Here is a 115,343-nt window from a genome sequence, read left to right as displayed (position 1 = left end):
GGCGAACCGGGCCAGAACCTCCAGCACGTGCTCCGGCACCTCGGCGACCAGATCGGCCTCCTGCCGGATCAGCGCCAGCTCCAACTCCAGGTCGACGGGGTAGTGGGTACGGATCTCCGCGCCGAACCGGTCCTTGAGCGGGGTGATGATCCGACCCCGGTTGGTGTAGTCCTCCGGGTTGGCGCTGGCCACCAGGAGCAGGTCCAGTGGAAGCCGCAGCTGGTAGCCGCGGACCTGGATGTCCCGCTCCTCCAGCACGTTGAGCAGGGCCACCTGGATCCGCTCGGCCAGGTCGGGCAGCTCGTTGACGGCGAAGATGCCCCGGTTGGTCCGAGGTACCAACCCGAAGTGGATGGTTTCCGGGTCGCCGAGGGTGCGGCCCTGGGCGATCCGGATCGGGTCGACGTCACCGATCAGGTCGCCGACGCTGGTGTCCGGGGTCGCCAGCTTCTCGCCGTAGCGCATCGAGCGGTGCAGCCAGCCGACCGGCTGGTCGTCGCCGGCCTCGGCGACCTGGGCGCGGGACGCGGGCGTAAGCGGGTGCAGGGGGTGCTCGTTGAGCACCGAACCGGGGATGACCGGGGTCCACTCGTCGAGCAACGCACCGAGCGAGCGGATGAGTCGGGTCTTGCCCTGGCCGCGCTCACCGAGCAGCACCATGTCGTGCCCGGCGAGCAGTGCCCGCTCGACCTCGGGCAACACGCTGTCGTCGTAGCCGACGATGCCGGGGAAACGGGCCTCACCGGAGCGCATCCGGGCCAGAAGGTTGTCGCGGAGTTCCTGCTTGACGGTGCGGTATTGGTGACCGGCCGCCCGAAGCGCGCCGAGCGTGCCGGGCAGGTCGGCCGGTGGAACCGGGATTACCGGGGTAGGCGCAGTCACCCGCCCCACGCTAGCTCACGTTTGAAAGAGGCCCCCAAGCAACCGAAAACGACAAGAGGGTAGGGACCGCTCAGCCGGACGGGGTGACGAACCCGGACTCGTAGGCGGCGATGACCGCCTGGGTACGGTCGCGGACGCCCAGCTTGGCCAGCACGTTGCCGACGTGCGTCTTGACGGTCTCCACTCCGACGACCAGGTGGGCGGCGATCTCCGGGTTGGACCGCCCGGTGGTCATCAACCGCAGCACCTCGGCCTCCCGTTCGGTGAGCCGGGCGGCACACAACCGGTCGCCGCCGGCCGGCCCGTACGCCCCGACGAGCTGGCGGATCGCCGCCGGGAAAAGCAGCGACTCCCCCGCCGCCACCACCCGGACGGCCTCCACCACCTCGGCGGGCCGGGCCCGTTTGAGCAGGAAACCGGAGGCTCCGGCGCGGAGCGCCTCGTAGACGTACTCGTCGTTGGCGAACGTGGTGACCACCAGCACCCGGGGTGGGGTGGCCGAGGTGGCCAACAGATGCCGGGTCGCCTGGATGCCGTCGATGCCGGGCATTCGCACGTCCATCAGCACCACGTCCGGCCGATGCCGGGCGACCAGCGGCGGCACCTCGGCACCGTCGGCGGCCTCGGCGAGCACCCGCAGGTCGGGTTGGGCGTCGATGATTGCCCGCAGCCCGACCCGGATCAGCTCGTCGTCGTCGACGATCAGCACGCCCGTGGTCATGTCGTCTCCTCGTACGGCAGGCGGGCCCGGATCAGCCAACGGTCACCGTCCGGTCCCACGGTGAGCCGGCCACCGAGCAGCAGGACCCGCTCGCGCATACCGTCCAGGCCCCGGCCGCCCCGGCCCAGCTCCGCGCGTTCCGAACGCCCCACCGCGTTGACCAGCTCCAACTCCATTGCGTCGGGATGCAGTTCCAGCCGCAGCGTGACCGGCCCGTGGCCGTACCGGGCGGCGTTGGTCAGGCCTTCCTGGACGATCCGGTAGCCCTCCCGGGAGACCACGGCGGGCACCCGCGCCGGGTCGCCGGCGCGCTGTGCGTGCACCGTCAGCCCGGCCGCGTGGGCGTCGCGGACGAGCCGGTCCAGGTCGGCGAGCGTACGCTGCGGCGCCACGGCTGGCCGGGAGCTGCCGGTGTCCCGGAGCAGCCCGAGCACGTGATCCAGCTCGTCCATCGCGGTCCGTCCGGTCTCCTCGATGGCGGTGAGCGCCCGTCGGACGAACTCCGGGTCTGTGTCGAGGACCTCGCGGGCGGCCCCGGCCTGAAGGGTGGCCACGGTCAGCGCGTGGCCGATCGAGTCGTGCAGCTCCCGGGCCAGTCGGTTGCGTTCGGCGAGTCGGGTGGCCCGCGCCTCCAGCGCGGCGATCCGTTCCGCCTGAGCGGGACCGAGCAGCACCGGCGCCATGGATCCGGCGAGCGCGCCGAGCCCCGCGACGGCGTAGCCGAGGCCGACCAGCAGAGCCACCCCGGTCAGGGTCAGCAAGCCGCTGTCCCGCCCGTCGAGCGGCCCGAACCGTTCCCGGCTGGTCAGCTCGACACCGATGCCGAACTGCTGACCGATGAAGGCCAGCGCCATCGGCAAGGCGCTGAACAGCGCGACCATCACCAGAGCGCCGACGATGAGGTGCGTGGCGATCCAGAGTGCGCTGCGCAGCCGGGTTTCCCGGTCGCCGCGGTGCCCGAGTGCCGGCTCGGGCAGGTCGACCCCGAGCAACGCCCGTACGGCGGCGATCTCCAACGCCCGGCTGCCGTCCAGCAGCAGCGGCACCCCGGCGATCAGCGCCGCGATCACGAGCAGGGCGTACACCAGTGCGCGGGGGATCGCCGAGTCGGCGAACAGTTGGGCGAAGGTCACCACGAGCAGCCCGTACGGCAGCGCCAGCACTCCGCCCAGCAGTAGGAACACGCCGCGCCGCCAGGTGGTGCCGGCGACGAGCGGGGCCAGCGCCGCTCGGAAGGTCACTTCGCCATTCTGCTGCCGAGACGGGCCTGGGCGACTCCCCCGTGCCGGGGAGATCTCAGCGGTGGTCGGCGACGTACTGCTGTGGGTCCTTGTCGCGGAACGGAAGGTTGCGGCCGTTCTTGTGCTCGCCGTAGAACGTCAGCCAGCGTTGGCCGAGCTCGGCGCGGAGTTCGGTGCTGGCGTGCCGGCGGAAGTCCGGCAGCGCCTCGTCCTCCTCCTCGGCCAGGTGTTCGCTGTTCTCCCGACGGGCCGTGCCGACCGCCGCCCACCACTCGTCCGAACCGACCGGGTGCAACTTCGCCTCGGCGATGGCGTCCCGGATCTTGTTGTGGTCACCGATCGCGTCGGCGGTCTCGTCCTCACCGTCGTCGCCGTGCTTGACCAGGTGCGGATAGAGGATCGCCTCCTCCGCCTCGGCGTGGATGTCCAGGTGCAGGGCGAGCGCGTCCCAGATGGCGAGCATCTCCTGCTCGTCGCGGGCGTCGTCGAGGCGGGCGAAGCCGCGCCGGAAGGCGGCGTGGTCGTCCAGGATCAGTGCGGTGATGTCGTCCACTGTGCTCACTTTCCCGTCGGGCCGGCGAACCGGGCACGCAGCATTTGGGGCATCGCGGCGAGTCCGGTGACCGGGCGGAAGCGTCTGGCGGCCTCGGCCAGCGCCGCGTACTCGTCGTCGGCGAGGTCGATGTCCGCGGCGGCCGCGTTGCGTTCCATCTGCTCCACTCCGGACGCGCCGGGGATGGCCAGCACGTTCGGGTGGCGCAGCAGGTGGGCGAGCGCGATCTGGCTGGGGGTCGCGTCGTGCGCGTCGGCGACCTGGCGCAGCGTCTCGATCAGGTTCGCGCCGCGTTCCAGGTTCTCCGGCAGGAAGTACGGGTTGGCTCGCCGGACCGCGCCGGTCGGCGGGTTCTTCGCGTCGTAGCGGCCGGAGAGGAAGCCCTGCGCCAACGGGCTGTACGCGATGACGACGCGCCCGGCCTGCCGGGCGTACGGCAGCAGGTCCTGTTCGGGACCGCGGTCCACCATGCTGTAGCGGACCTGGTTGCTGAGCACCCGGCGGCCGAGCGCCGCCTCGGCGACCTGCCAACGGCGCAGCCCGTAGTTGCTCACCCCGACCTCGCCGACCAGCCCCACGTCCTGCAGCGCCCGCATGCCGCGCATGGTGGTGTGGTCGGCGACGAGCGGGTTGGGCTGGTGCACCTGGTACAGGTCGATGCTGGTGACGCCGAGCCGGGCCGCCGAGGCGACCGCCCGCTGCTGCACCACCGCGGCCACCGGCAGGATCGGCAGGATCTTGGTGGCGACGACCACCTTGGGCCGGTCGTCGCCGAGCGCCGCTCCGAGGATCCGTTCGCTGCGCCCGAAGGCGTAGATCTCCGCGGTGTCGAAGACGGTCACGCCCAACTCGACGGCCCGCCGGACGATCTGCGCCGCCCGCTGCTCGAAGTCCGGGCCGTAACCCCACTCGCGGGAGCCGAACTGCCAGGTGCCCAACCCGATCTTGGATAACGGTTTGGGCGTGTCGAGCGCGATGAACCGCATGGCGTCGAAACTACCCCGCTGTCCGGGTTCACACGCCTGATCCGCAGCACCACGGGCCGGAGCTAGGCTCATGATCGTGACCTACCTCGCTGCGGATGACCGCTACGACACCATGACCTACCGGCGCAGCGGACGCAGTGGCCTGCGGCTGCCCGCCGTCTCGCTCGGCCTGTGGCACAACTTCGGCCCGGACCGCCCGTTCGAACGGCAGCGCGACACCGTCCGACGCGCCTTCGACCTGGGTGTCACCCACTTCGACCTGGCCAACAACTACGGGCCGCCGCCCGGCGCGGCGGAGGAGAACTTCGGCCGGCTGCTCGCCACCGACCTGAAGCCCTACCGGGACGAGCTGATCATCTCCAGCAAGGCCGGTTACCTCATGTGGCCCGGCCCGTACGGCGAGTGGGGCTCGCGCAAGAACCTGATCTCGTCGCTGGACCAGTCGCTGGGGCGGATGGGGCTCGACTACGTCGACGTCTTCTACTCGCACCGGTTCGACCCGGACACTCCGCTGGAGGAGACGATGGGCGCGCTCGACGCGATCGTCCGCTCCGGCAAGGCGCTCTACGTGGGCATCTCGAACTACAACTCCGAGCAGACCGCGCGGGCCGCCGCGATCCTCGGCGAACTGGGTACGCCGCTGCTGATCAACCAGCCGTCGTACTCGATGCTCAACCGCTGGACCGAGTCCGACGGCCTGCTCGACACGCTGGAGCAGGTCGGCGCGGGCTGCATCGCGTACAGCCCGCTGGCCCAGGGCCTGCTGACCGACCGCTACCTGGGTGGCATTCCGGCGGACTCGCGGGTGCGCACCAGTGTCTTCCTCAACGAGAGCGACCTCAGCGAGGAGAAGATGGCCACCATCCGAGGGCTCGGCGCGGTCGCCGAGCGGCGCGGCCAGTCCCTCGCCCAGCTCGCGCTGGCCTGGGCGCTGCGCGACCCGCGGATGACCAGCCTGATCATCGGGGCCAGCAGCGTCGAGCAGTTGGAGACGAACATCGCGGCGCTCGACAACCTCGACTTCACCGCCGAGGAGCTCGCCGAGATCGACGGCCTCCTGTCCTGAGCCACGTCGGGCCGCCGGGTCACCAGATCCGGCGGCGCCCGGCGCGGTGGTTGCGTACCTCGCACTGCCGGCCGACCGGAGCGGCGGCGTTGCGTCGCCGCCGTCCCGCGCCGATCAGCAGCGCCAGGACCAGCACGGTGGCGGCGCCGGCCAGCACCGGCCACCGGGCGCCGAGGTCGGTCACCGACGCCACCGGCACGCCCGGGTCGGCCGCCGCCGCCACCGCCGGGTCGGTTGCGGCCGGCCCCGCGGAGGTACGCGGAACAGCCGCCGCGCTCTTCGTCGCGCTCTTCGGCTGCTGGGTGCCTCGTGCGGGGCGGAACACCACGTCCGAGCAGGAGTAGTAGGTGTCCGGGGTGTTGGAGTTCTGCCAGATCGTGTAGATGAGGTGCCGGCCCGCACGGCCCGCCGGCAGTCGACCCGGCAACTGGTACGCCCCGGCCCGCACCGGCGGGTCGGTCATCGTCAAGAACGGACGTGACTCCAGGTCCGCCCAGGTCAGCGGCGCACGAGGGTCGTAGTCGGGCTTGGTGGCGTAGAGCCGGAAGGTGCCCCGGTGCTCAATGGTGGTCCGGTACCGGAAGGTGAACTTCGCGCCCGTGGTCAACTCGGTGGCCGGCCAGTCCGTCCGGGGCAGATCCAGACCCCGGTACGCGGACAACCCGCCGCTGCACAGCTCCCCGTCCGGGATCCGCTCCCGGTCCCGGCCGTCGATCGCGGCGACCCGGACGTTGTCCCACTCGCGGACGGCAGCGCCCGCCTGGACAGCGGCCCGGCAGGCAGCGGTGGCCGCGTGCCGGCCCTGGGGCCCACAGGCCGCCGCCCGGCTGATCGGGTCGGTCGGAGCGCCGTGCGCGGCGGCGGGCGTGGCGGCCAGGGGCACGGTCGCGGCAGCGACCAGCACCGTGGCGAGGAACCGGTGAACGGACATGAGGGCGACCTCCGCCCACTGGTACGGCCCGCGGGCGGCAAAGGTTCGACGGCGGTCGGCGGGAATCCGGCGGGTGGCTGCGGCGTTTCGATACTCGGAACCGCGAGAACCGAGGAGGCAGACATGAAGGTACGTAGCTCGTTGCGTGCGCTCAAGCAGAAGCCGGGTTCGGTGGTGGTCCGCCGTCGTGGCCGGGTGGTCGTGGTGAACCGCGCCAACCCGCAGTGGAAGAGCCGCCAGGGCTGATCACGCCCTTACCGGACATACAGCATCGAACGCCCCGACCGGGTCCCGGTCGGGGCGTTTTTTGTTCAAGATCGCGTTGGCATTCGCACGCCGCCGGGCCAAGGCTGACCGCCCCTCCGACCGCTCACGCACCGATCCGGACGACAGACAGCGGCCCGGTTGATAATCATCAACCGGGCCGCTGACATGCGTTCACAAGGGTGGAGCCGAGGGGACTCGAACCCCTGACCCCCACACTGCCAGTGTGGTGCGCTACCAGCTGCGCCACGGCCCCTTGCTGTCGTCCCGGTCGCCCGGGCACCTGGGAAACTATACACAGACTGGCCGGCATGGTCATCTCGCGGGGTCCCATGCCGAACCGGCTCAGTTGAGCGCCACGTCCGGCGGAAAGTGGGCGACCGCGGCCATCATCCCGCCCTGCCGGCGCAGCACCATCGGCCACAGGTCGTCGGGCCGGTCGACGAAGGCGTCACCGGGCAACCCGTCCAGCACGAACCAGGAGCCGCCGGCGATCTCCTGCTCCAACTGGCCACTGCCCCAGCCGGAGTAGCCGGCGAAGACACGGATCCCCCCGATGCTCTCCCGCAGCCGCTCCGGGTCGACCGAGAGGTCGATCGTGCCGACCGCTCCGGAGACCTGGTGGAAGCCCTTCAATCGGCGCATCGGGTGCCGCATCCGGGCCAGGCAGATGGCCGAGTCGGGCTGCACCGGCCCGCCCTCGAAGAGCACCGCCGGGTAGCGGGCCAGGTCGCTCCAGTCGCCGAGCACCTCGGACACCGGCACCTCGGTGGCCCGGTTCAGCACCACACCGAGCGCACCGCCCGGCTCATGGGCGACGAGCAGAACCACCGTACGGTCGAAGTTCGGGTCCTTGAGCGCCGGAGTCGCGACCAGCAGCCGCCCGGTCATCGACTCCATCGCTCGTCCGCCGATCGCCTGACCCTCACCCTGCATCCCACACACCCGTCAACCGTGAGCCCACGCCGGGGATCGGTCATCTACCGGATCCGCCCGGTGCACCAGGATCAGCCGCGCTGTCAACGCCATGCCTGGCACCATAGCCTGCGTCCCGGGTGCTGGCTAAGGTCTGACCGGCGGGTGATCGGACAGTTAAGACGGAGGGCCGATGGCACCGACGGCGGACATCGCGGTGATCGGTGGGTCAGGCCTGTACGCCCTCCTCGACGGCACCGCCCATGAGCTGGAAACCCCGTACGGGCCACCGTCGGACGCGGTGACCATCGCCGAGGTGGCTGGGCGGCGAGTCGCGTTCCTGCCCCGGCACGGCCGGGATCACCGGCATCCACCACATTTGATCCCCTACCGGGCCAACCTGTGGGCGTTGCGCTCCCTCGGCGTACGCCAGGTGTTGGCGCCGTGCGCGGTCGGTGGGCTCCGCCCGGAGCTGGACCCGGGCACGTTCGTGGTCCCGGACCAGCTGATCGACCGGACCAGCGGCCGGGCGCAGACCTACTACGACCAGGGTGCCGTGCACGTGCCGTTCGCCGACCCGTACTGCCTGAACGGCCGGCGGGCCCTGCTCGCCGCCGCCGCTGGCCGGGACGTCACGGCCGTGGACGGCGGGACCGTGGTGGTGGTCGAGGGCCCGCGGTTCTCCACTCGGGCCGAGTCCCGCTGGTACGCCTCGATTGGCGGCACTGTCGTCAACATGACCGGTCACCCGGAGGCGGTGCTCGCTCGGGAGTTGGCCCTCTGCTACTCCTCGATCGCATTGATCACCGACTTGGACGCCGGGGTGCAGGCCGGTGAGTCGGTGACCCAGGACGAGGTGTTCCGGGTCTTCGCGGCCAACACCGACCGGCTGCGGGGCGTCCTGCTGGACGCCCTGGCGGCGCTGCCCGCCGCGCAGGACTGCGTCTGCGGCCGCGCGCTGGACGGCATCACCCCGCCCTTCGCGTTGCCCTGAGCAGGCACGGAGCCGGTCTACCGGATGGGCCCACGCGAAACACCCGAAAGGTCCGTCACATCCCGATAGATTCGGCTGATCGGGAGGGCGACCGCGATCGTCCCTGCCCGCGAGACGGAGGCGGGTGGCGATGGCAACGGTCCGGGACGCGACGTACGACGTGCTCCGCACCCTCGGCATGACCACCATGTTCGGCAACCCCGGCTCCACCGAGGAGCCGTTCCTGCAGGACTTCCCCGCCGACTTCCACTACGTTCACGCGCTGCACGAGGCGACGGCGGTCGCGATGGCCGACGGCTACGCCCAGGCCGCCGGAACACCCGCCCACGTCAACCTGCACACCGCCCCGGGCACCGGCAACGGCATGGGCAACCTGGTCACCGCCTGGCACAACAAGACCCCGCTGATCGTCACCGCCGGTCAGCAGACCCGGGAGATGCTGCTGCTCGAACCCCGCCTGACCAGCCGACGGCCCACCGAGCTGCCGCAGCCGTACGTCAAGTGGGCCTACGAGCCGACCCGGGCGCAGGACATCCCCGCGGCGATGCTGCGGGCGTACGCGACGGCGGTGCAGCCACCATCCGGGCCGGTCTTCCTCTCCCTGCCGATGGACGACTGGGCCCAACCCGCCGACCCGCTGCCCGCACCGCGAACGGTAGCCACCCGGTTCGCACCGGACCCGCAACGGCTGGACGAGTTCGCCCGGATCCTGGCCGGCAGCCACAACCCGGTGCTGGTGTACGGGCCGGGAGTGGACCGCTCCGCAAGCTGGTCGGCTGCGGTCGCGCTCGCCGAGCGGCTGGCCGCACCGGTCTGGTCGGCCCCCGCACCCGAACGCGCCGTGTTTCCGGAGGACCACCCGCACTTTCGCGGTGTGCTGCCGTACGCGATCGGCCCGCTCGCCGATGCGCTGCGCGGGCACGACACGGTGCTGGTCATCGGCGCTCCGGTGTTCCGCTACTACCCGCACATACCGGGCGGGCACCTACCGGACGGCGCCCGGCTGCTGCACGTCACGGACGACCCCGACGAGGCCGCGCGCGCCCCGGTCGGGGACAGCCTGCTCGGCGACCCCGGACTGACCCTGGCCGCGCTCATCGACCTGGTGCCGCCGGCCGACCGGTCACCCCCCGCGCCCCGGGACGCACCGACCTCGCCGGAGATCACCGCCCCGCTGAGCGCCGACGCCCTGTTCGCCGGGCTGGCCGCGCACTGGCCGGCGGACGGGGTGCTGGTGCAGGAGTCACCGTCCAACTTGTCCGCCCTGCGCCGGCAGTTGCGGATCAACCGCCCGGCGTCGTACTTCACCATGGCCAGCGGCGGCCTCGGCTACGGCCTGCCAGCCGCGATCGGGGTGGCACTCGCCGAGCGGGACACCCGGCGCGGCCGCCCGGTGGTGGCCGTCATCGGTGACGGGTCGTTCCACTACTCGGTGCAGGCGTTGTGGACCGCCGCGCGCCTCGCGCTGCCGGTCGTGGTCGTCGTCCCGGTCAACCAGCAGTACGCCATCCTCAAGGCTTTCGCCGACCTGAAGGACACTCCCGGGGTGCCCGGACTCGACCTGCCGGGACTGGACATCGTCGCGATAGCGTCCGGCTACGGCTGCGCCACCGAGGTGATCCAGACCCCCGATGAGCTCGGCGCGGCGCTCGCCAGCGGGCTGCGCGCCGACCGTCCCACCGTGTTGCCGGTGCCCATCAGCACCGACGTGCCCAGCATCCTCTGAGCCGGCCCGGCGAGCCTTGGGGCCGGCCCGGCGAGCCTTGGGCCGGCCGGCGTGTCAGCGCGGGGCGATCGTGAGTGGGGCACCGGTGAAGACGTCCAGGACTGGCCGGGCACCCAGCGGTGCCGCGAGGGTGACGGTGACGGGTTCCAGTTTGAGCACGGCGGGGCAGAGCCCGGTGGCCCGGGTGACGCTGCCGCCGACCACCACGACGTCCGGGCGTTCCCGCACCAGCGGCGTGATTCCGGTGTCGCAGGCACCGACGCCGAGCCGCACGGTCAACCGGGCACCGTCGACCGCCGTGAGGTCCTGGGCGGCCACCAGCCCGTCCGGCAGCGCTCGGGCCGGGGCGGTCGCCTCGGGCACCGCCGTGATCGCCGTCGCGGCGACGGCCAGCCGGACCACCGGGGTGGCCAGCTCCTCGATGGTGAACAGCCAGGCCGGGACCTGCGCCTCACCCCGGCTGGTCCGGACCGGCACGGTGCCGTAGGTGACCCCGGTGACGGTGAGCGAAAGGCAGGCGGTCTGCGACGTGCTGGTGGCCCAACCGTCCGGTCCGGGTTCGACGGTGGGGCCACCGGGGGTCGGCAGGCCGGGTCGCTTCGGCCGCCCCGGACAGGGCAACGGGTCACCCTGGTCGAGCTGCCGATACGCCTCGGCCGCGCTGACCAGCGGCAACGTCAGCCGACCGTCTGGGAATCGGATCTCGTCGCCGACCCGGGTGGGCGGAATCGGCACCTGGGCGCGGTACCACCCGGCGCGAAAGGCGGCCTCGGTTTCCGGGGTGAAGCGGGGGTCGCCGGTGAGCAGGGTCGGCCCCTCCAGCGGGACGTACCCCGTGCGCCAGTCGGTGCCGGGTCGCCACGCCTCGGCAACCTCGGTGGCCCGCTGATCGAACGCCTCGGCGTGGTGCGACCCACTGCTGGGCCCGTCGGCCGGCTCGGCGCCGTTCGGGGCACAGCCCGCCGCAAGCAACAACGGGAGTACGAGCAGCAGGGCCGGTCGACGCATGTACGGTTCGACGCGACCGTCGACCCCCCGGTTCCCGGTCCACGCTCAGGTCTCGCCACCCAGATCCGTCTGGTACGCCTCCCAGAGCAGGTCGGCGCCACGCCGCCGATGCCGGGCCAACCTCCGCAGCAGGTGCCCGGCCCGGTGCCGCAGCTCGTCGGGGTTGACCTCGGGTTGCTCAGCGACCCGCTGCACCGCAAGGATCGCGGCGATGATCGCTGCGTGCTCCCGGGTCAGCAACCGCACCCCGTGGTCCAGCCGCGGCGACTGGGTGAGCAACTCCCGATAGAGGCCCGCGGGGCCTTCGGTGACCCGGACGTGCTCGTCGAAGCCCTGCCCGACCGGACGCAGCCGGAGCAGGACCTCTTCGCGCCAGCGCGGCTCGGTGGTGGCCACGGCGACGGCCCGGCCGAGTGCGTGCACGTCGCCGGCGAGCCCGGCCGGGCGCGGCTCACCGGGCAGTCCGATGGGGTGCGGATCAGCGGACAGCCGGCCGGGATGCGGATCGGCCGGGAGCCTGCTGGGGCGCGGCCCGGTGGGGTGCGGATCGGCCGGGAGCCCGGCCGGGTGCGGGTGCCCGGCGGACGGCCGGGCGACGAGTGACGGCTGCTGGAACGGACCGGCGACCATGGCACCTCCCGCGGTGCGCTGCTACCCCATACCGCGATGGTGAGCCCGCCCGACCGCCCTGTCCAGGGTCGCGGCTCGCCTCATTAGCCCCATTGGCCGCAATAAACCCGCCAGCCCCACTGGTACGGCTCAGCGGGGCTGTTCCGCCAGGCGGCGCAGTTGGCTGGCGACGGCGTGCGCGTCGCCGTCCCGCCCGTCGACCGGCCGGCCCGTCGTGATCGCATCGGCCAGCGCTCGCAACTCGGACGGGGGCAGGCTGCCCAGCCCCATCCCACGCAGGGGGATGGTGACTCGCCGCCCGCTCCCCTGGTCGGTAGCGATGATGGTCGGCACCCGCTGCCCACCCACCGGGAAGTCGTCGCCGGCGTCGCGATACGACATCGCGCCCGCGTCGATCCGGGCGGTGGCGAGGTCGACGCCGCGGGTACGTAGCGCGCCCCGTACCCGTGCCCGGCTGCCGTCGAGCCAAGCGGCTGTGCGGAGCACCCGCAGCACGAGGTAGATGCCGAGCAGGACGAACGGCAAGCCGCACAGCCCGATGAGCGGGCCGGGGCCGGACTCTCCCCCGCCACCGCCGGAGTCCCGCAACGCGGGCGGCAGCATTCCCGGCGGCAGGTCGCGGGCCTCCTCATAGGAGGCGAACGGGTCGCCCGGGCCTGTCAGCCGGTCCAGCAGCCCGCCGGCGATCAGCGGCAGCAGCACGAATGCCGCACCGACGGCTGCGATGAAGACGCCGGCCAGCACCGCCATCGTGCGCTGACCGGGCGAGGCGCCCACCGACAGCCGCAACTCCTGGTTCGTCACGGGGTGCAGCGTAGGCGAGCCGCCGAAGCCCGTACACAGCGAAGCGCCCCGGCTGGTGGGCCGGGGCGCTTCGCTTCGAGGTGGTGGAGGTGCCGGGAATCGAACCCGGGTCCTTCGCCGGTTTGTCAGGGCTTCTCCGAGCGCAGCTCGCTATGCCTCTACTCGGCCCCACCGCTCACGCGAGCAAGTTGGTGTGACGGGCCCAGTCGCTGATTAATCTCGCCGCACGGACCCCGCGACCGGGTCCGGTTGGCCAGCCTCCTAACTGATGCCGGCTACTGGGACGAAGGCGTTCCCAGACCGACAGACTTAGCTACTCGCCTCAGGCGGCGAGAGCGAAGTCAGCGCGATTGTTATTGGCGCTTATAAAGTTCCGACGACCGATTCTCGAGACGACGTCGGCTTCCTCGGCTCGCTTCCCCTGTCGCTGCGTACGAAGTCGAAACCAGTCACCCCCTCGACAGGCCGCCGATGTGGCGGCACTGACAAGACTAACGCCTGCCGCAACCGCTTTCATCCCGAGCCCCGGGCCGGCACACCGATCCGGACAAATGGGATGAGCTAGTCGTCCATTCCCTTGCCACGCCGACCGGACGCCCGGGCGATCTCCCGGTCCGCGTCCCGCTTGGCGAGGTCCTGACGCTTGTCGTACGACTTCTTGCCCTTCGCCAGCGCTATCTCAACCTTTGCCCAGCCGTCGGAGAAGTAGACCTGCAACGGGACGATGGTCAGACCACCCTCGCGGGTCTTGCCGAGCAGCCGGTCGATCTCCCCCCGGTTGAGGAGCAGCTTGCGGGTACGCCGAGGCTCGTGGTTGGTCCAGGTGCCCTGGGTGTACTCCGGGATGTGCATGGCGTGCAGGAACAACTCGCCGTCACGCTCCTGGGCGAAAGCGTCGACCAGCGACGCCCGCCCGGCCCGTAGCGACTTGACCTCGGTGCCGGTCAGCGCCATGCCCGCCTCGTACGTGTCGAGGATCGAGTAGTCGTGGCGCGCCTTCTTGTTGGAGGCGACCACCTTGCGCCCCTTTTCCCGTGGCATCGGTGCCACCCCCTCTCCGGACGTCCGTGGGCCGGGCTCACCCCGGCCGGACAACGGATCATGCTACCCGAATGACAAGGACCCTCCCGCGCCGTTTATTTCCGGGCGGGAGGGTCCTCAGGTCAGCGGCGGAGCAGCTAGACCCGCAGGTAGAAGTGGAGGGTGATCCAGGCGGTGGCGGCGCTGATCAGACCACCGACGCCGGCCATCAGCGGGAAGATGAACAGGATGTCGCCCCAGCTGATCGGCGAGAGCAGCCCCTCCAGGGCCTTGAGTGACCCGTCGAAGAGCAGATATTTCGCCGCTATCAGTGCGACCAGGCCGAGCAGTGATCCGATCAGACCCGCGACCACGGCCTCCAGCACGAACGGCGCCTGGATGAACCAGTTCGACGCGCCGACGAGCTTCATGACCGCGACCTCACGTCGCTTGCTGTACGCGGCGACCTGAATGGTGTTCGCGACCAGCAGCAGGGCGGCGACCGCCATCACGATGGCGGCGGCCAGCGCGATGTTCTGGATCGCGGTGAGGATGTTGAAGATCTTGTCCAGCAGCTTGCTCTGGTCGACGATCTCGTCGACACCCTCGGTGTTCTTGTACTGGTCGTAGATGTTCTTGTACTGCTCCGGGTTGTTCAGCTTGATCCGGAACGACGGCGGAAGGCTGTCCTCCTTGACGGCGCTGATCAGATCCGGCGCGTCCTGGAACATCTCCTGGAACCGCTTGTACGCCTCGGCCTTGTCGACGTAGATGACGTCGCTGACCAGCGGGTCGACCTCGAGCTTCGAGTTCACCTGCTCGCGCTGCTCATCGGTGACGTCGGTCTTGAGGAAGATCGAGACTTGGATGTTCTTGTAGTAGAGGTCCTTCATGTCGTCGACCTGGCGGTACATGAGACCGCTGGCGCCGAGCATGGTCAGCGAGACCGCCATCGTGATGATCATCGCGATGGACATGGTCACGTTGCGCCACAGTCCGACCAGTACCTCGGACAGGACGTATTTCACGCGCATCGGGATTTCCTCCGGGTCGCCGGCATGAGGTGTTCGTCGTCAGGCTGCGCAGGGGTGGAGCGGGGGCTCACCCGTAGACACCGCGGGCCTGGTCACGCACGATCCGACCGCTCTCGATCTCGACGACGCGGCGGCGCATCTGGTTGACGATGTTGGAGTCGTGGGTGACCATCACGACGGTCGTGCCGGTGCGGTTGATCCGGTCCAGCAGGCGCATGATCTCGATCGAGGTGTCCGGGTCCAGGTTTCCGGTGGGCTCGTCCGCCAGCAGGATCAGCGGACGGTTCACGAACGCCCGGGCGACGGCGACCCGCTGCTGCTCACCACCGGAGAGCTCGTGCGGGTAGCGGTGCTCCTTGCCACCGAGCCCGACCAGTTCCAGCACCTCCGGCACGACCCGGCGGGCAACCGCCTTGGTCTTGCCGATCACCTCGAGAGCGAACGCCACGTTCTCGTAGGCGGTGCGGTTCGGCAGCAGCCGGAAGTCCTGGAAGACACAGCCGATGGAACGCCGGAAGTGGGGTCGCTTCCAGGATCGCATCGACGTGACGTCCTTGCCGTTGACGACGACGCGCCCCTTGTTGGGGGCGACCTCGTGCAGCAGCATTTTGATGATCGTGGACTTGCCGGAGCCGGATGGACCGATGAAGAAGACGAACTCGCCCTTCTCGATCGAGACGGACACGTTGTCGAGCGAAGGCCGGGACGCCTTCGGGTACGTCTTCGTCACTTGCTCAAGCTGAATCACGGGTGGTGAGTCTACGCGGTGTAACAACTGAGCCAAGCCCCACGCCCCGCCGATCCCGCACGAGTCGTCGAATCACGCCTCTACCTGGAGATCGACGAAGCGTTCCGCCCGCGAGTCGTTACGCTCCGTCGCTGGCGAGTTGCCGCTGCTTGCGCCAACGGATCCCCGCCTCGATGAAACCGTCCAGATCGCCATCGAACACCGCGCTCGGATTGCCGGTCTCCTGCTCGGTTCGGAGATCCTTCACCATCTGATACGGGTGCAGGACGTAGGAGCGCATCTGGTCGCCCCACGAGCCGGCGGCGTTCTCCTTGAGCCCCTCCAGCTTGGCCTGCTCCTCCTGGCGCTTGCGCTCCAACAGTCGGGCCTGGAGTACCCGCAGCGCGGAGGCCTTGTTCTGCAGCTGGGACTTCTCGTTCTGACAGGTGACCACGATGCCGGTCGGGATGTGGGTCAGCCGGACCGCCGAGTCGGTGGTGTTGACGCTCTGTCCACCGGGGCCGGAGGAGCGGTAGACGTCGACCCGTACCTCGTTCTCCGGGATGTCGATGTGGTCGGTCTGCTCGGTGACCGGCAGGACCTCGACGCCCGCGAAGCTGGTCTGCCGGCGGCCCTGGTTGTCGAACGGACTGATCCGAACCAACCGGTGGGTGCCCGACTCGACACTGAGCGTGCCGTACGCGTAGGGCACCTTGACCGCGAAGGTGGCCGACTTCAGGCCCGCCTCTTCGGCGTAGGAGGTCTCGTAGACCTCGGTCGGGTAGCCGTGCCGCTCCGCCCAGCGCAGGTACATCCGCAGCAGCATCTCGGCGAAGTCCGCGGCGTCCACGCCACCGGCGCCGGCCCGGATGGCGACAAGCGCCTCCCGGGAGTCGTACTCGCCGGAGAGCAGCGTGCGGACCTCCATCTCCTGGATGGCCTTCGTCAGCCCGGTGATCTCCGACTCGACCTCGGTCAGCACGCCCGGGTCGGCCTCCGCCTCGGCCAGCTCCAGCAGCACCTGGGCGTCGTCGAGGCCGGAGCGCAGGCTGCCCAGCTTGCTGATCTCGCCGTTGACGTACGACAGCTGCGAGGTCACCTGCTGAGCCTTGGCCTGGTCGTCCCACAGGTCGGGGGCGGAAGCCTCCTGCTCAAGGCGGGCCTTGTCCTCGTGGAGCCGGTCGAGGTTGAGGACGGCCTCGATGTTTCGCAGGGTCGCGTCGAGTTCCTTGAGCTGTTCGGCGTAATCGGCAGCGGTCACGACAGATAAGCGTACTGCGCGGGCGAGGAGCGAGCTTGCGAGCCCCGCAGGCCGACGCCAAATTGACGCTGCGCCAACGTGGGCCGAGCAGCTCGTTCCGTGTGCGCGAACCCGCCGGTCGTCACCCGACGGGGGCGGTCTTCAACCACGACAGGGCCGCACGGTGGTAGGCGACGGCGAACTCCAGCGCGCTGGCGTCGTACGTCTCCCCGTCACGTTTGGCGTTTTTCACCTGCTCCCGAACCTGGGCGAGGGCCTCGGTGTGGTATTCGTTGGCCGAGGCGTACAGGCCCTTCAGCTGGCTGGCGGAGTGCAGGTTGCCGAACGCCATCCGGAGCGCTATCGGGTTGCGGATGGTGTCCCGCCCCGGGTTCTCGGCCAGCCAGCGGGAGAAGGTCCTCTTCCCGCTGGCGGTGAGTGCGTACGGCTGGCTCATCCGCGGCCCCGGCTTACCGAGCCGCACGAAACCCCGTTCGGCCAGCACCGGCAACTCGCGGTAGACCTGACTGCGGGTCATCGACCAGTACGGCGCCAGACGGCGCTCAGCGGCGGCCATCAACTGGCCGCCTGTCATCGGGCCCTCATGGAGGAGCCCAAGCAGGGCCGCCGCCGTAGGGTTGACTCCGGAATCCGCCATGCCCACTACGCTGCCACTTTGCGCACGCGGCGTCCAGGATTTGCCAGTTTGCCACCCGACAGGACTTCCTAAGTGCACTGTCGGCGGCAGACTGTCCGTTGAGGACTATCGATGGGTTACGCCATTCGGCCGACCGCCGGCGGCGCCACGTGCGCCGCCGGCGGGTCGTCGAAGGTCAGCCCATGTGGGGGTACGTGTGGTCGGTCGGCGGCACGAAGGTCTCCTTGATCGTGCGCGGCGACACCCAGCGGACCAGGTTGAGCCAGGAGCCGGCCTTGTCGTTGGTGCCACTGGCTCGGGCGCCACCGAACGGCTGCTGCCCGACCACCGCGCCGGTCGGCTTGTCGTTGATGTAGAAGTTGCCGGCCGCGTACCGCATGCGCTCGCCGACCGCCTCGACCACCCGGCGGTCGGTGGCGAACACCGACCCGGTCAGCGCGTACGGGGCGATCGACTCGGCCTGCGCGACCACCTCGTCGAAGCGGGCGTCGTCGAACACGTGCACGCCCAGGATCGGCCCGAAGTACTCGGTGGTGAAGGTCTCGTGGGCGGCGTCGTCGCACTCGAAGAGCGTCGGCCGGACGAAGTAGCCGACCGAGTCGTCGGCGGTGCCACCGGCGAGCACCCGGCAGCTGTCGTCACCGGCGATCAACTCCAGCGCCGCGGTGTGCCGGGCGAACGCCTTGTCGTCGATCACCGCGCCGCCGAAGTTGCTGAAGTCGGCCACGTCGCCGTAGGTCAGCGAGTCGGTGGTGGCGGCCAGCCGGTCGCGCAGCCCACCCTCCCAGATCGAGCGCGGCACGTACGCCCGTGAGGCCGCCGAACACTTCTGGCCCTGGTACTCGTAGGCGCCACGGATCAGCGCGGTGTGCAGGGCGTCCACGTCGGCGCTGGTGTGCGCGACCACGAAGTCCTTGCCGCCGGTCTCGCCGACCAGGCGCGGGTAGCCCCGGTAGCGGGCGATGTTGTCGCCGACGGTCCGCCACAACTGCTGGAAGACCTTGGTCGAACCGGTGAAGTGGATGCCGGCCAGGTCCGGGTCGGCCAGCACGACGTCGGAGACCTCCTCGCCCCGGCCGGTGACCATGTTGATCACGCCGGGCGGCAGGCCGGCGGCCTCGAACAGCCGCATGGTGAAGTGCGCGGCGAACTGCTGGGTCGGGCCCGGCTTCCAGATCACCGTGTTGCCCAGCAGGGCCGGCGCCGACGGCAGGTTGCCGGCGATAGCGGTGAAGTTGAACGGGGTGACCGCGTAGACGAAGCCCTCCAGCGGGCGGTGGTCGAAGCGGTTCCAGACGCCCGGCGAGGACGCCGGCTGCTCCTCGAGCAGGCGGCGGGCGAAGTGCACGTTGAACCGGAGGAAGTCGATGAACTCGCACGCCGCGTCGATCTCCGCCTGGATCGCGGTCTTCGACTGACCCAGCATGGTGGCGGCGTTGAGGGTGTCGCGCCAGGGACCGGCGAGCAGCTCGGCGGCGCGCAGGAAGATCGCGGCGCGCTCCTCGAAGGGCAGCGCCCGCCACATCGGAGCGGCGTCCTTGGCGGCCTTGATCGCGGCGTGGGCGTCCTCGTGGGTGGCGTGCGCGGTCACACCCAGCACGTGCGCGTGCCGGTGCGGCTGCACCACATTGATCGGGTCACCGGCGGCCATCCGCTGCTCACCGCCGATGGTCATCGGCAGGTCGATGCGCTCGGCGGCGAGCTCGGTCAGCCGCCGCTGGAGCCGGTCCCGGTCGGGGCTGCCCGGCTCGTAGTTGCGAACCGGCTCGTTGCGCGGCTCGGGAACGGAGAAGACGGCATCCATCAGGGCTCCTGGCGATCTCGACAGCAGTGGCGAAACCGGACCCGCGGGCACCGACCGGACGGCCGGACACCGGACGCCGCACCGGAGGGCCGAGCAGCGGCGGGACCTCCCGTAATTGTCCCATGCAGGGCTGCAGGCCCCACCTCGGCCACCGCCTTCCGCCAAGGACCGGCCCACCCCTCCTCCCCTTACCGACTGGGCTCGATCCGGTGACCCGTCCGTGCTCCGGGCAGCCGCACCGCCCCGCAGCGGCATTTCCCATCGGCCACCGAGGGGCAGGGCCGTACCCCTTCCGTCCGTCCCGGGGCGGCGGAGAGCCCAGCGGGCCCGCGTACCCTGAATGGTCGGTGACCTGCCGCCTCGAAGGGGAGACGATGACCAAGCAGCCCGGCCGCGTCCCGGCCGCGGAGTCGCACGAGCCGGCGGCCGACACGGCCAGCCCCAACAGCCGGCCGCTGCCCGCGCCCGGCGCGGCGGTGCTCGCGCTGCTGGCGCTCGGGTGGCTGACCGCCATGCTCTGGTCCACCCGGGAGGCCATCACCTCGGCGGCGGCCGGGGTCACCGCGATCAGTCTCTCCGCGTTCGCCCTGCCCGGCGTCATCTCGGCCGCGCTGGTGTGTGGGGCGGCCGTCGCGCTGGCCGTTGGCAACCTGCTGGCCCGCCGGTACGGCGACTGGGCCACCCTGCGCTTCGCCGGGGCGATCGGCGGCGGAATGCTCGTCGGGTTGGCTGCCGCGCTGGCCATCAACCTCACCTACTTCGACACCTCGACCACCAATGTGATCGCCGGCACCACGGCCGCCGCGGCGATCATCGGTGGCGCGGTGGCCGGCGCGCGGACCGCCCCGGCCGTCGGTGCGGTGGTGACCGCGGCGCTGGGCACCCTGCTCTTCGTGGTCGCGTTCAGCCGCGCCCGGGACCCGCTGTTCAACCTCTTCGGTGCCGGCGACAGCCAGGAGTCGTTGATCAACGCGGCCAAGTGGGTGTCCCGCACCGAATCGCTCGTCGCCGGGCTGCTGGCCGGGCTGCTCGCCTTCGGCTACCTGACCTGGGCACGACGCCGGGCCGTCCGCCGTGATCCCGAGATCCCGGCGCTGCGCTGGCCGGCGTACCTGCTCGCCGGCGCTGGGCCCGGGCTGCTCCTCCTGCTCGCCGAGGTGATCATCCGGATCGGTGGCCGGTCGCTGCTCGATCTGGCCAGCGCACTCAGCGAAGCGGACGCCGTGGCGCAGACCTCGCTGGGCAGCTCGCGGGTGGACAACGGCATCTGGGTGCTCTTCGTGGGGGCGCTGACCGCGCTGATCGCGTTCGGCCGCACGCTCGGCCCGGCAGCCCACACCGACGACGAACCGACCGGCGGCTCGGACACCGTCACGGACCGGGTCGACCCCGAGGACGACGAGCCCGACCCGGCCGAGACGTTCGACCCGGCCGAGGCGTTCGACCCGGACCCGGCCAAGGCGGACCCGGCCCGCTGACGGCGGGACGGGGTTGCTTGCCGGCCGGCGTTCGCGCCCTGGCGCAGGCTGTCGGCCCTGTGGCGTTGCGGCGCGCGGTGTTAGCGGCGTTGCGGCTTAGCTGGCTGCGCGTAGCAGCAGGTCCAGCTCCGTCACGTCGTACCACTCCAGCTCGTGGTCCTCGGCGCCATCGACGGTGAACTGGGCGTCGGGGTCGCCAGCGGCCGCCTCGGCCACCACTTCGGCCGCCGCGGCGACCTCCTCGACCGCGTCCGCGCCGTCCACGTGGATCGCCGCGACGGCACCAACCGGCACGGCGTCGGCCAACGTCACCGTGCTGGAACCCAGCTCACCGTCACCCCGCCCGAGCACGCTCGCCGGCAGGTCGGCCGAGACGACGACGCGGCGGCGGGGAGCGGTCGGGTCGGCCCGGAGCAGGTTCAGCGCGTCCTGGGCGGCCCGGGTGAACGCGACGTACTCCAGCTCCTCCTCGTCGCCCTCGGCGTACCACTCGCGCAGCGCCGGGGTCACCGCGTGCGCCTGGTCAGCGGTCAGCCCGTCCTCACGCAGCCGGGCCAGCATCGGTACGGTCGCCGGCACATACACCCGGACAAGCTCGTCGGTCACCGGTCGTCTCCCCGCCTCGTCCTCCACCGGCGTCCGCCGGCACGGGCGCAGATCATGCCGCACGCCGTGACCGTCATACACCCCGGCTCCGGCCGGTGGAAGTTCCCGACCGGTGTGTCTCGGGAGGTCGGCAGGCCGCCGGCCGGGTCGGACGCTGGGCGGCCGGGGCTGTCGATGGCAAACTGAGCCAAACGACCCCAACACCGGGAGTTCCTGTGGAGCCGAGGTTCCTGCTGCTCTCCGACGTCGCCGCCGAGCTGAACGTGTCGGATTCGCAGGTCTACCACATGGTGCGCAGCGGTGAACTGCCGGCGATCAAGATCGGTGGACGCGGCCAGTGGCGCGTCGAGCGCGCGCGCCTGGAGGATTACATAGCGCGCAAGTACGACGAAACCGCAGACTGGGTGCAGAGCAATCCGCTGATCGACCGCGACCCAGAGTAGACACGGCGCCCCTCTCAGCCAGCTCAGCCCAGCGAGCTCTCCGCGTGATCCACTTCGCCGTCGCCGCACCCTGCCGCTTGATCCACTCACTGTTGCCCCACCCTCCCGCGCGATCCACTTGCTGTCGCCGCACCCTCCCGCCTGATCCACTCCGCGTAACCGCACCTTCGCGCTTGATCCACTTCGCATCGCCGCACCGTGCTGCTTGATCCACTCCATATCGCCGAAGTTGGGGTATCGCTGCGGCCTGGATACCGCCACATCGGCGAAACGGAGTGGATCACGCTGCGCAAGGGGTGCGTTCTGCCGTTGAGCCATTGACCGGGGCCGCTTTGTCGCCCAGAATCAAGGCAGTCGGAGGCAAACGAAGGTAAACACAAGATCAAAGGGGGCACGATGAGCGAGGCACGACCCGGTCCGTCCCGGCCACCCGTGCGACTGCGCCCCGTCCCGCCCATCGACCCGCCCTACGTCGACGAGACCGACGAGGCGTACTGGCCAGCACCGACCCACGGTCAGCTCGCCCTCGACCTGTTCGCCTCGACCCGGCCAGATCCGGTCCGGCCCCCGTCGCGCCGGACCGCTCTCCGCCCGGTGCCCAGCCGGTCGACCACCCACCCGGTCACCCCGATACCGCCAGCGACCGCCCCGGAAGCCACTCGGGCCGCTCATCGGTTCGTCGGCAGTTGCCTGGAGGTGGTGAACGGCTACCGTTCGCCGGCGCAGGTGCGAGCGCTGCTCGACCCGGCCCGAGCAAGCGACCTCCTGACCGAGCTGGCCCGGGCGTCCGGGCGGGCCGCGGCACCGCGCCGCCGCGCTGGCCGACCATTGGTCCGGCTGCTCCGCCTGCGGGTCTGCGAGCCCCGGGAGGCCGCGGTGGAGGCGGCCGCCGTCCTCACCGGCGCGGGCGGTCAGAGCTGGGCGATGGCGCTCCGCCTGGAACATCGTCGGGGCCGCTGGCTCTGCACCGCCCTACACGTCCTCTGACCAAACCCGACCCAACACTGCCCCGAGCTATGCGCGGTCGCCGCCACGCGCGACCTCAGCCAAACGCGACCCCAGCCACCCAGGCCCACAGCCAAGCCGGCCTCCAGCCATGAGCAATCCCCAGCCACGAGCGACCCCCCGCCACGCGGCGACCCCGGCCGCCTGCATCCCTCAGTCAAGCGGGGCCCCAGCCACGCGCGATCCCCCACCACGCACAGCCCAACCACGCAGCCCAACCACGCGCGGCCCAACCACGCGCGGCCCAACCACGCGCGGCCCAACCACGCGCGGCCCAACCACGCGCGGCCCAACCACGCGCGGCCCAACCACGCGCGGCCCAACCACGCGCGGCCCATCCACGCGCGGCCCAACCACGCGCGGCCCAACCACGCGCGGCCCAACCACGCGCGGCCCAACCACGCGCGGCCCAACCACGCGCGGCCCATCCACGCGCGGCCCAACCACGCGCGGCCCAACCACGCGCGGCCCAACCACGCGCGGCCCAACCACGCGCGGCCCAACCACGCGCGGCCCAACCACGCGCGGTCCAACCACGCGCGGTCCAACCACGCGCGGTCCAACCACGCGCGGTCCAACCACGCGCGGCGCCCCCAGCCAGGCCGGCTGGGCGGGCGTGTGGGGGCTGGAGACGCCGACGGGCCCCGGCCTGGTCGGCCGGGACCCGTCGGTCAGTGCTGTTGGTCAGTTGCCGCCGTTGGGGGCACCGTGGCAGCGCTTGTACTTGCGGCCCGAGCCACACGGGCACGGCGCGTTGCGGGACGGGCCGTTGCTCGCCTCCGCCTGGTTCGCTGCCGGCCGCCGCGAGGCGACCGACGGGACCGCCGGGCCGCGCAGCCCGGAGGCGGGCCGCTGCGGGGCGGACGGTGCGGTCTGGCCCGGTGCCGCCGGGGCGCCCGGGGCCGGTCGGCCCACGCCGAGCGCCGGCGCCTGCTGCCCGGCCTGCTCCACCGCGACCTCGCCAGGGCTGGCCTCACCGTCGATGGTGGGAGCGGAGTATTGCAGGCCCTGCCGCTGCGGAGCGCGGTTGAGGCCCTTGGCGCGGATCTCCACCGGCTTGTCGAGCAGCGCGACCTCGTCCGACCCCGCCTCGGGCTCCGGTTCGGTCACCTGGACGTCGACGTTGTAGAGGAAACCGACCGTCTCCTCCTTGATGCCGTCCATCATGGTGGCGAACATGTCGAAGCCCTCGCGCTGGTATTCCACCACCGGGTCGCGCTGGGCGTACGCCCGAAGGTTGATGCCCTCCTGGAGGTAGTCCATCTCGTAGAGGTGCTCGCGCCACTTACGGTCGATGACCTGGAGCAGCACCATCCGCTCGAGTTGGCGCACCCCCTCGGTGCCGACCTGCTCCTCACGCCGGTCGTACGCGGCGTTCGCGTCTTCCTTGAGTCGGGCGACCAGGAAGTCGGCGTCCATGCCGGCCCGGGAGCCGCCGGTCTCCTCCTCCAACTCCTCGATCGTCACGCTGACCGGGTAGAGCTGCTTGAGGCTGGACCAGAGCTGCTCCAGGTCCCAGTCTTCGCCGTAACCCTCGGAGGTGGCGCCCCGCACGTACGCCTCGACGGTGTCGTCGATCATGTTGCGCACCTGGTCGGAGAGGTCTTCACCGTTGAGCACCCGGAGCCGCTCGGCGTAGACGACCTGGCGCTGCTTGTTGAGCACCTCGTCGTACTTGAGCACGTTCTTGCGGATCTCGGCGTTCTGGCCCTCGATCTGGGCCTGGGCGCTCTTGATCTGCCGGGTGACCATCTTCGACTCGATGGGCACGTCCTCCGGGATGTTGAAGCGCTCCATCACCGCTTCGACCGCCCCGGCCCGGAAGCGCCGCATCAGCTCGTCCTGCAGGGACAGGTAGAACCGGGACTCGCCCGGGTCGCCCTGCCGGCCGGCGCGACCACGCAGCTGGTTGTCGATCCGCCGGGACTCGTGCCGCTCGGTGCCCAGCACGTAGAGGCCACCGGCGGCGGAGACCTCGTCCGCCTCGGCGTCGCAGGCCTGCTTCCACGTGGGAAGGACCTCCTCCATCGCCTTGGCGTACTCCTCCTCGTTTTCCAGCGGGTCGAGGCCGCGCTGGCGCAGCTCGTTCGCGGCGAGGAACTCGGCGTTGCCACCGAGCAGGATGTCGGTGCCTCGGCCGGCCATGTTGGTGGCCACCGTGACGGCGCCCTTACGCCCTGCCTGGGCGACGATCTCGGCCTCCCGCGCGTGGAACTTGGCGTTCAGCACGTTGTGCGGGATGCCGCGTCGGCGCAGCAGTTGGGAGAGGATCTCGGAGTTTTCCACCGAGACGGTGCCGACCAGCACCGGCTGGCCCATCTGGTGCCGTTCGGCGATGTCCTCGATGACGGCGTTGAACTTGGCCTTCTCCGTCTTGTAGATGACGTCCGGCCGGTCCTCGCGGACCATCGGGCGGTGGGTCGGAATCGTCACGACGCCGACCTTGTAGACCTTGTTGAACTCGCTCGCCTCGGTCTGCGCCGTACCGGTCATCCCGGACAGCTTCTCGTAGAGGCGGAAGTAGTTCTGGAGGGTGATGGTGGCCAGGGTCTGGTTCTCCTGCTTGATCTCCACCCCCTCCTTGGCCTCGATCGCCTGGTGCATGCCCTCGTTGTAACGACGGCCGTGCAGGATGCGACCGGTGAACTCGTCGACGATCAGGACCTCACCGTCGCTGACGATGTAGTCCTTGTCGCGCTTGTAGAGCTCCTTGGCCTTGATGGCGTTGTTGAGGTAGCCGACCAGCGGGGTGTTCACCGACTCGTACAGGTTGTCGATGCCGAGCCGGTCCTCGACCTTGGCGACACCGCGCTCGGTCACCGCGATGGTGCGCTTGGAGTGGTCGACCTCGTAGTCGCCCTCGCCGTCGGTGCCGGGCTGGAGCCGGCCCACCACGCCGGCGAACTCGCCGTACCAACGGGCCGAGTGTTCGGCCGGGCCGGAGATGATCAGCGGGGTACGTGCCTCGTCGATCAGGATGGAGTCGACCTCGTCGACCACGGCGAAGTTGTGGCCGCGCTGGACCAACTCGTCCTTCGACCAGGCCATGTTGTCGCGCAGGTAGTCGAAGCCGAATTCGTTGTTGGTGCCGTAGGTGATGTCGCACTCGTAGGCGGCCTTGTGCTCGGTGGCCGGCCGGTTGGGCAACACCACGCCGACGGTCAGCCCGAGGAACTCGTGCACCCGGCCCATCCAGGCGGCGTCGCGCTGGGCGAGGTAGTCGTTGACCGTGATCACGTGCACGCCCTTGCCGGACAGCGCGTTCAGGTAGACGGCCATGACCGAGGTCAGCGTCTTGCCCTCACCGGTCTTCATCTCGGCGATGTTGCCGAAGTGCAGCGCCGCGCCACCCATCACCTGGACGTCGTACGGACGCTGGCCCAGCACCCGGGCGGCGGCCTCGCGGGCCACGGCGAACGCCTCCGGCAACAGGTCGTCGAGGGTCTCCCCGTCGTCGAGCCGCTCCCGGAACTGTTCGGTCATGCCGGCCAGTTCCTCGTCGGTGAGGTTGACGTAGTCGTCCTCGATCGAGGTGACGGCGGCGGCGATGGCCTTGAGCCGGCGCACCATGCGGCCCTCGCCCGCGTTAAGGACCTTTTCCAGAATCGACACGGATCAACGCTCCCCTAGACAGTCTCGAACCATCGTAAGCGCTCCATCGGCGCGATGGTCACTGGTGGCGGTGGTCGACCCCGCCGAAACCGACATAACTCGCGTCCTGCGCACATCCCAAACGTTATCCGGTTACGCCGTCGGCGAACGCTGCGGCAGTATGCACAAATGAAGCCCGTGGAGATCATCGAGGACGGTGTGCTGCTGCGGCCCTGGCGGGAAGCCGACGCTGACGCAGTGCACAAGGCGTGCCAGGACCCGGACATTCAGCGTTGGACCACCGTGCCGCGCCCATATCTACCGGAGCACGCTCACGGTTTCGTCACCGAGTTGAGTGGTCGGGCCTGGGCGGAGGGCACCGGTGCGCCGTTCGCGGTGTGCGACTCGGCCACCGGTGAGCTGCTCGGCTCGTGCGGTCTGATCTCCATCGACCGTGCCGGCACGGGTGAGATCGGCTACTGGACGGCCCCCTGGGCACGCGGCCAGGGCGTGATGGCAAGGGCCACCCGGGCGGTGGCCCGTTGGTCCTTCGACGTCCTCGGGCTACGCCAGCTGATCTGGCGGGCCGAGGTGGGCAACCATGCCTCCCGGCTCGTCGCGCTCCGGGCCGGCTTCCGGATCGACGGCCGGCTGCGGCTGGCCGACCCGGCGCCGCACACGGGCACCGACGGCTGGATCGGCTCGCTGCTGCCCGGCGAGGTGCCCGCGCCCGGGTCGACCGGGCCGGCCGGTCCGGGCACCCTCGCCGCCCTCCGGGCCGCCGTCTTCGGTCGCCCGCAGCCCGTCCTCTTCGCCACCGCCGGGGCCGGCGAGCTGCGTCTACGGCCGATGGAGGAGCAGGACCTGGACGGCGTGGTGCAGACCTGCCGGGACCCGGACACCATCCGCTGGACGACCGTGCCGGACCCGTACGAGCAGGCCGACGCGCAGGGGTACCTGGTCTACGGCCGCGACGCCTGGGCTCGGGGGGACTCCGCCTGCTTCGTGATCGCCGACGCGGACGACCGGTACGCGGGCACGATCGACCTGCGGCTCTCTCCCACCGACGCGCTGCTGGCCGACGTCGGCTTCATGACCGCCCCGGCGGCCCGTGGCCGGGGATACATGCCGGCCGCGCTGGTCGCGCTCAGCGCCTGGGGCTGCGCCACGCTGGGCCTGGCCCGGATCGAGTGGAAGGCGAACGTCGGCAACATCGCCTCCCGCCGGGTGGCGGAGAAGGCGGGCTTCACGTTCGAGGGGACCGCCCGGGACGGGGTACAGCACCGGGGCGAGCGGGTCGACGCGTGGGTGGCCGCGCTACTCGCGAAGGACCTGGGGTGAGCCTCAGTCAGGTCGTCGAGGCGCGCGGGGTGCGGCTTCGGCCGTTTCGCGCCAGCGACACCGCCGATGTGGTCGACGGCTGCGCGGACCCGCTCAGCCAGCGCTTCGTGTCGACCATGCCGGCGCCGTACACCGAGACCGATGCCCGTTGGTGGATCGACGCCGGCGCACCGGCGGCCTGGACCGGCGGCGGCGCGGCGTACGCCATCGCGGACCCGGCCACCGACCGACTGCTCGGCGCGGTGGGGCTGAACTATCCGGTGCCCGGGCGGAGCCAGGCCGAGATCGGCTACTGGGTGCGGCCGGTGGCGCGCGGGCGCGGGGTGGCCACCGCGGCCACCCGCGCGCTGAGCGAGCACGCGTTCGCCACCGGGACATTCCGGCTCGAGTTGCTCACCGAAGCGGAGAACGGGGGCAGCCAGCGGGTCGCGCTGGCCGCCGGCTACCGGTACGAGGGCCTGCGTCGGTCCGCCGGTCAGCACCGGGACGGCGGACGGCACGACATGCTGGCCTGGGTACGCCTCGCCGAGGATCCGCCCGGCCCGGTCGCGCGACTGCTGCCGGATCTGCCCGACGGGATCCTCACCGATCAGGTGGTGGCCCTGCGCCGGCTCGCGCCGGACGACGCGGAGGTGATGTACGAGCTGCACAGCCGACCCGAGGTGGTGGCGAACCAGGCGCCGCCGGTGCCGCCGACCCGGGAGGCGATCGAGCGGCGCTGCCGAACCGCGGAGAGCACCTGGCTGACCGGCGAGATCGCCCGGTTGCTGATCACCGACATGGCCACCGGCGAGCCGGCGGGCAGTTGCGGGTTGTCGTACACGGAGGTGAGCAGCGGCGAGGGCTCGATCGGCTACGCGCTGCTTCCGGCCTGGCGGGGCCGGGGGTACGCCACCCGCGCGGTTCGGCTGCTCGCCGGCTGGGCGTTCGGGCCGGCCGGTATCGCCCGTCTGACCGCCGGCACCGTGCCGGAGAACACCGCCTCGCACCGGGTGTTGGAGCGGGTCGGCTTCCAACGCGAGGCCCTGCAGCGCGGCCGTCTGCCCGGGCTGGCCGGCACCCGCCTCGACGACCTGACCTTCGCGCTGCTGCCGGCCGAACTGCGCTGACGGATCACGGAGTTGTGGCGGGTTCGCTCCCCACCACAACTCCGTGATCGACGCGGCTCGGCTACCGGTCAGGTGGCGAGGGAGATGATGCCGTAGTCGTAGGCGTGGCGGCGGTAGACGACGCTCGGGCGGCCGGATTCCTTGTCCTGGAACAGGTAGAAGTCGTGGCCGACCAGCTCCATCTCGAACAGCGCGTCGTCGACAGTCATCGGTTCCGCCGGGTGCACCTTCTCCCGGGCGATGTGCCACGGCTGCTGATCGTCGTACTCCTCTTCGACCCGCTCCACGACGGCGGTGCCGGCGCGGGCACCGTCGACCGGCGCGCCCAACGGGGCGGCAACCAGGTCCGCGACCGGCAGGCCCGCGGTCGCCTCGGCGACGGAGATCGGCGCGTGCCGACCCCGGTGTACGCGGCGGCGGTCGGCCGCGCGGCGCAGGCGGGTGTCGAGTTTCGCGATGGCCGCGTCGAGCGCGCTGTAGAAGTCGTTTGTGCAGGCCTCGGCCCGCATGACCGGGCCCCGGGAGACGCAGGTGATCTCCACCCGCTGGCAGTGGTCGGCCTGGCGCGGATTGCGCTCGTGAAACAGCTCGACATCGACACGAATGAGTTTGTGATCGTAACGTTCGATCTTGGCGAGTTTCTCAGCTACGTGCACCCGGTAATGGTCGGGCACTTCGACGTTTCGACCCTTGACCACGATTTCCACGTGACCTCCCTTGTTCGGACGGTCTTCGATCCGGTAACCCGGTCGCGCGCCGTGGGGAGACCCGCTGGCGTCGACCGGTTGGTACGGCTACGCCTCCTCTCACCGCCGGGGGCGGGTGGAACAACCTCCTACCCCCGACAACGAAACGCTAACTCCTGTTTGGCTGGCCGTCACCCCATGTTGCCGAGACCGCCCAGGATTTTTCGCAGCTCATACACCAATGGGTGAAACGGAAACACGGTCGGTTACAAGAGGTGTCTTTTCTCGGTCGCCGCGAGCACCGCGGCGACACTCGGTGCCCAGCCGGTCGCCGTCAGCACCCTCGTCGCGGCGGCCAGGGTGACGCCGGTGGTGACGATGTCGTCCAGCAGCACCACGACCGGCGCCGCGCCCGCGGCACGACCACCGCTCGGCCCCGTGGAGCGTGGCCGGAATGCGGCCTCGGCCGCCGCCGCCCGCCCGGCGCTGTCCAGGGTGACCGAGTCGGGTCGGGGCAGCGCGCGCAGCGGACGGTGCACCCGCGCCGACCAGCCGCCCCGGTTGAGCCGGGCCGCGCAGTGCCGAGCCAGCCGGTCCAGGTGGTCCCCGTAACGAGACCGGGCCGCCGCCGCAGTGTCCGGGACCGGCACCAGCGCCAGGGGACGAGCCACACCGACCGCCGCCGCGACGACCTCGGCGAGCAGGGCGCCGAGCGGGCGGGCCAGACCGTGCCGACCGTGGTCCTTGTACGCCAGCAGAGCCTCCCGCAGCGGCCCGGCGTACGGGCCGAGTGCGACGCAGGACGGCAGACCCGGCGGGGCGGGGGTGGGGCGGACCGACCGTGGGCGCAGCGCGCCGAGCGCCTCGGCACAGGCGGGGCAGACCCCGTGCCGCAGCCCGGGCCGACGCTCCCGACAACCCGCGCAGTCGGCGGGCAGCACCAGGTCGGCGAGGTCCGCCCAGAGCCCGCTCACCGCGTCAGTAGAGGAAGAACGGCGCCGACGGGTTGCTCGGGCGGACGCCCGACGGGACCGGTGGGATGCCCCGTACGCTGTCGGGCTCGATCCGTTCGAACGGGCTGCTGCGGTAGGCCACCCCGTTCGCCTCGTACATGTAGGCCCCGCTGGGCATCCGTACGTTGCGGTTCGTCGGGTACGCCGTCAGGTGGTTGACCTTGGCTCCGAGGTCGGTCCTCAGCGGCGTCTCCAGGGCGCCGTCGACGCTGATCTCGTAGATCGCCGGCTGACCGGCGGACCCCGCCACCACCAGTTGGTCCTCCCTGCCCCAGTCGACGGCCGTGAGGCCGGTCAGCGAGGTGGCCAGCTGCCTGGGCGGGCCGATGGAGACGCCGCCGCCATCCGAGTTGACCGCCGCGACGTAGAGTCGGCCGCCGACGATCAGCGCGACCCGCTGGCCGTCCAGCGCGGCGGCCACCGCGGTGACGTCGGAGGGCAGGTTGAGGGGCACCGGGTACATCTTGGCCGTCTCGTCGAACCGGTAGAGCTGCCCGTCGGCCACGACCAGACCGCGGCCGGAGCGCGAGTCGACCGCACGCAGCCAGACCGGCCGGCTCATCGAGGAGTATTCGGCGGTGCTGCGACTGATGACGGAGACCGGCGCGGTGCCCGTGCCCACCGCGAGTCGGCGCCGACCACTGCTGCTGCCGGTGACCACCATCGCGGCGAGGACCCGCTGCTCCCTGGCCAGCGCCAGGTCGGCGGAGACGATGTTGCGATTGGCCTCGGGCGCCAACGGCACCGCGCCGCTGAGTTCGCTGCCGAAGTCGAGCGGGTGGATGGCGCCCTCGTACACGCCGAAGCGCTGCGGGCTCTGGGCGTTCGGGTAGAGCTCGTCGGTGCCTCGTCGCTCGTCCAGGTCCTGCACGGGCAGCGCGTTGTTGCGGATCTTCAACTCCAGCTTGCCCGGCAGATCGCCCAGCGACCAGGCGATCTGTGTGATCAGCTGGTCGATCCCGTTCTGGTCGTCACCGGACATGTCCAGGTTGACCTCCCACCGGCCGTTCCCGCCGGTGGCATTGTTGATCAACTCAGTGCGGTCGGGTAGCCCGACGACGCCCGGGCGCAACCAGTCGGAGGGGCCACCGACCAGCCACTTCACCACCTCGTTGACCCGGCGCTCGTCCGGCAGCGCCTGCGGCCGGTAGCGCTGGTCGGGCACGAGGCGGCTGCGGTCCGAACTCCAGAAGTAGATCGACTCGGTCTGGTAGTACTGACGAAGGGCGACGTCGCTGAGCAGCAGCACGTTCGGTGGGTTGAGGATGTACAACCCGGCGCGCTCGTCGTTGGCGCCGCCGTTGAGCGCCGCGCTGCGGAGCCCGAACTCGTACTCGGTGTCGGTCGCCACCGGCGGTGCCAGCGTGCCGTTGGCCCGCAGCACACCGATCTGCTGCACGGTGATCTTCACCGTGGTGGTCGAGTCGCTGTTGAGGGTGTAGACCGCCTCGCGCAGCCGGACCACGTTCAGCGCGACCTCGCTGCCCTTCTTCTCCTGCAGGCGGTGCTTGTGCTCCGGGGCGATGAACGCCTTGACCCGCTCGTACGCCCGATCCGGCTCGCCGGCGGCGGCGGACAGGAAGTTGCGGACGAACGCCTCGTTGACGCTGCCGCTGGCCGTCCGCGTCGGCGGCTCACTGACCCCACCGTTGACCACGCCGGCCCCCGTCGCGGCACCGCCCTTACCGTCCACCCGCACGTCGGAGGCGGCCGGGATGCCGCAGCCGGCGCCGAGCACCACCAACACGCCGAACGCCCCGAGCAGAGTCGGCCGTCTCACGAGCGCACCTCCGCCCGCTGTCCGTCCCCGGCCGGAGCCGGGCCGATCGCCAGTGCCCCGCCGGTGCCGGGCCCGATGGCCAGCGGACCACCGTCACGGGGGCCGCCGAACGGCAGCGCGGCGTCGGCCGGCACCAGCCGCAGCGGCGAGGTGGTCAGTCGGTCACCGGCACGGGCCGGCAGCGTGAGCCGGAACTGCGCGCCCTGCCCGGGAGCGCCCCACGCCTCCAGCCAGCCACCGTGCAGGCGGGCGTCCTCCAGGCTGATCGACAGGCCCAGCCCGGTGCCCCCGGTCTGCCGAGCCCGGGACGGGTCCGCCCGCCAGAACCGGTTGAACACCAGCTTCTCCTCGCCCACCTTGAGCCCCACGCCACGGTCGCGGACGGTGATCGCCACGGCGGTCTCGTCAAGGCCGAGGGTGATCAGCACCGGACGGGCCTCGCCGTGTTCGACGGCGTTGCCGACCAGGTTGCGCAGCACCCGCTCGACCCGGCGCGGGTCGACCTCGGCGATCACCGGCGTGCCCGGCAGGTCAAGCTCGATCGGTACGCCGACCCGCTCGGCCAGGCCAGCCAGCCGGTCGACCACCCGGTGCACCACAGGCACCAGGTCGGTCGGCTCGGAGTCCAGCATGGCGAAGCCCGCGTCGAACCGGCTGATCTCCAGCAGGTCGGTGAGCAACTCCTCGAACCGGTCCAGTTCGGCCTGGAGCAGCTCGGCGCTGCGGGCCACCGCCGGGTCGAACTCGTCGCGCTCGGCGAAGATCAGGTCGGCGGCCATCCGGACCGTGGTCAGCGGGGTACGCAGCTCGTGTGAGACGTCGGAGGTGAAGCGGCGCTGCAGCCGGGACATCTCCTCCAGGCGCAGGATCTGCCGTTGCAGGTTGGTGGCCATCTGGTTGAACGAGGCGGCGAGCAGGGCGAGGTCGTCCTCGCCGTTGACCACCATCCGTTGGTCGAGCAGGCCGGCGGAGAGTCGCTGGGCGGTCCGTGCGGCGACCCGGACCGGGTTGACCACCAGTCGGGTGACCAGCGCCGCGAGCAGCCCGAGCAGGATCACCAGGGCGACACCGGTGGCCACCACGGTGGCTCGGGCGTCGGCGGCGGTGACGTCCTGCCGGGTCAGCGGCACCAGGTAGTAGAGCTCGATCTGGCCGAAGCGGGTGGGCACCGGCGAGCCGTAGATCAGATATTTGGTGGAGTCACCGGTGAGCCGCCCGGTGCGGATCTGGCTGGCGACCTTGCCGTCGGCGATCGCGGCCCGCAACTCCGGGCTGATCAGCTGCTGGACGTTCGCGGAAGGTGCGGTGCGCGTCTGGATGTCGTTGGGATAGCCGTCCGCCGTGATCGCCACCACCACCCCGCTGGTCTGCTGGGGGTCACCGCCGGCCAGGTAGTTGACCGTGCCGTCGATGGTCTGCTGGAGCTGCGCCTCCTGCGGCTGGCCGTAGAGGGAGACCTGCTTGGCCGTGTAGCTGGCGCCGCTGATCACCCGCTGCCGGACGTCGCTGCGGGCGCTGTCGAGCAGGATGGTAGTGATCTTGTCAGCGATCAGGAACGCGAAACCGCCGACCAGCAGGCTGGAGGCGACCAGCGTGATGGTCACGACTCGGACCTGCAGGGAGCGGCGCCAGGTCTGGTGCACCCGGGCCACCACCCGGGCGACCCGGCCACTGACGGCACGCCAGGCCTCCCCGCCGGCGCTGGGCCGGCGGGTAGCCGTGCTCGGGGAGGGTGGGGGCGGCGTGGTCGACACAGTGCGACCAGGCTATCCGGTCCCCGCCTTGTAACCCACGCCCCGCACGGTGAGGATGATTTCTGGTCGCTCCGGGTCCGGCTCGATCTTGGCCCGCAACCGCTGCACGTGCACGTTGACCAGACGGGTGTCGGCCGCGTGCCGGTAGCCCCAGACCTGCTCCAGCAGCACCTCGCGGGTGAAGACCTGACGTGGCTTGCGGGCGAGCGCGACCAGCAGGTCGAACTCCAGCGGAGTCAGCTTCACCTCCTCGTCGTTGCGGCTCACGGTGTGCGCGGGCACGTCGATGGTGATCTGGTTGTCGGGCGGCCCGATGGTCAGCATTTCGGGGGCCACGTCCTCGCCCCGGCGCAGTCGGGCCCGCATCCGGGCGACCAGTTCCTTGGGCTTGAACGGCTTGACCACGTAGTCGTCGGCACCGGACTCCAGGCCGAGCACGACGTCCACGGTGTCGCTCTTGGCGGTCAGCATGACGATCGGCACGCCGGACTCCGCCCGGATCGACCGGGCGACGTCGATACCGCTCATACCGGGCAGCATCAGGTCAAGCAGCACGATATCGGGGCGACTGTCACGAAAGGCGGCCAACGCCCGCTCACCGTCCGCCACGAACGAGGGCTGGAAACCTTCGCTGCGCAGCACGATGCCGAGCATCTCGGCGAGCGCGGGGTCGTCGTCGACCACCAGTACGCGGGCTCTCATGGGATTAATATTGCATCCTCATTCAGTTTGGTGGGACCGGCGTCTGCCGGAAACGGATGGCTGCCCCCATGATCCCCCTTCGGCGCCGCCCGGCGCCACCGCAGCCTGCGCCGATCCCGCTGTCGCCATCCGGACGTAGGTCAGCTGAACAGTGCTCTTCCCCAGTGGTCTCCGCCGTCGGGTACCCCGGGTGGGCAGGCGAACACGCCGCTGGAAACATGGCGCAGATACTCGTTCATCACGTCGTGTCGAGCCAACTGGGTCTGGATCGGTACGAACTGGCGGCGCGGGTCGCGCTGGTAGGCGATGAAGAACAGGCCCGCGTCGAGGCGACCGAGGCCGTCGGAGCCATCCACGAAGTTGTAACCCCGACGCAGCAGTTGGGCGCCGTCGTTGCGGCTCGGGTGGGCCAGCGTCACGTGCGCGCGCTCGGCGATCGCCGGCTTGCCGTCCGTGCCGAGCGCCGTGAAGTCCGGTTCGTCGAACTCGTCGGCCCGACCCAGCGGGGCGCCGCTGCCCTTGCTCCGGCCGACGATCTCCTCCTGCTCGGCCAGCGACGTCCGGTCCCAGGTCTCCACCAGCATCCGGATCTTGCGAGTGACCAGGTACGAGCCGCCCGTCATCCAGTCGGGCCCGTCTCCCGGCTGCACCCACAACTGCTCGCGCAGCAGCGCGGTGTCCTCGGCTTTCAGGTTGGCCGTTCCGTCCTTGAACCCGAAGAGGTTACGGGCGGTGGCCTGCTCGCGGGAGGTCGACGAGGTCCGGCCGAAGCCGAGCTGCGACCAGCGGACGCTCACCACGCCCATGCCGAGCCGGGCCAAGTTACGGATCGCGTGGACCGCGACCTGCGGATCGTTGGCGCACGCCTGCACGCAGAGGTCACCGCCGGACAGCTGCGGCTGCAACGCGTCGCCGGGGAACTTCGGCAGCTCGGCGAGGGCGGCGGGCCGCCGGTCGGCGATGCCGAAACGGTCCCTGCCGTCGGCGTCGCGGAACAACGTCGGACCGAAGCCGATCGTCAACGTGAGCTGCGACGGGGGCAGACCGAGCGCCTCACCGGTGTCATCCGGCGGAGCCTGCGGCATCCCACCGACAGCGCCGAGCAACCCGGCGTCGCGCCCCGCCGTCATCCGAGCCGCGGCAGCCGTCCACTCCTCGAGCAGCTCGACCAACCGGGCCCGGTCCTTGGTGATCACATCGAAAGCGACAAAATGCAGCCGGTCCTGCGCCGGAGTGACGATGCCCGCCTGATGCTCACCATGGAACGGCACGGCCCCGGCCGGGTGGTCACTCGCCGCGGCCGGGCCACGGGAGCCGTTCACCAACGCGCCCGCGCCGGCCGCCACCCCGGCGACCCCGGCCACCCCGGCGCCGGCGAGCGTGATCGCCCGCCGTCGGGTCAACCTGCTCCCGCTCATCGAATCGACTCTCCCTGCCAATCAGTTACTTCGCGACGGCTGCGGCGACCTTGCTGATCGGCTCGGCGAGGGCGTTGATGCCGTCGGAGAGCTCCTTGAGCTCGGTCTTGCTCAACGCGGTGTGCAGCTTCCACCCGTCGCCGTCGCGGTGCTTGCCGAGCAGCGCCTCGACGTTGGCGAACTCGGTGTCCAACTGCTTGACCAGCTCCGGCGCGCGCTGCTCCAGCGCGGGGCGGAGGGCGGACACGGCGGCCTTGGAACCTTCGAGGTTGGCGGCGAAGTCCCACAGGTCGGTGTGCGAGTAGCGATCCTCCTCGCCGGTGATCTTGCCGCTGGCCACCTCGTCGAGGAGTTCCTTCGCGCCGTTGGCGAGTTGGAGCGGGGAGAGCTTTTCGGCGTTGGCCTTCGCCACGATCTCCTTGACGTCCACCAGCAGGCGGTCGGCGATCGGGCCGTCCTTGCTGATGTCACCGGACTGCCACAGGTCCTTCTCGATCCGGTGGAAACCGGTGAACTCCATCCCCTCCTCAATGACCTCCTCACGGCCATCGATCTTGGGGTCAAGGTCGCCGAAAATCTCGGCCACCGGCTCGATCCGCTCCCAGTAAGTACGCGCCACCGGGAAGAGCGCCTTCGACTTCGCCACGTCACCGGCCTTGACCGCGCCGACGAACTCCTCGGTCTTGTCGAGCAGGGCAGCGGTCTGGCTCTTCACGTAACGCTGGTAGTTCTCGGTCGCGTCGGCCAACGCGGCATCGGCGGTGAGCGGCTGCGCCGACCCGCTGACCTTGAGCGCACCCCGGATGCCCTTACCGCTCATCCCGGGCTTGCAAGCCGTCTGATACGTCCCGGCCGGCAACTCCACGTGCAGCTCACGGCTCAGCCCGGGGGCGATGTTCTCCACCTCACCCATAACCCGGTCGCCGTCGGCATACACGTAGAACTCGGTCACCTTCGCACCCGAATTAGTGATCTTGAAGGTCGCGGTACCCGCACCCAGGTCGGTCGAACCGACCTCACAAGCGGTGTCGCTGGCCTTGACCGCGATCGGGCCACCGGCCCCAGCCGCGTCACCCTTGTCGGAGTCCGAACAGGCGGTCACACCGGCCGTCGCCAGCACACCGGCAGCAGCCAACGCGAAAAATCGGGGGGTACGCATCTGAACTGTCTCTCCTCGTGGGGTCAGGCCCGCTGCGGCGTGGCCTCGGCCTCGGCCTCGGCCTCGGTGCCGGTGTCGGCCCCGCGCTCGGTGACGGTGGTGGTGGTCGCGGTGGGTGCCGGCTTACGCCGGGCCGGTCGCAGGAAGAGCAGAAGGACCGGCACTGCGTACGCGACCCAGGCAATCGTCTCCAGTACGGTGGGCGCGGGAGTCACGTTGAACATGCCGGCCAGCAGGGCGGCGTACCAGGTGGTCGGGTCGAGCGTGCTGGTGATGTCGAAGGCCAGATCGTTCAGGCCGGGCAGGACACCCGCCTCCTGGAAGTCGTGCACGCCGTACTTGAGGATGCCCGCGGCGACCAGGATCAGCAGCGCACCGGTCCAGGTGAAGAACTTGCCCAGGTTGATCCGCAGCGCGCTGGCATACAGCAGCACGCCGAGCACCACCGCGGTGACGATGCCGCCAATCAACGCGAGCAGCGGCCCACTGTCGCCGGCCGCGCCCTGAGCAGCCGAGTAGAAGATCAGCGCGGTCTCCAGGCCCTCCCGAACCACCGCGAGGAACGCCATGCCAGCGACCGCGAGCGACCCGACAGCCAACGCCTCGGTGAGCTTGCCCCGCAACTCACCCGCGATGCTCCGGGCGGCCCGGCGCATCCAGAAGATCATCCAGGTGACGAAGACGACAGCGGCGACGGAGGTGATCGCCTCGAACAACTCCCGGTCCTCGGAACGGGACAGCAGCGAGGTCGACGTGTACTCGATCAGCCAACCGAACAGCACCGACAGCGCCACGGCCAGACCGACGCCCGCCCACACCTGCGGCAACCGATCCCGACGCTGCGACTTCACCAGGAACGCGACGAGGATGCTCACCACCAGCGTGGCTTCCAGGCCTTCCCGCAGACCGATCAGGTAGGTGGCGAACATCCGGGGCTCCGAGTTCGTTAGGAACGCCTCAGCTAACTTAGGGCAGGCATACCTTGCTCCCTGCTCAGGGGCCTCGTCAAGTCGTTCACGACAAGCTCACTAGCCCTGCGACAGGGTCTCCCCGGCCGGCGACCAGCCGGCACCGTCCGGCTGTGGAAGGATCCCCGCCGTGAAGGGATTCCTGCCGTGGCTGACGGTGCTGGCCGTGGTGCTGCTGCTCAGCGCGCTGCGTCAGCGGGCGCTGGCCACCGCCGTGTCGCTCGGCTGGCTGGCCTGGTGCATCTGGACGTGGTTCCGCCCCACCCGCCGCGGCCCACGTTCCGGCTGAACCCGCCAATCGCAGAGCCGCAGACGACGAACCGGGCCGGCTGCGAACAGCCGACCCGGTCCGGAAGAACGTCGATCAGTAGCGGTAGTGATCCGGCTTGAACGGACCCTCGGTGGAGACACCCAGGTATGCGGCCTGCTCCTTGGTCAGCGTGCTCAGCTTGGCGCCGAGCGCGCCCAGGTGCAGCCGGGCCACCTTCTCGTCCAGGTGCTTCGGCAGCACGTAGACGCCGATCGGGTACTCCTCGGTCTTGGTGAACAGCTCGATCTGGGCGATCGTCTGGTTGGCGAACGAGTTCGACATCACGAAGCTCGGGTGCCCGGTCGCGTTGCCCAGGTTCAGCAGGCGGCCCTCGGAGAGCACGATGATGGCGTGGCCGTCGGCGAAGCGCCACAGGTCGACCTGCGGCTTGATGTTGACCCGCTCGACGTCGGAACGCTTGGCCAGACCCGCCATGTCGATCTCGTTGTCGAAGTGGCCGATGTTGCCGACGATGGCCTGGTGCTTCATCCGGGCCATGTGCTCGTTCGTAATGACGTCGAAGCAACCGGTGGCGGTGATGAAGATGTCCGCCTGCTCGACGATGTCGTCCAACGTGGCGACCTGGTAGCCGTCCATCGCGGCCTGCAACGCGCAGATCGGGTCCACCTCGGTCACGACGACCCGGGCGCCCTGGCCACGCAGCGACTCGGCGCAACCCTTGCCCACGTCGCCGTAGCCGAGCACGACGGCCATCTTGCCGCCGATCAGCACGTCGGTGGCCCGGTTGATGCCGTCGATGAGCGAGTGCCGGCAGCCGTACTTGTTGTCGAACTTGCTCTTGGTCACCGAGTCGTTGACGTTGATGGCCGGGAAGAGCAGAGTGCCCGCGCGGTGCATCTCGTAGAGCCGGTGCACGCCGGTGGTGGTCTCCTCGGTCACGCCCTTGATGCCGGCGGAGATCCGGGTCCAGCGCTGGCCGTCCTCGGCAAGCGAGCGGTGCAGCAGCTCCAGGATGACCCCGTACTCCTCGGAGTCGGCGGACTCGACCGGCGGAACCGCCCCGGCCCGCTCGAACTCGGTGCCCTTGTGCACCAGCAGGGTGGCGTCGCCACCGTCGTCGAGGATCATGTTCGGGCCCTGCCCGTCCGGCCAGGCCAGCACCTGCTCGGTGCACCACCAGTACTCCGGAAGGGTCTCGCCCTTCCAGGCGTACACCGGGACGCCGGCGGGCGCCTCGGCGGTGCCGTTCGGGCCGACGACGATCGCCGCGGCGGCGTGATCCTGGGTGGAGAAGATGTTGCAGGACGCCCAACGGACCTGCGCTCCGAGCGCGACCAGCGTCTCGATCAGGACGGCGGTCTGGATGGTCATGTGCAGCGAGCCGGTGATCCGCGCGCCGGCGAGCGGCTGCGCCTCGGCGAACTCCCGACGGATCGCCATCAGGCCCGGCATCTCGTGCTCGGCGAGCTGGATTTCCTTACGCCCGAACTCGGCGAGCGACAGATCCGCCACCTTGAAGTCGCCTTCGGCGAGCGTGCTCGGCCGGGCCTCGGACGGCGTACCGCTGGCGGACGCCGGGAGGGTGCTGGTCATGAAAGCTCCTGTCGAACGATGTCTACGCCGATCCTCCACCTTACGCGCGCCGCCGACGGGCAGCAGGGGGACGGTCCGCAGACAGCGCACGGGGCGGTCGGTAATGGACGGAATTCCCGCCCACGTCCCGCCCGCCCCGCGCATCCCCCCGGTTTGGTTCCCTCGCACGTTCTCGGACCGTCGTCGCGATAACGCTGCGTACTCATAGAGTCACACTCGGGCAAGGTGACGTCAAGCTATTCCGGAAAAGTCGGACTTGCGCCGTCGCCGGAACCTGTCCGTCACCGCAACCCGGAGGTCGCGACGTACCCCTCACCAGCGCCGCTGATCCGCAGCGGCTCGCCGGCCGCCGTACCGATCGCCGCCTCGCCGGAAGCCAGCGTCAGCGCGCCGGCACCGTCGTCCACGGTGATCGAGCCGCCACCACAGAGCACCACCCGGGGGCCGGGCAAGGGCAGCGTGACCGAGGGCACCGCCGCATCGACACGCACCCGGTGCAACGCGAAGTCGTCCACCGGCACGGGCCACCAGTCCAGACCCGGGCCGACCGGCTCCGCGGCGCGCACCGGATCGTCGAGCACCTCGAAGCGCAGCACCCGCAGCAACTCGTCGACGTCCACCCGCTTCGGGGTCAGGCCGCCACGCAGCACGTTGTCGCTGGCCGCCATGATCTCCACTCCACAGCCGCTCAGGTAGGCGTGCAGGTTGCCGGCGGGCATCCAGATCGCCTCCCCCGGCACCAGCCGCACGTGGTGCAGCAGCAGCGCCACCAGCGCACCCGGATCCGCCGGGTAGGCCTTGGCCAGCCGGCGGACCAGCTCCGCGTCCGGGCCGTCGGCCGACGCCGCCAGCACGGAACCCAGCAACTCGTCGCGCTCCGCGACCGGCCAGCCGAGCAGCGTCCGCACCGCCGTCCGCAACCCCGCCGGCCCGGCCCGCAACGCGGCAACCACCGGCGTCAATTTCGGTACGCCGAACGCGGCGAGCGCCTCGGCCGACTCGGCCGGGTCCCGGAAGCCACACAGCGCCTCGAACGGGGTGAGCGCGACCAGCAACTCCGGCTTGTGGTGCGGGTCGGAGTAGTTGCGCTCCCCCTGGGGGCGCCCCTGCTCCGCGGCGAATCCGGCCTTGGCCTGCTCCGCGGCGAAGCCGGCCTTGGCCTGTTCCGCGTCCGGGTGTGCCTGCAAACTCAGCGGAGCGTCGGCCGCGAGGACCTTGAGCAGGAACGGCAGCCGGCTGCCGAACCGCTCGGACACCCGCTGGCCGAGCCACTGCCCCGGCTCGTTCCGCACCAGGTCGCAGAGGCTCACCCGCAGACCGGCACGGTCCACTCTGGCCGGCGCGCCCGGATGGGCGCCCAACCACAGCTCCGCCTCCGGGCCGGCGCTGGGCACCGCCCGCCCCTGCAGGAGGGCGATGGCCGAGCGGGACCCCCAGGCGTAGTCGCGGATCGGTCCGTACAGTGGCTCCACCCGTCAGCCCTCGGGCCGCCGCGCCGTCTCGCCCGACGCATCCTGCGGCTGTGGCACGGCGGTGTCGGCGGCGGCGCCGGTGCCGGCCTCGGCGGCAGCGGCGCTGTAGACGTCCGGCTCCAGATAGATCACCCGGGCGATCGGCACCGCGGCGCGGATCCGCGCCTCCACGACGTTGATGCCGCGGGCCAGGTCGTGGGCGTTCTCCCATTCCGGTACGGCGATCTTCGCGGCCACCATCAGCTCTTCCGGGCCCAGGTAGAGCGTCTTCATGTGGATGATCCGCTCAACCTCGGGGCCGTCGATGACGGCCCGCTCGATGGCGGCCAACTCGGACGCCTCGGCGCCCTCACCGAGCAGCAGGCTCTTCGTCTCGACGGCAAGCACGATCGCGATGGTCACCAGCAGCAGGCCGATCATCGCGGTGCCGGCGGCATCCCATCGGCCGTTGCCGGTGATCAGCGTCATGCCGACACCGAACAGCGCGAACACCAGACCGACCAAAGCCCCGAAGTCCTCCAGGAGCACCACCGGCAGCTCCGGCGCCTTCGCCCGGCGGATGAAGCGCACCCAGGACTGGTTGCCCCGGATGTGGTTGGACTCCTTGATGGCGGTCCGGAAGGAGAACGACTCCATGATGATCGCCGCCACCAGCACGGCCACCGGCAACCAGTGCCAGGACTTGATGCCCTCCTTGTGGTCCCACTTGTGCCACGCCTCGTAGAGAGCGAACAGGCCACCGATGCTGAACAGCACGATCGACACGATGAACGCGTAGATGTAGCGCTCCCGGCCGTACCCGAAGGGGTGCTCCGGGGTCGCCGCGCGCTTCGCCCGCTTGCCGCCGAGCAGCAACAGGCCCTGGTTGCCGGAGTCGGCGACCGAGTGGACCGCCTCGGCCAACATCGACGAGGAACCGGAGAGCAGGAACGCAATGAACTTGGTGACGGCGATGCCGACGTTGGCCAGCAGGGCGGCGACAATCGCCTTCGTCCCACCGTTGGCGCTCATGCCACCGCTCCGCTTCGCTCGACGAAGCCGGCCGGTCCGCGCATGTCGCGCCGCCCCCTACGTACGTTCACTGGTTCGACAGCTCCTTCATTTCGGTGATGGCCGGAACGGCCATCGGGTCCAGCCCGTGGGCCAATGCAAGGTAGACCGAGGCGAAATCCGGTACCGCGATCAGCGAGGCCAGCCGCTCCAGCGCGGAGCCGCCCTCGGCGGTCACCACGTCGCACCGCACGCCGCGGCGCTCGGCGAGGGTCTGCACCGCGTCCGCGCGGCGCTCCTCGACGGCGAGCGGCTCGTCGGTGTCGTCCTCGGCGTTGAGCCCGCCGTCACGCAGCAGCACCAGCCGCAGGCGGGTGCCCTCGCCGTCGTCCTCCGCCGGGTCGGCGAAGATGTCCCGCTCGCCCTCGGCCAGGCCGCCGAAGACGCCGTCGAGCAGCCCGACCCGGCCCCGACCAGCCTCACCGAGCGCTCCGGTGACCACCGGGTAGCGGGCGTTGGCCGACAGGGTGTCGCCGAACCGGCGGGCGGCCACGGTGGCCAGCGGGGACGAGCCCCAGACGATCGGGATCGAGCCGGCCAGACCCAGGGCCAGCGACTTCGCCGGGTTGACGAAGGACTCCGCGGCGGACCGGCAGCGGTCGGCGTCCGCGTCGAGGCGGGCCGCGGTCTCCGCCAGGTCGGCCTCGTTGACCTTCACGAGCCCGAGGGAACGGGCCGCGAGCAGGACCGGCACGGTGAGCGCCCAGAGGCTGGCCCGGGCCGGGGCACGCCGGGGCACCGGGATGAACGGCGCGCGGGCCTGCTCGGCGATCGACTGCAACTGCGAGTCGGGGGCGCCCACGGCGACCAGCCGGGCACCGCGTCGGTGCGCCGCCTCGGCGGCGCCAAGCGCCTCCGGGCTACGACCGGACGCGCTCACCGCGATCACCACGTCGGCCGCGCCCACCCAACCGGGTACGCCCGCGCTGCGGTGCCCGATGATCGGGACCGGGCAGCGCGGCCCGGCGACCGTGGCCAGCACGTCTCCGGTACGCCCCGCGGTGCCGATGCCAGCGATCACCACGGCTCGTGGGCGACCGTCGTCGGCGAGCACCCCGAGGTTCGCCTCGGCGGCCAGTGCCGCGCTCTCGCGGACCTGCGCACCTGCCGACGCCGTGTGCCGGAGCATCCCGCCCGGGTCGTGCTCGGCCAGCGCGTCCGGGTTGTCCAGCAGGGCCTCGTCGGCATCGCGGCGTCCGCTGACCCCAGCCGTACCGTCGATCATGAGGACTGCCCGGGGCCGCCGCGTGCCTCGTCGAGCAGCAGCACCGGCACGTCGTCGCGGACCTCGAAGATCCGGCCGCACTCCGTGCAGGTCAACGTCTGCGCCTCTGCGTCGTAGGTGAGTGGGGCGTGGTGCGTGTCCGGGCAGGCGAGAATCTCGAGCAACTGCGGATCCAGGGCCATGGCACGGCTCCTTCCACGTGTGCGGCTTGACCGGCGGCGGTGCCGACCGGCGCTGGCGATCTTATCGGCGAACGCGGTCGAGCACGTCGTCCCGGAGCGATACCATCCGATCCCGCGTGGGTGCCTCGACGTTGAGCCGCAGCAGCGGCTCCGTGTTGGAGGCGCGCAGGTTGAACCAGGCGCCGTCGGGGAAACGCAGCGTCAGCCCGTCCATCTCGTCGGCCACCGCATCGGGGTACGCGGCCCGCACGTCGGCCACCGCCGCCGCCTGGTCGGCCACCGTCGAGTTGATCTCGCCGGAGGCGATGTAACGCTCGTACTCGCCGGCCAGCACCGACAGCGGCAGCGACTGCTCGCCCAACGCGGCCAGGGTGTGCATCGCCGCGAGCATGCCCGTGTCGGCGAACCAAAAGTCCCGGAAGTAGTAGTGCGCGGAGTGCTCGCCGCCGAAGACGGCGTTCGTCCGGGCCATCTCCGCCTTGATGAAGGAGTGCCCGACCCGGGCGACGACCGGCTGCCCACCGTGCTCACGGATGATCTCCGCAACCGCGCTGGAGGTGATCAGACCGTGGATCACGGTGGAACCCGGGTGCTTGGCCAGCTCACGCGCGGCGACGAGGGCGGTGATCGCCGACGGCGAGACCGGCTCGCCGCGCTCGTCCACCACGAAGCACCGGTCGGCATCACCGTCGAAGGCCAACCCGATGTCGGCCCCGTGTTCGACCACGGCGCGCTGGAGGTCGACCAGGTTCGCCGGGTCCAGTGGGTTGGCCTCGTGGTTGGGGAAGCTGCCGTCCAACTCGAAGTAGAGCGGCACGATCTCCAGCGGCAGGGGCGACAGGGCGGCGGCGCCCAGCACGGTGGGGACGGTGAAGCCACCCATCCCGTTACCGGCGTCGACGACGACCTTCAACGGCCGGATGCCCGAGAGGTCGACCAGCTTGCGCAGGTAGCCGGCGTAGTCGGGGAGCAGGTCGCGCTTGTCGGTCGGCCGGGTCGGCTCGCCGGCCGGGCGTGCTTCGCCCGAGTCCAGGAGGGCCTGGGCCCGCTCCCTGATCTCCGCCAGACCGCTCTCCTGACCGATCGGGCGGGCGCCGGAGCGGCACATCTTGATGCCGTTGTACTGAGCCGGATTGTGGCTGGCCGTGAACATCGCACCGGGCAGATCGAGCGAGCCGGAGGCGAAGTAGAGCAGGTCGGTGGACGCGAGCCCGATCTCGATCACCGAGCGCCCCTCCGCCCGTACGCCGGCGGCGAACGCGGCGGCCAGTCCGGGCGAGGTAGCCCGCATGTCGTACCCGACGACGACCGCGTCACCCGGCTCGTCGGTGGAGTTGAGCAGTTGGGTGAATGCGGCTCCCAGTGCCTCTGCGGCCCGCTCGTCCCACTGGTCCGGCACCGTCCCTCGGACGTCGTACGCCTTCACAATCTGGGACAGATCAGACACGTGTTCCACTCCTTGGCCGCAGTTAGACACCGAGCCTGAGCGTAACGGAGGGTCCGGCTTGCGCCTTGCTCAGCCGGGGAGCCGAGGCATGATCACGGTGTGACCGCCATCGTCGGTGGGCGGATCCCCAGGCAGCGGCCGGGTCCCCGGTGCCCCCGGCATGAGCTGCGTCGCCTCCGGGGAGGGACCGGGATCGTCTGGCCGGGCACCGTAGACCCCGCCGGCGGCAGGGCGCGGGGTCGGCACGGCGCCCCAACCGGCGGCCGGCGGCTGCTGGCCGTACACCTGACCAGGGCGACCGGGCGCGGCCGGTGACCCACCGCCGGCGCGGTAGGTGGTGCCGCCGGGGTTGCCCGGAAGGACGCCGGTCGGCTCGTCGGACGGCTTCCGATCCTGTCGCGAGCGACGGAACAGCAGCACGATGAGCAGCAACCCGATCGCCACCAGCACGATGCCGAAGATCATCACCGGCGACTTGCCGCCGGACGATTCCGCAGCGGCTGCCGAGGCGTCCGGCGCACCGGACACGCCTCCCAGCGCCGCTGGAGTCACCACCTCGTCGACGATCGCCGCCTCGGTCGGAGTCGGGGTCGGCGTCGCCTTCTTCGACGGCGTCGGAGTCGGCGTGACCCGCGCGCCGGTCACCTTCGCCGTGTCGCTGCCCCGGCCCAGCTCCTGACCCGTCAGGCTGACGCCCGCGCCGGTGACGACGAGCCCGCCACCAGGGGTGCCGGCGGCGAACGCCACCCGGTACCGCACCGTGATGCCCTTGCCCTTGCAGAGGGTCGGCTTCGACGGGGACGTCTGCGCGGTCGCCACGCTGCCGCCACCGCCGGAGACTGCCACCGGCAACCAGCGCCCACCCGCGTTGACCTCGACCTTCACCTGGTCCGCCTGCAGATCTCGAAGGCGCAGACCCAGCGCGGTACGCAGCAGGACGCACCCATCGGTGCGCTTACGCACCGCGACGTTCACCCCCTGTGGGGATCCGCCGGCGGCGAAGCTGCTGGCCGCACCCACCCGGACCGAGTCGTCGTCGGCCAACGCCGGGGACGCACCGAGCATCACCAGGCCGCCCACCAGACCGCAGACCGCCGCGAGCTGTGCCGCGCGTCGACGCACCGTCATGATCACCTCGCCGTTCTCCCCGGGTGGGGTCCGCGGGTCAGGCTACTACCGGCCCACCCGCACTGCCGGTCATAGAGCGGCCCAGATGTGTGCCGCGTTACGCTTTGCGGCCCGGCCCGCCGACCTGCTCTTGGGGCGGTCTCTCCGCGCCCCCGGCACCGCCCGAGCATGATCCACTCAACATCGGCGACGTGGGGCTATCCCCGTCCTTGGATGCCCCAACATCGCCGATCCGGAGTCGATCACCCTCCGTGCGGCCGGTCGGGGTGATCCCCGCGCGGTCGATCCGTTCCGCGCGGTCAGCCGGGGGGTCCGTGCGGTCAGTCGGGGTGTTCCGTGCGGGAGAGGGCGTCGCGGCAGAGTCGGTCGGCGGTGCGGGTGGTCTCCGGCAGTCGGAACCGTGGGGTGAGCGCGAGCACCTGCGCGGTCGCGTTCGCCAGACTCATCCGATGGCCGACGCTCACGAAGACCGGCTTCACCCCGTCCCGCGTCCGCAACACCCGGCCGACGACGTCACCGCCGTCGCGCAGCGGTGACCAGGCACCCCGCTCGACGGGCGGCGGATCCCACGTCCCGACCAGCGGAGTCTTCCCCACCCCGATCGCGGGCAACCCGGTAACCACCCCGAGGTGGCAGGCGAGCCCGAACCGGCGCGGATGCGCCAGCCCGTGCCCGTCGCACACCAGCAGGTCCGGAACCGTGGTCAGCCGGTTTAACGCGGTGAGCAGCGCGGGCAACTCCCGGAAGGCGAACAACCCCGGCACATAGCCGAACGCGGGCCGTCCCACACCGACCGCGGAATCCACCACCGTCAGGGTCCGGGCATCCAGCACCGTCACGGCCGCAGCCAGAAGGTCACCCCCCGGGGAGTACGCGACGTCCAGGCCGGCCACCGTCGCCGGCGCGCTCGGCCCCGGCCCAACCAGGTCGACCAGCGGCCGCAACTCCTCCTGTACGACCACAGCCTGCTCTTCCGTCAAGCCATCCCATGATCCACTCGACATCGCCGACATGGGGCTATCCCCCGGCCGCTGATACCGCAATGTCGCCGAACTGGAGTCGATCACGCTCGACCCACGCCGTCTGCGCCGTCGGGCCAGGTCGCTCGGCTCCTCCGGCCGGCAGAGCCATCGGCGCCGCCGCCGGAGGCACTGCCGCCCATGCCTAACTGGCTGGAGGCACCGCCCAGGACGTTACGGGCAGGGGCACCGCCCGGGGCACCCTGATCGGATGGACTATCCGGACGGTCCTGGGTGGAAGTGATACCCGGGCCACCACCATCCGCCAAGCTGGCTTCGTAGCCGGCGGCGCCGGCGGCAAGCATCATGCGAAAGGCCGTCTCGTCCGGCAGCGCCGGAACACCAGTGATGGCCTGGGCCACCTGCTCGGCCCTCATCCGGTTGACACTCTCATAGCGGTCCAGGTTGCGATAGTCGTCCAGAAAGCGTGTGACCAAACCTGGGTCGTACGCCCATGCCCCGCGCCGGTGATCCCACAGAAGCGCCTCACCTTGGCCTGGGTCGATCACAAAGAGCCCCGCTGGGGCCGTGCTCTGGTCGGTCCTATAGATCAGGTAGTACGAGAGCGCTCGGCTCACCCAACTCACCGCCAACCTGGGTCTGCACCTGATCAACGCTCTACGCCGTGGCTATATCGGGGTCCGCGCCAGGATCACCGGCCGCGCGGAGCTGCTCCTCGAACATTACGAATGTCCGACTCCGGATTCCGCGAATAATGGCCTGCTCGCTTGGCGTCTCGTGACGCGCCTCGGCATCTGCCAGATCCTCGATCGCCCGCACCGTGTCATAGAGCGCGAAGATGGGCCCGTCACCCTTGAGGTGATGAGCCCGGAACGCCTCTACCTCCTGCACGAAGTCCTCCGCCGTCCGGCTGAATACATCTCCCCCGATGTCAAACACAATCTCGGTAAAGAGGTCGTTCTTCTCCTGCCATCCCCCAGTATCGATGGAAATCCGCCAAACCCTCGCGCCGCCGTCGGGCGTTCCCACGATTTTTACCGGCGACTGGTAGTAGAGGTAGTAAGACGGAAGCACCAAGCCTGGCATGTCGGCCATCAAACGTCCCCCTCGTGGGTCGACTGCAACGCCTCCCAGAACAACTGTTGCTCGCGACGAAGGATCCCATCTGCGATCGCTCCCTCGCGTTTCGTCAAGGCCCGACCCTCGGCTCGAGCCAAGGCATCTACATCACGGCGCACCTCATACAGCGCATGCTCCCAGACCGCTACCGCGTCGAGCGCGGCCAGGTGCAGACGGAACTCGGCAAGATGCTCGTTCCGCGTCCGAAGTACGAGTTGCACATCTCGGTAGCCACTGTCCTCGGGAGATATGAACCGGTCCTGGCAACTCACGATCACAACGTCCGGGTGATCGCGTATTCGCCCGAGCGCGGCGTAGAGATCATCGAGTGATCGGAACTCGACCTTTGCGGCGGCGAGGTCGAGCAACTTCGACGCATCACCCTGATTCTTGTTCACCTTGTCCTCGGCTCGGCGTCGATCCTTTGGCTCAGGACGCCAGCCGGGCTCTCCAACACGATGACCATGCACCTGTGCCAGGGACACCGCAAGTTCATTCAGATCCACCTGCGCCACGGCTGCCGCCGCGTAGAGATCGTCGAGGTAGCGCCTCCGGTAGGCCTCGTCACCACGCCGGAGGTCGTCGAATCCCGCCTGTGCGACCGGCCCCCGACGCACCCGAATGCTGGCGCTGATCCTCAACTGCTCGTCGGTGAGGGGTGTTGGCGCTGGCCGAGGTACTTGCCTGTCGGCCGGCTCCCGCTCGACAGCCTCTTGCTGGGCGACGTCGTCGAGCACCTCGGCGAGGACGTCGATAGCCTGCTGATGACCGCTCAGGTGATAGAGAGTCAACGGGCGAGCGGTCAGCGAGTTCGCAAGTTCGGGCGTGGACAGGATCATGCGCGCCAGGTCTGGTTGCCGGACCAACTGCCGGACCAGACGCTCGGCCAGTTCCGGCTCGTTCGCTGGTGGTTCCCGGCGGGCGCCGTCGAGCATGTCGCGGACCCGACCGTCGGCGAACAATCGCACCACGTCCCGGGCGGACGCGTCGTCAAGATCCGACACCAGCCGACGGAGGGTAGGCGGGTCGACCACCGTTGCGAATTCGGCGGGACTCACTCCGGCCGCGAAGATCTCGTCCAGGCTGCCGGCCATCGAGACGACCCGGGCCGGGCTGTCACTTGGTGAACGCTGACCCGGAGCAGTGCCGGATGACCTGTCGACAGGCTCGCCACCCTTCGGTGGCGAAGCCGACCCGGGGCCGTCCAGCAGCAGGTACATCCGGTTGATGTACGGGTCGCCGTGGCTGCCGTTGTCGTACGCCGGCGGGTGCTCCGGCAGGTCGGGCCGCTCGCTGAACCGGCCTCGGGGCAGCCCGCCGAGTGGCATCGGCCGGCCGTCTCCGCTCAGCAGCAGCGCGTCGATGCCGACCACGTCGGGGTACAGGGGTCGGTCCCGGATCAGGCTGTTCTGCGGGTCGACGTAGAGCACCGTGCCGTTCTGGTTGAGCGCCACCCAGGCGTGTGAACCGCCGTGTGGCGACTCGGTGACCAGGAACGCGTAGCTGCCGTGGCCTCCCAGCAGGAGTTGGTCGTGCAGGTTGCGGTAGCCCCGGTCGGCGACCTGCCGGGCCTGCTCGGCGTGCGGACGTTCCCCGGACGACGGGGCGAGGAGTTGCTGGAAGCGTCCGCCGGTCACGTCCTCGACCCGGCCCGGGCCGCCCGCCTCGCCACGGATCGGGCGGCGAATGTCGCCGTCCAGGTAGCCGTCGAAGGTGCGCGGTGCCGACACCCGGGGCCGCCCGTGCACCCACGTCTCGAACATCGACAGTGTGCAGTCGAGGCAGTTGATGCCTCGGGTGGCGTCGGCTCGGGGACCTCCGTCGTTCAGGAGCCGGAACCAGGTGCCCTGTCGGGGGTCGGCGGTGCGGGTGACGGCGCCGTCCGGGTCGCGGGGCATCTGGCGTTCGACGTCGACCTGGTGCAGGGCTAGTGGTGGACGCAGTCCTCCGGGCTGTCCGTACGGCCGGGAGTCGTCGATCGGCGGGGGTACGTCGTCGCCGGTGAGCCGGGACGGGCCGGTGGTCTCCACCGCGCCGAGTGCGAGCGCGCCCACATCCCTGTTGGCGTGCTCGAAGACGGCGGCGCCGATGTCCACGACCGCGGGCGCAGTGGTGCCGGCCAGCACCGCGTCTGCCAGGTCACGCCACTGGGCGTACGCGCGTGTCTCATCGTTCGCGGCCCGCTGCCACCCGTCGGCCCAGTGTCGGTGACCGGCTTGGTGCAGTTGTCGGGCGTAGGTGGCGTACTCGATGGCCCTGCGATCGTGCTCGGCGGCCCGGGCGCGTAGTCGGGTGGCTTCTGCCTGCCGGCGGTTGTGCTCGAACCCGGTCCGCTGCGATTCGTAGTGGCCCTGGTAACGCCGCCGCTCGGCGGCTTCGGCTTCGGCGGCCCACTGCGCCGCGTACGCGGCGTTGGTCTCGGTCGCGGACACCGACGTGTCGCCGAACGCCGCCACGTCGACGGGGATCGACGCTCGCCCCCGAGCCGGATGGGGAGGTGCGAGCACCTCCCGCGTCGGGATGCGCGAGGGTACGGCGAATCGGCCCACGACCGGTGGGGTGGTGCTGACCGGCGGCGGGCTGTTGGTGGTGGTCGGGGCAGCGAAGGTGACAGGCGTTGTCGGGCCGGTGCCGGTCGACGGAGACCAGGCGACCGGGCCGGAGGCGGTGGCGTGCTGCGAGTTGCTGAGGTGGCCCGGCGCAACACCGGTGGCCGGTTCAATGGACCCAACCACGGGTGCCGGCGCGGCCACCGACGAAAGCCTCGGATCAGCAGCCACCGACGAAAGCCGCGGGTCAGCGGCCACCGACGACATACTCGGATCGGCCGCCGCCGACGAGAGCCTCGGATCAGGCTGCGACGACGACAGCGCGGGGTCGGCCGCGACCGGGGTGCCCGCCCTCTCCGCCAGAGGCCCCTCCGCCGTCGGCATCACCTCCGGCGAGCGCACCGAACGGTCAGCCGTGTCCAGTCTGGACGCACCATCGACCGGCGACGACGCGTTCACATCGACAGCCGTGGAGGGCGGAAGCTCGGCCCGCGACGACAGCTCCACGCCCGAGTACGCCTGCGTAACGGCGGGTACCGGCGCCCCGTGAGCGGGCGGCGGCGCCGCGACGTCGGCCGTCGCCTGCACCGGAACGCCCGAGGACGGAACCACCCCACCAGTCCCGACCGGCTGCGAGCCGGCCGCGAACGCGGCCCCCGCCGAAGCGGATGCCCCGGAAGACGGGCCACCCACGGCGGGCGCTTCGAACGGGAGAGACGGGCCGGCGAGTGAGGCCCCGGCGAGGGCATTGGCCTGCGCGTCGAGCCGGGCGCGGAGCGCGTGGTCGGTCTGGCCGGTCGCCGAACCGGTGGCCCCGGAGGCCGCGGCGCGCGCCACGTCCTCCATCGAGGTCAGGCCCTGTCCGGTGGCCAGGCTGGCAGCGCTGTCGGCGAGCACCTCGCCGGTCATCTCCCGCCCCAGGTGCTCCCCGACGCGCGCGGCCCGTCCGGTCGCGTGCCGACCCAGGCCGGCGAGCGGTGCCACCGCCCCGCCGGCCAGCCCGCCGACCGCCGACGCGCCGAGGTCGGTCAGGTCCAGGCCGTGGGCCCGCCCGGTGGAGTTCTGGTACGCCTGGGTCGCCAGGGTGACCCCGGCCTCCTCGGTGGCTTCCTCCAGCCCTTCACGGGCGGCCCGCTTGGTGAACCCACGCACGCCACCCTGGGCAACCTCCTTGGCCGCCCGCTCGCCGGCCTCCTTGAGCCCGTGTTTGAGGGATTTGCTGGCCAGTTGGCCCATCAACCGTTTGAAGATCTGTTGAACCAGCAGCCGGGTCGCGGTGATCGCCGCGCCGGCGGCGGGGGTTGCGGCACCAGCGGTGAGTATCGCCGCCACCGCCACCGAGAGCAGCTCGATGACCAGGATGCCCAGCTCGATCCAGACTTCCAGCTTGGCGCCCTCGATGTCACAGCCGCACTCCTCGACCAGCCGGCCAAGGTCGGCGGTGACGGCGAGCAGCACGGGCAGCGGAGCGTCGGCACCCTCGGCGATCCTCCGCCAGGCAGCCTCGAACGCCGCGTCGACTGCCCCTACACCGCCGTACCCGCTGTGCACCTCGATGGCTGCGGCGGCGGCATCGGTGTGCGGACCAGCGAGGACGGCGGCAACCCCGTACCACTGGTCGGCGACGTCCCAGACGGCCCGCTCGTTGCCCTCTGGCCACTGCACGCCGACCACCCAGTCGAGGGCCTCGTAGATCCAGCCCGGCACGTCCCAGGGCGCGTAGTCCAGTGGGTGTGGAATCGGGCTCGGCAGCACGCTCATCGAAGTCGCCAGCCGTCAGCGTTGGTCGGCGGCCCGGCCGAACCGGGCGGCGCTGGCCCCGTCGGTCTGCACGCTCGCGTCGACCGCTTGGACAACGTCGCTGCCCAACTCGGTGAGCCGGTGCCCGACACCCGCCCAGGCCCGCAGCACGGTCTGCTCGAACCCGCGGTAGTTGCGGTCGAACGCGGCGCCGATGTCGTCGCGACCCCAGGGCCGAGCCCCGCTGGCGGCCTCGATCGCACCGCCTTCCGCCGCTCGACGGGCCGTCACCGCCTCGCCGGCCAGTGCCAGGTCGGCGCCGCCCCGGCGGGCGCGGGACGGATCGAGCCAGAGCTGCCCGTCGGTCATGCCTTCCCCTCACCCCTGCCGAGCACGGCATCGGCCCGGCCGAGCAGCGCGGCGTAATCACCGGTGCGCAGGAAGTCCACCGACCCGGAGCCGGCCGGCATGGCCTCGGCGACCAGGTCGCGGGTGGCGTCGGAGGCGGCGGTCGCGGCGGCCCGGATCGTTTCGGTGATCTTTCGGCTGAGCGCCCCGGCGTCCCGATCGCGGTAGACGGTCGGCGCCAGCTCGACATCGATCAACTGGCCCTGGGCGCCCACCGTGGCGGTCACCTGGCCGTCGGCCGACCGTCGGGTCACCCGCAGCTCGGCGAGCCGCGCCTGCAGGGTGTCCAAACCGGACCTGAGCTGCTGGTATTGCCCATACACGTCGTCGAATCGGGCCCGTAGCTCGCGATTGGCGCCCCGGTCCGCGTGTTCGCTCACGGCCGCCCCTCCCGTCACCGTCGGTAGAGCGAAACAATACCGGCCGCCATCGATCCGTGTGGTCCGGTAGTTTCACTGTGTGATCGACCGTCTACAGGCAGAGCAACTCGCGGCCACCTGGGCCCGCCGCGACTCGCAGCGCCTCGGCCACGAATGCACAGCGATGGTCGACGAGTTCGACCTCGGCTACGTCATCACGTCGGTCGTGCCCACCGACGTACGCACGGTCCCCGGGGACCTGCCGACGACCGTCATCGACAAGCAGACCGGCAAGGTCACCACCTGGCCCCGGGTGCCGAGCACGGTGGTGGCGGAGATGTACCGGCGCAGCCAGCCCGCCGGGCCGACAGCTCCGCGCACTGTCGATCCATCGAGCCTGCTGGTCCGGGAAATCCATCGGATCGCCACTCCGAACACCGCCGCGCATCTGACCATCGAGGGTCGAATCTGGACGGCCCAGGGCACGAAGGCCGGTGTCCCACTGAACCATCACCCGCTCGTCCGCACCTACCTGGACCAGCTGCCCCCTGGCGATCTGGTTCGGGGTGGGGAAGCCCACGCCGAGCTGATCGTGGTCTCCGACGTCCTGCATGAGTACGACCACCGTCGCGCCGCCGAGGGCATCGCGCCGATGGGTCGGGCCGAGGCGGCGGCACTGCTGGAGGACGCCCGGTTCGAGATCTTCCGGATCCGTGAGCCGGGCGATCCGGCTGGTGGCCCCGCCGAGCGGCCCTGCGATTCGTGCATCAGCTTCCTGGTGCGGGCCAATGTCCTGCCGGAGTCGGCTCGGGCCTACACCGAGACCTGGCGCGCCCCGGCGGAGCCCGACCCTGATCCGGGGCGCTTTCCACCGGAGGTCGCCAACGCGCTGGTCGCGGCTGGTTGGCGACCGCACATCGGGGATCAGATCATGGCTGCCGCCGCCGTGCGGGACGTCACCGCGGTGCCGGGGCTGGCCCACCGGCACACGGTGTTTCCCGCCGCGGTGGAGGCGCTGACCGCGTTCCCCAGCCTGGTCGGTGCCCGGCGCGGCCGGGGCGAGCAGGTGTGGATCTCCCGATTCGACATCCGCCCGCACACCATCGCGCACACCGCCGACACGCTCGCGGACTTCGGGGCGGTGCTCGGCGTACGCCTCTTCCCGATCGGCACCGAACAACAGGACAGCATCCTGGCGGTGGACGAGCGGGGTCGCGTGTTCGCGCTCGATCAGGCCGGCGAGTGGTTCCTCGGCGACACCATCGACGCCGCGCTGACCACGCTGCTGCTCGGCCGCGCTCCCGCCCGGGTACGCGACGACGGCACCTGGCAGGCGGATTAGAGCCCAGCGTGAGGGGCCCCTGTTCGACAGGGGCCCCGCCAGACGTCAGCGCAGCACTTCCACCGTGTTGCGGCGGACCAGGTTCTTGCCCGGCTCGCGGATCTGCTCCATCGCGGCGGAGTTGAGCAGCACGCAACTGCCGGACGGGCCGGTCACCGTCACCGTGGTCGCCCGGTTGTTGTCCAGGTTGGTGACCCGCAGGCGCGTACCCACCGGGAACTGTCCGCTGGTCGCCGCCGGCACGCCACCCTCGGCGAAGAAGGTGATCGCCCCCGAGCAGGCCGAGCGGGGCGCCGGACCCGGCGCACCGGGGGACGCCGCACCGGGGCGGACCGTGCCGGCGGTCGGCTGCCCGGCCGACGGCGCCCCACCATCCAGCCGCTCCACCACGTTGCGACGGATCACGTTCTTGCCCGGCTCCCTGACCAGCTCCATGGCGGCCGCGTTGAGCAGCACACAACTACCCGACGGGCCGGTCACCGTCACCGTGGCCGCCCGGTTGTTGTCCAGGTTCGTGACCCGCAGCCGCGTACCCACCGGGAACCGGTCGCTGGTCGCCGCCGGTGCCCCGGCCTCCGCCGAGAAGGTGACCGAGCCGGAGCAGACGGACGACCGTGCCGGGGCGGTGCCGGCGAAACCGAAGCTGGTCCCCACCGCCACACCCGCCGCGGCGAGCACCGCCACGGTCGCCGCCAGCACGTGCCTGCGCTGCACCCTCATCGCCGTCACTCCCGTCCTCGGTGGTGTCCTTCACTCCCCTGGTACGGATGGGGGCGGCCTACCGTTCAGCCGGCACGGGTATCGATCGCGCGGCGGCCAGGTCCACCGGCCCGTACCGGGTGTGCGGCGCCCCGGTCATCAGCGCCCAGTAACGGTCGCCGTACGACCAGTGCCACCACTCGGTCGGGTAGTTCACCATCCCGGCTCCGCCGAGAGCGTCCACCATGATCTGCCGGTGCCGGCGGGCGGTGGCGCCGATCGTGGGTGCGTCGGTGAAGCAGGCGTCGTCGCTGTCCTCCGGGGTGGCGTCGATGGCCGTGCCCAGATCCAGTTCCACACCGTCGTCGGTGCACAGCGTCAGATCCACTGCCCCGCCCGTGCTGTGCGGGGCCACCTCGACCGGCGAGACGAACTTGGTGGTCTCCCGGTGCAGTCGCTCCGGGGACCAGTCCGGGTGCCGTCGGCGCAGCTCGTCCCGGTAGCCGGTGAAGATGGCCAACTGCGCCTGGTACGGCCGGTATCCCTCGACGACCAGCAGGCGCATCCCGTTGGGCAGGGCACGCTGCGCGGCCAGCAGGCGGTCGACGACTCCGGCGCGCAGCCGCGCGTACGCCCCGACGGGGTCGGCCGCGCGGCCGTCGAGCCGCAGCTCCGGCAGCTCGCGCAGGTCCAGCAACCCCTCGCCGTCGTCGGCGCTGGGCACGGCCGCCACCCGAGGGTCCGAGAGCAGGATCATCGGACGGCCCCCACGGTGGTCGCGGGCCGTTCCGCATACCGGGTACGGGCCAACGCGACGAGTCGGTCCACCACCTCGCGATAGCTGACACCGACAGCCGCCCACACCTTCGGGTACATCGAGTGCGCGGTGAAGCCGGGCATGGTGTTCAGCTCATTGACGTACACCTCGCCGGTCGTCTCGTCGTAGAAGAAGTCGACCCGGGCCAGACCCCAACCGCCGATCGCGGCGAACGCGCGCAGCGACAGGTCGCGGATCCGCGCGGTCACCTCGTCCGGCAGGACGGCGGGAACGATCATCGGGTCGGCGTCGCCGAAGTACTTCTGCTGGTAGTCGAACCAGCCGCCGGCGACCCGCACCTCGCCCACCGCCGACGCCTCGGGGCGCCAGCCACCGAGCACCGCGCACTCCAACTCCCGGCCGGTGACGCCCTGCTCGACCACGACGTGCTGGTCGTGGCGAAGCGCCTCCTCCACGGCGGCGCCCAGGTCGTCGCCCTCACCGACCCGGGAAATGCCGATCGAGGAACCCATGCTGGCCGGCTTGACGAAGAGCGGCCGGCGCAGCCCGAGGACCAGCTTCTCCGGGTCGTCCGCCGACCGGTAGGTGTGCGCGTCGAACGCGACGTACGGGGTGACCGGGATGCCCTCCGCGCGCAGCGCCCGCTTCATCGCCACCTTGTTCATGCCCACTGCGGAGGCGAGGATGCCGCACCCGACGTACGGCACGTTCAGGGACTCCAACAGCCCCTGCACCACACCGTCCTCGCCGAACGGGCCGTGCAGCACCGGGAAGACCACGTCCAGCTCGGCGTGCACCGCGCCAGGGGCGTTACCGGCGGCCACCTGCACGACGCCCGGACGCGGACCGGCCCGCAGCTCGACGGCCGGCCCGGTCACCAGCAGGCGGTCGTCGATGGCCCGCTCGCCGGCCGGCCGGTCGCGCAACTCGGCCAGCAGCGCGTCGGGCATCAGCCGGAACCCGCCGCTGCGGGTGACGCCGATGGCGACCGTACGGTAGCCGCCGCCGGCGAGTGCCCGGACCACCCCGAGCGCCGACGAGCAGGACACCTCGTGCTCCGCCGACGGTCCACCGAACAGAACCCCGATCCGAGTTGGCGCGCTCACGCCGCCACCCCTTCCACAGTCGTCACCTCGGCGGGCCGTTGGACCATCAACCGGGCCACCAGCGCCGCCTCCACGTTTCCACCGGTCAGCACCACGCCGACCGTCCGCTGCCGACCAGCCTCGGGCGCGAGCCGGAGCGCGCCGGCCAGACCAGCCGCCCCGGACGGCTCGGCAAGCACCTTCAGCTCCATCAGGATCAGCCGGAACGCCGCCCCGATCTCGTCGTCGTCGACCCGGACGACCCCGCGCAGCGCGTCGCGCACGATGGCGAACGGCAGCTCACCCACGCAGGACGGCCGCAGCCCGTCGGCGATCGTGGGCGCCGGCGTGACCGGGACGCGCTCACCGGCCGCCAGGCTGCGGGCGAGTGAGTCGCAACCCGAGGGCTCCACGCCGTACACCTCGATGCCGGTGCCGGCGGCGGCCAGGCAGGCGCCGGCCACCCCGCCACCACCACCGACCGGTACGACCAGCACGTCCAGCGGTGTGCCCAAGCGCTCGGCCTCCTCGATCAGCTCAAGGCTGGCCGTCCCCTGCCCGGCGATGACGTCCGGGTGGTCGTACGCGTCGACGACGGGATGACCGCTCTCGTCGCTGAGCCCGTTCGCCACCGCCACCCGCTCCTCGACAGCGGTGCCGGCGAACACCACCCGCGCCCCCGCCGCGCGGGCCCGGTCGACCTTCGTCGGTGCCGCGTCGACCGGCAGCACCACGATCGCCGCGAGCCCGTGCTGGCGGGCCGCCAACGCCACCGCCACCGCATGGTTGCCGGTGCTCTGCGCAATCACGCCGGTGTGGCCGGCCGTGGCGAGCCGGCCAACAGCCCGCAGCGCGCCACGCATCTTGTACGAACCGCCGTTTTGGAGGTTCTCCGCCTTGAACAGCACTCGCGCTCCGGCCAGACCATCGATCACCGGGGACCGCAGCACGGGGGTGCGGACCACGCGGCCGGCAAGCCAGCGGGAGGCCTCCTCGACATCGGCCCGGACCTGGCCAACGGTGCGTGACATCGTTTCTCCTTCGTGTGCGGGTGCGGTCAGCGCCGGTGCGGCGCGGGTAGGTCGAACAGCCAGCTCGCGCGGGCCGCCAGCAGTCCGCGGTGCAGCGCCAGGCTGAGCGCCAGCACCGCTGCGGTGAGCAGGACGGGGTAGCCCACCACCAGCAGCGCCCGGCCGGGTCCGGCCAGGTCGGCGACCGGACCGGCGAGCAGCCGGTGCAGCAGCGCGAGGACCGGCATGTGGATGACGTAGACCGGGAGCGTCCGGCGGCCCAGGGCAGCCAGGGCGCCGCCGATCCGGGGCCGGTCGGCCACCTGGGCAGCAGCGGTGACGCCGAACGCCACCGCGGCGAGGGACACCAGCAGGCCGACACCGAGCCACCGCCCGGCACCCGCCGCCACGGCGCCGAGCGCCACGGCGTACAGGGCGAGGGTCCACACCAGCCGTCGGCGGCTCGCGGTGCCGGCCCACCGTTGGACGTACGGCCGCAGGTGCAGGCCGGCAAGGAAGAACACCAGGTTCTGGTAGACCCCACCGCGGTTGCCGGGAGTGTCCAGCAGGCCGGCCGCGGCGATCGCCGACAGTACGCCGGCGGCCGCGATCAGCACTGCCGGGTGAACCCGGCGCAGCACCTTGGCCAGCACGAAGTAGAGGGCCAACGCGTACAGGTACCAGAGGTTGGACGGGGTGACGGTCAGCTGCGCCAGCAGGCCCTCGAGGTCGGTGGCGCGATCGGTGGGGAAGCCCGGAGCGAGGGCCAGCACGGCCGTGTGGATCAGCAGCCAGGTCGCGTAGAGGTAGAACAACCGACTGACCCGGGAGCGGCGCACCAAGCGCCACGGCCGGTGGACGGCGTTCGCGGCGAAGATCCCGGAGATCGTGAAGAACAGCGGCATCCGCAGCGGCAACAACTGCTCCCCGAGCAGCCCCCAGGCGCCCGGCACCGGCAACCCGACCCGCCAGTCGATCCGCAGGTAGTGCTTCACCACGACGTGCCAGAGCACCACGAGGATGAGACATCCGCCCTTGGCGACGTCGGCCCACACCACGCGCGCCGAGTGCGGGCTGGTGACAGGCGCGATTGGCACGGTTGTTCCGGTCGTCACGGGTCTCTCCTCTCTGTTTTCGGGCACACCGCAGGTGGGGTCCAGCGGTACACGGACCCCGGGTGATGCCGGTGGGTGTGTTAGATCGTGTTGGGCAGTTGGACGTCGACCCGCAGGCCGCCGTGCTCGGCGGGTCGGGCGGCGATGATGCCGTCGTGCGCCTGGGTGATCGAACGGGCGATGGCCAGTCCCAGACCGGCGCCTCCGCCGTGTGAGGTGCGGTCGCGGGCGAGCCGACGGAACGGCTCGAAGAGACCGGCCACCGCCTCCGCCGGCACCGGTTGGCCGGTGTTGACCACGGACAGCGCGGGCGCGCCGCTCACCGCGACGGTCAGCGAGCCGCCCCGCCGGTTGTACTTGATCCCGTTCTCCACCAGATTGCTGACCAGGCGCTCCAGCAGCAGCCGCTCGCCGACGACGACCCGGGGTACGAGATGGGTGTCGATGGTGACCCCGGCCTCCCGCGCGCGGTCCTGGTACCCGGCGAGCACCGCCTCGACGATCGTGTCGAGCCGCTGCGGTATTCGCGAGCGCAGGCCCTGATCGCTCTCGCTGAGCGCGAGCAGCCCCTCGATCAGCCGCTCGTTGCGCTCGTTGGTCTCCAGCAGTTGGCTGGTCAACAGCTCCAACTGCTCGCCGGAAAGCGCCCTGGCCATGCCGACCTCGATGAGCGTCCGCTGCACGGCCAGCGGAGTACGCAGCTCGTGCGAGGCGTTCGCCGCGAACCGCCGCTGCCCCTCGTACCCCGCGGAAACGCGTTCCATCATCTCGTCGATCGCCCGGGACAGCCGGGCCAGTTCGTCGCGCCCCCGTGGTCGGATCCGGTGACCCAGGTTCTGCGGGCCGAGGTGCCCGATCGGCCCGGCCAGGTCACGGACCGGGCGCAGGCACCACACCGCACCGAACCAGAGCGCCACCAGGGCTGCCAGGGTCACGGCCACAACGGCCGCCAGCGGCAGCACGAACGCCCCGGGACGCACGTTCCCGCAGACCGTGTACAACCCGGGCACGGGCACGTCACAGAACTGCTGCCCCCACGTCCAGGTCACCCCCGACAACCACTTGCCGACCGCCGGCAACAGCGGCCCGGCCAGCAGTGCCAGCAGGCCCACGAGCAGCACCCGGCGTCGGGGAGTCCAGGTCACGCCGTGCCGCCGATGCGGTAGCCGGCCTTCGGAACGGTGTGGATGACCGCGGGATCACCGAGCTTCTTCCGCAACGTCATCATGGTGACCCGGACGGCGTTGGTGAACGGGTCGGCGAACTCGTCCCAGGCCTGCTCCAGCAACTCCTCAGCGCTGACCACCTGCCCGTCCGCCCGCAGCAGCACGTGCAGCACGGCGAACTCCTTCGGGCTCAGCGCCAGCGGGCGGCCGTCCCGGGTGGCGACGTGCCGGCCCACGTCCAGGACCAGGCCCTCCTGGGCGAGCACCGGTGGCAACGCCGGGGTGGACCGTCGACCGAGAGCCTGCACCCGGGCGACCAACTCGGCGAAGGCGAACGGTTTGGTCAGGTAGTCGTCCGCGCCGAGACCGAGCCCCTCCACCCGGTCCCGGATGCCGGCCGCCGCGGTGAGCAGCAGCACCCGGGTGCCAGCCTGTGAGTCGGCGATGCTGCGGCACACCTCGTCACCGGTGTGCCCCGGCATGTCCCGGTCCAGCACCGCGACGTCGTACCGGTTCACTCCGATCCGCTCCAGCGCACCGTCGCCGTCGTAGCAGACGTCGACGGCCATCGAAAGGCGTCGCAGCCCTTCGGCCACCGTGTCCGCCAACAATCGCTCGTCGTCCGCCACCAACACCCGCACGTGTCCGCTCCCCCGAGTTCGGCTTGCCCGGCATACCGTCGCAGGCCCGGGTTAAGGGTTCTGTAAGCACTCGCCGTAGCCATCCTCCACGGCACCGCCCAGCGGACAAACCACCCCAACCCAGGCCCCTGCCGGTTTCGTCCCCACCCCACGCGTTCTGCACCATCCATCCCCAACGACTACGCCGCCGACGACCGCAGGTGACCCGCGTCACGCCAATCCCAAACTCCCCCACCCCTCCCCCACCCCACCCCGCCCGGGCCCGCCGATCTTGCACTTTGGGTCGCTCAAATGTCCCGAATGCGGAAATGGTCCGGGCAGAAAGTGCAAGATCGCCGGGACCTTGGGTGGGGTGGGGCGGGGTGGGGCGGGGTGGGTTAGGACAGGGCTGCGCGGATGGTGGCTCTGATGTGTTGGGGGCGACGGTAGAGGTCGCGGTCGGTGAAGTAGCGCATGCGCCAGCCAGCAGCATCCAGCCAGTTGATCCGCTCCCGGTCGTACCGAAGCCGACTGCGGTCCAGGTGCGACAGTCCGTCGTACTCGATGCCAACCCGACGCTCGCGATAACCCAGATCAAGCCGGTAGAGCGGGTGGCCGTCGCCGTCGCTCACCCAGAGCTGCGGTTCGGGCGGTGGTAGCCCTCCGTCGACCACGATCAGCCGCAGTTGGCTCTCCTGCCGGCACTCTGCCCGACCGTCGGCCAGCGAGATGAGTTGCCGGGCCTGCCGGACCCCACGCAAGGCACCGTGGACCGAGACCTCCGCCAACAAATCGTCCTGGCTGACCACGCCCGACCGAAGTGCGGCATCGAGCACCGGCAGGGCGTCGAGCCGCCGGACGGCGCGGGCCAGGTCGACGGCGCAGCGGGCCGCAGGTACGCAAGGCAGACCTGCAACGAAGACTGGATCAACAGATAGAACGCTCCGGTGTACGACGACTCCGGGCAGGCGGGGCTTCGGCACCTCGGCGGGTAACTGGATATGGATCAGGTCGTCCCGCAGCACCCCGAAACCGTGCCGACGTGCCGCGCTCTGCCTTGCCAGCATGGCCCCTTCAGGCAGGCGAAGCATCAGCGCACGGAGTTCGTCATCATCACCGCAGGGCTGGTCGGCGTAGACCCCTCTACGCACCCGAAGCAGCTCCTCCCGACCGAGCCGGGTGCGGATCCGTCGAACGGTGAGTCCGCGCATCAGCGCGTCGGTACGCCACAACTGAGTTGCCATGACAGCAGGCTGACCGACCCAAGACCCCACGGAAGTCCCCCACGACCCACCTGTGGAAAACAAATCCCCCTGTGGACAACCCCCACACAACCCTCCCCCGTGCTAGCCGCCCCCACCCCGTCGCCACCCCTGCCACCCTCCCCCGGCGATCTTGCATTTTCTGTCGCAGAAATGCCCGATACGCGAGGAAAGCGGGGGCAGAAAGTGCAAGATCGCCGGGGGGATGGGGTGGGGGGTTAGTCGCAGGCTGTGCCGTCGCCGTCGCGGTCCAGGTCGTAGATGTCGTTGCCGATCACCCTGACGGGTCCGCTGACGTAGGCGGGGCCGTTGCCGCTGCCGCCCGCGCAGTCGACGTCGCTGGCGATCGGGACGCAACCGCTGTAGTTCGGGTCGCAATTCGACGACTGTGGCTTCTTGGTGCCGACGGCGACGACCTCGGTCACCGGTTGCTTCGTCACGGCGGACTTGACCAGCTTCCGGCCCGTCTGAACCCCGTCGGTGGTGGTCACCTGGTAGGTCAGCGTTCGCACGCCGTCCACACCCTTGGTACGGACCACCCGCTTGCCCTCGGCCAGCGATGAGTCCTTGACGGTCCGCACACCATGTTTGATCGCGGCCTGCTCCGTGACCGTCCGCACCCGCACGACCGGGGCGGGCGCCGCACCAGACGTGGACGCGGCACCAGCCGAGGGCGCCACACCAGACGAAGGCCCAGCGGACGAAGGCGCCGCATCGGACGGGACCTGCGTGGCAGATGGATCGGCGATCGGCGACGCGACCTGCGCGTCGGTGTCCCCCGTCGGCTCGGCGGGTGCCGCCACGATGGGTTGCTGCGGTTCGTCGGCTGCCGTGCCGGTACGGGTGGACTCCGGTTCGCCGGTCAGCGCGCCGATGATGGCGCCACCGGTGCAGCAGAGCAGCAGGAACGAGAGGGCCACCGAGCCGAGGATCACGGCCACTCGACGGCCCGGGCTGGCCCGGCGGAACCAGTTCGGTCGGGGTCCCGGGGCGAACGACGGCGGGTGCGGCCCAGGATTCTGCGGTGGTTGCATCGTCACGGCGATGAGTGTCGTCGCAAATACTGGCTGCAATATCCGCCGTCGCGACGATCACCCGCGCCATTCGCAGCGCAGGGACGATCGGTGGGTGCCCCCTCCCGCGACGAACCGACAACCGCGGCAAGCCCTCGGGTCGGCCCGGCAGGGCCGATCGTGCGGCCACACGTGCCTACCTGAGCTGTAAAACGGCAGGTACCGGGCTAATTCACGGTCGATTCGTTGGGTCCGACAAAAGCCGACGGCCTCTCGACGCAGGTTGTGTCGAGATGCCGTCAGCAAAGGCCTCAGCTCGCCGCGCGGCGGGACCGCCGCCCCCGAAGCGAGTTGAGGCCGACCAGCAGCAGCGCGAGCACGAACATCGCGGTGCCGATGACGTTGACCTGCGGTGGGATGCCCCGCTGGGCAGCGCCCCAGACGTACATCGGGAACGTGACGGTGGTGCCGGCGTTGAAGTTCGTGACGATGAAGTCGTCGAAACTCAGCGAGAAGGCCAGCAACGCCGCAGCCACGATGCCGGGCAGCACCAGCGGCAGGGTGATCCGCCGGAAGGTCTGCCACTCGCTGGCGTAGAGGTCCATGGCGGCCTCCTCCAGCCGCCGGTCCATCCCGGCGAGCCGCGCCTTCACGGTGACCACCACGAACGACAGGCAGAACATCACGTGCGCGATCACGATTGTCCAGAAGCCCTGCGGCACCCCGGCGGACACGAAGAGCGCCAGCAGCGACGTGCCCATCACCAGTTCCGGGGTGGCCATCGGCAGGAAGATCAGCACGTTGATGCCGGACCGGCCGCGAAAACGATGCCGGACCAGCGCGAACGCCATCAGGGTGCCGAGCACGGTGGCGACCACCGTGGCGAGAAAGCCGATCTGCACGCTACGGAGCACCGCGTCGCACATGTCCGAGGTGGCGCACGGCTGACGCCAGTTTTCCAGGGTGAACTCGTTGAAGTCGTACGACAGCCGGCTCGACGGGCGGTTGAACGACAGCGCGGCCACCACCAGGATCGGCAGCGCCAGGTAGCCGAGCACCAACAACGCCACGATCATCACCCAGCGGTCCGCCAACCAACGGGAGGCTCTCACAACGCCTCCTCGGCGCCGGCGCTGCGCAGATAGCCGTAGACCACCGCGAGGATCGCCGCCATCAGCAGGAACGACAGGGCAGCGCCCTGCGGATAGTCCAGCCGGACCAGGAAGGCCGAGTCGATGACGTTGCCGATCATGTACTCGTTCGGGGTGCCGAGCAGCTCGGCGTTGATGTAGTCACCGCTGGCCGGAATGAAGAACAGCAGCGTGCCGGCGACCAGGCCGGGCCTGGACAGCGGCAGGGTCACCCGCCGAAACGCCTGCGCCGGGCTCGCGTACAGGTCACTGGCCGTCTCCAGCAGCCGGCCGTCCAGCCGCTCCAGGCTCGCGTACAGCGGCAGCACCAGAAACGGCAGGAAGTTGTACGTCAGGCCGAGCACCACCGCGACCGGAGTGGCCAGCAACCGGCCGTCCGGGGCAAGCAGATGTACGTCCCGCAGCAGGCCGACCAGCGTGCCGTTGTCCGACAGGATCGTCTTCCAGGCCAGCGTGCGCACCAGGAAGCTGGTGAACATCGGCGCGACGACGCAGACGAGCAGCAGGTTCTTCCAGCGCCCGGCCTTCTGTGCGATCGCGTACGCCAGCGGGTAGCCCAGCAGCAACGCCAGCAGCAACGCCGCGCCGGCGTAGGAGAACGAGCGCAGAAACTGCGGCCAGTACGCCTGTAACACGTCCGGATAGTTGCTGAAAGCCCAGGTCATCGCGTACCCGGTGGAGAGCGAGCCGCTGGGGTCGTACAGGCTGGCCGCCGCGAGCTGCACCAACGGCACACCAAAGAAAATCAGCAGCCAGGCCGCGCCGGGCAACACCAGGAGGTACGGCAGGAGCCGGCGTCGCCCGGACCGGGCTGCCGGTGGTGCGGCCGGCGGGTTGCCCGATCCGGTGGGGGCCAGGAGGGTCACGACAACACGCCCACCGGCTCGTCGAGCGCCGGTGCTGTCGGGTCGGTGTTGACGGCGTCCCGGGGCAGCAGGAACGCGTGCCGCGGATCCCAGCACGCCACGGCTTCACTGCCGACCGGCGTTCGCACCGCCGCTCCGCTGTTGGCCACGAAGACTGACAGCTCGGTGCCCCAGCCGGCGCGCAGCAGGTACTGGGTGCTGACCCCCACGTAGGAAGCGTCGGTGACCACCCCGGTGACGTGCTGATGCCCGGCGGGCACCTGGTCGGCGGAGCCGACCAGATGCAGTTTCTCCGGGCGTACCCCCAGGTGGACCGGACCGCGGTCGGCCCGTGCCCGGCCGGCGGGCACCGAGAAGCGCGCGCCGTGCGCCGTCACCGCGACCTCGCCGCCGGCGGTGCCGGCGGCCTCACCGGCGAGCAGGTTGGAGTGGCCGAGGAAGTTCGCCACGAACGCGGTCGCGGGGAACTCGTAGATGTCGGCCGGCGTGCCGAGCTGCTCGATCCTGCCAGCGTTCATCACCGCGACGGTGTCGGCCATCGTCATGGCCTCCTCCTGGTCGTGCGTGACGTGCACGAACGTGATGCCCACCTCGATTTGGATCCGCTTGAGTTCGATCTGCATCTGCCGGCGCAACTTCAGGTCGAGCGCGCCGAGCGGCTCGTCGAGCAGCAGCACCTGCGGTCGGTTGATCAGCGCACGGGCCAGCGCGACACGCTGCTGTTCGCCGCCGGAGAGCTGCGCGGGGCGGCGGTTGCCGAAGCCGTCGAGCTGCACCAACGACAGCATCCGGGTGACCGCGTCGTCGACCGAGCGGATGCCGCGTCGTCGCAGCCCGAAGGCCACGTTCTCGAAGATGCTGAGGTGCGGAAAGAGCGCGTAGCTCTGGAACACGGTGTTGACCGGCCGCTTGTACGGTCGCAGCCGGGAAATGTCCCGGTCACCGAGCAGCACCTGGCCGCTGGTCGGCTCCTCCAGCCCGGCGATCATCCGCAGCGTGGTGGTCTTGCCGCAGCCGGACGCGCCGAGCAGCGCGAAGAAGGAGCCCCGTGGAACGGTCAGGCTGAGGTCGTCGACCGCGGTGAAGGTGCCGAACCGCCTGGTGAGGTTGGCCAAACGCAGATCGCCGGCCGGTGTCTCGCGCGTCATCCCCTTCACGCCCCGATGACCTGCTGGAACTTGCCCTCGTACTCCCGCTCCTGCTTCTCGTCGAGAGCCATGAACACCTTGGACTTCGACAGCAACGCGTCGTCCGGGAAGATCAACGGGTTGGCCGCGAGCTCAGGGTCGATCTTCTCCATCTCGGCCTGGGCACCCTTGACCGGGCAGATGTAGTTGACGTACGCGGCGAGCTTCGCGGCGACCACCGGCTCGTAGTAGTAGTTGATGAGCTGCTCGGCGTTCGCCCGGTGGGTGGCCTTGTTGGGGACCATCATGTTGTCGCTGTACAGCATCGCCCCGGAGTCAGGTGCCACGAACTGCACTTTGTCGTCCTCACCGGACAGTTGGATGACGTCCCCGGACCAGCCGATGCACGCGGCGATGTCGCCCTTGGCCAGGTCGGGTGCGTAGTCGTTGCCGGTGAACCTGCGGATCTGTCCGGCGTCGACCGCCTTCTTCAGCTTGTTGAGCGCGTCGTCGAACTGCGCGCTCGTAAAGTTGGAAGGGTCGTGCCCGCCCGCCCCGAGCAGCAGACCCATGGTGTCGCGCATTTCGCTGAGCGCGGTCACCCTGCCCTTGAGGTCGGGGCGGGTGAGCAGCTCGTCGACCGTCCGCAGTTCCTTGGTGACGTTGCCGTTGTACGCCAACCCGGCCAGGCCGGACTGCCACGGGATGGAGATCCGGTTCTCGGTGTCGAAGGACCGGTTGTCCAGTGACGGAAGCAGGTTGGCCTGCACGTTCGGAATCTTCGCCGGGTCGAGCTTCTGGATCCAGCCGAGCCGGATCATCCGGGCCGCCATCCAGTCGCTCAGCACGACGATGTCGCGGTCGGTGCTCTGGCAGGCGGCCAGCTGATTCTGCACCTTGCCGAGGAACTCGTTGTTGTCGTTGATGTCCTCGGTGTAGGTCACCTGGATGCCGGTCCTCGTCACGAACTCGTCCAGGCTGGGTCGCTTCGACTCGTCCTTGGAGTCCACGTCCATGTACTGCGGCCAGTTGGAGAAGGCAAGCGTCTTCTCAGCGCCGGAGAGGTCTTCGCTGACGCAGCCGGCCTCGGTCTGCTGCGCGCCCTTGGTGCCGCAACCGACGAGGCTGCCGCCCGTAGCGAACAGGGCAGCCGAACTGAGAGTGCCGGTGAGCAGTCCACGCCGGGAGAGGGGCCGGAGGGGAGTACGCATGACGACTCCTAAAGGGGTCATCGTCGGCGGGCGGGACGGTGGGGGCGCGCCGACGGAGTAGTCGTGAGGCTCAGGTGCCAGGGACGACTGATCCTGACATGAGGGGGCTCGTGGGCCACGATCGCCAAGGCGGTAGGACGCCCTCGCCCGCCGGGCGCCGGTGGCTCCCGAGGCCCGCACCGGACTCCCGGCTTGATCCACTCAACGTCGCCGACATTGCGGTATCAACCACGCCTCGACACCACAACATCGGCGATCCGGCGTTGATCAACGCCGCGAGGCCGCCCGAGAGGGCGCGAGACAGCCCGAGCCGGCGCGGTGCGGTGTGCTTGTTAGTGGTTGGGGGGGATTACTCGGAGGTGGCCTCGGCGGCCGGTTTGGTGGGGGTTCTCGTGGTGACCCTGGTCGGGGTCCGGGGGACGTGGGGCTGGGCGGGCGGCTTCGCGTACCGCCTCGGCCAGCGCGACCAGGTCGTCGGTGGTGGGCGGCGGCGGCTCGAACTCGCCCTCGTGCCGGACCACGTCCCAACCACGGGGTGCGGTGAGGCTACGGGCGTGCGGCTCACACAGGTCGTACGTGTGCGGCTCGGCGAACGCGGCCAGCGGCCCCACCACCGCTGTCGACTCGTTGTAGACATAGGTCAATGTGGCGACCGCTTGCCGGGGGCAGCCGTTACGGGAGCAGCGCCGTGGTGACCTCACGGCGGCAGGGTATCTCCATTACCGGGTCCGGCGCATCGGTTCGCGTTGCGACACGCCCGTTGTGGTGATCACAGTTCGCCGTCCTGGGCTCGCCGCGCCACGTGAGCGGCGCTGCCGCTGACCAGCCCGGCGCGGGCGCTACCCTTTGCCTCATGACGAGCCCGGAACACCGCCGCCCCGGCCCTGGCCGGCGCGCGCATCGTGACCGGCACGGTCGCGGCCTGCGCGGACGGCTGGTGCCGGCCACCGTGCCGCTGGCGCGGACCAAGGCCGAGGTCTTCGACGACCTGGTCCTGGACACCGTCGAGACGCTGGAGCGTCGGTTCGCCAAGGAGTTGGCCGGGGTCGAGTTCGCCGTCGAAGATGTCCCGCCGGATCTGAACGTCTACGACTCCGACGTGTTGGAGGACGGCGAGGTCCCGCTGGCCCGGCTGCTGCCCGGCCGTCCCGGCCGCCAGGAGGTGCCGCCGCGGATCGTGCTGTACCGACGGCCCCTGGAGTTCCGGGCGATGGATCGTGAGGACCTCGCCGACCTCGTGCATGACGTGATCATCGAACAGGTGGCGAACCTCCTCGGGGTCGATCCCGACGAGCTCGCCTGAGCCAAGCCCCGCGCGGGTGAGTCGGGCGGCCCCCACCGCCCCGACCTCGCACCGCTCAGGCAGCCCGCCGCTTCAACTTGCGCCGCTCCCGCTCGGAGAGCCCACCCCAGATGCCGAACCGCTCGTCGTGACCCAGAGCGTATTCGAGGCATTCAGTCTTGACCTCGCAGCGCGAACAGATCCGCTTCGCCTCGCGGGTCGAGCCGCCCTTCTCGGGAAAGAACGCTTCGGGGTCGGTCTGCGAGCACAAAGCTCGCTCCTGCCACTCCGGCGCGTTTCCGAGCAGGTCGGCCACCTCAAGCTGGCCGTCCATCAAATGCCTCCTTGTCGCGCACCGGCGTCATCGCCGCTGCAACCCCCCACGCGAAAGGCGTGCTTGTCCGTCCGGTCCCGTTTTGTTGCGTTCCGTGCGAACAACCCCATTCAAATTACACGCGTGTAATGCGTGCGCCGTCAAGCCAAACTTGATAATGGAGTCGCCCTCCCGACACCCCCGGCCGGCCACTCGAGCCGTCCAGCCTCGCAACCTGCCCTATCGATTCAGACCCCGGCCGAGTAACGCCCTCTCCGGCGAGTTGCCCGACTTTTCTGCCGTGGCGCTCCCCTGACGAGTCGCCGCCAGGATGGCGCCAGACCCCCTTTCCCCCAAGCTGATCTTGGTGGGGGACAGGTTAACGCGGTGCGGCGCAGACTGCCCGCCAAGCCGGGCACAGCGCTAGCGCCCCGTCCACGATGTGGACGGGGCGCGGCGTTCGAACCGGTACGACGGGGTCAGCCAACGACCCCGAAACCGCTGCTGGGCCAGGCAAACTCGGCAATCCCTCCACCATGGACAGAAACCGTCCCGGCAGGAGTACTTTCGTCCCACCAGACGGTATAGATCCCGGCGGGCAGATCCGGATAGACCGCACTGTGGAACGAGCCGTCCTGCACCCGGCGCTCACGCACCGCCGAGTGGACCCGCCGGTCATCGCCCCGGCTGATCTCAATTTCCCGACCGTGCAGATCCCGGCCGGTGTAGACGATCAGGGCACCGGTGTCGCCGCCCAGATCGAGGACGACGCTCCCGGTCTCCGACGGCCCGTACGCGTGCTCGTGCATCTCCGCGCCCCCGCGCCGGTCAGGACGCCGCCGGCGGGTTGTTGAACCCGTCGTACGGCGTACCCAGGTAGGGGAAGTTTGCGAGGAACGGCGCGGTCACGTCGGCGGCGCTCAGCCCGGGGGTGACCGCGGCGGCCGCCGCGTCCGGGCGGAACGTCTTGTCGACCAGCGGGACGGTCAGACCGGCGATCGCCCGCAACGCGATGCTGACCACGTCGTCGGCGACTCGCCGCCCGTTCGGGAACCCGGCCAGGTCGCCACCGAGCACCCCGAACCGGTCCGGGCGGCGGGTCGGCGGGATCGCGGTGTTCAGCCGCAGCATGTCGGCCTGCACCTCGCCGGTTGCGTTGGTGAAGCCGTCGATCAGACCGGCCGGCACGCCGGTGAGCAGGATCGCCACCAGGTCGGCTCGGGCCTTCTTCGCCCTGGTGAGCTTGTCCAGATTCGGGAAGACGTCCGGGTAGAGCGCCGGCAGCAGAGCCGCCAGCTCCGGCTGCTCGACGAACTGCGCGAACCGCTTGTCCTCCGAGGGCGGCAGTGAATTCCACAGGTCCTTCTTGGACATCGGCACGATGACCTCGTTGAACAGTGGATTGCCCAACCGGGAGACCTGGGTGAACGGGCCGGTGGAGGTGTCCGCCCCACCCCGGTCGCCGAGCACCCGCACCTGCCGGCGCGACGCCGATGTCCACACCCCGAGCACCGATGCCGGGTCAGCGGCACCGTAGCGGTTGGCGCGCCGGTGCACCTGCTTCAGCGGCACCTGGACGGCGATGCTGTGCACGTTCATCCGGTCGGTGGCGTTGACCGGCTCACCCTCGGCCTTGAAGATCTTCTTGCCGGCGACGTGCAGCTGCTGGAACGGCCGCAACGTGCCGAGGTCGAAGATCGCCCCCAGGTCGACGAAGAAACCGTCGGCGCGCTGCCCGGCGAAGACCCGCTCCCCGGTGGAGAGCGAGTAGGTGGCCTGCCGCACCAGCTCGGCGTACTTCGGAGTGGACAGCGGGCCGACGTTGCAGGGGGGACACGGCAACTTGTGCGCCAGCCGGCGCTCCTGGCCGTCGGCCACCCGGGTCAGGCTGTAGAACTGCCGCCGGTTCCAGTTCTCGCTGTCCAGCGAGTCGATCGGGCCCGTGTTGTAGAGAAAGCTGTTCGGATTGGTGATCTCAGTGGTGAATTCGAACCGGTAGGTGACATCCGGGCGACCGTCGCCGTCGTTGTCGATATGGATCTCGTAGCGCACGTCGTCACCGAACTCGAAGAAGTTCGGGCCCCCGGAGGGCAGCTGCAGCGGCACGTAGTTGGCGATCAACGTGACCGTGTCGGGTTTGTCGGGGCTGACGAACGCGTACAGGTCAGAGCTGTCGGCGACCGGATCCTTGGCTATCTCCGGGGCCTCGCGGTGGGAAGACATGGCGGACCAACCTCACTGGGCGGGGACAGGATGGCAGTGCGGAGTGCCGGGTCAGCGCCGGGCGGCGCGCCGCAGCCGGTCCGCCAGGCTGCGGTCGCGTACCTCGATCCGGGCCTCACCGACGAAGACGTCCATCGTTCCGGACTTGGCGTCACGCAGGTGCACGACGATCGGTTCGTCGCCTCGTCCGGCCGCGCCCGGGGCGTTCTGCGCGGCCGACAGGCCCGGCACGGTGAGCGCGGCGGCGCCGAGGGTGGCGCTGGCCGCGGCAGTCAACGTCTGCCGGCGGGTCAGTCGCGGCCAGGGCCGCTTCCGCTGATCACTGGACATGGGAAACCTTTCCGGCGGCGGCGCGAACGCGCCCGCGAGGACGGACGGGTCCGGTGCCGTCCAACGACGCCGCCGGGCCCCACGAGGGATCACCGGCGGCGGTCCTCGCCGCGACCGCCGCCGGCACCGCGTGGTACGGCCGGCGGCGGGGAAAGGTTCGACGTCAGGGCCGGACGTGACCGTACGCAGTCGAACGCTTGCGCGCCGGACGCCCGGCGGCCTTCGCGATGGCCCGCAACTGCTCCTCGGTACGCGCCGACCCGTTGTCGGAGCCCGCCATCCGGGAGATGGTCTCCTCCATCAGCGTGCCCCCCAGGTCGTTGCAGCCACCCTGGAGCATCGCCACCGTGCCCTCGTCGCCCAGCTTCACCCAGGAGCACTGGATGTTGTCGATCCGACCGTGCAACAGCAGCCGGGACATGGCGTGCACCACCCGATTCTCCCGCCAGGTCGGCCCGGGTCGGGCGATGCCGGCCAGGTAGATCGGGGCGTTGGTGTGCACGAACGGCAACGCCACGAACTCGGTGAACCCGCCGGTGCGGTCCTGCACACCGGCCAGCACCCGGAAGTGCGCCAGCCACTGCCCGGGGTGGTCGACGTGGCCGTACATCATGGTGGAGCTGGACCGGATGCCCAGCTCATGCGCGGTGCTGACCACGTCGACCCAGGCGGCGGCCGGGAGTTTGCCCTTGGTCAACACCCACCGCACGTCGTCGTCGAGGATCTCCGCGGCGGTGCCGGGGATGGTGTCCAGCCCTGCCTCGCGCAGCTGCGTCAACCACTCGCGGACCGGGACGCCGGCCTTCGCGGCGGCGGTGACGATCTCCATGGGTGAGAACGCGTGCACGTGCATCTCGGGCACCCGGGCCTTGATCGCGCGCACGATGTCGGCGTACCCGGTGACCGGCATCTTCGGGTCGATGCCGCCCTGGAGGCAGACCTCGCTGGCACCGGCCGACCACGCCTCCTCGGCCCGGTCGGCGACCTGGTCGACGGAGAGCCGGTACGCGTCGGCGTCCCGCTCACGCTGAGCGAAGGCGCAGAACCGGCAGCCCACGTAGCAGACGTTGCTGAAGTTGATGTTGCGGTTGACCACGTAGGTGACGTCGTCACCGACCGTGTCCCGACGGACGTCGTCGGCGAGTCGGCACAACGCGTCGAGTGCCGGCCCGTCCGCGCTGAACAACGCCAGCGCGGCATCGGTGTGCGCCGGCTCCAGCAGCGCGGCGGGGTCGTCGGCGGCGAGCCGCAACCCGGCGCGCAGGTCGTCGTCGCCAGTGATAGCCGTCGGCCCGGCGGTCACCTTCGTGGCCACCTCCGCCCAGTCCCCGTAGACGCTGTCGAAGTCGCCCCGCCGGTCATCGGTCCGGCCGGTGGTGTCGATCGTGGCGTGCAGGTCGGTCCGGCCGCCGAACACCTCCTCCGGCTCCTGCCAGGGCAGACCCTGGGGCATCGCCGACTCGACCGCCATCCCCGTCGTCGCATCGGCCAGTGCCCCGACGTGCGGCAGCAGCCGCGGGTCGAGCCACGGGTCACCGGCGCGCACGTACTCGGGGTAGATCGTCAACCGCTCCCGCAGCGTGAACCCGGCCAGCTCGGTGTGCCGGGCCAACTCCTCGATCTGCGGCCAGGGGCGCTCCGGGTTGACGTGGTCCGGGGTCAGCGGGGAGACACCGCCCCAGTCGTCGATGCCGGCGCGCAGCAGCAGGTCGTACTCGCCGGCGATGAGATTCGGCGGGGCCTGGATCCGGGCCTTCGGACCGAGCAGCAACCGGGCCACCGCCACCGTGGCGGCCAGATCGTGCAGCTCGGCGTCGGGCATGCCGCGCATCGCCGTGTCCGGCTTGGCGCGGAAGTTCTGCACGATCACCTCCTGGAGGTGGCCGTACTCCCGGTGGGCGCGGCGGATCGCGAAGAGCGCGTCCACCCGTTCCGCCGGGGTCTCCCCGATGCCGATCAGGATGCCGGTGGTGAACGGCACTCCGACCCGGCCCGCGTCCTCGAGCACCCGCAGCCGGACCGCCGGCTCCTTGTCGGGTGAGCCGAAGTGCGGGCCGCCCGGCTCGGACCAGAGCCGGGTCGCGGTCGTCTCCAACATCATGCCCATGCTCGGTGCGACCGGCTTGAGTCGTTGCAGCTCCGACCAGCTCAACACCCCGGGGTTGAGGTGCGGCAGCAGCCCGGTCTCCTCCAGCACCGCGACCGCGCAGGCACGCAGGTAGTCCAGGGTGGAGTCGTAGCCGCGCTCGTCCAGCCAGCTTCGGGCCGCCGGCCAGCGCTCCTCCGGCCGGTCACCCAGGGTGAACAGAGCCTCCTTGCAGCCCTGCGCGGCGCCGGCTCGGGCGATGGCCAGCACCTCGTCGCGGTCGAGGAACGGCGCCGGCAACCGGTGCGGCACGGTGGCGAACGTGCAGTAGTGGCACCGGTCCCGGCAGAGCCGGGTCAGCGGGATGAAAACCTTCTTGGAGTACGTGACCACGCCCGGCCGCCCGGCGTCGCGCAGGCCGGCGTCGCGGATCCCACCGGCCACCCGGAGCAACTCGTCCAGCGCGTCACCACGGGCGGACAGCAGCGCGGCCGCCTCATCGACGTCCAGCGCCCGCCCGGTCGCAGCCCGGCCCAGGGCCCGCCGCACGCTGGCGTCGCTGGGAGCGGAGAAGGTGCGATCAACCATCCGCTCAGCCTAGGCGCTTCGCGATCCCGCTCGACCAACCCGTGCCCCCGCTCCCCTCCCCACCCCGTTGATCATGAAGTTATCGCCACGACACGCCGCGCCAACGGACAACAACTTCATGATCAACGGGGCGGGGTGCGGGGGGCCGGGGGGGGGCGGGGGCCGGGGGGGCTAGCGGGGAGGGTCGGTTGGGTTGATGTGCTGGGTTCGGTCGTGGTCCGGGTCGGTGGGGCGGGAGATCACCTCGGTCGGGTCGGCCGACTGGCGCGGGATGGCCTGCGTCGGGTCGGCCGACGGCGGCTGCCCGAACGGCGGGGCGGCCGGGGACGGCGAGGCGGCCGGGGACGGCGGCGCGGACTGTGGGGCGGGGTTCGCCGGCGGCGCGGACTGCGGCCCGGCCGGGAACGGCGGGGCCGACTGCGGTGCCTGGAACGGCGGGGCCGACTGTGGCGCCTGGAATGGCGGGGCCGACTGGGGATGCGGCGGGGCCGACTGTGGCGCCTGGAACGGCGGCGAGGGCTGGCCGTACTGGCCGGGGAACTGCGCTGGTGGGTAGCCGCCGGGCTGACCGGGGGTCGGCCACCCGCCTGCCGGCTGGCCACCGGGCTGCCCCGGAGCCGGCCAGCCACCCTGCTGCTGCGGCCAACCTGGCTGCGGCTGGCCGTAGACGCCCGGCTGGGGCTTGGGCCGCGGCACGTAGTAGTGGGCGCGCCAGATGGTGTAGACCACCCAGGCGGCGACCGCGAAGATCACCATCCAGGCGAACCGGCTGAGCACACCGAGGAGCGCGTCGAGCACCTCGGCCTCGGCCAGGCGGCCCACCGTCCAGATCAGCATGGTCAGCGTGCCGAACAACGCGCTGACCGCGTACTCACCGAGGGCGACCTGCGTGATCAGCTTCGCCTTCGGCACCACCGGCGAGATGTGCGTGGCCAGCAGCACGGCCAGCAGTGGGAGTGCCACCGCCTCCACCCCGATGAACGCGCCGAAGGCGCCGCCCGCACCATCGGTGACGGAGCCGTCCGGGGCGATCAGCCGGAGCAGGCCCACGAAGAGGAAGACGGCGTTGGCGCCGAGCAACGCGAGCGCAGCGAGTTCGCGTAGTGGCTTGGTCAGCTGACGGGCCTGCGTCGCGTCGGAGGACGCGGGCTCGGCGGGGCTGGTCACGAGCTCCCCCTCGGGGCATGAACGGACAGGGCGCACGTGAGCCTAGTCTCCTGGGCCACCAGCGGCCCGGAGGCGTCACGTGCGCGAGGATGGTCGACATGCACATCGTGGTTCTGGCCGGCGGCATCGGCGGCGCCCGGTTCCTGCTCGGCGTCCGGGCGTACGCCCGCGAGGTCGGCGCGGAGGTGACCGCCGTGGTCAACGTCGGCGACGACCTGTGGCTACACGGGTTGAAGATCTGCCCCGACCTGGACAGCGTCATGTACACGCTCGGCGGCGGCGCCGACCCGGAGCGGGGCTGGGGCCGGGTCGGCGAGAGCTGGACGGTCAAGGGCGAGCTCGCCGCGTACGGGGCACAGCCGGACTGGTTCGGCCTCGGCGACAAGGACATCGCCACCCACCTCGTCCGCACCACCATGCTCAACGGCGGCTATCCGTTGAGCGCGGTCACCGAAGCGCTGTCCACCCGCTGGGAGCCGGGCGTGCGCCTGCTACCAGCGACTGACGACCGCCTGGAGACCCACGCCGTCATAGAGGACGAGCAGGGTCAGCGGGCGATCCACTTCCAGGAGTGGTGGGTGCGGTACCGCGCCGACATCCGTACCCATCGCTTCGTCTTCGTCGGGGCGGAGACGGCGAAGCCGGCGCCCGGCGTGCTGGACGCGATCGGCTCGGCCGACCTGGTGCTGGTCGCACCCAGCAACCCGGTGGTGAGCGTCGCACCGGTGCTGGCCGTGCCGGGGTTGCGCGAGGCGGTGGCCGACTGCCCGGCACCGGTGGTGGGTGTCTCGCCGATCATCGGCGGCGCTCCGGTACGGGGAATGGCCGACCGCTGTCTGGCCGTGCTCGGTGTCGAGTGCAGCGCGGCCGGGGTGGGCCGCCTCTACGGGGGTCGGACGGACGGCGGCCTGCTGGACGGCTGGCTGGTGGCCGAGGAGGACGCCGACACGGTGCTGCCAGGGGTGACGGTCCGCGCGGTGCCGCTGCGGATGACCGACGAGGCGGCGACGGTGGCCATGGTCCGCGCCGCGGTGGAGTTGACGTGAGGCTGGAGATCCTGCCGGTGCTCGGCATCGGCCACGTGACCGAGGGTGACGATCTCGCGGCGGTGATCGCGACCGCGGCGCCGTGGCTGCACAACGGCGATGTGCTGGTGGTGACCAGCAAGATCGTCTCGAAGGCGGAGGGGCGGCTGGTCGATGTCCCGGCGGACGGGCCCGAGCGGCTGGCCGCCCGGGACGAGGTCCTGGCCGGTGAGACCGCCCGGGTGGTCGCCAGCCGAGGGCCGACCCGGATCGTGCAGACCCATCACGGTTTCGTGATGGCCTCGGCGGGGATCGACGCGTCGAACGTGGACAAGACCCAACTGGTGTTGCTGCCCGTCGACCCGGACGCCTCGGCGCGGGCGCTGCGCGACGCGTTGCGGGAGCGCTACGACCTGGACGTGGCCGTGATCGTCAGTGACACCATGGGTCGGCCCTGGCGCAACGGGCTCACCGACGTGGCGCTCGGTGTGGCCGGGATGCCGGCCATTCGCGACCACCGGGGCGAGGTGGATCCGTACGGCAACGAGCTTCAGTTGACCCAGATGGCCGTGGTGGACGAGCTGGCCGGTGCCGGCGAGCTGATCAAGGGCAAGTGCGACCAGGTCCCCGTCGCGGTGGTGCGGGGCTACTTCTCCGCCACCAACCAGGACGACGCCAGCGGCGCGCGGGCGCTGGTCCGCGACGCGACACAGGACCTCTTCTCGCTCGGTACCGCGGAGGCCCGCGCCGCCGGGCTGGTCGACGCCGCCACTCTGGCCGATGGTCGCGGTCCGACGCCGGCCGACCTGACCGCGGTGCGACGGGCGATCGACACGGTCGCCGGGGTGGTCGCCCCCGGCACGGTCTTCACCCTGGTCGACGAAGCCGAGGTACGCGCCGGACTGGTCGCCGAGATGCCTGGGTGGCCGGACGGCGCCGCTCTGGTGCTCGGCTCGGCCCCGACACCCGTCGAGCCGATCGGTCTGGTCCGCTTCGGCGCCGACCTGCACCGACTGCGCGTCGCACTGGCCGCCGAGGGCGTCGGGTCGACCCTGTTGCCGCCGCCGCCCGGCAGCCCGGCGAGCGCCGCGCTCGCCCTGTGACAGGTGGCCGGGTCACGCGTCCAGCATGGCCCGGCCGAGTGGGGTCAACGTGTGCAGCACGCTGTTGCGGTCCCGGTGGCTGACCAGCAGGCCGGCGTTGCGCAGCACCGTGGCGTGCTGGCTCGCCGCCGCCGGTGAGATGTTGAGCTGGCGGGCGACCTCGCCGGTGGTGCAGCCCTCGTCGCTGGCCTGCAACACCGCGGCCCTGGTGCGGCCGAGCAGCGCGGCGAGTGAGTCGCGGGCAGCGCCGGCCGGGGCCGCTGCGCTGTCGTCGACCGACGCCAGCCCGCCCAGCCGGTCCACCGGGTAGACCAGCACCGGTGGCAGCGCCGGGTCGAGCAGGGCGACCGGCGTTTCCGCGCAGAAGAACGACGGCACCAGCAGCAGCCCTCGGCCGTCCAGGTGCAGCTCCCGGTTGTGTGGGTAGCGGCGGACCTCGAGCACTCCGCCCTCCCACTGCAGGGCCGGCCGGAGGCTGGTGAGCAGGCCCTCGACGCCACCGTCGAGCAGCGCCCTGGCCCGGCGGGCCCGGTCCGCCGCGACGGCCGACTGGATCTGGCTCCAGTACGGGCTGATCGCCAGCGACCGGTACTGCTCCATCGAATCGGTGAGGTGGTGCAGCACCGCCACATCGCCCCGGGCCAGCGCGGCGGCCGAGGAGGGCAGGTGGTTCTCGGCGGCGAGCACGCTCAGGTCCCGGTGCAGCATCCCGGTCGGGGTGCTGCGGAGCGCGTCCAGCCCGGCCTCGAAGCCGTCGACGCTGGCGTACGGGGTGAGGAAGTCGGGGAAGTAGCCGCGCGGCGGGCTCAGCGCGAAGAGCAGACGAAGCTGCTCGGAGGCGACGTCCTGACGCAGCCCTCGGGACACCGTGCGCCGCCAACTCGCCGTCAACGGGTCGCGGTTGCGGCCCTGCAGCGAGTGCAGGCTGAGGACCAGCTCCCAGACCGGGTCCGCAGCCGGTGCCACCCGGGTCCGGAGGATGTCCTCTCCAGAAAAGTGGATCTTCAGCATGGAGCGCTCCAGTGTCGCCGGCAGGGGGATGCCAGATGACCGTTCGACTCTACCTGGCCGGCACTAATCTCCATCTTTAAGCCTGGACTGAAAACCCTCGACGTCCCCGGAACGGTTCGTCATGCTTCCAGTGCCCGAACACCGTGCCGGCGCGTCTCGTATGCACCGGCACGAGGGCGCCGGGACCGGGGAGGCCTCGGTGATCGGGCGGCACCACGAGGGTCTGCGGCCCTTGCTCCGCAGAGGTGCCGTCCGGTCATCCCGCCCCCGCACCAGCACCCGCCCGGCTCAGCCGACCCAGAGCGCGACCCGGTGATCCTCGTCCATGACGTAGAACGGTCGCCCGTCCAACTCGGCCAGCCCTTCGACGTGGTGGAACGGCGCCAGGTCGACCACCGACTCGCCGACAAGCCGGTACGCGCCGTCCGACGCGCCCGCCGGAAGCCGGAAGTGGACGTGCCGGGAGGTGACGTCACCGCCGCCCGGATGGTCGTCGAGCAGCACCGATCCCTTGCCCAGCGCGTCGATCGAGCCGATCACGGCCGCGTACCCGCCGTCCGACGTCGGGGTGATCGCGCGGAACCCGGTCAGCTCCCCCGGCGGGGTGACCCCGGTCAACACGTACGCGCGCAGGGCCCGCGGCCACGCCGGCTCCGCCGTGAACATGTCTGGTACACCGGCCACCTCGACCAGGATCGGCTCACCGGCCTCCGTGACCGGAAACCGCAACCCGAGCAGCACCGTCCCGCCGGGCGTGAAGGCCGCCGCCTCCACGTTCAACGGAAGGTCGTCCGGGGCCAGGCGGCTCACCCAGCGCTTCTCCCGGGCGGTCCCCCTCGCCAACGTCTCGACGATGAACCGGGCCCGCACCCGCTCCCCCGGCGGCAACAGGGTCAGCGGCGACCCGGCGAGGGCGTCGTTCACCGCCCGGTGCAACCGGAACGAGTTGCGCACCACGTGCACCGGCACCGGCCCGGCCGCCGCGTCGTCCTCCCGGAACCGGGCCACGAAGGCGCGCCGGGGACGCAGCGGGCCGGCCTTCGAGCCGAAGTGGGAGCCGAAGACGTACACCCAGCCGTCGTGGTGGGCGAGCGCCTCACCGTCCTCGGTCCGCCCGTTCTCCACACCCGCGTCGGCCGCCACGTGCCGGGCCGTCCACTCGCCGTCGTCAAGCTCCAGCAGCAGCGCCAGGCAGCTTTCCACCGGACCCTCGTCGAGCACCGTCCAGAAGCCCCGCCGGGCACCGTACGCGCGCAGCAGCACCGCCGAGCGCACCGGCAGCAGATCGCTGGCCTCGTTGCCGGCCACCACGAATTCGACGAGTCGGAGAGTCACCGCGCCAGCGTACGGAGCACACGCTCGTACAGTGTCGGGGTGCCCGACACCGCGATCACCGGACCGACCGCCCACCCGACCGACCCCGAGACGTACGCGCCGCTGCACGCCGACGCGACCGCGCTGCTCGAAGACTGGCAGCCCACCAGCCCCGAGGCGGCCAGCGCGCGGGAACGGACCCTCACGCTGCTCGGCGCCGGGCCGATCGCGCTGAGCCGCCAGCACCGCCCCGGGCACATCACCGCGAGCACGCTGGTGCTGGACGCCACCGGAACGCGGGTGCTGCTCTGCCTCCACGCCAAGTTCGCTCGGTGGGTGCAGCTCGGCGGGCACTGCGAGCCGGTCGACCAGACCCTGGTCGACGCCGCGCTGCGCGAGGCCACCGAGGAATCCGGGATCGCCGGCCTGCGCATCGACCCGGTGCCGATCGACATCGACGTGCACGAGGTGCTCTGCCAGGGCGGCTCACGCCACTACGACGTCCGGTTCGCCGTGCTCGCCCCGCCCGGCGCGGTGGAGCAGGTCAGCGACGAGGCCGAGGAGCTGGGCTGGTTCCCACCGGACCAGCTGCCCGAGCCGCTGGCCGGCGGGACCGCACAACTGGTCGCACCGGCCCTCGCAGCCCTCAGACGTAGCCCTCTTCGCCTCGCTCCTTGAGCTCGTCGACTAGGGCCTTGACGTCCTGGGCCCGGTCGCGCGGGCAGACCAGCACCGCGTCCGGGGTGTCCACCACGATCAGGTCACGCAACCCGAGGACGGCCACCAACCGCCCCGACTGCGGCACGACCACCAGGTTGCTGCTGTCCCGCAGCAGCACACCCGACTTCGCGTCGGTGCCGAGCACCACGTTGCCCTCGTCGTCGGCCGGCAGCACATCGCCCAGGGTGTGGAAGTCGCCGACGTCGTTCCAGCCGAAGTCGCCCGGCACGGTCGCGACGCGACCCGCGGTGGCCGCGCCCTCCATCACCGCGTAGTCGACGGAGATCTTCGGCAGGGTCGGCCAGATCGCGCCGAGGATCTCGTCCTGCTCCGGAGTACCCCAGGCGGCGGCGATCGCGGCGACACCGGCGTGCAACGCCGGCTGCTGGCGGGCCAGCTCGGCGAGGAAGACGTCCACCCGCCACACGAACATGCTCGCGTTCCACAGGTGCCGGCCCGAACGGACGTACGCCTCGGCGACCTCAGCGCCCGGCTTCTCCTTGAACTCGGCCACCGGCCGCCACGGCGTACCTTCGGTCTCCTCGCCGGTCTCCAGATAGCCGTAGCCGGTCTCCGCACGGGTCGGAGTGATCCCGACGGTCATCAGCAGGCCCTGCTCGGCCCCGCGGACCGCCTCCTGGACCGTGCGGACCCAGCTCTCCGGGTCACGGATCAGGTGGTCGGCGGCGAAGCTGCCCATCACCGCGTCCGGGTCGCGCACCGCGATCACCGCGGCGGCCAGGGCGATCGCCGCGCACGAATCCCGAGGGGAGGGCTCGACCAGGATGTTCTCCTCTGGCAGACCGGTCAGCTGCCGAGCAACCGCCGCGACGTGCGCGGCACCGGTGACCACAAGGGTCCGATCCGGTGTGGTCAGCGGAGCCAGTCGCTCCACGGTCGCCTGGAGCAGTGAGGAGTTGGTGCCGGTCAGCGGGTGGAGGAACTTGGGGTGGCCGGCGCGGGACAACGGCCACAACCTTGTGCCGCTGCCACCTGCCGGGATGACCGCATAGAGCATCCGCACATCATGCCTGACGAAGCTGTCAGCAGTGGCACGGGTCACCGTGCGCGGCCCGGAGGTCACGAACGGGCGCGACTCCAGGCGGCGATGTGCACCTCGGCGCTGGACTCCCAGGTGAACTCCTTGGCCCGGTCGAATCCGGCCTTCGCCAGCGACAACCGCCGCTGCTCGTCGTCGAGCAGCGCGGCCAGGTCGGTGCCGATCTGCTCCGGGTCCTCCGACGTGTACGCGACCGCGTCGCCACCCACCTCGGGCAACGAGAGCCGGGGCGTGGTCAGCACCGGGGCGGCGCACGCCATCGCCTCCAGGATCGGCAGCCCGAATCCCTCCCCGTAGGACGGGTAGGCGGCGACGAGCGCACCGCCGAGGAAACCGGGCAGGTCGGCGTAGCGCAGGTAGCCGGGGCGTAGCAGGCGCAGGTGCGACGGGACCTCGGCCACCGCCCGGTCGATGTCGTCGTCGTGCCCCTGCCCACCGGCGATCACCAGGGCCGGCGGGTCCGCCCGATCGGCCACCGCACGCGCCCAACCACGGATCAGGTTGGGCACGTTCTTACGTGGCTCCTTGGCACCGAGGAAGGCGACGTAGCTGCTGTTGCCCAGCCCCAGCCGGGCGCGTACGCGGGCCTTCTCCTCCTCGGTCGGGGCGTGGAAGGCAGCCTGGTCGACGCCGTGGTAGGCCACGTCGATCCGGGTCGGGTCGGCGTCGAGCAGCCGGATCAGCTCGTCCCGGGTGGCCTTGCTGGGCACGATCACCCGGTCGGCCCGACGCAACGAGGTCTTGATGGCGCTGCGGAAGAACGTGCGGCGGGACTTGTCGTAATGCTCCGGCTCGGTGAAGAACGTCGCGTCGTGCACGGTGACGGTGACCGGACACCCGGCCCGCAGCGGGCAGGTGTAGAAGGGCGAGTGCAGCACGTCGGCGCCCACCTGCTGGGCGAGCAGCGGCAGGCCGGTCTGCTCCCACGCGAGCCGGGCCGGGCGGTGCGCCACGGCGGCCGGAGCGGGGATGATCTCCGCCCCGGGAAGCATCCGGGTGTAACGCTCCAGGTCGGTGCGGAGGCTGACCACCGCCAGCTCCACCCCCGACCCGCACACCTTGCCGAGGGCACCGAGCAGACCGTCGACGTAGCGACCGACACCACCACGGTCGGCGGGGACACTCGTGGCGTCGATGAGCACGCGGGGCGGGCGACCGGCGGTCACGGGGCGACTCCTTGCACTGGCGGGTCTGTGGGGAACAACACTCCGGGGGTCAAGCCTACGCCGGGGCGTGGGGCCAGCGCTGACTGCGACCCGACGGTACGCCGACTTGTCATCGTCATCGAGTACGGCCCACAGGGGCGTATCGTTCGCGCCGATGGCCGACAACATTGCCCGGGTGTTCGCCGACGCGATCGCGACCAACCCGAACCGACCGTTGCTCACCTGGTACGACGATGCCAGTGGCGACCGCACCGAACTCTCCGGCGCCACCTTGGCGAACTGGGTGGCGAAGACCGCCAACCTTCTCGTCGACGAGGTCGGCCTCGCCCCGGGCACCCCGGCCGGCGTGCTGCTGCCGCCGCACTGGCAGACCGCGGCGGTGCTGCTGGGGTGCTGGTCGGCCAAGCTGAGCGTCGTCGACACGGCGGGCGACGTGGATGTGCTCTTCGCCGCCGCCGACCGGCTCGACGAGGCGCAGTCCTGGCCGGCCGACGAGCGGTACGCCCTGGGGTTGTCCCCGATGGCCGCCCCGCTCCGGCAGGTGCCGCCCGGCTTCGCCGACTACGTGGTCGAGGTGCGCCGGCACGGCGACCACTTCACCCCGCAGCCCGGGCCGGGCCCCGTCGACGCGCACCTGCTGCGCCGCGCCGAGGCGCGCGCCACGGAGTTGGGCATCCTTCCCGGCGCCCGGGTCCTGGTCGACGCCACCCGCCACCCCGACCCGGTCGACTGGCTGCTGGCTCCCCTGACCCAGGCCGCCACCGTGGTCCTCTGCGCCAACCTGGACCCAGCTCGCCTGCCCACCCGCCTGACCACAGAGCAGGTAACCCACTCCATCCCCTAACCCCACCCCCGGCCCTGCCCCGCCGCCCGCCCCGACGCCAGCGGGCGCGGGTGCGGGGTCAGGCGGGGGTTCTGTTGGGGGCTCTGCGTTGGGCCAGGGCGGCGAAGGCCGTCAGGGATTCGGGGTTGGCCAGGGCGCCCTTGGCTGCGGCCTGGTCGACCGGGGTGCCGGTGAGGATCTTCTTGACCGGCACCTCCAGCTTCTTCGCCGAGAGGGTGCGGGGCACCGAGCGCACCTGGTGGATTTCATCGGGCACGTGCCGGGGTGAGAGCGCGGTGCGCAGTTCGCGGCAGATCTTCGCGCGCATCGGGTCGTCCAGCTCCAGACCTTCGGCCAGCACCACGAAGAGCAGCAGCTCGCCGGCACCGCCCTCGTCGTCCTCCAGATGCACGACGACCGAGTCGAGCACCTCGTCCAACCCCTCGACCACGGAGTAGAACTCGGCGGTGCCCAGCCGTACGCCGCCACGGTTGAGGGTGGCGTCGGAGCGTCCGGTGATCACGCAGCCGCCCCGGGAGTTGATGGTGATCCAGTCACCGTGCCGCCAGACGCCCGGGTAGACGTCGAAGTACGCCTCGGCGTAGCGGGTGCCGTCCGGGTCGTTCCAGAAGCCCACCGGCATGCTCGGCATCGGCTCGGTGATCACCAACTCACCCAGCTCGCCGATGACCGGCGTGCCGTCGGCGGAGCGGGCCTCCACCTTGGCGCCCAACGCCCGGCAGGCGATCTCGCCGGCGTACACCGGCAGCAGCGGCACCCCACCGACGAAGCCGGTGCACACGTCGGTGCCACCGGAGAGCGACTGGAGCTGGAGGTGGTCGCCGACGGTCTCGTACACCCAGTGGAAGCCCTCGGCGGGCAGCGGCGCGCCGGTGGAACCGACGCCGCGCAGCGCCGACAGGTCGGCGATGTCCCGAGGGACCAGGCCGGCCTTGCGGCAGGCCAGCAGGTACGGCGCCGAGGTGCCGAAGTACGTGGTGCCGGTCTCCGCCGCCAGCCGCCACAGCCCACCGAGATCGGGCTCAGCCGGCCGGCCGGGCTCCGCCCGGACCCCCGGGTTGCCGTCGAAGAGCACGATGGTCGCGCCCACCGCCGGGCCAGACACCAGGAAGTTCCACATCATCCAGCCGGTGGTGGTGAACCAGAAGAACCGGTCCGCCGGGCCAAGATCGTGGTGCAGGGCGAGCATCTTCAGATGCTCCAGCAGGATGCCGCCGTGGCCGTGCACGATCGGCTTGGGCAGCCCGGTGGTGCCCGAGGAGTAGAGCACGTACAGCGGGTGGTCGAACGGCACCGGCGTGAACGTCAACGGCTCGTCGGTGGGCGCGGCCAACTCGGCCCAGCTCAACGCGTCCCCCGGGGCGGCCGGATCGTGGTCGGTGGCACCCGACGGGTCCAGGTACGCGATGCTGACGGTGTGCCGCAGCGACGGCAGGGCGGCCCGGATCGCGGCCACCTCGGCGCGCCGGTCCACCGGCTTGTCGCCGTACCGGTAGCCGTCCACGGCGACCAGCACGGTCGGCTCGATCTGCAGCCACCGGTCGGTGACGCTGCGCGTGCCGAACTCGGGGGCGCAGGACGAGAAGATCGCGCCCAGGCTGGCGGTGGCCAGCAGCAGGACGTACGTCTCGCCGATGTTCGGGGCGTACGCCGCCACCCGGTCACCGGCGGTGACGCCGAGCCGGCGCAGCCCAGCCGACACGCGGCGGACCTGCTCCCGCAGCTCCCCGGCGGTCAGCGTGACCGGCGGTCGGGTCTGGCTGTGCGCGATCACCACCGGGTCGTCGTCTGCCCGCCCCGGCATCCGCAGCACGTTCTCGGCGTAGTTGAGCGTGGCCCCGGGGAACCAGCGGGCGCCGGGCATCCCGCGCTCGGCCAGGGTGGCGGTCGGCGGGGTGTGCGCGACCACCTCGAAGTGGTCCCAGATCGAGCGCCAGAACGCGTCCAGATCGGTGGTGGACCAGCGCCACAGCGCGTCGTAGTCGGCGAAGTCCAGCCCGCGGTGCTCCCGCAGCCAGCGCAGGTAGTCGCCGATCCGGGACCGCTCACGTACGTCCGCCGGCGGCGCCCACAGCATGTCACCCACTGGTCCACCCTCCCCTGGCCCGGCACGACACTGTGAATGGGCCGTGGCGCCATCTTGCCTTACCTCGAAGCGCCATTCTGCGCACCGGCTGCCCCAACCGACGCGTGCCCGTCCCACATGCCCCGGTCCCGACCTGTGTGGCCGCGTCTCAGCCGGCGCGGTGGGCCTGGATGGCGCGGCGGCGGGCGAGGCGGTGCGCCCGTCGGATCTCGGCCTCCTTGTACCGGCGCTCGTCCTCCGCCGTCTCCGGCAGCACCGGGCGGACCACCCGCGGCGCCCCACTCACGTCCACCCCGACGAAGACCAGGTACGCGGTGGCCACCCGGACCGGCGCGTCCTCGGCCGAGTCCCAGCGCTCGGCGACCACCCGCACGCCCACCTCCATCGAGGTCTGGCCGGTCCAGTTCACCTGCGCGTGCGCGTGCACGAGGTCGCCGACCCGGACCGCCTCGGAGAAGACGATCTCGTCGATCGCCGCGGTCACGGCCGTCCCGCCGCTGTGCCGGGCGGCGGCGGCCCCCGCCACGTCGTCGACGAACTTCATCAGAACTCCGCCGTGCACGGTGCCGTAGAGGTTCACGTCCACGGCGGTCATGATCTTGCTCAGCGTGACGCGGGAGTACGACGTCGGCTTGCCGATCGGTGCGGCGGAGAGGTGCTCAGTCATGTCGAAAACGGTACGGTGCGCGGATGCGACATCTCTGGAGCTTCCTCGCCGGGTTGGTGGTGGCGCCCATCACCTGGGTGCTGATCACACTGGGGCAGGACGGGTCGAGCCGGACGGTCGACCGCTGGGTGGAGACCGGCACGTTCAACACCGCGAACCTGATCGAGCCGGCCGTCTACCTCGGTGTCGGCGGCGTCCTGCTGGGCCTGCTCGCCACGCTGCGCTTCTCGCCGCTGGGCCCGCTGGTGGCGGGATTGCTGCTGGTCACCCCGTACATCGGGATGTTCGTGGCGCCCTTCTCGGTACGGGACGCGGTCCCGCACGAGTGGAAGGTGCTCGGCGATCCGTTGCCGCTACGGCTGCCCGTGGAGAACGGCACGCTCTTCCTGATCGGCCTGCTGCTGCTGATGGCGACCTTCAGCGGGCAGCGTTGGCGGCAATGGCCGCGCCCGGTGACCGAGCCGGCCGTGACGCCGGTCCCGGTGTCCGACGCGGGCCCCCGCAACGACGACTTCACGCTGACCGACTGGCCGCCCCCGGCGCCCGCGGAGCGCGACACCGCGCCGCTCACTCTGGGTTACCCAGCCGATCCGACACCGACCGAGCCACTGCCACGCCGAGTGGGTGGTGAGTCGCCCTGGTCCGCCCCGCCGCGCGGCCAACCGCGCCCCGAGGACACCACCGAGATCCGCTGATGGTCGGGCGGGCCGGATCACCGGCCCGCCCTCTTTCTAGTGCAGAGCGACCGCCAGGTCCGGGTCGACCGTGCCGAGGTCGGCGCGGGGCACGACGAGGATCATGACGATCAGCGCGGCGGCCATGCCGCCCGCGATGACGACCGCCATCGGTACGCTCCCGGTGCCGAACAGCCCCGCCAGCGGCGCCGACAGCGCACCGACGCCGAACTGGACGGCTCCGAGCAGCGCCGCAGCGGTACCCGCAGCCTCGCTGTGCCGGCTCATGGCCAGCGCCGGAGCGTTCGGCAGGGCCAGGCCTGCGGCGGCCAGGACGAGCCACAGGCACGCGAGCAGGGTGCCCAGGCCACCGAACTCGGTCGCGGCGAACACGACCAGCAGCAGCCCGGCTGCCGTCCCCGCGACGAGGGCGCTGACCAGGATCTGCTGCGGGGTGTAGCGGCGCAGCAACCGGACGTTGAACTGGGTGGCCGCGATCAGCCCCACCGCACCGGCCCCGAAGGCCAGGCCGAACTGCTGCTCGTCGAGGCCGTACTGCTCCTGAAGCACGAACGACGACCCCGAGACGTACGCGAACAGCGCCGCCATCGCCAGCCCGGCCACCAGCACCAGACCGACGAACGCCCGGTCGTTGAGCAGTCCCCGGTAGTCGCGCAGGGTCGCGCCCACCCCACCGTGCCGACGACGCGCCACCGGCAGGGTCTCCGTGAGCCGGAACGCGGCCACGACGATCAGCAGCGCACCCAGCACCGCCAGCGCCGCGAAGATGCCCCGCCAGTCGGTCCAGCTCAGCAGGCCGCTGCCCAGGGTCGGCGCGAGAATCGGCGCCAGGCCCATGACGAGCATCAGCCGGGAGAAGATCCGGGCGAAGCTGGCGCCGCTGAACAGGTCGCGGACGACGGCCGTCGCGACGACGGTGGCGGCGGCGACGCCGAGCCCCTGCAGCACGCGCAGCGCGCCGAGCACGGCGATGTTGGGTGCGAAGACGCACAGCACGGATGCCACGATGTGCGCGGCCAGACCGGCCAGCAGTGGCTTACGCCGCCCGACCACGTCAGAGAGCGGCCCGATCAGCAACTGACCCAGCGCGAGGCCGATCAGGGTGCCGGTCAGCGTCAACTGCACCGCGGTCTCGGTGGTCTGCATGCCTGCCGTGATGGCGGGCAGCGCGGGCAGGTACATGTCGATGGTCAACGGCCCGATCGCGATCAACGCACCCAGCACGAGGACGAGTTGTACCCGCTGACGGTTGCTCATCAGGTCGCCGGGCAACACGTCCTCGGTCGTGCTCGGGCTCTCCACCCGGGTGCCGGGCCCGGTCTGGTCCACCAACTGCTTCATCATCTCGATCTCTCTGCGGAAGCGTGTGCGTCACGACGTCACCGCATCCACGGATGCGGGGGGCACGGCGTGGGTGCCCGACGGTGGGCAGCGGAAAAGGGTCGAGACGGGGTTGTGGTGGGGGTGGGGTGATTCTCTCGGTCGCCAACGCCCGGAAGCCATACGACGTTCCCGATGTGTGGGGAGTCACGCCACGTCGATCGCGCCCGCACCGAGGCTTGAGCCGGCGCGGGCCGGACAGACGAAGGGCGGGGACCGATGCCGGTCCCCGCCCTCCGTTCGATCACCGCAGGCCGAAGGCCCGGGTGATGCGCTGCTCCACGCTGTTACCCCGGGCGTCCCGGGCGGTGGTGCGCAGGGTGACGAAATCCGCCTTACGCGGGGCGTCGATCCGGGTACGCCAGCCGTCGCCCTTGTGCTTGAGCTTGGCGTCGTGCCAGCTGACGCCGTCGTCGTACGACACGTCCACCGTCACCGTGCGGATGGCGGACGCCTCGGTCGCCGTCGGCAGGTGCAGCGCGGTGACCGTGAGTTCGGCGTCACGCTTCGCCTTTCCGTCGACATCGGTGTCGACGGCGTAGTCGAGCTGGATCAGGGACGGTTCCCACCAGAGGACGCCAGGCTCGATCCTGCCCGAGGTGAAGCCCCATTCCGTCCTGGTGGCGGTGGAGTACGGCCCGGCCCAGCCGTCACGCTTGTTCTCCGACACGAGTCGGTACGGCAGCGGCTCCGGGCTGAGGACCTGGCTGCTCATCATCGGCTGGGAACGGTTGGCCTCGCCGACGAGCTTGTTGCCCTGGTAGAGCCGCAGGGTGTTGTCGACGGCCAGGTTGCCGGAGGTGCTGCCCTCGTGCGCGGTGCCGGAGTCGCCCCAGCCGGGGATCAGTGCGGAGATCGCGTCACCGTCGCCCCGGAAGACAGTGCTGGTCGTCAGCAGCCGGGGCCGTTGCACCGGGCCGAACCACCGCTCCTCCTGGACCGAGCCGGCTCGGTAGGCGGTGGGTGCCGTCTGCTGGGCCTGCTCGTCCGGCACCGTGACGTTCGTGGTCCACCGCGTACCGGCGGTGACCCAGTCGGTGCGTTCGCCGCGCGCCGGGACCTCGTGGTAGTCGATGCCGCTCAACGAACCCGACGCGGTGACGCCGGCGCGCGTCTCCAGCGCCCGGCCGGGACGCCAGTTACGCAGGGACATGTCGACTCGGGCCAGGTCGCGCGGGGTGAACCGCTGGGCAAGGTCCGCTGGGATGGCACCGGGGTAGTCGCGAATCAGGTCGTAGACGTATTCGGTGGTCGGGTGGGAGGTGACGTCGAGCCGGACCCGCTTCTCGTGCGTGATCCGGGCGATCAACTGCTCGCCTTCATCCCGGGTGAGGGTGGCCACGGTGACCGGCGGCGGGTCCTGTGGCACCCACACCGAACCCGGCCACGGCGTGAGGCGCCCGCTGCCGTCGTTCACCACCACCAGGAGACGGGCGCCGGCGGACGCCGCCGCCGCTGCCTGCTTGTCCAGGGGTACGGCATCGTTGCGGCGCACCACGACGGCCTTGCCACGGGCGTTCAGCGAGGCGTACCCGCTGTTGCCACCGGCGCCGGCGAACACCGCGTCGAGGTGCTGAGCACCCCGGGGCAACGGCGTCCCGGCCCGCTGCACCCGCAGGTCGTCGTAGTCACGGCCACCGGCCGTCACCGTCAGCGCGGGCTGCACGGTGCGCCACTGGGTGCTGAAGGAGAACTTGCCCTTCGTGACCTTGCGGTCGGTGGGCAGCACCCAGACGCTGTCGTACGCGGAGTCCAGGAACCACCCGTCGGTCCAGAGGTTGCCGCCGAAGTCGCGGGACACTTCGATGCGGGCACCGTCCAGGGTCGACTCCTGTGGCGTGTCCACCGTGACCCGGCGTGCCTTGGTGGCGTCGAAATTGACGGTGCGGTCCTGGTCGAGGCTGATCTCCGGTACGGGCAGCACGCCGAGCCCGCGTGAGTTCGGCCCGTTCGCGCCCTCGACCTCGGTCTTGAGCCACGCCGCGTACGTGCCCGGGGGCAGCCGCAGCTCCAGGGTTCCGGTGGCGTCGATCTGCTGCTGCAGGACAGTGTTGTCCTGGCCGAGCAGGAGGAGATCTCCACCGGTCGGCTTGCCACTGCGGTCCCTGGCCTTGAAGGTGAGGCGGTGGCGCACGCCTTCACGGCCGACGGCGAGCGCGGTGCGGGTGCGGACCGCGCCGGAGGCGTCGGTGGCGGTGAGGAAGCCCGCGAAGGGATTGTCGGCTGGCACGCGGTCGAAGTCCGTGACCACGGTCACCGAGGTGACGCCGCGCGCCGGGACGGTGATCTGCCGGGACGACAGGGTGAAGAGGTTCTCCGGGCCACCGTCGACGGTCGCGGCGAGATCGAGGGTGACAGCGATGTCGCTGAGGTTCGTGTAACGGACCTCCCGTTCGACCGTGCCCTGCGGGGCGGTCGGCCACTCGGGGTACCCGAAGTCGGCGCTGGTGGTGGCGACGACGGACGCGGTCGTGGTCGCGGCGATGTCCAGTCGGCCGTTGCCGCCCTGGTAGGGGTTGAGCCCACCGACCGCCTTCGCGGTGCTGACCAGGGCTTCCTTGAGCTGCTTTCCGGTGAAGTCGGGATGCTGAGCGGCCAACAGCGCGGCAGCGCCCGCGACGTGCGGGGCTGCCATCGAGGTGCCGTCGCCGAGGCGGTACCAGCCCTCGCCGGCGGAGTCCTGGGAGCGGGCGGCCAGGACGCCGACACCGGGGGCGGTGATGTCGGGCTTGAGGGCACGGTCGCCGATCCGCGGCCCCTGGCTGGAGAAGCCGGCGAGGACGTCGGTGCTGTCGACGGCACCGACGGTCAGCGCGGCGTCCGCGCTGCCGGGGCTGCCGACCGTGTACGGGCCGGGACCAGCGTTGCCGGCAGAGACGACGAACAGCGCCCCGGTCTCCTCGCTGAGCTCGTTGAGCGCCACACTCATCGGGTCGGTGCCGTCGGTGGGGTCGGCCCCGAGGCTCATGTTGACGATCTTGGCGTGCTGGTCGTGGACGGCCCACTCCATGCCGCTGATGATCCACGATTCCTGGCCGGCGTTGTCGTCGCCGATGACCTTGCCGACGTGCAGCCGCACGCCCGGGGCGACGCCCTTCTCCGTGCCGCCCGAGGCCGCGCCGGTGCCGGCGAGGGTGGAGGCGACGTGCGTGCCGTGGCCGTAGACGTCCTTCACCGTCTGACCGGGAACGAAGGACTCGGTGGCGGCGATCTGGCCGGCGAAGTCGGGGTGGTTGGTGTCGATGCCGGTGTCCAGGACGGCGACGTCGACACCCTTGCCGGTGTTCCCGGACGCCCAGACCTGGGGGGCGCCGACCTGCGCGGTGCTGTCGGCGAGGTCGGCCTCGACCTTGCCGTCCAGCCAGATCTTGGCAATGCCGCCGACGAGCGCGAGCCGGTTGCCGGTGGAACGGGCGGCCATCTCCCCGCCGCCGGTGATCGAGGACCAGAAGGTCTCCGAGCGTTCGACGGTCAGCGCAGCGCCCTGGATGCTGTCCAGCCTGCGCACGTCGCGGGCGCCCTCCGGCGCCGAGGCGGTACGGGAGCGGGCGGCGGCGGTGCCGTAGGTGACGATCAGCGGGAGCTGACCACGCTGCGCGTCGTCGTACCCGTCCGCCAGCAGTTCCGAGAGGTTGAACAGCTGCTTGTCGAGCAGCCCGGCGCCCACGTACGGCAGCACGCCGTGCGGGTAGACGTAGGTGTCCCCTCCCTCCCGGGACGAGGTGAACCCGGTCAGCCGGCCCTCGGCGTCGCGCACCTGAGGACTGAGGCTTCCGTCGGCCATCCTGGTGGCGGTGACCTTCGCACCGGTGATCAGGGTGACGGTGGGGGTGGTCGCCCCAGCCGGCGGAGCGGTAGACGCGGCAGAGGATGTGGTCGGGAGGGCGGCGGATCCGGCCGAGGCCAGGGCGGGCGATAGGGCGAGCACCGCGAGAGCGGTGCACAGCGCGATCGGCCCACGTCCGCGGAGGCGTGGAGGTAGCAACGCATTTCCCTAAGTTGATCAACAGGGGGCAGGGCAGATCCTAATGTTCCGGCCGTTTGTTTCGGCCGTGGATCTTGACTGTTTCCCGATGTATGAGGCCCCACCCGCTCGGCGGCTCGGCGGCCCGGCGGCCCGGCCGAGGCGACCCCGAACACGACGCTGGCTGCGCTCGCATCCTGGGACACGACCCACGGCAGGTCGCAGGTGATGCAGTCACATGACTGACGCGGCAGGGGAACGCGGCGCGCCAGACTCGGTAGCGGCCGGAATTGCGACACAGCCATTCCAATCGGTCGTACGAATCGGTCGACGCAGTTCACGAATCAGCGGCCCGTCACGTCATGCACATCTGGAGGCTTCGTTGTCCGTACCGTCACTCGTCCTCGTTCCGGGCGCCTGGCACAAGCCCGAGCACCTGGCACTCCTGACTGACGAACTGCGGGATGTCGACGTTCACACCGTCACACTGGCCAGCAGCGGCGACGAGCCGGCAAAACTGGGTGACATGCACCAGGATGCGTCGCTCATCCGGGACGCTGTCGCCGTAATCGACGGCCCTGTCGTCGTCGTGGCCCACTCGTACGGCGGCATCCCCACGAGCCAGGCCCTGGCTGGCATCGACAACGTGCAGCGAATCGTCTATCTCGCCGCCTTCCAGATCGAGGTCGGCGAATCGCTTCTGTCCAGCGCGGGCGGGTCGCCGCCGCCGTGGTGGAAGATCCACCAGGACACCGGCACATATGTCGAGGCGTTGAACCCGACGGAGGTGTTCTACGGCGACGTCGACCCGGAGATCGCACGGCAGGCCGTGACGCAGTTGGGCTACCAGTCCTACAGCTCGAAGACCCAGGAACAGACCAACGCCGCGTGGCACACCGTCCCCAGCACGTACGTCATCTGCGAGGCTGACAACGCTCTTCCGCCCTTCGCGCAAGAGCACTTCGCCAACCGGGCCGGACGGGTCGTCCGGATGACCACATCCCATTCCCCGTTCCTGTCCCAGCCGACAGCGCTCGCTCGGCTCATCAGGGACGAACTCGCCTCCGCGTAGGAGAGAGCCATATGTGGCGTGTGCCGCTGGCGCACACGCCACACACTCCACGCGGCGAGGCTCACCAAATCCCGGAGATAGACTCTGTCGTGCCCAGGTTGCCACTGACGTGGCCGCGGATGACGACACAGAGCATGACGGGAACATGGCGCCAGACATCGTCGGCAGAAACGATGCCCTCGAGATAGTTGACGGATTCTGCGAGCGCTCACGTGAATCTGGGCAATCACTCGTCATTGTCGGCGAACCCGGTCTCGGGAAGACCACTCTGCTTCGACACGCGGCCCAGCTCTGGACGAAGCAGGGCGGCCGAGTCCTGGCAGCGACCGCAGTCGAGTTCGAGGCGGACATCAGTTTCGCCGGCCTGCAACAGATCCTGAGTCCGGCCGTCGACTCGATCCCCACCCTCGCGGGCGAGCGCGCCTCCGTCCTCGAAGCCCTGTTCGATCCAAATACCTCGGTGACCCTGGATCGGCTGGCCGTGGCCGAGGCGCTGCGGCACCTGCTGCGTGCCGCGGCGCGCGAAGCACCGACCCTCGTCCTCGTCGACGACCTCCAGTGGCTGGACCGGTCGAGCGCCGCAGTGCTCACGCTCCTGGCCCGGCGGCTCACCGGAACGCGCGTCGGCTTTCTCGGGTCGACGCGTCCGGCGGCTGAGGGCTTCTTCGAGCGGGCACGGCTGGACGAGTACGAGCTCACCCCTGTTGACGAGCAGGCGGCGACAGAAATACTGCTGGCTCGCTACCCCGATCTGACACCGGCGATCAGACGGAGGGTGTTGGCCGTGGCGGCCGGGAACCCGCTGGCCCTCGTCGAGCTGCCGTTGATTCTGACGGACCAGGGCCACGACAGCTCGGTGGTCGACCTGTCCGTCGTACCGCTGAACCGGCGGCTCCAGGCGGCGTTCTCGTCCCGGATCGAGAACCTGCCGGATGCCACACGACAGTCGCTGCTGTTCGCCGCTCTTGAGGCAACCGGGAGTCTCCGTGGCCTTGAGGTCGAATCGGGCGAGCGGTTGCTGGAGTCACTCGCGCCCGCGGAACGCGCCCGACTCATCCACATCGCCGACCAGGGCACGCGAGTGGCGTTCGCACATCCTTTGACACGAGCCGCCGTTGTCAACGCCTCCACCGCCGCAGAGCGGCGCCGGGTCCACGCCCGGCTGGCGGAGGCTGTACGTGACGACCCGGACCGAAGGGCCTGGCACCTCGCGCAGAGCAGTCGCGGACCCGACGAGCGAGCGGCGTCCTCGCTGGAAGAAGCGGGCTACCGGCTGGTCAGTCGAGGCGACACCGTCGGCGCTGTCACCGCCCTCACCAACGCCTCGATGCTCAGCCCCGCCAAACCGAAGCGCGCCCGGCGCTTGGCTGCCGCGGCCTACGTAGGTGCTCACCTGGGCGGCGGGATCGCGCTGGCCGGCGACACTCTGCGCGAGGTCCGCCAGCTCGATTCCGCGCACGCGGGCTCTCTGGACACGGCGGTTGCCACATCCTTCGTCATTCTCAACGCGGACGGTGACGTCGACACCGCTCACCGCGTCCTCGCGGGCGCCCTGGACGCGGTGAGCGAGAAGTCACATCCGATCTTCCAGATCAGGGCAGCCCTGCTCACCCTGCTGTACGTCTGCTTCTTCGGTGGGCGGCGCCAACTCTGGCCGGCCTTCGACGCACTCGTATCGCGCCTGAACAACCCGGCAATCGACGTTGTCGTGCTGATGCGGCACACCCACTCGGATCCGGCGAACGCCGACGAGGCCGAGTTCCGACAACTCGACCGACTCATCGAGACTCTGGATCAGGTCGACGACCCCGGTGAGATCGTCCTGGTCGGGCTCGCCAGTTCCTGGGTCGATCGGCTTCCTGGCTGTCGCGCCGCTCTGCATCGCGCGCTGGAGATGGGACGCGCCGCCGACGACACGAACGTCATGACACAGGCGTTGGCACTGCTGGCGCTCGACTCCTACTTCATGGGGCAGTGGCAGGACAGCGAGCGGTACCTGGCCGAGTCGCTGTCCTTGACCAACCAGAACGGACTCCGGCTCTTCCGCTGGGCCACCCAACACTGGATCGCCACGCTCGCTGCCGTCCGCGGCGATGACGAAACAGCGCGGCGAATCACCAACGAGCTCATCTACTGGGCCGTACCCAGAGGTGTGGTCGTGGTGAGCCATCTCTGCCACTACACCCGCGCTCTGGTCGCACTGGGTCGGCAGGACTACGAGGAGGCATATCGGGAGGCGACCTCGATTGGGCCCGCTGGCACCATCCCGCCGTTCCGTCCGGTGGCGATCTGGGCCGTGCTCGACGTGGTCGAGGCCGCGGTCCGGACCAACCGTCACGCCGAGGCCCGGGCCCACGTCGCGGCGGCTCGTGCCGCGCGGCTGGAGACGATCTCCGGCCGACTCAGCATGCTGGTGACGGCCGCCGAGGCTCTCGTCTCCGCCGACGACATCGCGCCGAGTCTGTTCGACCGGGCTCTCGCGACACCGGAGGCTGACCGGTGGCCGTTCGACCGGGCCCGCGTTGAACTGCTGTTCGGCCAACACCTCCGCAGAAGCCGGTCACGTCGCGCTGCTCGTGAACACCTCGGTCGGGCCTCTGCGGCGTTCCAACGTCTCGGCGCGACGAGATGGACGGAAAGAGCTGATCAGGAACTCCGGGCAGCGGGCCAGCGGCCAGGCCCTCAGCCACGAACCGAGAGCCTGACCGGCCGCGAATCTCTCGTTGCCCAGATGGCCGCGACCGGGATGACCAACAAGGAGATCGGCGAGGAGCTGTTCCTGTCGGCACGGACCGTCGGAGCGCACCTCTATCGCATCTTTCCCAAACTCGGCATCACCTCGCGGGCAGGTCTGAGAGACGCCCTCACGCTGATCGACAAGGACCGCGCACCGGGCGGTGCCTAGGCCTGCCGGGAACCGAGCAGCTGCCGTGCCATGACGATCCGCTGCACCTGGTTCGTGCCCTCGTAGATCTGGGTGATCTTGGCGTCCCGCATCATCCGCTCGACCGGGTAGTCCCGCGTGTAGCCGTAACCGCCGAGCAGCTGCACCGCATCGGTGGTGATCTCCATCGCGGCGTCGGAGGCGAAGCACTTGGCCGCCGCGCCGAAGTAGGTGAGGTCCGCGTCACCACGCTCGGACTTGCCGGCCGCGGCGTACGTGAGCTGCCGGGCCGCCTCCAGCTTCATGCCCATGTCGGCGAGCATGAACTGGACGCCCTGGAACTCGGCGACCGCCTTGCCGAACTGGCGGCGCTCCGCCACGTACCCCTTGGCGTAGTCGAGCGCGCCCTGCGCGATCCCGACGGCCTGCGCGGCGATGGTGACCCGGGTGTGGTCCAGGGTCTTCATCGCGGTGGCGAAGCCGGTGCCCTCCGCGCCGATCATCCGGTCGGCGGGGATCCGCACGTTGTCGAGGTAGACCTCACGGGTCGGCGAGCCCTTGATGCCGAGCTTCTTCTCCGGCGCGCCGAAGCTCACGCCGGCATCGGACTTCTCGACCACGAACGCCGAGATACCCCGGGAGCGGGCAGCCGGGTCGGTGACGGCGAAGACGGTGTAGAACTCGGACACGCCCGCGTTGGTGATCCAGCGCTTCACGCCGTTGAGCACCCAGTGATCCCCGTCACGCACCGCCCGGGTCGTCATCGAGGCGGCGTCGCTGCCCGCCTCCGGCTCGGACAGGCAGTACGAGAACATGGCGTCACCGGCCGCGACCGGCGTCAGGTAGCGACGCTTGAGCTCCTCGGAACCGGACAACAACAACGGCATCGTGCCAAGTTTGTTCACGGCGGGGATCAGCGAGGAGGACGCGCAGGCGCGCGCAACCTCCTCGATCACGATTGCGGTGGCCAGCGCGTCTGCGCCCGCGCCGCCGTACTCCTCGGGGATGTGCGGTGCGTGGAAGTCCGCCGCCCGCAGAGCGTCGTAGGACGCCTTGGGGAACTCTCCGGTCTCGTCGGCCTCGGCCGCGTGCGGGGCAACCTTCGCCGCGCAGACCTCACGCACCGCCTCCCGGATCGCCTCGTGCTCCTCCGGCAACCGGTAGACGTCGAACGACTCGCCTGCGGCCATGTTGGCCCCTCCCCTTCACCGCTATCATGCGCAGTCTGTGACGACTCCTGACCGCCGACCGCGCAGACTGAAGACTAGCGACTGCAGTTCAGGAGATGTTACCGGCGCGTAGGTATGGGCATGAGGGTGCACCCACGCCGCTGGGCAATGATGGTGGACAACAGTGAGCCACCCACCGGTGCCCCGCCCAGGCGCCGCAGCAGAATGCGACGCGACGACGCGCCGCCAGTGCGAGCGGAGAAGACAGGCGTGACGATCCCCTACCCCACCATCCAGCCGACCCCCGCCATCGCCGCGGTGACACCGCCCTCGGGCGCGCCTCGGCCGCGGGTGACGTTCCTGGGGACCGGCTACCTCGGTGCGACGTACGCCATCTGCTACGCCGAACTGGGCTACGAAGTGCTCGGGTTCGACGTCGACGCAGACAAGATCGCGATGCTGAACGCCGGCCAGGTGCCGATCCACGAGCCCGGCCTGGACGAGCTGCTCCGGCGCAACCTCGCCGCCGGCCGCCTGCGGTTCAGCACCGACATCGCCGAGACCGCCGACTTCGGCGACGTGCACTTCATCTGCGTCGGCACCCCCCAGCGGGCCGACGGGATGGGCGCCGACCTGTCGTACGTCGAGGCGTCGGTCACCGGCCTCGCGCAGCACCTGACCCGCAAGGCGCTGATCGTCGGCAAGTCCACCGTGCCGGTCGGCACCGCCGAGTGGGTGGAGCAACTGGTCGGCAAGCACACCCCCCACGACCTGGGCGTCGAGGTGGCGTGGAGCCCCGAGTTCCTCCAGGAGGGCTTCGCCGTCGACGACGTCCTGCGGCCCAACCGGATCGTGGTCGGCGTGAAGAGCGAGTGGGCGAACGGCATGCTCTACGCCGCGCACAAGGGCGTGTTCGACCTGGCCGCCACCGAGGACCGCGAGGTGCCCCTGGTCGTCACCGACTTCGCCACCGCCGAGCTGGTCAAGGTCGCCGCGAACGCCTTCCTCGCCACCAAGATCTCCTTCATCAACGCGATGGCCGAGGTCTGCGAGGCCTCCGGCGGCGACGTCACCCAACTCGCCCGCGCGATCGGGTACGACCCGCGCATCGGCAACCGGTTCCTCCAGGCCGGCCTCGGCTTCGGTGGCGCCTGCCTGCCCAAGGACATCCGGGCCTTCCAGGCCCGTGCCCAGGAGCTGGGCGCCGGCGAGGCGTTGCGCTTCCTGCACGAGGTCGACCTGATCAACCTGCGCCGTCGTACCCGGGTGCTCCAGCTCGCCGCGGACCTGCTCGGCCGCCGCTCCGGGCCGGCCGGCCCGGACTTCTCCGGCACCCGGATCGCCGTGCTCGGTGCCACCTTCAAGCCGAACACCGACGACGTCCGCGACGCCCCGGCGCTCGCCGTCGCCGCGCTGCTGCAGAAAGCCGGCGCCGACGTGCACGTGTACGACCCGCAGGGCACGGAGAACGCCCGCCGCGCGGTCCCCGAGCTGACCTACGAGACCGGCATCAACGAGGCGGTCTCCGGCGCCGACCTGGTCTGCGTCCTCACCGAGTGGGCCGACTTCCGCAACGCCGACCCGGTCGCCCTCGGCGAGCTGGTCAACGGCCGCAAGGTGGTCGACGGGCGCAACTGCCTCGACTCGGCGCTGTGGACCCAGGCCGGCTGGGAGTACCGGGGCATGGGCCGCCCCTGACGGAAAGACCCACACCGGCCGGCCATCGAGCATCTCGGTGGCCGGCCGGTGTCGTCTGTTTGCCCCGGACCCGCCGACAAGAGTCGAAATCCGCGCCAGCTTTGGGCATGCTGCGACAGTGGGAGTCCACAGTGCGGGTGGAGGGGTGTCGTGGCGAACTTTCAATGCTCCTCGTGCGGCCGGGAGATCAAGCCGGCCGTCCATTGCCCGCACTGCGGGGCTGACCAGCCACAGTGGGTCGAGCACCTAGCGGACATCGAGCGTTCGATCGCGGAGATGAAGGCACGCGATGCCGCCATCGCCCGCGAGCAACGGCAGATCGCCGCCAAGATGCAGGCCGCGCTCTTCCAGCGGGACATCCTCGCCCACGCCGGCGAGGAACGACTCAAGCAGGCCACCCGGCCACGCCGAGTGCTACGCCGACGCCCCGGCCGGCGGCCACCGACCGCCACCACCGGCGCGCCGCCCCGGGTGCCCCGCCAGGGCACCCCGCCCGCCCCGGAGGACCCGCCGCCGCCTCCGCCCCGGGCGAGCTGGCTGGACGCGGACGACCCGGAGCACCCCCCGGAGGCCTCGTCGCGCGAGGTGCAGAACATCCCTCTCGGGCTGGGCGCGCTGCTGCTCGGGGTGGCCGCGGTGGTCTTCGCCGCGGTGGCGACCAGCTCGATGGACGCGCTGGCCCGGCTCGGCATCCTGCTCCTGGCCACCGTGCTGATGCTGCTCGCCCCGCCGGCGCTGACCCGGCGCGGGCTCACCTCGACCGCCGAGACCATCGCCGCAGTCGGCCTGCTGCTGGTGCCGCTCGCCGGCAACGCCCTCTGGGCCGTCGAACGGATCGGCGCCAGCGACGCCTCCGCCACGGTCTTCGCCGGGGTGATCTTCGCGGTCACCGCCGGCGTCGCGTTCGGGTACGCCGGCTGGACGGGTCTGCGCGCACCCCGCTTCGCCACCGTGCTCGCCGCGCAGCCGGTGCTGCCACTGCTGGCGTACGACCGGATAACCGGACCGGGCGGCTGGGCGCTGGTGCTGGCCCTGGTCGCCCTCGTCGACCTCTGGCTGGCCCGCTCCGGCGTGGCCCTGGAGCGCCCCGTCGGGCAGGACCTGCCGACGCCGGGCACCCCGTCGGCACCACGTCAGCGCGGCGCCGAAACCCGGCCCGAGGGCGACCCGGAGGAGGCCGCCGAGCTGATCGACGCCAGCGCCGGCTCCGCCGACACGCGGCCGACCCGCCCGGTGCCCGGGCTGCGCGAACTGACCTGGTTGCTGCACTCGGTCGCGGTCGCGGTCGCCCTGGCGTACGCGGTCACCGCCCTCCTCCGGGCACAGACCGTGCCGATCGCGACCGGCGCCGGACTGGTGCTGCTGCTGGCCGCCGCCGTCGGGCTGGCCGGCGCGCTGGTGCTGCGTCGCCCGCCGCTGCCCGACGTCGCGGCCGGCATCGTCACCCTGGCCGTGATCGGCGCGCTCAGCCGGATCGCCTCGGTGGCCTTCCCTGGTCGGGCGTTGCTGCTGATCGCGGCGGTCATCACGGTGACCGGGCTGGCGGTGCGGGCGGTCCCCGAAGCGGCCCGCCGGGGGCCACAGATCGCCTCGGCGGTGGCGCTGAGCGTCAGTGGCCTGGTGGTCGCCGGAGGAGCGCTACGCGCCGGGGTGGCACCGGTCCGGGCGGCTCTGCCCGCCTGGGGTGCCGACCTCGACCGGTACCCGTCCGAGCTGGCCGCCGCGGTCGGGCCGACCACCTGGCAGCTCGCGGGCGCCGCGTTCCTGCTCACCATCGCGGCGGTGCTGGCCCTACCCACGGAGATCCGCCGTGAATTCGCGGTCGCCGGCGCGGCGCTGACCGCGCTCGCCGTCCCGGCCTCGCTCGGTCTCAATTGGGCGGCGGCACCCTGGCCGATGGTGATCACGGCGATCGGCATCGGGGTCATCGGGCTCTCCGCCCGCACCGACCGAGCCGCGGTGGCGCACGCCATCGGGGCGGCCGTGGTGGGCCTGTTCGGCGCCGGCGCCAGCCTGTCCCGCCCCACACTCACCGCTGCGGTCCTGCTCACCCTGTTCGCGGCCGGCACGTTGGTCGCCCTGGCGCCCCGGGTCCGGATCGCCTCGGCCGCCTCCGACACCGTCACCGCCTGGGCCGCCGGAGGGGCGGCATTCGCGCTGCCCGGGGCGGTGGCCGCGTTCGTGGCCGCCAGCCTGCCGACCGACCCGACCCCCACCCCGGCCAGCCTTCGGGAGGTGACCGTCCCGGTCCTGGCGGCCAGCTTCCTGGCGGTCTGCGTGACCCTCGGCTACGCCGCCGTCGTCCAGGTCTCCCAGCGCCACATCCCCGCGCCGCTGTCGGTCGGCACCGGGCTGGGCGCGCTGCTGGTCACGGCCGCCGCGTTCGGCGCGCCCGGAGCGACCGTCGCCGACGCCTGGGTGGGCGCGCTGCTGCTGGTCGCGGCGGTGCTGCTCTTCCTGGCCCCGTCCATCGACGCCGGCCGTCGCGCCGACCTCTCCCTCGACGGCTCGGACCTGGCCGCAGCGGCGGTCACCACCGCTCTGATCGCCACGCTGGTGCGGATCGGGGCGGTACTCGCCCCGGGCGGGCAGTTGGCGGTGGCCGCCGCCCTGGTCCTGATGGTCGCCGTGGCTGCACGCACCATGCCGGAGGAGTGGCGGCGCGGGCCGATCCTCGGCCTCGCCATCGGCGGGCTCCTCATCGGCGTACTCGCCGGCTGGTCGGCGGTGCGCGGTGGGGTCGGCGTGCTGGCCACCCCCGGCCCGATCTGGGACGGCGACCTGAGCGGCTGGCCGGCCGCGCCCGTTGGCGGCGCAACGTGGCAGGCACCGGTGGCCCTGGCCCTGTTGGCCCTCGCCGCCGGCATCCTGCTCCCCCCACCCTGGCGGTGGGACGTGTCCGGCGTGGCGGTCGTGCTCGCCACGATCGGCGCACCGGCGGCGTTCGATCTGGCCTGGTGGTCTCCGGTCCTGGTCGGCGGAATGGTCGCCACCATGTACGGAATGGCCGCAGTGGCGACGGAGGAGGCGCGCGCCGGGCTGTCACGGGCCATTGTGGCCGGGGTGGTCGCGCTGCACGCCGCCGGAGCCGGCCTGGTCCGGCCGTGGACCACGGCACTGGCGCTCGGCAGCATCGCGCTGATCGGCGTGGTGGTGGCCACGCTGGCCCGCGTCCTGGCCGGCCCACGGGTGACCGACATCGAAACCGAGGGAATGCCACCACACCTGGTGCAGATCGGTGGTGCGGCGATCGGCGCCGCGCTGCTGGCCCTCCCCGGTGCGGTGGCTGCGCTGGCCGCCGAATACGAACACTCGGCGCAGGTGGTGCTGACCGCCGCGCTGGCCGCGTCCAGCCTCGGCCTGGCCGCCGTGGCCGCGGTCCGCCGGCAGGTGCCGCAATATCTGCCCTGGGTCAGCGCGGCGGTGGTCGGCGGGGCCACCATCAGCGCCCTCGCCGCCATCCCCACCGGCCTCCCCGCCGGCGTCTACGCGGCCGCCGCCGCCCTGCTCGGTGTGCTGGCCGAGCTGATCCGAGCAGCCACCGTGCCGCCGACCGGTTCCGCACAACCGGTCCGGCGCTGGGCGGTACGCCTCGACGGCGCGCTACGGCGACTGCCGGACGATCCGGAGCGGCGGCGGTGGCGGGTCAACCCGGCTGCGGGCGCGCTGGCCGCAGCGGCTCTTCCAACCGCCCTGGCACTCGCCTCGATCGCACCCGCGCTGGTCGCCGCACTGGTCGCGCCACACGCCACGCTGAGCAGGATCTGGCAGGGGCCGCCGCCGGAGCTGGTCACCCCACCCTCGGACGTGGTCGACCCCACCCACGTGCTGACGGCGCTGCTGCTCACGGCGACCGCGGCACTCGCCGCCACCGGTTTCAGCGGTGGGCGACGCTCCCGTGCCGTACCGGTGGTGCTGCCCGGGGCCGCCGTGACGCTGCTGATCGCGCCCATCGCGTTGGGCAGCGGCTGGCCGGCGAGCACCCTCGCGGCGCTCTCCGTGTTCACCATCTCGATGCTCGGCCTCGCGCTGACCCCGCCACCACCGCTGGTCGAGCCGGCCCGCTCGCTGCGGCTGGCCCGGATCCTGGTGTTCGTCATCGGGCTGGCCGCGGGCGGCGCCGGACTCGCCGGAAGTCTCGCCGCCGAGGAGCTGACCCTGTTCAGCCTCGGCGGAGGGGTCGGCGTGGGCATGGTGGCGGCCCTGTTCGGGACCACCCAGCGGGCCCGCATCCTCGGCTGGCTCTTCGCCTCGCTGATGGCGCAGCTCTTCGTCCTCACCGCCGGTCTGGTCGCCGGGTTGGCCGCGGTCTGGTCCGCGTTCGGGGTGCTCGCCGTCGGAGCCGTCCTGCAGGTGCTTGCCGCGATCCTGCCCCAGCTGCGGCGGCCGGAGGCGCAGCGGGAGGCCGCCACGGTGCAGTGGAGCGGGTACGCGGCCGCGCTGATCGCGCTGGCCCTCGCCTTCGACTCGCCCCGACACATCGCCGCCCTGCTGGCCGCCTGGGGTGCGGTCCTCGGGGTGGCGGCGACCCGCCCCGGTCGCCGGCCGGTGGAACGCCGGATCCTGTTCTGGGCGGTGGTGGTCTGCGAGATCACCGCGTGGTGGATCCTGATGCGGGTCGCCGACGTTGCGCTGCCGGAGGCGTACACGCTGCCGTTCGCCGCGCTGGCCCTTCTCGTCGGAGTCCTGGAGCTGCGCCACCGGCCGGACATGAGCAGTTGGGTGGCGTACGGGCCGGCACTGGTCACCGCCTTCGTGCCGACGCTGGCCATCGTGCTGGCCACCGAGTCCAGCACGCTGCGGCAGATGCTGCTGCTGCTCGGCGCGGTCGCGGTGCTGATCTTCGGCTCGTCCAGCCGGCAGCAGGCACCGGTGATCGTCGGCGCGTCGGTCACCGCGATCACCGCGATCCACGCGCTGTTCAGCCTCGGCCCGTGGCTCGCGCTCATCCCGGTGGGCATCCTGCTGCTCATACTCGGGGCGAGCAACGAGCGCCGCCGCCGAGCCCAGGACCGCCTACAAACCGCCCTACGAGGAATGAGATAGACCGGAGGGTCCCCACGGCGTAGGCGCCTGGGCACGGCAAGCATGCCGGGTCCCCACGCCAACCCCCGTCACCTCGCGCGATCTTGCACTTTCTGTCGCGACATAAGGCGCGAATACCGCGAAGTGCCGACCGAAAGTGCAAGATCGCGGGCGGGGTGGGGCGGGGGTGGGGGTTAGGGGAGGGTTGCTTGGAGGGCGGCTTCCTTGGTGGCTACCAGCTTTTCCAGGTCCTGCTGGTAGGTCGTCATCTTGGCGCGGAGGTTCTCATCCGTGGCGCCGAGGATCCGTACGGCGAGCAGGCCCGCGTTGCGGGCGTTGCCGATCGACACGGTGGCGACCGGAACCCCGGCCGGCATCTGCACGATGGACAGCAGCGAGTCCATGCCGTCGAGGTGCTTCAGCGGCACCGGCACACCGATCACCGGCAGCGGCGTCACCGAGGCGACCATGCCCGGCAGCGCGGCAGCACCGCCAGCCCCGGCGATGATCACCTTCAGACCGCGGTCGGCGGCGTAGCGGCCGTACTCGATCATCGCGACCGGGGTCCGGTGCGCCGAGATCACCCGCACCTCGTACGCCACGCCGAAGTCGTCCAACACCTCCGCGGCGGCCCGCATGGTCGGCCAGTCCGAGTCGCTGCCCATGATCAGCCCGACCGTGCTCACAGGGGTCTCCTTCTCGACCGAGGGGGTCACTCGTGCCCCTCGCGCAGCCAGCGCGCGGCCCGCGCGGCCCGCGCCCGTACGTCGTCCAGGTCGTCGCCGAGCACCGTGACGTGCCCGATCTTCCGGCCGGGCCGCACCTGCTTGCCGTAGAGGTGCACCTTGGCGCCCGGCTCGGCAGCGAAGAGGTGGTGCAGCCGCTCGTCGATCGACATTCCGCCCGGCTCGCCGCCGAGCACGTTCGCCATCACCACGACCGGAGCGCTCAGCGCGGTGTCGCCCATCGGGTAGTCCAGCACCGCCCGCAGGTGCTGCTCGAACTGCGAGGTCCGGGAACCCTCGATGGTCCAGTGCCCGGAGTTGTGTGGGCGCATCGCCAGCTCGTTGACCACGATCGCGGGCCGGCCGGCGTCGTCACGCACCTCGAAGAGCTCCACGGCCAGCAGGCCGATCACACCGAGCGCGGTGGCAAGGTCGATGGCGAGCTGCTGGGCGGCGACCGCCAGTTCCTCGTCCAGGCCGGGCGCCGGGGCCAGCACCTCCACGTTGATGCCGTCGGACTGCACCGTCTCGACCACCGGGTACGCGGCCACCTGACCGAACGGCGACCGGGCCACCTGTACGGCCAACTCGCGGCGCAACGGCACCCGCTCCTCGACGATCAGCCGGGTGCCACCGGCGAGCAGCGTGGCTGCCAGCTCGGTGGCCTGGGCGGCGTCGTCGACCATCCAGACGCCACGGCCGTCGTAGCCACCCCGCGCCGCCTTGAGCACCACCGGCCAGCCGATCTGCTCACCGAAGCCGACGAGGTCGGCGGGCTCGCCGACCGGCCGCCACGCCGGGTTGGGCGCGCCCAGCTCGGTCAGGCGTTCCCGCATGACCTGCTTGTCCTGGGCGTGCAGCAGCGCGTCCGCCGGCGGGTACAGGGTCACCCCTTCCGCCGCCAGCGTGCGGATGTGCTCGTTGGGCACGTGCTCGTGGTCGAAGGTGACCACGTCGCAGCCCTTGGCGAAGGTACGCAGGGCGGCCAGGTCGGTGTGCTCGCCGTACTGGACGTCGGCAGCGACGAGCGCCGCACCGTCATCGGGGGCGGTCGCGAGCACACGCAGTGACTGGCCGAGGGCGATCGCGGCCTGATGGGTCATTCGGGCCAACTGGCCGCCACCCACCATGCCGACAACAGGCAGACCGGTACGGGAATCCATAGCGCGGCCAGCCTATCCGGGCCGCCGGCACGCCCACCCGGAGGGCTGGCGACCCGCCTCGAAGGCGCTGGGGAGACCAGCCGGCGGGCGGCACGGCGACTACCGGGCGTGGCGGTGGGCTCAGCCGAGCTCGGCGATCAGCTCCTCGACCGAGGTGACCGGCCGCTGGCAGACGAAGCCCCGGCAGACGTACGCGGCGGACCGGCCGTCGACCAGCGGCCGGTCGGCGAGCAGCGGCACACCGGGCTGGTCCGGACGTCCGGCGACGACCACCGCCCCGGGCGGGGCATGCCGGTGGGCGGCGGCCACCAGGGGGTCGCCCGCCGGGTCGTCGGTCGCCACGGCGATCTCGTACGGCCCGGAGAGCAGCGCCTCGCCGACCATGGCCGCGTACCCGGCGAACCGGGGGTGCTGCCCGACGATCGGCGCGACCGTGGCGAGCGCCGCCTCGGCGGCCTCCCGGTAGCGCGTCTCCCCGGTCAGCGCCGTGTACGCCACCAGCCCGGCGATCAGCGCCGATCGGCCGGACGGGGTGGCGTTGTCGGTCGGGTCAGCCGGGCGGGCGACCAGCCGTTCGGCGTCGTCGGCGGTGTCGTAGAAGGCGCCTCCGGGTGCGGCGAAGTGCGCCAACGCGGTGTCCAGCAACTCGCCGGCCAGCGTGAGCCACCGGCCCTCGCCGGTGAGCTGGTGCAGCGCGCAGAAGGCCTCGGCCACACAGCCGTAGTCCTCCAGCACGCCGGCCGGCTCGCCGACCTTGCCGTCCCGGGAGACCCGGCGCAGCCGGCCGTCCACCAGGTGCACGGTGGCCAGGTGCTCGGCGGCCTGGCGCATCGCACCGTCGGCGACGATGGTGACGCCGTCCATCAGGTTGGCGTCCTCGTCCTGCGGGGACGCGTACAAGGCGGCGACCTGCTGGAACTCGGCGATGGCGGTGATCGCCAGGCCGTTCCAGGCGGCCACCACCTTGTCGTCGCGGGCCGGCTGCGGGCGGGTGTCCCGGGTGTTGAGCAGTCGCCCGACCACCTGCTGCCAGCGGGCGCGCACCTCGGGCGCGGCGTCGTCGACGTCCCGGGCGATCTGCAGCACGCTCATGCCATGCTCAAAGGTGCCCTCGTCGGTGACGGTGAACAGGTCGGCGGCGAACCGGCCGTCCTCCTCGCCCAGCGCCTCGACGAGTTGGGCGGGCGTCCAGGCGTAGGTGAGCCCCTCGACGCCCTCGGTGTCGGCGTCCAGGGCGGAGGCGAAACCCTCCCCCGGCCGGTGCAGCTCGTCGGCGAGGAACCGGACGGTGTCCCGCGCCACCCGGCGGGCCAGCGGGTCACCGGTGAGCCGCCACAACTGGGTGTAGACCCGCAGCAGCAACGCGTTGTCGTAGAGCATCTTCTCGAAGTGCGGCACCGTCCAGTGCGCGTCCACCGAGTACCGGGCGAAGCCACCGGCGAGCTGGTCGTAGATGCCGCCCCGGGCCATCGCCTCGGCGGTGTGCCGGGTGATCTCCAGGCTGGCCGGGTCGCCGGTGCGCTGGTGGTGGCGCAGCAGGAAGAGCATGTTCATGTGCGGTGGGAACTTCGGGGCGCCCCCGAAGCCGCCGTTCGTGGCGTCGTACTCGCTGGCCAGCTTCGCGGCCGCCGCGTCGAGCAGCGGGGCGTCCAGCGGGGCGGTGGGGCCACCCACGGCCTGCGCGCCACCGATCGCCTCGACCACCGCGGCGCCCTGGCGCAGCACCGCCTCGCGCTGCTCACGCCAGGCGGTGGTGACCGACTGGAGCAACTGGACGAAGTTGGGCCGCGGGAAGTAGGTGCCGCAGAAGAACGGGGTGCCGTCCGGGGTGGCGAAGACGGTCATCGGCCAGCCACCCTGGCCGGTCATCGCCTGGGTCGCGGTCATGTAGACCGCGTCCACGTCCGGGCGCTCCTCACGGTCCACCTTGATCGACACGAAGTTGTCGTTCATCAGGGCGCCGACCTGCTCGTTCTCGAACGATTCGTGCGCCATGACATGGCACCAGTGGCAGGCCGCGTAGCCGACCGAGATGAGCACCGGGACGTCCCGCCGTTTCGCCTCGGCGAACGCCTCGTCGGACCAGGGCCACCAGTCGACCGGGTTGCCGGCGTGCTGGAGCAGGTACGGACTGGTGGCGTCGACGAGTCGGTTCACCTGACGACCATAGCCAGCCCCGGCGCGGACCGCGCGGGCTCCACCCGGACGGTCAAGCCCGCTACCGCGGGAACAGCCGGCCCGGGCCATGGGGCCCGGGCCGGAGACCATCAACCCTTCTTGAGCCGAACCACGGCGGTGTCGGCGTCGCTGACGAAGACGTCGTACGTCGTGTCGTAGGAGAGGGCGTTCGCGGACACCGTCACGGCACCCCGGCGGAACGGGACCGAGGTGAACGTGGGTGTGCTGGACGTCCAGGCGACCGGCGCGCCGGGGGTGCACGCCGCCTCGGCCCGGACGATGCCCTCAGCCCGCTGACCGTGCCACGTCTGGTGGACGGCGCCCTCCACGTACACGGTGGCCGGTGCGCTGCAGGTGACCGTGCCGTGCACCGTCACCTCGCCGGTCCCGGTGTCGATCGTGCCCGACCCGGCCACGTCGACTCCGACGGCGAGCACCGGCGGTGCCGGCGGGTTCTCGACGTGCACCTCTCCCCGGGCCGAGCCCGTGCTGTAGTTGCAACGTTGCTCGAAGGTGGCGTCGAACCGCTCCAGATAGCCGTGCGGGCCCCAGGAGATGTCGGTGACGGTGAACGAGCCGGTCTGCCCGAACGAGCAGATCCGGTCGGCACCGCTCAGGTCGATGCCGGGCAGCGGGCTCTCGTAGGTGTTCCCGGTGGCGCCGGTGTAGGTGCCCACCGCCAACGGCTGGCCTACCGGCGCGCTCAGCTCGATCTTCCAGGGACCGGCGGGTGGGTCGAAGACCTGGACGGTGAGGTGGTTCGCAGTGCCCCAGACGTCGAAGCCGCCGCCGGACGCGGTGGAGAACGCCACCCCCTCGCCCTCAGTGATCGGATCGTCCGGATCGCCGGTGACTACCAGCGTGGCGGACTCGGGTGCTCTGGCGGAGGCCGGTGCGGCGACGGCCAGCGTGCCGACCGCCACGACGCTCAGCACGAGTGCTGCGGCGTGGATGGGACGTTTCCCGGAGAGTCGCATGATGTCCCTTCGAGGGAGGGCGTCGACGATCAATACATCAACGCAGCTCGATCGACTCTAGGGGGTTGACGGGCGGTTTGCCGCCCCGTCCGAAACCGATCAGCCCGGGGTCGCGCCGACTGCTCAGGAGGCGCCGTCGGCGCGGAGCCGGAACACGTTCGACTCCGCCGAGTCGCGGAGCGACCCCAGGACCGCGCCGATCTTGTCCGCCGGCATCGGCTTGAAGAAGTGGTAACCCTGCGCGGAGGTGCAACCCAGCTCGGCCAGGGCCATCCGCTGCTCGGCGGTCTCCACCCCTTCGGCGACCACACGCAGACCCAACTCGTGGGCGAGGCCCACGGTCGTCCGTACGATCGCCGCGGCCTCCGGGGAGTCGGCCATCCGGATCACGAATGAGCGGTCCACCTTCAACTCGTCCACTGCGATCCGGGTGAGGAAGGTCAGCGACGAGAAGCCGGTGCCGAAGTCGTCGACCGCGAGCTGCACGCCCATCGCCCGGAGGGTGGCCAGCACCTCGTCGATGACCTCCAGCTCACTCATCACCACCGTCTCGGTGATCTCCAGGACCAGCCGGTGCGGTGGCACCTGATGGCGGCGCAGCGCCTCGGCGATCTCCGCCGGCAACCGGGGGTCGAGCAGGCTGCGCGCCGACAGGTTGACCGAGATCGGGACGTCCAGTCCTTCCCGGGCCCAACCGGCGGCCACGCCGAGGGCCTTGTCCAGCACGTAGCGGGTGAAGGCGCCCAGTTGCTCGCTGTTCTCCACCGGCCGGATGAAGTCGGCCGGGCCCAGCCAGCCACGTCGGGGATGCTGCCAGCGGATCAACGCCTCCACCCCGGTGGGCGCGCCCGTGGCCAGGTCCACGGCGGGTTGCAACGCCAGCACCAGCTGATCGTCGACCTTCAGCGCCTCGCGTAGCTCCGCCAGCAGGGCGAGCTGATCGGTGCTGGCCGCGTCGCGGGTGCCGTCGTACGCGGCGACGTTGCCGCCGCCCTCCTTGGCCTGGTACATCGCGATGTCGGCCCGGCGTAGCAACTCGGTCAGGTCGGCGGTGCCGGCGTCGGCCACCACCACCCCCACGGAGACCTCGATCGACATCCGTACGCCGGCCACCTCGGTCGGCGCGGCCAACCGCTCGGCGATCTCGCGGGCCTGACGCAGTGCGTGGGCCATCGGGGCGGCCCGGTCACCGAGCACCGGCACCGCGGTGAGCAGCAGCGCGAATTCGTCGCCGCCGAGCCGGCCGAGCAGGTCGCCGGGGCGGACCAGCGCGCTGAGCCGGTTCGCGGTCAGCCGCAGCAACTGGTCGCCGGCGGCGTGACCGAGGGTGTCGTTGACTTCCTTGAACTGGTTGATGTCCAGCAGCAGCAGCGCCACCGGGTGATCGTGTGCGAGCTGCCGCAGCGACTGGTCGCCCTTGCCGAGCATCGCCGCCCGGTTGGCCAGCCCGGTGAGCGGGTCGTGCACCGCCTCGTACGACGAGCGGGCGGTGACCAGCCGCAGCTCGCGGTGAGTTGCGGCGTCGTGCAGCGCGGCGGCCAGGGCGTCGCCGAATGCGGCCACCGCGTCGCGTTCCCGGGCGTTGGGCGGGGCGGCGCGGGGGAATCGGACCCGCAGCCGACCGACCGGGGCGGCGCCGACCGACAGCGTCCGGCTCAGCTCGTGCTCGTCCGGCTCCGGCCGGTCCGGTGGGCCCGTCTCACGGTCGACGAGTTGGCCGCTGGCGTCTCCTCGGTACCGATGCCACCGGCCGTCGGTCCGAGCCACGTCGACGTCGACCAGTTCGGCGTTGAACAGCGCCAGCGCCCCGGTGACCGCCGCGCTGGCCACGCCCCGCTCGTCGAGCTGGTTGAGAGCTGCCGTGGCTTCGGCGAAGGCTCGCCAGGTGCGGCGCTCCTGATCGGAGCGCAGCCGGTAGCGGTAGGTCTGCTGCAGCAGCCAGAGCAGCGGCGGCAGCAACAGCAACCAGCGTGCGTCGAGTTCCAGCAGTGCTACCACCACGAGGCCGACCGCCACGTTGCCGACGAACATCAGGATCTTGCCGCGCAGCGCGGCGAGCAGCGGCGGCCCGATCGGCAGTCCGTGCCGCAGGCCCAGCGTCACCCCGCCGAGCCATGCGGTCACCAGGAGGTAGGTCACCGACCCGGCGATCACGGCCACCGACAGCATCGGGGTGGGCGGGGCGAGCAACGGCCGTCCGAGCGCGGTGGCCACGGAGACGGCCAGGGCCGACGCGGCGGCCAGCGACGCGGCGATCCGGAGGATCTCCAGGGCCGGACGACGGTCGTTGTGCAGCGAGAGCATCGTCCAGGCCAGGCCGGTGCCGAGCAGCGTGGCGGACGGCAGCCAGCCGGCCGGCGTCAGATAGAGGCAGACGATCAGCGCGGCCTCGCCCCAGGTGATGCTGACCATGCCCGCGGCAGAGCGGAACCGTAGCCGGGCGAGCTGGGCGAGCGCGAGGACGGCGACGGCGATGCCGAACCGGGCCGGACCGCCGAGGGGGTCGTCGGCCGGCAGCCTGGCCGGGAGGGTCAACCCGACCGCGGAGGCGACCAGGGCGGTCAGGGTGACGGCGGCGGTGAGCACGAGCAGACGGCCCGGCGTGCCTCGCACCCCGAGCCGGTCGAATGGGTTGCCGGCCGGCCCGGAGGTCATCGACCTCCCCCGTCAGCCGACCGACCGACGTCGCGGCGGGCGGCCGGTGCTGTGCTGGTCATCGGCGCCCCCTCCCGCACACGGCTCGGGGACTTTTGGTCCCCCCGGCGGAAGGCTAAGCCAAACCGGGTGGCCGCAACAGGGGGCGACCAACCGGTTCGACGTGAATCACGCGTTGACTACCCGTTCCGGTGCTGCTGGTGCCCATTGGGACCGGGCGTGGATGAATCATGCCCCCCGGTCCCGTCTGTCGGATCGACGACTGACGCATCGGCCCTGGTCGGATCGACCGGCCCCGTCTGCTGCGGGAACCGGTCAGGCAGGCGGCGCAGCCGAGCGTTCATGTTGCGGATCAGCAGGATGGTCGCGGCGGCCAGCAGCAGGATGAGGAAGAGGCCCATCGGCCCCGCCAGACCACCCGTGCGGGTGTCACCGAAGTTGTTCTCCGCGAGCACCTGGGCAGCGGTCAGCATGGCGTTCCTCCGATGTGCGATTGGTAACCAGCGTAGCCCCGCCCGGGATCAGCGTGCGTGCGCCGTCTCCCGCACCCCCGCGAAGAGATCGGACTCGGGCAGCGGGCTGTCGACAACCGAGCGGGCCAGCTCGAAATCCTCGGTCGGCCAGGCGCGGCGCTGCAGCTCCATCGGAACGTGGAACCAAAAGCCGTCCGGGTCGACCTGGGTGGCGTGGGCGCGCAGCGCGTCGTCGCGGACCGGGAAGTATTCGGAGCACTCCACCCGCGTGGTGATCCGCGGGCCCTTGTCCGGCCGGTCCTCCCAGCGCTTGAGCCACTCCTCGTAGGGCGACTCCTTACCCGCGGCCAGCATGCCCTCGTGCAGGGCCATGATCTTGGCCTTGGAGAAGCCGATGTCGTAGTACAGCTTGAGCGGCTGCCAAGGCGCGCCCAGCTCCGGGAAGCGCTCCGGGTCGCCGGCTGCCTCGAACGCCGCCACGGTCACCTTGTGGCACATGATGTGGTCCGGGTGCGGGTAGCCGCCCTCTTCGTCGTACGTGGTCACCACGTGCGGACGGAACTCGCGCATCAGGCGCACCAGTGGACCGGCGGCCACCTCGACGTCCTGCAGGGCGAAACAGCCCTCGGGCAGCGGTGGCAGCGGGTCGCCCTCCGGCAGCCCGGAGTCGACGAAGCCGAGCCAGGCCTGATCGACGCCGAGGATCGCCCGGGCGGCGTCCATCTCGGCGCGCCGGATCTCGCCGATGTTGGCCCAGACCTCGGGACGGTCGAGCTTGGGGTTGAGCACGCTGCCGCGCTCCCCGCCGGTGCACGTCACGACCAGGACATCCACGCCCTCGGCGACGTACTTGGCCATCGTCGCCGCACCCTTGCTCGACTCGTCGTCCGGGTGCGCGTGCACGGCCATGAGACGCAGCTGCTCTGCCAACTTCGGCACTCCTCGTCTGTGCCGGCCGGTGGACCCGACCGGGCTCGACCGGCTGACCTGCCGGGATCGTTCCTCACCGCACCCTGTCACCGGCCAGCACCGCAGGGGATGACCTGCCATTCCTGCCGCTGGACCGGGTGGGAGGATGGACTCTGTCATTCTTGCCGATGCCGCCGACAACAACGCCAGGAGATACCCGCCGGTGACCGAGACGCACGCCACAATTTCCGCAGGCGCTCCGGTATTTCCGGCCGGGCGCTACGGCCGCCGCCGGGCGTCCGGCGGGAAGCGCCGTCGTACGCTGCTGGCCGCACTGGTGCTGGTGGCGCTCGTGTCGACGCTGACCGTGATCTCGTTCCGGCTCTACCGCCAGTACGGCGATCCGGCCTACGACGCCCAGGTGATCACGTACACCGACATCACGGACAGTCAGGTGCTTGTCGACTTCCGGGTGACCGTGCCGGCGGGTGGATCGGCGGTCTGCGTGCTGCGGGCCCGAACCCACGCGGGTGCCGAGGTGGGCCGTGACCAAGTCACCGTTACCGCCGAACCCGGCAACCGGCACGTCACGGCACGGCACCGCCTGGCCACCACCGAACGGCCGTTCATCGGCGAGGTCCTGCGCTGCCAACCTGCGTCCTGACCTGCCAGAACGCCCCCGCGAACGAGGCTTGCCGCGCGCCTACCCCCGGTGTCGGATCCGGACACCGGCGGTGATGGCCGACACGCTGTGTCGTACCGCACTGGTAACTTGGTAGTTCACCTGTCAGCCAGCCACGCACAACTGAGGAGAACGCCTGTGTCCACTGGCAACGAGGCGCCCGCCACCTGGCTGTCGCAGGACGCGCACGACCGCCTCCAGGCCGAGCTCGACGAGCACATCGCCAACCGTCCGGCCATCGCCGCCGAGATCAACGCTCGGCGCGAAGAGGGCGACCTGCGGGAGAACGGCGGTTACCACGCCGCCCGCGAGGAGCAGGGCAAGGCCGAGGGTCGCATTCGCTACCTGCAGGAGCTGCTGCGCACCGCGAAGGTCGGCGAGGCGCCGACGGCGGACGCGGTGTCGCCGGGCATGGTCGTGACGATCTACTTCGACGACGACGCGAACGACACCGAGACCTTCCTGCTCGGTTCGCGGGAGATCG

Annotated in this window: 98 protein-coding genes, 1 tRNA gene and 1 other RNA gene (2 of these 100 running past the window's edge); 23 read left to right on the top strand and 77 right to left on the bottom strand. The window is 71.1% G+C overall.

The window, feature by feature from the left end; all coding sequences use genetic code 11:
• The 5 genes from HNR20_RS19155 to HNR20_RS19135 form a co-directional block, all read right to left on the bottom strand.
• On the bottom strand, positions 1 to 891 hold the 5' portion of the coding sequence (locus HNR20_RS19155) for a magnesium chelatase ATPase subunit I (RefSeq protein WP_184181741.1). Its footprint begins 570 nt before the window's first position; the window shows 891 of its 1,461 coding nt (coding positions 1-891); the start codon lies at positions 889 to 891; its stop codon lies beyond the left edge, outside the window.
• A gap of 61 nt (positions 892 to 952) precedes the next feature.
• Positions 953 to 1,603, bottom strand: coding sequence for a response regulator transcription factor (locus tag HNR20_RS19150; RefSeq protein ID WP_184181739.1), 651 nt, complete (start codon positions 1,601 to 1,603; stop codon positions 953 to 955).
• A complete protein-coding gene (locus tag HNR20_RS19145; protein ID WP_184181737.1) occupies positions 1,600 to 2,844 on the bottom strand; it encodes a sensor histidine kinase in 1,245 nt (414 codons plus the stop codon). Before HNR20_RS19145 ends, HNR20_RS19150 begins: the two co-directional genes overlap by 4 nt.
• A gap of 55 nt (positions 2,845 to 2,899) precedes the next feature.
• Positions 2,900 to 3,397 carry a hemerythrin domain-containing protein gene (locus tag HNR20_RS19140; RefSeq protein WP_229686977.1) on the bottom strand — a complete coding sequence of 166 codons (498 nt, stop codon included), beginning with the start codon at positions 3,395 to 3,397 and terminating at the stop codon, positions 2,900 to 2,902.
• Positions 3,398 to 3,402: 5 nt separating this feature from the next.
• Positions 3,403 to 4,383, bottom strand: coding sequence for an aldo/keto reductase (locus HNR20_RS19135; RefSeq protein WP_184181732.1), 981 nt, complete (start codon positions 4,381 to 4,383; stop codon positions 3,403 to 3,405).
• A gap of 70 nt (positions 4,384 to 4,453) precedes the next feature.
• Here HNR20_RS19135 and mgrA point away from each other — a divergent pair, with 70 nt between their 5' ends.
• Positions 4,454 to 5,449, top strand: coding sequence for an L-glyceraldehyde 3-phosphate reductase (gene mgrA / locus HNR20_RS19130; RefSeq protein WP_184181730.1), 996 nt, complete (start codon positions 4,454 to 4,456; stop codon positions 5,447 to 5,449).
• Positions 5,450 to 5,468: 19 nt separating this feature from the next.
• Here mgrA and HNR20_RS19125 read toward each other — a convergent pair whose 3' ends face one another.
• Positions 5,469 to 6,380: a lytic polysaccharide monooxygenase auxiliary activity family 9 protein gene (locus HNR20_RS19125; RefSeq protein ID WP_184181728.1), complete on the bottom strand. Its 912-nt coding sequence runs from the start codon at positions 6,378 to 6,380 to the stop codon at positions 5,469 to 5,471.
• A 123-nt stretch (positions 6,381 to 6,503) separates the two neighbouring features.
• On the opposite strand from HNR20_RS19125, the gene HNR20_RS19120 reads away from it, so the two are divergent.
• Entirely contained in the window at positions 6,504 to 6,626 is a 123-nt protein-coding gene (locus HNR20_RS19120; protein WP_030490864.1) for a 50S ribosomal protein L36, read from the top strand.
• 201 nt (positions 6,627 to 6,827) lie between these two features.
• Here the strand turns inward: HNR20_RS19120 and HNR20_RS19115 are convergent.
• Positions 6,828 to 6,900 (bottom strand) — tRNA-Ala (locus tag HNR20_RS19115).
• A gap of 89 nt (positions 6,901 to 6,989) precedes the next feature.
• Positions 6,990 to 7,580, bottom strand: a complete 591-nt coding sequence (locus tag HNR20_RS19110; RefSeq protein ID WP_184181726.1) for a YqgE/AlgH family protein — start codon at positions 7,578 to 7,580, stop codon at positions 6,990 to 6,992.
• 172 nt (positions 7,581 to 7,752) lie between these two features.
• On the opposite strand from HNR20_RS19110, the gene HNR20_RS19105 reads away from it, so the two are divergent.
• Positions 7,753 to 8,553, top strand: a complete 801-nt coding sequence (locus tag HNR20_RS19105; protein WP_184181724.1) for an S-methyl-5'-thioadenosine phosphorylase — start codon at positions 7,753 to 7,755, stop codon at positions 8,551 to 8,553.
• 130 nt (positions 8,554 to 8,683) lie between these two features.
• A complete protein-coding gene (mdlC, locus tag HNR20_RS19100; protein WP_184181722.1) occupies positions 8,684 to 10,279 on the top strand; it encodes a benzoylformate decarboxylase in 1,596 nt (531 codons plus the stop codon).
• Between the two features lie 54 nt (positions 10,280 to 10,333).
• Here mdlC and HNR20_RS19095 read toward each other — a convergent pair whose 3' ends face one another.
• The 10 genes from HNR20_RS19095 to pruA form a co-directional block, all read right to left on the bottom strand.
• Positions 10,334 to 11,287 carry a hypothetical protein gene (locus tag HNR20_RS19095; RefSeq protein ID WP_184181720.1) on the bottom strand — a complete coding sequence of 318 codons (954 nt, stop codon included), beginning with the start codon at positions 11,285 to 11,287 and terminating at the stop codon, positions 10,334 to 10,336.
• Positions 11,288 to 11,332: 45 nt separating this feature from the next.
• Positions 11,333 to 11,917, bottom strand: coding sequence for a hypothetical protein (locus HNR20_RS19090; RefSeq protein ID WP_229686978.1), 585 nt, complete (start codon positions 11,915 to 11,917; stop codon positions 11,333 to 11,335).
• Positions 11,918 to 12,046: 129 nt separating this feature from the next.
• Positions 12,047 to 12,721 carry a hypothetical protein gene (locus tag HNR20_RS19085; RefSeq protein ID WP_184181718.1) on the bottom strand — a complete coding sequence of 225 codons (675 nt, stop codon included), beginning with the start codon at positions 12,719 to 12,721 and terminating at the stop codon, positions 12,047 to 12,049.
• Between the two features lie 81 nt (positions 12,722 to 12,802).
• Positions 12,803 to 13,178: a transfer-messenger RNA gene (gene ssrA / locus HNR20_RS19080) on the bottom strand.
• 104 nt (positions 13,179 to 13,282) lie between these two features.
• Positions 13,283 to 13,762 (bottom strand): SsrA-binding protein SmpB, encoded by a 480-nt coding sequence (smpB, locus tag HNR20_RS19075; RefSeq protein WP_184181716.1) that lies wholly within the window; start codon positions 13,760 to 13,762, stop codon positions 13,283 to 13,285.
• 137 nt (positions 13,763 to 13,899) lie between these two features.
• Positions 13,900 to 14,775, bottom strand: a complete 876-nt coding sequence (ftsX, locus tag HNR20_RS19070; protein WP_184181714.1) for a permease-like cell division protein FtsX — start codon at positions 14,773 to 14,775, stop codon at positions 13,900 to 13,902.
• A 67-nt stretch (positions 14,776 to 14,842) separates the two neighbouring features.
• Complete coding sequence (gene ftsE, locus HNR20_RS19065) at positions 14,843 to 15,523, bottom strand: cell division ATP-binding protein FtsE (RefSeq protein WP_030331491.1); 681 nt, start codon at positions 15,521 to 15,523, stop codon at positions 14,843 to 14,845.
• A 118-nt stretch (positions 15,524 to 15,641) separates the two neighbouring features.
• The gene (gene prfB / locus HNR20_RS19060; RefSeq protein WP_184181712.1) at positions 15,642 to 16,763 is read right to left on the bottom strand and encodes a peptide chain release factor 2; all 1,122 of its coding nucleotides are present in this window, start codon (positions 16,761 to 16,763) and stop codon (positions 15,642 to 15,644) included.
• 121 nt (positions 16,764 to 16,884) lie between these two features.
• Positions 16,885 to 17,400, bottom strand: a complete 516-nt coding sequence (locus HNR20_RS19055; protein ID WP_099850731.1) for a PadR family transcriptional regulator — start codon at positions 17,398 to 17,400, stop codon at positions 16,885 to 16,887.
• Positions 17,401 to 17,575: 175 nt separating this feature from the next.
• A complete protein-coding gene (gene pruA, locus HNR20_RS19050; RefSeq protein ID WP_184181710.1) occupies positions 17,576 to 19,204 on the bottom strand; it encodes an L-glutamate gamma-semialdehyde dehydrogenase in 1,629 nt (542 codons plus the stop codon).
• Positions 19,205 to 19,578: 374 nt separating this feature from the next.
• On the opposite strand from pruA, the gene HNR20_RS19045 reads away from it, so the two are divergent.
• Positions 19,579 to 20,682 (top strand): hypothetical protein, encoded by a 1,104-nt coding sequence (locus HNR20_RS19045; protein ID WP_184181708.1) that lies wholly within the window; start codon positions 19,579 to 19,581, stop codon positions 20,680 to 20,682.
• A 96-nt stretch (positions 20,683 to 20,778) separates the two neighbouring features.
• Here HNR20_RS19045 and HNR20_RS19040 read toward each other — a convergent pair whose 3' ends face one another.
• Entirely contained in the window at positions 20,779 to 21,288 is a 510-nt protein-coding gene (locus tag HNR20_RS19040) for a DUF6912 family protein (RefSeq protein ID WP_184181706.1), read from the bottom strand.
• Between the two features lie 215 nt (positions 21,289 to 21,503).
• On the opposite strand from HNR20_RS19040, the gene HNR20_RS19035 reads away from it, so the two are divergent.
• Together HNR20_RS19035 and HNR20_RS19030 are read left to right on the top strand one after the other, a co-directional pair.
• Positions 21,504 to 21,731, top strand: a complete 228-nt coding sequence (locus HNR20_RS19035; protein WP_110564412.1) for a helix-turn-helix domain-containing protein — start codon at positions 21,504 to 21,506, stop codon at positions 21,729 to 21,731.
• A gap of 396 nt (positions 21,732 to 22,127) precedes the next feature.
• Complete coding sequence (locus HNR20_RS19030; RefSeq protein ID WP_184181704.1) at positions 22,128 to 22,718, top strand: Rv3235 family protein; 591 nt, start codon at positions 22,128 to 22,130, stop codon at positions 22,716 to 22,718.
• A 702-nt stretch (positions 22,719 to 23,420) separates the two neighbouring features.
• Here the strand turns inward: HNR20_RS19030 and secA are convergent.
• The gene (gene secA, locus HNR20_RS19025; protein ID WP_184181702.1) at positions 23,421 to 26,348 is read right to left on the bottom strand and encodes a preprotein translocase subunit SecA; all 2,928 of its coding nucleotides are present in this window, start codon (positions 26,346 to 26,348) and stop codon (positions 23,421 to 23,423) included.
• Positions 26,349 to 26,516: 168 nt separating this feature from the next.
• Between secA and HNR20_RS19020 the strand changes: the two genes are divergently transcribed.
• Positions 26,517 to 27,668 carry a GNAT family N-acetyltransferase gene (locus HNR20_RS19020; RefSeq protein ID WP_184181700.1) on the top strand — a complete coding sequence of 384 codons (1,152 nt, stop codon included), beginning with the start codon at positions 26,517 to 26,519 and terminating at the stop codon, positions 27,666 to 27,668.
• Positions 27,665 to 28,777: a GNAT family N-acetyltransferase gene (locus HNR20_RS19015; protein WP_184181698.1), complete on the top strand. Its 1,113-nt coding sequence runs from the start codon at positions 27,665 to 27,667 to the stop codon at positions 28,775 to 28,777. The genes HNR20_RS19020 and HNR20_RS19015 overlap by 4 nt, the downstream gene beginning before the upstream one ends.
• A 68-nt stretch (positions 28,778 to 28,845) precedes the next feature.
• On the opposite strand, the gene hpf is transcribed toward HNR20_RS19015, so the two are convergent.
• The 8 genes from hpf to efeU all read right to left on the bottom strand — a co-directional run bounded on the left by hpf (position 28,846) and on the right by efeU (position 38,218).
• On the bottom strand, positions 28,846 to 29,484 hold the full coding sequence (gene hpf, locus HNR20_RS19010) for a ribosome hibernation-promoting factor, HPF/YfiA family (protein WP_184181695.1): 639 nt from the start codon (positions 29,482 to 29,484) through the stop codon (positions 28,846 to 28,848).
• Between the two features lie 245 nt (positions 29,485 to 29,729).
• Positions 29,730 to 30,437: a ComF family protein gene (locus HNR20_RS19005; protein WP_184181693.1), complete on the bottom strand. Its 708-nt coding sequence runs from the start codon at positions 30,435 to 30,437 to the stop codon at positions 29,730 to 29,732.
• 4 nt (positions 30,438 to 30,441) lie between these two features.
• Positions 30,442 to 32,256 carry an LpqB family beta-propeller domain-containing protein gene (locus HNR20_RS19000; RefSeq protein ID WP_184181691.1) on the bottom strand — a complete coding sequence of 605 codons (1,815 nt, stop codon included), beginning with the start codon at positions 32,254 to 32,256 and terminating at the stop codon, positions 30,442 to 30,444.
• Complete coding sequence (gene mtrB / locus HNR20_RS18995; protein WP_184181689.1) at positions 32,253 to 34,010, bottom strand: MtrAB system histidine kinase MtrB; 1,758 nt, start codon at positions 34,008 to 34,010, stop codon at positions 32,253 to 32,255. Before mtrB ends, HNR20_RS19000 begins: the two co-directional genes overlap by 4 nt.
• Before the next feature lie 12 nt (positions 34,011 to 34,022).
• Positions 34,023 to 34,712, bottom strand: coding sequence for an MtrAB system response regulator MtrA (mtrA, locus tag HNR20_RS18990; protein WP_110564421.1), 690 nt, complete (start codon positions 34,710 to 34,712; stop codon positions 34,023 to 34,025).
• 140 nt (positions 34,713 to 34,852) lie between these two features.
• Entirely contained in the window at positions 34,853 to 36,130 is a 1,278-nt protein-coding gene (gene efeB, locus HNR20_RS18985) for an iron uptake transporter deferrochelatase/peroxidase subunit (RefSeq protein ID WP_184181686.1), read from the bottom strand.
• 25 nt (positions 36,131 to 36,155) lie between these two features.
• Entirely contained in the window at positions 36,156 to 37,289 is a 1,134-nt protein-coding gene (gene efeO, locus HNR20_RS18980) for an iron uptake system protein EfeO (RefSeq protein ID WP_184181684.1), read from the bottom strand.
• 23 nt (positions 37,290 to 37,312) lie between these two features.
• Positions 37,313 to 38,218, bottom strand: coding sequence for an iron uptake transporter permease EfeU (gene efeU / locus HNR20_RS18975; RefSeq protein WP_184181679.1), 906 nt, complete (start codon positions 38,216 to 38,218; stop codon positions 37,313 to 37,315).
• A 169-nt stretch (positions 38,219 to 38,387) separates the two neighbouring features.
• On the opposite strand from efeU, the gene HNR20_RS18970 reads away from it, so the two are divergent.
• Complete coding sequence (locus HNR20_RS18970; RefSeq protein ID WP_184181677.1) at positions 38,388 to 38,546, top strand: hypothetical protein; 159 nt, start codon at positions 38,388 to 38,390, stop codon at positions 38,544 to 38,546.
• Between the two features lie 75 nt (positions 38,547 to 38,621).
• Here HNR20_RS18970 and ahcY read toward each other — a convergent pair whose 3' ends face one another.
• From ahcY to HNR20_RS18905, 13 genes are all read right to left on the bottom strand, one after another.
• Positions 38,622 to 40,121, bottom strand: coding sequence for an adenosylhomocysteinase (gene ahcY, locus HNR20_RS18965; protein ID WP_184181675.1), 1,500 nt, complete (start codon positions 40,119 to 40,121; stop codon positions 38,622 to 38,624).
• Positions 40,122 to 40,402: 281 nt separating this feature from the next.
• Complete coding sequence (gene manA / locus HNR20_RS18960) at positions 40,403 to 41,593, bottom strand: mannose-6-phosphate isomerase, class I (protein WP_184181673.1); 1,191 nt, start codon at positions 41,591 to 41,593, stop codon at positions 40,403 to 40,405.
• 3 nt (positions 41,594 to 41,596) lie between these two features.
• Positions 41,597 to 42,604, bottom strand: coding sequence for a cation diffusion facilitator family transporter (locus HNR20_RS18955; RefSeq protein WP_184181671.1), 1,008 nt, complete (start codon positions 42,602 to 42,604; stop codon positions 41,597 to 41,599).
• Positions 42,605 to 42,671: 67 nt separating this feature from the next.
• A complete protein-coding gene (locus tag HNR20_RS18950) occupies positions 42,672 to 43,868 on the bottom strand; it encodes an SIS domain-containing protein (protein ID WP_184181669.1) in 1,197 nt (398 codons plus the stop codon).
• Positions 43,865 to 44,050: a Trm112 family protein gene (locus tag HNR20_RS18945; protein WP_091394023.1), complete on the bottom strand. Its 186-nt coding sequence runs from the start codon at positions 44,048 to 44,050 to the stop codon at positions 43,865 to 43,867. The genes HNR20_RS18950 and HNR20_RS18945 overlap by 4 nt, the downstream gene beginning before the upstream one ends.
• 61 nt (positions 44,051 to 44,111) lie before the next feature.
• Entirely contained in the window at positions 44,112 to 45,497 is a 1,386-nt protein-coding gene (locus HNR20_RS18940) for a phosphomannomutase/phosphoglucomutase (protein WP_184181667.1), read from the bottom strand.
• Between the two features lie 69 nt (positions 45,498 to 45,566).
• Positions 45,567 to 46,625: a hypothetical protein gene (locus tag HNR20_RS18935; protein WP_184181665.1), complete on the bottom strand. Its 1,059-nt coding sequence runs from the start codon at positions 46,623 to 46,625 to the stop codon at positions 45,567 to 45,569.
• A gap of 320 nt (positions 46,626 to 46,945) precedes the next feature.
• Positions 46,946 to 47,629 carry an endonuclease V gene (locus tag HNR20_RS18930; protein ID WP_184188684.1) on the bottom strand — a complete coding sequence of 228 codons (684 nt, stop codon included), beginning with the start codon at positions 47,627 to 47,629 and terminating at the stop codon, positions 46,946 to 46,948.
• 59 nt (positions 47,630 to 47,688) lie between these two features.
• Positions 47,689 to 48,222 (bottom strand): hypothetical protein, encoded by a 534-nt coding sequence (locus HNR20_RS18925; protein WP_184181662.1) that lies wholly within the window; start codon positions 48,220 to 48,222, stop codon positions 47,689 to 47,691.
• 40 nt (positions 48,223 to 48,262) lie between these two features.
• On the bottom strand, positions 48,263 to 48,700 hold the full coding sequence (locus tag HNR20_RS18920; RefSeq protein ID WP_184181660.1) for a hypothetical protein: 438 nt from the start codon (positions 48,698 to 48,700) through the stop codon (positions 48,263 to 48,265).
• Complete coding sequence (locus HNR20_RS18915; RefSeq protein ID WP_184181658.1) at positions 48,700 to 53,034, bottom strand: toxin glutamine deamidase domain-containing protein; 4,335 nt, start codon at positions 53,032 to 53,034, stop codon at positions 48,700 to 48,702. Before HNR20_RS18915 ends, HNR20_RS18920 begins: the two co-directional genes overlap by 1 nt.
• A 15-nt stretch (positions 53,035 to 53,049) precedes the next feature.
• A complete protein-coding gene (locus HNR20_RS18910; RefSeq protein ID WP_184181656.1) occupies positions 53,050 to 53,382 on the bottom strand; it encodes a hypothetical protein in 333 nt (110 codons plus the stop codon).
• A complete protein-coding gene (locus HNR20_RS18905; protein ID WP_184181654.1) occupies positions 53,379 to 53,801 on the bottom strand; it encodes a YbaB/EbfC family nucleoid-associated protein in 423 nt (140 codons plus the stop codon). The genes HNR20_RS18910 and HNR20_RS18905 overlap by 4 nt, the downstream gene beginning before the upstream one ends.
• A gap of 79 nt (positions 53,802 to 53,880) precedes the next feature.
• Between HNR20_RS18905 and HNR20_RS18900 the strand changes: the two genes are divergently transcribed.
• Positions 53,881 to 55,122 (top strand): SUKH-3 domain-containing protein, encoded by a 1,242-nt coding sequence (locus tag HNR20_RS18900; RefSeq protein WP_184181652.1) that lies wholly within the window; start codon positions 53,881 to 53,883, stop codon positions 55,120 to 55,122.
• A gap of 45 nt (positions 55,123 to 55,167) precedes the next feature.
• On the opposite strand, the gene HNR20_RS18895 is transcribed toward HNR20_RS18900, so the two are convergent.
• The 14 genes from HNR20_RS18895 to HNR20_RS18835 all read right to left on the bottom strand — a co-directional run bounded on the left by HNR20_RS18895 (position 55,168) and on the right by HNR20_RS18835 (position 68,926).
• Positions 55,168 to 55,842, bottom strand: coding sequence for an RlpA-like double-psi beta-barrel domain-containing protein (locus tag HNR20_RS18895; protein ID WP_184181650.1), 675 nt, complete (start codon positions 55,840 to 55,842; stop codon positions 55,168 to 55,170).
• 58 nt (positions 55,843 to 55,900) lie between these two features.
• Complete coding sequence (locus HNR20_RS18890) at positions 55,901 to 56,578, bottom strand: M15 family metallopeptidase (protein ID WP_184181648.1); 678 nt, start codon at positions 56,576 to 56,578, stop codon at positions 55,901 to 55,903.
• Positions 56,575 to 57,705, bottom strand: coding sequence for a D-alanine--D-alanine ligase family protein (locus tag HNR20_RS18885; protein ID WP_184181646.1), 1,131 nt, complete (start codon positions 57,703 to 57,705; stop codon positions 56,575 to 56,577). Before HNR20_RS18885 ends, HNR20_RS18890 begins: the two co-directional genes overlap by 4 nt.
• Positions 57,702 to 58,715 carry a threonine ammonia-lyase gene (locus tag HNR20_RS32395; RefSeq protein WP_229686979.1) on the bottom strand — a complete coding sequence of 338 codons (1,014 nt, stop codon included), beginning with the start codon at positions 58,713 to 58,715 and terminating at the stop codon, positions 57,702 to 57,704. Before HNR20_RS32395 ends, HNR20_RS18885 begins: the two co-directional genes overlap by 4 nt.
• A gap of 26 nt (positions 58,716 to 58,741) precedes the next feature.
• The gene (locus tag HNR20_RS32390; RefSeq protein WP_229686980.1) at positions 58,742 to 59,809 is read right to left on the bottom strand and encodes an acyltransferase family protein; all 1,068 of its coding nucleotides are present in this window, start codon (positions 59,807 to 59,809) and stop codon (positions 58,742 to 58,744) included.
• A gap of 80 nt (positions 59,810 to 59,889) precedes the next feature.
• Positions 59,890 to 60,954, bottom strand: a complete 1,065-nt coding sequence (locus HNR20_RS18875) for a sensor histidine kinase (protein WP_184181644.1) — start codon at positions 60,952 to 60,954, stop codon at positions 59,890 to 59,892.
• Positions 60,951 to 61,616: a response regulator transcription factor gene (locus HNR20_RS18870; RefSeq protein ID WP_184181642.1), complete on the bottom strand. Its 666-nt coding sequence runs from the start codon at positions 61,614 to 61,616 to the stop codon at positions 60,951 to 60,953. The genes HNR20_RS18875 and HNR20_RS18870 overlap by 4 nt, the downstream gene beginning before the upstream one ends.
• Positions 61,617 to 61,993: 377 nt before the next feature.
• Positions 61,994 to 62,839, bottom strand: a complete 846-nt coding sequence (locus tag HNR20_RS18865) for a type IV toxin-antitoxin system AbiEi family antitoxin (protein ID WP_184181640.1) — start codon at positions 62,837 to 62,839, stop codon at positions 61,994 to 61,996.
• 236 nt (positions 62,840 to 63,075) lie between these two features.
• Entirely contained in the window at positions 63,076 to 63,891 is an 816-nt protein-coding gene (locus tag HNR20_RS18860) for a G5 domain-containing protein (protein WP_184188681.1), read from the bottom strand.
• A gap of 290 nt (positions 63,892 to 64,181) precedes the next feature.
• Positions 64,182 to 64,982 carry an ABC transporter permease gene (locus HNR20_RS18855; protein WP_229686981.1) on the bottom strand — a complete coding sequence of 267 codons (801 nt, stop codon included), beginning with the start codon at positions 64,980 to 64,982 and terminating at the stop codon, positions 64,182 to 64,184.
• Positions 64,979 to 65,887 (bottom strand): ABC transporter permease, encoded by a 909-nt coding sequence (locus HNR20_RS18850; RefSeq protein WP_184181638.1) that lies wholly within the window; start codon positions 65,885 to 65,887, stop codon positions 64,979 to 64,981. The genes HNR20_RS18855 and HNR20_RS18850 overlap by 4 nt, the downstream gene beginning before the upstream one ends.
• Positions 65,884 to 67,035, bottom strand: a complete 1,152-nt coding sequence (locus HNR20_RS18845) for an ABC transporter ATP-binding protein (RefSeq protein ID WP_184181636.1) — start codon at positions 67,033 to 67,035, stop codon at positions 65,884 to 65,886. The genes HNR20_RS18850 and HNR20_RS18845 overlap by 4 nt, the downstream gene beginning before the upstream one ends.
• A 5-nt stretch (positions 67,036 to 67,040) precedes the next feature.
• Positions 67,041 to 68,225, bottom strand: coding sequence for a polyamine ABC transporter substrate-binding protein (locus tag HNR20_RS18840; RefSeq protein ID WP_184181634.1), 1,185 nt, complete (start codon positions 68,223 to 68,225; stop codon positions 67,041 to 67,043).
• A 332-nt stretch (positions 68,226 to 68,557) separates the two neighbouring features.
• Positions 68,558 to 68,926 (bottom strand): DUF3499 domain-containing protein, encoded by a 369-nt coding sequence (locus tag HNR20_RS18835; protein ID WP_110562109.1) that lies wholly within the window; start codon positions 68,924 to 68,926, stop codon positions 68,558 to 68,560.
• Between the two features lie 152 nt (positions 68,927 to 69,078).
• Here HNR20_RS18835 and HNR20_RS18830 point away from each other — a divergent pair, with 152 nt between their 5' ends.
• The gene (locus HNR20_RS18830; protein ID WP_007455785.1) at positions 69,079 to 69,528 is read left to right on the top strand and encodes a metallopeptidase family protein; all 450 of its coding nucleotides are present in this window, start codon (positions 69,079 to 69,081) and stop codon (positions 69,526 to 69,528) included.
• 55 nt (positions 69,529 to 69,583) lie between these two features.
• Here the strand turns inward: HNR20_RS18830 and HNR20_RS18825 are convergent, their stop codons facing one another.
• The 6 genes from HNR20_RS18825 to HNR20_RS18800 all read right to left on the bottom strand — a co-directional run bounded on the left by HNR20_RS18825 (position 69,584) and on the right by HNR20_RS18800 (position 76,214).
• On the bottom strand, positions 69,584 to 69,841 hold the full coding sequence (locus tag HNR20_RS18825) for a WhiB family transcriptional regulator (RefSeq protein ID WP_007455784.1): 258 nt from the start codon (positions 69,839 to 69,841) through the stop codon (positions 69,584 to 69,586).
• A 458-nt stretch (positions 69,842 to 70,299) separates the two neighbouring features.
• Positions 70,300 to 70,629 (bottom strand): phospholipase, encoded by a 330-nt coding sequence (locus HNR20_RS18820; protein WP_184181632.1) that lies wholly within the window; start codon positions 70,627 to 70,629, stop codon positions 70,300 to 70,302.
• A gap of 19 nt (positions 70,630 to 70,648) precedes the next feature.
• Positions 70,649 to 72,043, bottom strand: coding sequence for a DUF4331 domain-containing protein (locus HNR20_RS18815; protein WP_184181629.1), 1,395 nt, complete (start codon positions 72,041 to 72,043; stop codon positions 70,649 to 70,651).
• A 51-nt stretch (positions 72,044 to 72,094) separates the two neighbouring features.
• The gene (locus HNR20_RS18810; protein ID WP_184181627.1) at positions 72,095 to 72,373 is read right to left on the bottom strand and encodes a hypothetical protein; all 279 of its coding nucleotides are present in this window, start codon (positions 72,371 to 72,373) and stop codon (positions 72,095 to 72,097) included.
• A gap of 163 nt (positions 72,374 to 72,536) precedes the next feature.
• On the bottom strand, positions 72,537 to 75,047 hold the full coding sequence (locus tag HNR20_RS18805; protein ID WP_184181625.1) for a bifunctional FO biosynthesis protein CofGH: 2,511 nt from the start codon (positions 75,045 to 75,047) through the stop codon (positions 72,537 to 72,539).
• A gap of 171 nt (positions 75,048 to 75,218) precedes the next feature.
• A complete protein-coding gene (locus HNR20_RS18800) occupies positions 75,219 to 76,214 on the bottom strand; it encodes a hypothetical protein (protein ID WP_184181623.1) in 996 nt (331 codons plus the stop codon).
• 98 nt (positions 76,215 to 76,312) lie between these two features.
• On the opposite strand from HNR20_RS18800, the gene cofD reads away from it, so the two are divergent.
• Together cofD and HNR20_RS18790 are read left to right on the top strand one after the other, a co-directional pair.
• Complete coding sequence (gene cofD, locus HNR20_RS18795) at positions 76,313 to 77,260, top strand: 2-phospho-L-lactate transferase (protein WP_184181621.1); 948 nt, start codon at positions 76,313 to 76,315, stop codon at positions 77,258 to 77,260.
• Entirely contained in the window at positions 77,257 to 78,342 is a 1,086-nt protein-coding gene (locus HNR20_RS18790; protein WP_184181619.1) for a coenzyme F420-0:L-glutamate ligase, read from the top strand. The genes cofD and HNR20_RS18790 overlap by 4 nt, the downstream gene beginning before the upstream one ends.
• A gap of 12 nt (positions 78,343 to 78,354) precedes the next feature.
• Here HNR20_RS18790 and HNR20_RS18785 read toward each other — a convergent pair whose 3' ends face one another.
• Together HNR20_RS18785 and HNR20_RS18780 are read right to left on the bottom strand one after the other, a co-directional pair.
• On the bottom strand, positions 78,355 to 79,353 hold the full coding sequence (locus HNR20_RS18785) for a winged helix-turn-helix domain-containing protein (RefSeq protein WP_184181617.1): 999 nt from the start codon (positions 79,351 to 79,353) through the stop codon (positions 78,355 to 78,357).
• A gap of 288 nt (positions 79,354 to 79,641) precedes the next feature.
• The gene (locus HNR20_RS18780; protein ID WP_184181615.1) at positions 79,642 to 80,688 is read right to left on the bottom strand and encodes a hypothetical protein; all 1,047 of its coding nucleotides are present in this window, start codon (positions 80,686 to 80,688) and stop codon (positions 79,642 to 79,644) included.
• Positions 80,689 to 80,742: 54 nt separating this feature from the next.
• Here HNR20_RS18780 and HNR20_RS18775 point away from each other — a divergent pair, with 54 nt between their 5' ends.
• Entirely contained in the window at positions 80,743 to 81,345 is a 603-nt protein-coding gene (locus HNR20_RS18775) for an NUDIX hydrolase (protein WP_229687042.1), read from the top strand.
• Here the strand turns inward: HNR20_RS18775 and HNR20_RS18770 are convergent.
• Both HNR20_RS18770 and HNR20_RS18765 read right to left on the bottom strand, forming a co-directional pair.
• Positions 81,314 to 82,405 carry a mannose-1-phosphate guanylyltransferase gene (locus HNR20_RS18770; protein ID WP_184181611.1) on the bottom strand — a complete coding sequence of 364 codons (1,092 nt, stop codon included), beginning with the start codon at positions 82,403 to 82,405 and terminating at the stop codon, positions 81,314 to 81,316. The two genes, HNR20_RS18775 and HNR20_RS18770, sit on opposite strands and share 32 nt — an antisense overlap.
• 62 nt (positions 82,406 to 82,467) lie before the next feature.
• Positions 82,468 to 83,613: a glycosyltransferase family 4 protein gene (locus tag HNR20_RS18765; protein ID WP_184181609.1), complete on the bottom strand. Its 1,146-nt coding sequence runs from the start codon at positions 83,611 to 83,613 to the stop codon at positions 82,468 to 82,470.
• Between the two features lie 154 nt (positions 83,614 to 83,767).
• Here HNR20_RS18765 and HNR20_RS18760 point away from each other — a divergent pair, with 154 nt between their 5' ends.
• Entirely contained in the window at positions 83,768 to 84,457 is a 690-nt protein-coding gene (locus HNR20_RS18760; protein ID WP_184181607.1) for a TIGR03089 family protein, read from the top strand.
• A gap of 58 nt (positions 84,458 to 84,515) precedes the next feature.
• Here HNR20_RS18760 and HNR20_RS18755 read toward each other — a convergent pair whose 3' ends face one another.
• Both HNR20_RS18755 and HNR20_RS18750 read right to left on the bottom strand, forming a co-directional pair.
• On the bottom strand, positions 84,516 to 86,543 hold the full coding sequence (locus tag HNR20_RS18755) for an acetoacetate--CoA ligase (protein WP_184181605.1): 2,028 nt from the start codon (positions 86,541 to 86,543) through the stop codon (positions 84,516 to 84,518).
• 148 nt (positions 86,544 to 86,691) lie between these two features.
• On the bottom strand, positions 86,692 to 87,210 hold the full coding sequence (locus HNR20_RS18750; RefSeq protein WP_184181604.1) for an acyl-CoA thioesterase: 519 nt from the start codon (positions 87,208 to 87,210) through the stop codon (positions 86,692 to 86,694).
• A gap of 23 nt (positions 87,211 to 87,233) precedes the next feature.
• Between HNR20_RS18750 and HNR20_RS18745 the strand changes: the two genes are divergently transcribed.
• Positions 87,234 to 87,905 (top strand): hypothetical protein, encoded by a 672-nt coding sequence (locus HNR20_RS18745; protein WP_184181602.1) that lies wholly within the window; start codon positions 87,234 to 87,236, stop codon positions 87,903 to 87,905.
• 36 nt (positions 87,906 to 87,941) lie between these two features.
• Here the strand turns inward: HNR20_RS18745 and HNR20_RS18740 are convergent, their stop codons facing one another.
• The gene (locus tag HNR20_RS18740; protein ID WP_221310742.1) at positions 87,942 to 89,162 is read right to left on the bottom strand and encodes a multidrug effflux MFS transporter; all 1,221 of its coding nucleotides are present in this window, start codon (positions 89,160 to 89,162) and stop codon (positions 87,942 to 87,944) included.
• Positions 89,163 to 89,529: 367 nt separating this feature from the next.
• Positions 89,530 to 93,069, bottom strand: a complete 3,540-nt coding sequence (locus HNR20_RS18735) for a S8 family serine peptidase (RefSeq protein ID WP_184181599.1) — start codon at positions 93,067 to 93,069, stop codon at positions 89,530 to 89,532.
• A 562-nt stretch (positions 93,070 to 93,631) separates the two neighbouring features.
• On the opposite strand from HNR20_RS18735, the gene HNR20_RS18730 reads away from it, so the two are divergent.
• The gene (locus tag HNR20_RS18730; RefSeq protein WP_184181597.1) at positions 93,632 to 94,321 is read left to right on the top strand and encodes an alpha/beta hydrolase; all 690 of its coding nucleotides are present in this window, start codon (positions 93,632 to 93,634) and stop codon (positions 94,319 to 94,321) included.
• A 145-nt stretch (positions 94,322 to 94,466) separates the two neighbouring features.
• Positions 94,467 to 97,226, top strand: coding sequence for a helix-turn-helix transcriptional regulator (locus HNR20_RS18725; protein WP_184181595.1), 2,760 nt, complete (start codon positions 94,467 to 94,469; stop codon positions 97,224 to 97,226).
• Here the strand turns inward: HNR20_RS18725 and HNR20_RS18720 are convergent.
• Positions 97,223 to 98,395 carry an acyl-CoA dehydrogenase family protein gene (locus HNR20_RS18720; protein WP_184181593.1) on the bottom strand — a complete coding sequence of 391 codons (1,173 nt, stop codon included), beginning with the start codon at positions 98,393 to 98,395 and terminating at the stop codon, positions 97,223 to 97,225. The two genes, HNR20_RS18725 and HNR20_RS18720, sit on opposite strands and share 4 nt — an antisense overlap.
• A gap of 249 nt (positions 98,396 to 98,644) precedes the next feature.
• Between HNR20_RS18720 and HNR20_RS18715 the strand changes: the two genes are divergently transcribed.
• Together HNR20_RS18715 and HNR20_RS18710 are read left to right on the top strand one after the other, a co-directional pair.
• A complete protein-coding gene (locus HNR20_RS18715) occupies positions 98,645 to 100,072 on the top strand; it encodes a UDP-glucose dehydrogenase family protein (RefSeq protein WP_184181591.1) in 1,428 nt (475 codons plus the stop codon).
• Between the two features lie 150 nt (positions 100,073 to 100,222).
• The gene (locus HNR20_RS18710) at positions 100,223 to 105,118 is read left to right on the top strand and encodes an SCO7613 C-terminal domain-containing membrane protein (protein ID WP_184181589.1); all 4,896 of its coding nucleotides are present in this window, start codon (positions 100,223 to 100,225) and stop codon (positions 105,116 to 105,118) included.
• 173 nt (positions 105,119 to 105,291) lie between these two features.
• Here HNR20_RS18710 and purE read toward each other — a convergent pair whose 3' ends face one another.
• The 7 genes from purE to mca form a co-directional block, all read right to left on the bottom strand.
• On the bottom strand, positions 105,292 to 105,783 hold the full coding sequence (gene purE, locus HNR20_RS18705; RefSeq protein WP_184181587.1) for a 5-(carboxyamino)imidazole ribonucleotide mutase: 492 nt from the start codon (positions 105,781 to 105,783) through the stop codon (positions 105,292 to 105,294).
• Between the two features lie 26 nt (positions 105,784 to 105,809).
• Positions 105,810 to 106,985, bottom strand: a complete 1,176-nt coding sequence (locus tag HNR20_RS18700; RefSeq protein ID WP_184181585.1) for a 5-(carboxyamino)imidazole ribonucleotide synthase — start codon at positions 106,983 to 106,985, stop codon at positions 105,810 to 105,812.
• Between the two features lie 120 nt (positions 106,986 to 107,105).
• Positions 107,106 to 109,142 (bottom strand): thioredoxin domain-containing protein, encoded by a 2,037-nt coding sequence (locus HNR20_RS18695; RefSeq protein WP_184181583.1) that lies wholly within the window; start codon positions 109,140 to 109,142, stop codon positions 107,106 to 107,108.
• A gap of 110 nt (positions 109,143 to 109,252) precedes the next feature.
• Complete coding sequence (locus HNR20_RS18690) at positions 109,253 to 110,140, bottom strand: hypothetical protein (protein ID WP_184181581.1); 888 nt, start codon at positions 110,138 to 110,140, stop codon at positions 109,253 to 109,255.
• Positions 110,141 to 110,263: 123 nt separating this feature from the next.
• Positions 110,264 to 112,795, bottom strand: coding sequence for a putative bifunctional diguanylate cyclase/phosphodiesterase (locus HNR20_RS18685; protein WP_184181579.1), 2,532 nt, complete (start codon positions 112,793 to 112,795; stop codon positions 110,264 to 110,266).
• Between the two features lie 179 nt (positions 112,796 to 112,974).
• Positions 112,975 to 113,268: a hypothetical protein gene (locus HNR20_RS18680; protein WP_184181577.1), complete on the bottom strand. Its 294-nt coding sequence runs from the start codon at positions 113,266 to 113,268 to the stop codon at positions 112,975 to 112,977.
• Positions 113,269 to 113,316: 48 nt separating this feature from the next.
• Positions 113,317 to 114,198, bottom strand: coding sequence for a mycothiol conjugate amidase Mca (gene mca, locus HNR20_RS18675; RefSeq protein WP_184181575.1), 882 nt, complete (start codon positions 114,196 to 114,198; stop codon positions 113,317 to 113,319).
• Positions 114,199 to 114,400: 202 nt separating this feature from the next.
• Here mca and HNR20_RS18670 point away from each other — a divergent pair, with 202 nt between their 5' ends.
• Both HNR20_RS18670 and greA read left to right on the top strand, forming a co-directional pair.
• Positions 114,401 to 114,841: a DUF4307 domain-containing protein gene (locus HNR20_RS18670; protein ID WP_184188673.1), complete on the top strand. Its 441-nt coding sequence runs from the start codon at positions 114,401 to 114,403 to the stop codon at positions 114,839 to 114,841.
• 156 nt (positions 114,842 to 114,997) lie between these two features.
• Positions 114,998 to 115,343 carry the 5' portion of a transcription elongation factor GreA gene (gene greA / locus HNR20_RS18665; protein WP_184181573.1) on the top strand. It continues 152 nt past the right edge of the window, so only the first 346 of its 498 coding nucleotides appear in the window; its start codon is at positions 114,998 to 115,000; its stop codon lies off the right edge, out of view.

Origin of the sequence: Micromonospora parathelypteridis, assembly GCF_014201145.1 — a bacterium.
Lineage (GTDB): Bacteria > Actinomycetota > Actinomycetes > Mycobacteriales > Micromonosporaceae > Micromonospora > Micromonospora parathelypteridis.
This window is presented reverse-complemented; position numbering and strand designations above follow the sequence as displayed.

Bases quoted from the DNA above. Each gene is read 5' to 3' on its own strand.
- HNR20_RS19150 (WP_184181739.1), bottom strand. From the start codon at position 1,603: ATGACCACGGGCGTGCTGATCGTCGACGACGACGAGCTGATCCGGGTC.
- HNR20_RS19135 (WP_184181732.1), bottom strand. From the start codon at position 4,383: ATGCGGTTCATCGCGCTCGACACGCCCAAACCGTTATCCAAGATCGGG.
- mgrA (WP_184181730.1), top strand. From the start codon at position 4,454: ATGATCGTGACCTACCTCGCTGCGGATGACCGCTACGACACCATGACC.
- HNR20_RS19125 (WP_184181728.1), bottom strand. From the start codon at position 6,380: ATGTCCGTTCACCGGTTCCTCGCCACGGTGCTGGTCGCTGCCGCGACC.
- HNR20_RS19120 (WP_030490864.1), top strand. From the start codon at position 6,504: ATGAAGGTACGTAGCTCGTTGCGTGCGCTCAAGCAGAAGCCGGGTTCG.
- HNR20_RS19110 (WP_184181726.1), bottom strand. From the start codon at position 7,580: ATGCAGGGTGAGGGTCAGGCGATCGGCGGACGAGCGATGGAGTCGATG.
- HNR20_RS19105 (WP_184181724.1), top strand. From the start codon at position 7,753: ATGGCACCGACGGCGGACATCGCGGTGATCGGTGGGTCAGGCCTGTAC.
- mdlC (WP_184181722.1), top strand. From the start codon at position 8,684: ATGGCAACGGTCCGGGACGCGACGTACGACGTGCTCCGCACCCTCGGC.
- HNR20_RS19095 (WP_184181720.1), bottom strand. From the start codon at position 11,287: ATGCGTCGACCGGCCCTGCTGCTCGTACTCCCGTTGTTGCTTGCGGCG.
- HNR20_RS19090 (WP_229686978.1), bottom strand. From the start codon at position 11,917: ATGGTCGCCGGTCCGTTCCAGCAGCCGTCACTCGTCGCCCGGCCGTCC.
- smpB (WP_184181716.1), bottom strand. From the start codon at position 13,762: ATGCCACGGGAAAAGGGGCGCAAGGTGGTCGCCTCCAACAAGAAGGCG.
- ftsX (WP_184181714.1), bottom strand. From the start codon at position 14,775: ATGCGCGTGAAATACGTCCTGTCCGAGGTACTGGTCGGACTGTGGCGC.
- HNR20_RS19055 (WP_099850731.1), bottom strand. From the start codon at position 17,400: ATGGCGGATTCCGGAGTCAACCCTACGGCGGCGGCCCTGCTTGGGCTC.
- pruA (WP_184181710.1), bottom strand. From the start codon at position 19,204: ATGGATGCCGTCTTCTCCGTTCCCGAGCCGCGCAACGAGCCGGTTCGC.
- HNR20_RS19045 (WP_184181708.1), top strand. From the start codon at position 19,579: ATGACCAAGCAGCCCGGCCGCGTCCCGGCCGCGGAGTCGCACGAGCCG.
- HNR20_RS19030 (WP_184181704.1), top strand. From the start codon at position 22,128: ATGAGCGAGGCACGACCCGGTCCGTCCCGGCCACCCGTGCGACTGCGC.
- HNR20_RS19020 (WP_184181700.1), top strand. From the start codon at position 26,517: ATGAAGCCCGTGGAGATCATCGAGGACGGTGTGCTGCTGCGGCCCTGG.
- mtrA (WP_110564421.1), bottom strand. From the start codon at position 34,712: ATGAGAGCCCGCGTACTGGTGGTCGACGACGACCCCGCGCTCGCCGAG.
- efeB (WP_184181686.1), bottom strand. From the start codon at position 36,130: ATGAGCGGGAGCAGGTTGACCCGACGGCGGGCGATCACGCTCGCCGGC.
- efeO (WP_184181684.1), bottom strand. From the start codon at position 37,289: ATGCGTACCCCCCGATTTTTCGCGTTGGCTGCTGCCGGTGTGCTGGCG.
- efeU (WP_184181679.1), bottom strand. From the start codon at position 38,218: ATGTTCGCCACCTACCTGATCGGTCTGCGGGAAGGCCTGGAAGCCACG.
- ahcY (WP_184181675.1), bottom strand. From the start codon at position 40,121: ATGACCAGCACCCTCCCGGCGTCCGCCAGCGGTACGCCGTCCGAGGCC.
- HNR20_RS18955 (WP_184181671.1), bottom strand. From the start codon at position 42,604: ATGAGCGCCAACGGTGGGACGAAGGCGATTGTCGCCGCCCTGCTGGCC.
- HNR20_RS18950 (WP_184181669.1), bottom strand. From the start codon at position 43,868: ATGATCGACGGTACGGCTGGGGTCAGCGGACGCCGCGATGCCGACGAG.
- HNR20_RS18945 (WP_091394023.1), bottom strand. From the start codon at position 44,050: ATGGCCCTGGATCCGCAGTTGCTCGAGATTCTCGCCTGCCCGGACACG.
- HNR20_RS18935 (WP_184181665.1), bottom strand. From the start codon at position 46,625: ATGACGGTGCGTCGACGCGCGGCACAGCTCGCGGCGGTCTGCGGTCTG.
- HNR20_RS18930 (WP_184188684.1), bottom strand. From the start codon at position 47,629: ATGTCGAGTGGATCATGGGATGGCTTGACGGAAGAGCAGGCTGTGGTC.
- HNR20_RS18920 (WP_184181660.1), bottom strand. From the start codon at position 48,700: ATGGCCGACATGCCAGGCTTGGTGCTTCCGTCTTACTACCTCTACTAC.
- HNR20_RS18915 (WP_184181658.1), bottom strand. From the start codon at position 53,034: ATGAGCGTGCTGCCGAGCCCGATTCCACACCCACTGGACTACGCGCCC.
- HNR20_RS18910 (WP_184181656.1), bottom strand. From the start codon at position 53,382: ATGACCGACGGGCAGCTCTGGCTCGATCCGTCCCGCGCCCGCCGGGGC.
- HNR20_RS18895 (WP_184181650.1), bottom strand. From the start codon at position 55,842: ATGAGGGTGCAGCGCAGGCACGTGCTGGCGGCGACCGTGGCGGTGCTC.
- HNR20_RS18890 (WP_184181648.1), bottom strand. From the start codon at position 56,578: ATGATCCTGCTCTCGGACCCTCGGGTGGCGGCCGTGCCCAGCGCCGAC.
- HNR20_RS32395 (WP_229686979.1), bottom strand. From the start codon at position 58,715: ATGTCACGCACCGTTGGCCAGGTCCGGGCCGATGTCGAGGAGGCCTCC.
- HNR20_RS18865 (WP_184181640.1), bottom strand. From the start codon at position 62,839: ATGGCAACTCAGTTGTGGCGTACCGACGCGCTGATGCGCGGACTCACC.
- HNR20_RS18860 (WP_184188681.1), bottom strand. From the start codon at position 63,891: ATGCAACCACCGCAGAATCCTGGGCCGCACCCGCCGTCGTTCGCCCCG.
- HNR20_RS18845 (WP_184181636.1), bottom strand. From the start codon at position 67,035: ATGACGCGCGAGACACCGGCCGGCGATCTGCGTTTGGCCAACCTCACC.
- HNR20_RS18840 (WP_184181634.1), bottom strand. From the start codon at position 68,225: ATGCGTACTCCCCTCCGGCCCCTCTCCCGGCGTGGACTGCTCACCGGC.
- HNR20_RS18830 (WP_007455785.1), top strand. From the start codon at position 69,079: ATGACGAGCCCGGAACACCGCCGCCCCGGCCCTGGCCGGCGCGCGCAT.
- HNR20_RS18825 (WP_007455784.1), bottom strand. From the start codon at position 69,841: ATGGACGGCCAGCTTGAGGTGGCCGACCTGCTCGGAAACGCGCCGGAG.
- HNR20_RS18820 (WP_184181632.1), bottom strand. From the start codon at position 70,629: ATGCACGAGCACGCGTACGGGCCGTCGGAGACCGGGAGCGTCGTCCTC.
- HNR20_RS18815 (WP_184181629.1), bottom strand. From the start codon at position 72,043: ATGTCTTCCCACCGCGAGGCCCCGGAGATAGCCAAGGATCCGGTCGCC.
- HNR20_RS18810 (WP_184181627.1), bottom strand. From the start codon at position 72,373: ATGTCCAGTGATCAGCGGAAGCGGCCCTGGCCGCGACTGACCCGCCGG.
- HNR20_RS18805 (WP_184181625.1), bottom strand. From the start codon at position 75,047: ATGGTTGATCGCACCTTCTCCGCTCCCAGCGACGCCAGCGTGCGGCGG.
- cofD (WP_184181621.1), top strand. From the start codon at position 76,313: ATGCACATCGTGGTTCTGGCCGGCGGCATCGGCGGCGCCCGGTTCCTG.
- HNR20_RS18785 (WP_184181617.1), bottom strand. From the start codon at position 79,353: ATGCTGAAGATCCACTTTTCTGGAGAGGACATCCTCCGGACCCGGGTG.
- HNR20_RS18770 (WP_184181611.1), bottom strand. From the start codon at position 82,405: ATGCTCTATGCGGTCATCCCGGCAGGTGGCAGCGGCACAAGGTTGTGG.
- HNR20_RS18760 (WP_184181607.1), top strand. From the start codon at position 83,768: ATGGCCGACAACATTGCCCGGGTGTTCGCCGACGCGATCGCGACCAAC.
- HNR20_RS18750 (WP_184181604.1), bottom strand. From the start codon at position 87,210: ATGACTGAGCACCTCTCCGCCGCACCGATCGGCAAGCCGACGTCGTAC.
- HNR20_RS18745 (WP_184181602.1), top strand. From the start codon at position 87,234: ATGCGACATCTCTGGAGCTTCCTCGCCGGGTTGGTGGTGGCGCCCATC.
- HNR20_RS18740 (WP_221310742.1), bottom strand. From the start codon at position 89,162: ATGAGCAACCGTCAGCGGGTACAACTCGTCCTCGTGCTGGGTGCGTTG.
- HNR20_RS18735 (WP_184181599.1), bottom strand. From the start codon at position 93,069: ATGGCCGACGGAAGCCTCAGTCCTCAGGTGCGCGACGCCGAGGGCCGG.
- HNR20_RS18725 (WP_184181595.1), top strand. From the start codon at position 94,467: ATGGCGCCAGACATCGTCGGCAGAAACGATGCCCTCGAGATAGTTGAC.
- HNR20_RS18720 (WP_184181593.1), bottom strand. From the start codon at position 98,395: ATGGCCGCAGGCGAGTCGTTCGACGTCTACCGGTTGCCGGAGGAGCAC.
- HNR20_RS18700 (WP_184181585.1), bottom strand. From the start codon at position 106,985: ATGGATTCCCGTACCGGTCTGCCTGTTGTCGGCATGGTGGGTGGCGGC.
- HNR20_RS18690 (WP_184181581.1), bottom strand. From the start codon at position 110,140: ATGCGACTCTCCGGGAAACGTCCCATCCACGCCGCAGCACTCGTGCTG.
- HNR20_RS18685 (WP_184181579.1), bottom strand. From the start codon at position 112,795: ATGACCTCCGGGCCGGCCGGCAACCCATTCGACCGGCTCGGGGTGCGA.
- HNR20_RS18680 (WP_184181577.1), bottom strand. From the start codon at position 113,268: ATGCTGACCGCTGCCCAGGTGCTCGCGGAGAACAACTTCGGTGACACC.